The following is a 112981-nucleotide window of genomic DNA, read 5'->3' as shown; positions in this document are numbered from 1 at the left end:
CCACTTTTTTGTTCCGTCGCGGGCTCCTCCACAAAAAAGTGGCCCCTCGCTCGTGACTTCGTGTCCCTTCGCTTCGCTACGGGCCACGAAGTCAAAAGTTTGCGGCTCCGCCGCTCTCCGCGCTGCGCGCGTCGATCACTGGGGTGGGACTGGGTCGGGGGCGCTGACGCGCCTGGGGGTGGGGGGTGGGGTGGGGTGGGTCGCTTATCGTGGCGGGGTGATTGTGCCTTCGCAGCGGGGTGGGTTGCTTGCCACCGGGGTTCGTTGGGGTGATGGGCGGCCCTATTTGGTGTTGAGCGATTCGGGGGACGGGGAGTCGCTTCAGTCGCTTGCGCCGGGGGGTAGTGCCGGGTGGCGGTTGGTGGGGCCGCGGGTGTGTGTCGGGATTCGGCGCAAGGGTGGGCGGCGGGTTTCGTGTCCTGCGGGGGCGGAGTTGCCGGCGACGGCCGCGCGGTCGCAGTGTGAGGGGTGTGCGCTGGCGGATCCCGGGCGGCGGCTCGCGCGGGATCAGGCGATGGATGATCCTCGGCCGTTCTCGCTCTACCTCGCGTGGTTCGGGCCCGGGCTGGTCAAGGTCGGGCTGACCGCCACCGAGCGTCGCGCGGCGCGGCTCGCCGATCAGGGGGCGCCGATGTTCACCTGGCTCGCGCACGGGCCGCTGGTGCCCATCCGCGGCACCGAGCGGGCGTGTTCGGCCACCGGCACGGTCCGGGAGCGCATACCGCACAAGGCGAAGGCGGCGGCCTGGTGGCGTACCCGCGAGCCCGGCCTGCCGACCGAACTCGCCGACGCACACGCGCGGTTGACCCCGCTGCTGCCGGACACGCTGACCCCGGCGCCGTGCGACATCCAGGACCTGACCCGGTTCTACGGACTCGCCGAGGCGCCGCCGCCGACCCGGGATCAGGTCGCCGGGCTCGCCCACGACGCGCTGCTGCACGGCGAGTTGACCTGCGTCGCGGGCCACGACGCGCTGATCACGACGGACAGCGGTCCGCTGTTCGTGGATCTACGGCTGCTCACCGGCTGGCAGTTGACCCCGGCTCGGGGTCGCACCCAGGGCGTCACCGTCAAGCCCCTGGAGACGGGCCGGGCGCCGGATGGGTCGGTACAGGAGGGGTTGTTCTAGCGGCGCACCCGGGGGCGCGACACCGCTCGGATCCGTGACACCGACGGTACCGCTCAGATCCGGGACACCGACGGGCAGGTGCCGGGCGCGCTCGTGTTGTCGATGGGCTTGCTGCGGTCGTACGGATCGATCGTTGCCGGGGCCTTGGTCGGGGCATCCGCGGGGATTCTGTCCTCCGGGAACTCCGGGCGGATGAAGGCGTCTTCGCGGGTGCACGAACTGTTCGCGATGTCGTTCTCGATCTTCGCCACGGAGATCCGGCCCCGTGGGGTGGAGCGGTAGCGAGGGGCCCGGTAGACCTTGGTCTCCAGCACCCGGCGAACCACGGAACGGGTGACGCTCGCGCCGGATCCGCTGCCGGTCTTGGCCACCGGGTAGACGAACGAGAAGTCGGCGTGCACGGTGAGCATGCCCTCCCCGTCGACGTCGTAGCCGGCGATCCCGTTGACCTTGACCACCGAGCCGACCGGCTCGACGTCCTTGGGGTCGAACCTGGTCACCCACGCCTTCGGGTTGTCACCCGAATCCCACCGGGTCGCGGTGATCGCGTTGTCGATCCGCGCGACCAGTTCGTCGGAGGGATCCAACAGGGCGAGAAAGCCGGCCGGGCGGGCGCCCGCGAGCACGTCGCGGTCCAGGTTGCCCGCGATCAGCAGCCGGCGGGTCAGGTCCAGGGCCTCGGCGACCTCGGCGGCGGAGTACCCGGGCACCGCCTTGGCCTGGGGCATCGACAGGCCCGCCTCGTTGTCCGCGTAGTTGAGCGCCGGGGAGCCGGCGAACGGGTTCTTCCGGGTGGGCCGGTTCGGGTCCAGGTCCTGCCGTTGCGCCGCCACCGAGGGTACGGAGGTGGCGAGCCCGGTCATCGGCGGTTGCACCAGCGGGTCGTCCGCGGTGGCCGTGTTGGACGCGCTGAACCAGCCGAACACCCGGTCCGGAGCGGCGGCGAAGGCCACCAGGGCGAGCACCGAGACGGTCAGCAGGACCGTCCTGAGCCGAGGCCGTCGACCGCGCGTCCTGGGCGGGTCGGACCGCCAAGGGCGCTCCGGCGGCGGCTCGTTCGCCCACTGGCGAGCCAACATCCTTGCCCGTGCGGATCCTTCGGTGCGGGTCGCGCCCTTGACGAAATCCTCGTCGAACACGTACGAGGCGAACGGATCGTTCGCCTCGGCCCCGTCCGACGAACCACCCGACTGTCCATCGGTCCGGTCGCGGCCATCGCCTGCGTCCCGGTCCCCCCTGTTCTCCGACACGCGATCAAGATATCGACGCCCACCGACAGAGTTGGCCGATAGTGGTGCTTGTCACGTTTGGCGAGGGAAATGGTCGATTGCACGATACGGATGCTTTCCGCCTCGGGCATCCTCGCGCCGAGCGGGGCGGATGTGTGTTCTTGACTTCGAGTTCACTCCAACTCTTAGGGTCCCGGTCATGAACAGCGCACCCGACACCGTCACTTCGGACAACCGCTACGAGCGTGGCCTCGCCGTACTGCGACAGGTCTCCGGCACCGATCGGCCCGCCGTGCTCGAAAGCCTCGTCGACATCGCCCCGGACCTGGCCCGGTACACCGTCGAGTTCGGCTACGGGGACATCTACTCGCGCCCCGGACTCACGCTGCGGGAACGCCAGTTGGCCAACGTCGCGGCCCTGGCCGCGATCGGTCACGCGGCGCCGCAGCTCCGCTTCCACCTGGCCGGCGCGCTCAACGTCGGCTGCACTCGGCGCGAGATCGTGGAGACCCTGATCCAGGTCTGCGTCTACGCCGGCTTCCCGGCCGCACTCAACGGGCTGACCGCGGCTCGGGAGGTCTTCGAGACCCGTCCGGCGGCGACCGAGGCCACGCCGAGCCGGGCTTGCGTGCCCGGCGAGACCACCACCGACCGCTACCGCCGGGGCCTGGCCGCGCTCACCGAGATCGACGGCCACGTCGGCGAACAGGTCATCGCCTCGCTCCGCGACATCGCCCCGGATCTGGGCCGCTACCTGCTGGAGTTCGCGTTCGGCGACGTGTACTCGCGTACCGGCCTGGACCTGCGGACCCGCGAACTCGTCACCGTCGCGATGTGCACCGCCCTCGGTACGGTCGCGCCGCAGCTCGCGGTGCACATTCACGGCCTGCTCAACGTCGGCGGCACCGAGGACGAGGTGGTCGAGACGATCACCCAGATGGTCGGCTACGCGGGTTTCCCCGCCGCGTTGAACGGGATCACCGTGGCCCGCACGGTGTTCGCCGAACGGGCCGCGGCCGGCTCGGCGGGCTGAGAGCTAGGAGCCGTCCGGCCCGTCGGCCTGCGGCAGCATGTAGACGTCGCGGCCCTCCACGTCCACGAACGCGTCGCTCGCCCGGAAACCGACCCGGCGGGCCAGGGTCAGGGACGGCACGTTGGCCGCGTCGATCACCGCGACGATCGGCATCGTCGGGAGCGTGCGGCGGGCCAGTTCGAGGGTGGCGTCGACCGCCTCGCGGGCCAGGCCCCGGCCCCAGGCGATCGGGGCGAAACGATAGTAGAGGTTGAACACCGGTATGCCGTCCGGCCGCAGCCGCCGGGTCAACTGGGTCCCGGCGAAGCCGAACACCCCGGCCGGATCCGCACGCGGCGCGACCGCGCAGTAGCCGATCCCGTCCCGCTCCCAGTCCTCGATCATCGAGTCCAGGAACGCCACCCCCTCCTCGGCCGACCGCATCGGCCCGTGCGGGTTGTAGCGATTGGTCTCCGGGTCCCCGTGCACGGCGAACACCGCCGCCGCGTCCTCGGGGTGGGGCCGGGTCAGAACCAGCCGGGCGGTCTCGACGACCGTGATGCGAGATGACACGCGGATGCCGTTCGGATCGATTCGGTTCGGATCGGGTTGGAATTTGGGCTGATTGGCTTCGGGTTTGGTTCGGGTGTCCAGGTTACTGAAGCTTCGGTACGACCGTCCGGGGCCGCGGTTCGTCCGCACGGGCCGGCTCGCGGCCGAGTTCGGCCCGCCCGGCGGCCCGCCGGTAGCCGCAGACCCGTTCGGCCGGTCGGTCAGTCGTGGTCCGCGAGCAGGTGCCGGGAGCCGTCGATGCCCACACCCTCGCGGCGCAGCGCGCGGGTGCGGTGTTCGCGCGGGCTGATCCCCCGGACCCGCTTGAAGGCCGTGCTGAGCGCGAACGCGTCGCCGTAGCCCACCTTCTCCGCGATCCCGCCGACCGTGGCGGTCGGTTCGCACAGCAGATCCGCGGCCAACGCGAGGCGCCAGCCGGTGAGGAAGGTCATCGGTGGTTCGCCGATCAGCTCGGCGAACCGGCGGGCCAGCGACGCCCGGGAGAGCCCCGCCTCGGCGGCCAGCGACGCGACCGTCCACGGCTGCTCGGGGTTGTTGTAGATCAGGCTCAGCACGTGCCCGATCACCGGATCGCGGTAACCGCGGTACCAGCCCGGCGCGTCCGTCCCCGACCGGGCGAACCAGGTGCGCAACATCGCGATCAGCAGCAGGTCCAACAGCCGGTCCAGGACCGCGTCCTGGCCGGGGCCGTCCTTGACGATCTCCTCGGCCAGCAACGGGATCAGCGGGGAATCCCCCTCGCTGTGGCGGATCACCGCGAGCGTGGGCAGCGCCTCCAGCAGCGAGCGGCTGACCTCGCCGGCCATCTGGTACGTCCCGGTCAACATGATCGTCTCGGCGTCCGCGCTGTTGCCCCAACTCCGCACGCCCAGGGCCATCTCCTTGGCCAGGTCGCGGCCGTCCGGGGTCGAACAGCGCTGGCCGGGATGGATGACGATCTGCGGCTGCGAGCCGGGCTCGTCGGAGATCCGGTAGTGGTCGGGGCCGCGCACGATCGCCACGTCGCCGGCGGTCAGTCGTACCGCCTCACCCCGGTCCAGCGCGATCCAGGCATGGCCGCGCACCATCGACACGATGGTCAGTGGCGCCTCGTCGTGGATCCGCATGGACCACGGCGGGCTCAACATCGAGCGGAGCAGGAAGGCGCCTTGCGCCCGGGGCCCGTTGAGCAGACTCGCGAGAGCGTCCATGTGCAAATCCTAGACGATCGAACATGCAATTGGGTGTTTCAGCGATGTTCAGTCTCATCGCCAGGGCCTTGAATAGAGCCATGACGACGAACGAACAACACCTCGCGAACACCACCGACACCGCCACGCTGGTCCTCGGCGGGACCGGGAAGACCGGCCGCCGGATCGCCGAGAAGCTCACCGCGCTGGGCCGCCCGGTGCGGCTCGGCTCCCGGTCGGCGGCCGTTCCGTTCGACTGGGCGGACCGCACCACCTGGGCCCCGGCGCTGCGCGGCATCGACAGCGTGTACGTCTCCTTCCAGCCCGACATCGCCGCGCCCGGTGGCGCGGACACGGTCGGCGCGTTCGCCGACCTCGCGGTCGAGAGCGGTGTCCGGCACCTGGTGCTGCTGTCCGGGCGCGGCGAGCCCGAGGCACAGGACGCCGAGGCCCGGGTGCGGGCGTCCGGCGCCGAGTGGACCATCGTGCGGGCCTCGTTCTTCGCGCAGAACTTCGACGAGGGCGATTTCCTCGGCCCGATCCTGAGCGGCGAGGTCGCACTTCCGGTCGGCGCGGTGGGCGAACCCTTCATCGACGTGGACGACATCGCCGACGTCGCGGTCGCCGCGCTCACCCAGGACGGGCACACCGGCCAGGTCTACGAGGTGACCGGGCCGCGGTTGCTCACCTTCGCCGACGCGGTCGCCGAGATAGCCGGGGCAACCGGCCGGGAAATCACGTTCGTGCAGGTCCCGTTGGAGGCATACTCGGCGGTCCTGGCCGAGCACCAGGTGCCGGCGGAGGTCATCGACCTGTTGTCCTTCCTCTTCGGCGAGGTTCTCGACGGACGCAACGCACACGTCTCCGACGGTGTGCGGCGCGCGCTCGGCCGGGCACCCCGCGACTTCTCCGACTACGTACGCGACGCCGCCGCCCGCGGTGTCTGGAAGGTGTGACCATGAGCGGCCCCCTGTTCATCTCGACGCTTGTCGCAGCCCTGGGCTGCGCGACCATGGGCGGAGTCTTCTTCGGCTTCTCCTCCTTCGTCATGGCGGGCCTCGGCCGGCTGCCGGCGGCTCAGGGGGCCGCGGCCATGCGTTCGATCAACGTCACGGCCGTGACCGCGCCCTTCATGGCCGGCCTGTTCGGCACCGCGCTGCTCTGTGTGGGGCTGGGCATCGCGGCGGTCGTCTCGTGGGGCGAGGCGTACGCGGTGTACCTGCTCGTCGGCGCCGTGCTCTACCTGATCGGCGCGATCGTGCTCACCGCCGGCTACCACGTGCCCCGCAACAACGCGCTCGCCGAGGTCGAGCCGAACTCCGCCGCCGAGGAACGCCTGTGGGCCGGCTACCTCGCCGACTGGACCAGAGCGAACCACGTGCGCGCCCTCTCCGGCATCGCGGCCGCCGCCTGCCTCGTCGTGGCCCTGACCCGCTGACGACGCGACACCACCCACACCACTCGAAAACGGGGATCCGGGCATGACCGAGCAGTCCACCACCGCACCCGAAACCGCGCGTCCGACCCGCACCGCCGCCGTACTGCTCGGCGCCACCCTGCTCACCACGGGCCTGGTCGCCGGTGTCTACTTCTGCTTCGCCGTCGCGATCATGCCGGGCCTGGGGCACGTCGACGACCGCACCTTCATCGACGTCCTCCAGCAGGTCAACAAGCGCATCGAGAACCCGGTCTTCTTCGCGTGCTTCTTCGGCGCCCCGATCCTCGGCGTGATCTCGATCGTGCAGACCCGCAAACTCGGCCACACCGAAGCGAACCGCTGGATCATCGCCGGCGTGGCCCTCGCCTTCGTCGGCATGCTGATCACCATCGGCGGCAACATCCCGCTCAACAACAAGCTCCGGGACGCCGGCGACCCGGCGAAGATCGCCGACCCCGCCAAGCTCCGCGACGACGTCGAAAACGCCTGGATCGCCTGGAACACGGCCCGCACCCTCGCCGCCACCGCCGCCCTCGCCACCCTCACCCGAGCCACCCACCTCCTCCCCCGCACCTCCCACACGTCCCACACCTCCTGACCGCACAGGCCGCCAGGACCCGCTTCGTTGAGCAATCGCTCACCGAAGCGGGTCTCGACGCGTTTTGGTGGCCGACCACGAAGTCCCGGCGGACGCTGCTCCATACCGGTGAACGATCGGCATTCGAGCCGCACGCCGAGCAACCGAATCGCACATTGGTGCGATGGACTTCATGGACCTGCGCCGTCCCGAGTACTCCTACATGTTCGGCTTCCTACAAGGCGACGGTCATCTCGCCGCGGACACCCGCCAACGCGGCAGGCTGAGCCTGGAAGTCGGCGTGCGTGACCGTGGGTTGCTGGAATGCTTCCAGCGCCTGTGCCCGTACCCCAGTGCGATTCGCGAGCGCACTCGCGCGACGAACTTCTCGGCCGAGCACACCTCGGCGACCTGGACCGTATACGCGCTGGAGGCCCGAGAGACCCTGCGAAGCCTCGGCATGCCCTACGGAAAAAAGTCCGCCTCGATCGGCCCGCCCCACGACGACCACATCGCGCGCGACTACGTACGCGGACTCGTCGACGCGGACGGCGCGGTTGGCATCACCGCCAAGGGTTGTCCGCTCCTGAGCCTGACCACTTCGAGCCGGGCCGTCTCGGACTACTTCTGCGCATACGGTCTGGCCGTCAGTGGCGTACCGCGACACCCCGGCAGGAACACTCGCGATGGCGTCTTCAACATCCTCTACACCAGCGATCCGGCCGTCGAGATCGCATGTGAGCTGTACTACGAAGGCAGTCTCGCGCTCGTGCGAAAGGCCGCGAAGGCCGAGAGCGTCAAGGCGTGGGAACGCCCGGCCGGCATGCGGGCCCGGTCGGCACCACGTCGCTGGAACGACGCCGACGACGGCGTCGTACTGTCCCACCCGGCCGACGTCGCCGCCCGATTGCTCGGCCGGACCGTCGCAAGCTGCACGATCCGCCGGTGGCGGCTCGACAAAGCGGGGGAGCCGGTCGAACCGACTCCCCCGCAACCGACGCTGTTCTCGTGACGTGCGCTCAGCCCTTGACCGTGATCAGCGGCTTGAGGTGCGTGACGATCTCCACCAGATCGGACTGCCGGCGCATGACCTGATCCAGATTCTTGTACGCACCCGGGATCTCGTCCACGACACCCGCGTCCTTGCGGCACTCGACGCCCTTGGTCTGCTCGACCAGGTCCTTGACCGTGAAGCGCTTCTTCGCGGCGTTCCGGCTCATCTTCCGACCCGCCCCGTGCGACGCCGAGTTGAACGCGTCGATGTTGCCGAGGCCGCGCACGATGTACGAACCGACCGCCATCGAACCCGGGATGATGCCGAGGTCGCCGCTGCCGGCCCGGATCGCGCCCTTGCGAGTCACCAACAGATCCACGCCGTCGTAGGTCTCCTCCGAGACGTAGTTGTGGTGGCACGAGATGGCCCGGTCGAACGTGACCTGCCGCTTCGTGAAGTACTTGGACACGACCTCGCCGTACAACGCGAGCATCAGATCCCGGTTGAGCCGCGCGTACTCCTGCGCCCAGTACAGGTCGGCACGGTACGCCTCCATCTGGGGCGTGTGCGCGATGAAGACCGCCAGGTCGCGGTCCACGAGGTCCTGGTTGTGCGGCAACGACTGAGCGACACCGATGTGGTGGTCGGCGAGTTCCTTGCCGATGTTGCGCGAGCCGGAGTGAAGCTGCAGCCACACCCGACCCTCGTTGTCGCTGTCCAGGGACAGGTAGTGGTTCCCGCCGCCGAGCGTGCCCAACTGGCTCGCCGCCCGATCCCGACGAAAGTGCACCGCAGGAGCGAGCCCGTCGAACCGGCTCCACATGTCGTCCCAGCGGGCGACCGGGAAGGCATGCAGTTTTCGCACATCCACCGGGTCCTTGTGGCCCATGTGCCCCACCGGCACCTTTGCCTCGATCCGCGAACGCAGGTCCGCCAGGTCGTCCGGAAGGTCCTTGGTGGTGAGCGAAGTACGGATCGCGGACACGCCACAGCCGATGTCCACGCCCACCGCCGCCGGGCAGACGGCGTCGCGCATGGCGATTACCGAGCCGACCGTGGCGCCGCGGCCGAAGTGCACGTCGGGCATCACGGCGAGGCCGTGCAGCCAGGGCAGGGTGGTGATGTTGCGGAGCTGCTGCATGGCCTGGCTCTCGACCGCGGCGGGGTCGGTCCACATGCGAATGGGTACCCGGGCGCCCGGGACCTCGGTGTACGACATGACTGGGTCACTCTCCTGAGTGGGTACGACGAAACATGAGCACATCGGCTCGAAGACTTGGTGGGCCGTCCCGGCGCACTCCGGGTGGTGAATCCGGGTGCGGCACGGGGCGGCCGGTGGCGGGGGCCGCAGGGTTTGGCGACTGCGGGCCCCGCGGAGCGGAAGCGAAGCAGGGGTTACACGCGGCGGGCCGAGGCACCCTGGACGGGGCATCGGCTGTTGTCACGGAACCGCACCGGCTCGCTCCTCTCCCTACGAGGACAGGACACACGGAAGGACCTGTCGTGGCTGGAGACCCATCAAGCCACGGCAACCGCCCACCCCGCAAAGGGTTTTCCCGATCGGCGCAGGGGCGCGACCGGCGGGCGCCCCCGCGCGCACCTCGCGCGCCGCTGTGACAGCCAACCGGGTCGGGCGTACATTCCCGAGGCATGTTCGTCGTCGGGGTAGCCGCGTGGATCACCGCCGTAGCCTGTGTCGTGTTCGGCCGCGATCGGCATCGACCCGGGGTGCGACCCGTGGTCCGCGACTTCGACGGCGACGGCCCCCGGGAGCGCACCGAGTTCCCGCGCGGCACCCGGGCCGGCCGGCTCGCCGGTGCCGCCGCCGCCCTGGTCGGCGTGGTGGCGTTCGTGCTGAGCGCCCGGTGAGCCGGCGACGGCCCCGGGGTCAGGTGAAGACGACCGTGCGGGTCCCGTTGAGCAGCACACGCCGCTCGGAGTGCCACTTGACCGCTCGCGAGAGCGCCTGGCACTCGACGTCGCGACCGACCGCGACCAGGCCCGCCGGGGTGACCGCGTGGTCCACCCGCTCGACCTCCTGCTCGATGATCGGGCCCTCGTCCAGGTCGCCCGTGACGTAGTGCGCGGTCGCGCCGATCAGCTTGACCCCGCGCGCGTGCGCCTGGTGGTAGGGCTTGGCGCCCTTGAAGCTCGGCAGGAACGAGTGGTGGATGTTGATCGCACGGCCTTCGAGCTGCTTGCACAGGTCGTTCGACAGGACCTGCATGTACCGGGCCAGCACCACCAGTTCCACGTCGTACTCGCGCACCAGGGCGAGCAGTCGCGCCTCGGCCTCGGCCTTGGTGTCCCGGGTCACCGGGATGTGGTGGAAGGGCACGCCGTACGAGCGGGACAACTCCTCGAAGTCGCGGTGGTTGGACACCACACCCAAGATCTCGATCGGCAGCGCGCCGATGCTGCTGCGGAAGAGCAGGTCGTTGAGACAGTGGCCGAACTTGCTGACCATCACGAACACGCGCATCCGCGCGTCCCCGTCGTGGATCTGCCAGTCCATGTGGAAGGACGCGCCGACCGCGGTGAAGCCGGCCCGCAGCGCGTCCAGCTCGACGCCCTGCTCGGCGGTGAAGTGCACCCGCATGAAGAACAGGTCGGTGTCGCGGTCGCCGAACTGCTGGCTGTCCACGATGTTGCAGCCGGTCATCATCAGGAAGCTGGCGACCGCGTGCACGATGCCGCGCTTGTCCGGGCAGGACAGCGTCAGTACGTACTGGCCGCCGGTCGACCCGGCACCGGTTTCGTCGACAGGCCGGCTCTGCTCGGTCATGGACGCGCCCTTCTTCTCCATCTGCGGCATTGGTACGGCTCTCGGTTCTCCGCCACCCGGCCTTGCGACGCCCGTCCGCGCGGTGGATCCGCCGCCGTCGAGCGGGCCGAGCCGCCGGTCGTACAGGATCCCACGTCCCGCGCGGGCTCAGCGCCCGCCGGTGCGGATGCGCAGCACGTCGAGCGAATCGGGTGGCAGGTCCGGGTCCTCCTCGTCCGTCCCGGCGAGTGCGACGTGCGCGGCCCGTGACGCGGCGACCACCTGCGGCCAGCGCGGGTGGGTGAGGTAGGCGGGCGCGGGTGCGTCCTCGCCGATGTCGTGCAGGACGGCGAGGATCTCCAGCACCGCGGCGTCCACCAGCGCGGCCTCGTCCGCGTCCACGACCAGGCAGCCGACGTAGGTGCTCGCGGACCAGCGGTCCAGCCACGAGTCGCCGACGAGGCGATAGACGGCATCGGTGATCGAGCCGTACTCCGGGCGGCCGGCCAGCCAGGACTCGCGCTGGAACGTCGGGTCGCCGAACATGTGCAGCGCGGAACGGACCTGGGCCCGCCAACGCCACCACGGAACGGTGCTCTGGCGCATACGTGTCATCGTGGCGCCTCCTCCCCTGTCTCCGCTTCGGTTTCGCCGATCCGATCCTGTTCCGTTCCCGATCGGTTTCGGGCGGGATGCTTTCGATCACCGCGAATTCCCACCGATCATGCCGCAGACCGGACCGATCCCGGCAACCGGGCGGTCCACCCGGCGCACCTGCTCGACAGCGGGTCGACAGCGGGTCGCTCAGTCCACGACCTTGATCGTGACCAGTCCGCGTTCGACGTCGTACACCCGCAGCGCGGCCACCTCGAAGCCCGGGTGGTCGCGGATCCAGTTCTGCGCCCCGCGCACGATCCGGGCCGCGGTGTTGAACGCCTGCGCGGCCTCCGTCGTGTAGTCCCCCGGCAGGTGCGAGGACAGGTCGGTGTCGATCGCGATCTCGTACTTGCCCTTGTGGTCCAGGGTGAGCCGCACCTGCTGCAGCCGGCTTCCTTCCGGGGCGGTGTGCAGCGCGGCCAGCATCGCCGCGCCGTAGTCGTCCGCGGCCGCCTTGCGGTCGTCCCGCTCGGCGCCGAGCCGAAAGTCGATCGCGTCGCGGTCCGAGTCGAGGATCTCCACCCCGCCGACCCACAGCGCCGGGTGGTCCTCGGCCCACTGCGCGGTCTCGGTGAGCAGCTTGCCCGCCCGGTCCCGGACGATCTCCTCGGCCTGCACGTTCGAGCCGTCGCCGCGCACCAGGTCGGTTTCGAGCGTGACCTTGTAGACCTTGTACGAGCTGGCCACTCGGACCCTGGTCACGTGGCCCCCGTGCGGGGTGGTCCGCAGGTGGGTCAGCAGCTCGCTCCCGTAGGCACCCGATTCGGCGGTGTCACCGGCGGCGGCGGGCGGGACCACCGGCGGCACGCTGCCGCTCGGGCGGTCCGCCGTGATCGGCTTGGAGCCCGTCGAGGACAATCGCGCCGCACTCGGCCCGGCGCTGGTCACCGTGTCGGCGATCCGGCCGGTGTCCGAGGATCCGGAACACGCGGCGACACCGGCGATGGTCGTGGCGAACAGCACGACCACCGACAGTCGTGTGCGCTTCCGTATGCGTATCAAGGTTCGTGTTCACCCCCTGTCACCCAGCCATGGTGCGGGTTGGCCCTCGGCTCCTACCAGGCGGGGGGTGGCGGGCGCTGGAAATATACCGCTTTGCGCGCCCGGCCTCGGCCATCGGCTCAGGGGTCCACGGCCAGTCGGTAGCCGCGTTTGGTGACGGTGCGGACCAGGCCGGCGTACGGGCCCAGCGCCGTGCGCAGTCGGGCCACCGCCGCCTCCACGGCGTGTTCGTCGGTGTGCGTGTCGGCCCACACCCGACGCAGCAGTTCGGCCCGGCTGAGCACCCAGCCCGGCTTCTCGGCGAGCGCGCGCAACACCGCGCCCGGTACCGGCGGCAGCCAGATGGTCCGACCGTCCACCAGCAGCGCGTTGCCCTGGAGCACCAGGCGCCGGCCGCCGGTGTGCAGTTCGCGGCGGGCCCGGGCGGGCAGTGCCTCGGCGATCGTGCGCACCAGCGACCCGAGCCGGCCACGCTCGGGCCACACCGACTCGACGCCCTGCTCGGCCAGCGGCCGGGCGCACACCGGCCCGATGCACACCGGCAGTACGTCGGCGCGCAGCGCGGTCAACACCTCACCCGCCCGGCCGTGTTCCTCGGCGGTCTCCAGGAACGCGCCGATCGCGGGCGCGCTGGTGAAGGTCAGCGCGTGCAGTTCGCGGCGCACGGTCTGCTCGACCAGTCGGCGGACCGCGCCCGGGTCTTCCGGTGGACCCCAGCGGTAGATCGGGATCTCCAGCACGTCGGCGCCGCGCCCGCGCAGCGCGTCGGCGAAGCCCTCCGACGGCGCGCCGTGTTCCTGGATCGCGATCCGCCGCCCGCGCAGGTCGCGTGCGAGCAGCCAGGCCAGCACCTCGTCGCCGGTGTCGGAACCGGGCGCGTACACCTCCCGCAGGCCGGCCGCGCGCACCGCGGTGGCGGCCTTGGGACCGCGGCAGACCAGTACGGCGGCCCGGCACGCGGCGGTCAGCCGGGCGGCGCGCCCCCAGCCCTCGGCGGCAGCGAACCAGGCGCGCCAGCCCACCCCGGTGGTGGCCACCACGTAGTCGAGTCGGCGTTCCAGGGCACGGTCGGTGGCCCGGCGCAGGATCGGGTCGTCGGCCGGCGACACGATCCGCACGGTCGGCGCGTCGACCACCTTGGCGCCCAGATCCCGGAGCAGCGCGACGAGTTCCTCGCGGCGGCGGGCCGCGGTGACGCCGATGGTGAACCCGATCAGCGGTTCGGCCCCCGTGCCTGTCTCCATGGGGTGAGACTCGCCGACGTGTGTTACGGCGCTGTTGCCGGACGGTCACGCGGGAGTTAGCTCCCGGGTCGGGTCGGCGCATCGGTGGCCCGGGGACGGTCCGGCGGTGGTCGCACGCGGGTCAGAAGTCGCCGGCGCTGCGCTTCTTGAGGTTGTTGGCGGAGGCGATCGGGTTCCAGAGTCCGACCACCTTGTTCTTGGCGGTGGTGGCCCGGCCGCCCGCCCGGTCGGCGGCGCGCTTGTGGTCGGTGTATTCGGCGCGGTGGTCCCGGCAGCCGCCGTGCGCCATCTCGTCGCCCCAGGCCGCGAGTTCGCGGTCCGACTCGGCGGATGCGCTCCACGCGTCGCGCAGTCCGGCGACCAGTTCGGCGCCGCCGCCGAGCTTGTCGGTGGACAGTTTGGCCAGGCCGGCGATCTGCTGGTCGCGTTGTTTCGCGGCCTCGGTCAGCGCTTGCGCGCCGGCCGCGGGGTCCTCGCACTTTTGGATCTGCTGTACGGCGCGGGACACCGTCTGTCGGGAGCCGGCGCCGTCCTGGAGCAGTCGGTCGACGGCGGTCGCCTGGGCGGCGGAGCCGTCGTCGGTCTTGGCGGGCGGTGCGCTGGTCTTGGGCGGGGCGGCGGCGCCGGAGTCCTGCGGCGTGGCGGACGCGGTGGTGGCGGCGCCCTTGTCGGCGCTGTCGCTCTTGTCGTCGTCGCCGAACGCGCCGCTGGCGAACACGCCGATCGCGGCGACCACCACGAGCGCGCCGACCCCGGCGGCTATCAGCGGGGTCCGGGGGCGGCCGGCCGGGCCCGGGTCGGCGTGGTCGCCGGGGCCTGGGCCGTGCGGCGGGCCGGTCGGGGGCGCGTAGTGCGGGGAGTAGGGCTGCGGCGCGGCATACCCGGCGGGCGGCGGCGCCGAGTGGCCGGGCGGCGCGGGCTGCGTCGAGTAGGCGGCGGGCATCGGCTGTCCCGGCGCGCCCGTCGACCCCGGTCCGGCCGGCGACGCGCCGACATCGTCCCGGAACAGACCGGCCGGGAACACCTGGGTGGCGTCGGCCGGTCCGGCGGCGGGGGTGGGGCTCGGTCGGAACAGGTCCGGCCCGACCGGCGGGGCGCCCATCGGCGCGGCGGCACCCGGCGGCGCGTGCGCGGGGCGCGGCGGCACCTGTCCCGGCCCGGCGGGCGGCGCGAACGCGGGCAACGGGCCGAGCCGGGTCGCGCCGGACGGATCGACCGGTCCGGTCGGCGGGTACGGCGTGCGCGGGTCGTGGGGCGACTGCGGTGCGCCGTAGGGCTGCTGCTGCGCCGGATATTGCTGCTGCCCGGAATGTTGTCGGGGTGTTCCGTAGTCCTGCGGGGGTCCCTGGTCCGCGTAGTCCTCGAACCTCGGCAGCACCTCGGTCTCGTCGCGCGGGAGTTCGAGCGGGCCGAAGGGCGAGGGCCCCGGCTGCTCGCCATTGGGGCCCCGTCCGCCCGATCCAGCCGATCCCATGCCATCCACCCGTTCGTCGCCCGTGGCCGTCGCTCCCGGCGGTCGCACGACCGTCCGGATCGTCCGGCGGCCGGTAATCCGTCCGCCCGACGGTAACTCAGACGTTCGAGCGACGAACAGCGGCGCACCTCGCATCGGCGCCGCCGGGCCGTCGGCCCGGGGTCGCGGCACGGGCCGCGCCGCAGGTCGGCGGCCCGAGCGGGGCCCGGGCCCGCTCCGGCGGATCTTGTCGGACCTACGCCGCCGGAGTGGGTCCGGGCCCCGGTGGACAGCGCCTAGACCGGCACCGCGTGCACGGCTTCGGCGAATTCGCGGACCAGGTGCTCGTCCCGGTACGGCTCCAGCCGGCGCTGGAAGTCCTTGAGGTACTCCATGCCGCGCGCCGAGTGCAGCCGGCCCACCAGGTCCAGCGCCTCGGAGCCGACCGCGCACGCCTCGTCGAGCCGGTTCTGCTGCAGGTGTGCGGTGGCGAGCAGGAGGGTGTCGACCGCACGCCGGCGCACTCGCGTGTCCGCGTGTCCGTCCAGGGCCGCGCGGGCCGCCGCCTCGGCCTGTCGGGGCCGGTCCAGGTCGCGGTAGCAGTGCGCGAACTCGTCGGCGAGATACGCCTGGGAGAAATGCCCTATCCAGGACGGATCCTCGTCCGGGACCGCGACGTCCATCGCGGACTGGGCCCGGGACAGCGACGCCTCGCACGCGCGCCCGTCGCCGAGCAGCGCGTGCCCGCGCGCCTCGGCGGCGTGGAACATCGCCTGGGTGGTCGGCGTGGCCTCGTGCTTGGCGCCTTCCTGTGCGGCGCGGGCGAGTTGGGTGATCTCGCGCGGGTTGCCCAGGCTGCCGGCGAGGTGGCTCATTCCGGCGGCCAGCACGTAGCCGCCGTAGGCCCGGTCGCCCGCCGCCTGGGTCAGCCGCAGGGCCTGGATGTAGTAGCGCTGGGCGAGACCCGGCTGGCCGGTGTCCACGGCCATGTACCCGGCCAGCTCGGTGAGTCGGGCCACCGCGGCGAACAGCGCGCGGCCCGTCTCGTCGGAATAGGTCCCGTTGAGCAGTTGGCTGACCACGCTGCCCAGGTAGTGCACCACGACCGGGCGGATGTGCCCGGCGCCGAACCGGTGGTCCAGCGCGGACAACATCTCCGTGGTCGCGCAGACCGCCTCGATGTCGGAGACGCCCACCCGCGGCCCGCCGATCCGGGCCACCTGCGCGTCCGGTTCGGTGATCAGCCAGTCCCGGCTGGGGGCCACCAGCGCGGCGACGGCGACCGAGGAGTTGAGCAGGAAGTCCCGTCGGTTGACGTCGCTGCGCCACAACTCGGTGACCACCTCGACGGTGGCCGCCGGGGTCGCGGCGAACTGGAGGCCGACGTTGGTCGCCAGTGAGCGACCGTCCGCCATGCCGATCTCCTCGACGGTGACCGGCCGGCCGAGCTTGCGGCCTATCGCCTCGGCGATCAGGTTCGGCACCGCGCCGCGCGGCTGTTGACCGCGCAGCCATCGGGCCACCGAGGTCTTGTCGTAGCGCAGATCCATGCCGTGCTCGGCCCCGCACATGTTGACCCGGCGGGCGAGCCCGGCATTGGAGCAGCCGGCCTCCTGGATCAGTGCCGTCAGCCTCTCGTTGGGCTGCCTCGTCGCCTGCGTTCGCGCGGCCATCGGCGTTCCCTCCCCGACCGTTGGTGCGGGCTGTCGACATGCGGGATCGGCGCGACGGGGATCGTGTGCTCCCGTCGGGTCCGCGTCCGGATGCCTGCTGAGTCCGTGATGTGTGTCCAGCGGACGTCGTCCACGTGCCGAGGCCCGAGTCGGCCGGAATTGCCGATGTTGCCCGGCAGTCATACGAAATGTGATCCGCGTACGGAGCGTAGTGACCCGTATAGCGCAGCGGATAGGGCACCCTTGATTGCGCCCCCGGCTCTGCACCCATGCGCCCCCCTTGCGCCGGATGGCGACCGATGATCCCATCACCCCTGATCACCCGGTTTCGCCTGCCCGGGGCGCGGGCGGGGGCGCGCCGCCCGGCGCGGTCGGGGACGCGCCGCGCGGGTGGCCGCGAGCGGGGGGCCGGCCGGCCGTAACCATCGCGGGGCGGTGCAGTTGTGCAGCACGTGGAAGACACCCTGGGGGCCCGGCAACTCGCCCGCGACACGCTTGTAGAGACCGCAGTCCGCTACGCCGAGGATCGGCACTGGGATGTGGTTCCCGGTGCCTCGGTGGTCGAGAACAGCGTGGGACGTCGTTGTAGCTGCGCCCATCGCGGGTGCGCCACCCCCGGCGCACACCCGATCCTGCGCGACTGGGCGATCCAGGCGGCCGGCTCGCCGGCGTTGATCCGGCGCTGGTGGGGCGAGCATCCGGACGCGGCGATCCTGCTGCCCACCGGCCGCGGCTTCGACGTGATCGACGTCCCGGAGCAGGCCGGCTGCCTCGCGCTGGCCCGGCTGGAGCGGATGGGCCTGCCCCTGGGGCCGGTGATCGCGACGCCGACCCGACGCCTGCAGTTCCTCGTATTGCCCGGCGCCCGGGACAAGATGGGCGAGATGTTGCGCCGGATCGGCTGGGCCGCCGGCACGATCGACCTGATCCCCAAGGGCGAGGGCGACTGGGTGGTGGCGCCGCCGTCCCGGATGAGCGGCTCCGGCAGCGCCTCGTGGGCCCGCGAACCCACCGAACTCAACCGCTGGCTCCCCGAGGCCCGCGAACTGGTCAGCCCGATCGCCTACGCCTGCGGCCGGTCCATGGCCGAGGCCAGGTGACGAGCACCGGCGTGACGACCGGGCCGCCCCGTCGGGCCGCCCCACCGTCGTGATCCCGCAGCCGTTCCACCGGCACGGGTAGCGGGTGGGGCCGAAAAGAACCCGGACACGACGAAAGGGCCCTCGAAACCGAACCATCTCGGTACCGAGGGCCCAAAGCCCGCGCGCCCCGCGCAACTAGCGCGCGGCCACGAACACGTGCGACGCGACCTCCGGCGACAACTCCGCGGCTTCGCCGCCGCTGCCCGCCATCACGCCACCCGCGGATTCGTGCACACTCACGACCGCCCCGGGACGAATCCCGGCCCGGCGCAACGTGTACATGAGCTGGGCGTCGGTCTGCAACGGCTCGCCGAGCCGCCGCACCACGACGTTCTTGCCGTCCGGCCCCGCCGACTCGAGCAGCGTGACCAGTCCGCCTTCCTTGAAGGAGTCGGCGTGCAGTTCCTGGTCCAGCTCCTCCAGGCCCGGGATCGGGTTGCCGTACGGCGATTCCTTGGGGTAGCGCAGCAGTTCGAGCAGGCGGCGTTCCACCTGCTCACTGATCACGTGCTCCCAACGGCACGCCTCGGCGTGCACCTGCTCCCAGGGCAATCCGATGACGTCCACGAGCAGGCACTCGGCGAGCCGGTGCTTGCGCATGACCCGCGTCGCGATTCCCCGCCCCTCGGGCGTCAGTTCCAGATGACGGTCGCCCTCGACCGTCAACAACCCGTCCCGCTCCATTCGTGCCACGGTCTGGCTCACGGTCGGCCCGCTCTGCTCGAGCCGTTCCGCGATCCGCGCCCGCAGCGGGACCACGCCCTCCTCCTCCAGCTCGAAAATCGTCCGGAGGTACATCTCCGTGGTGTCGATGAGTCCACTCACGACCAGCGGCTCCGTTCTTGGGTGGTCCTGCCGTCCAATTCTGACGCACCCGGACCGCCGATGCGGACGTCCGGCCGCTCGGGTCCGCTCGGCTTGCCCCGCCCGCGCCGTCCGACACGTGCCGCCGCGTCATCCGTACGTGTGCCCTGCCCGTGTGGGCCCGCGTTGTCGAGTGCTTACGGTCATAACGTTCCGGTATGCCAATGCCATCCCGAAAGGTCTCGGGTACATCGGGATCCCTCGATCGTGTACACGTGTTGTGGTTCCGGCGGGATCTGCGACTGAGCGATCACCCGGCGCTGCACGCCGCGGCCGGCACCGGTTTTCCCGGTACCGGCACCGGCGAGCCCGCCCGGGTGTTGCCGGTCTTCGTGTTCGACCCGGTGTTGTGGGACGCCTCCGGGCCCGCGCGCCGGGCCCACCTGGTCGACTCGCTGCGCGCCCTGGACGCGGATCTGCGCGAACTCGGCGGGCGGCTGGTGCTCCGCATGGGCGACCCGGTTCGCGAAGTGCCCGCGCTGGTGCGCGAGGTCGGCGCCGAGGAGGTGCACGTCTCGGCCGACTTCGGGCCCTACGGGCGCACCCGCGACGCGGCCGTGGCGGCGGCGCTGGACGTGCCGTTCCGGGCCACCGGCTCGCCGTACGCGGTGGCTCCGGGGCGGGTGCGCAAGGCCGACGGGACGCCGTACCGGGTGTTCACCCCGTTTCTGCGCGCCTGGCTCGAGCACGGCCGGCCCGACCCGCTGCCGCGCCCGACCGACCTGGCCTGGGCGCACGCCGACTCGGTCGAGCCGCCCGCCGCGCCCGCGCCCGCGGGGGTGGCGCTGCCCGAGGCGGGCGAGCGGGTCGCCCGCGCGAGGTGGGACGCCTTCCGCGCGCAGGGCCTGGCTCGTTATCGCGAGCTGCGCGACCGGGCCGACCTGGCCGGCACCTCGCGGTTGTCGGTGCACCTGAAATTCGGCGAGATCCATCCACGCACACTGCTGACCGGCCGCGTCGACGAGACCTTCCGCGCCGAACTGGCCTGGCGCGAGTTCTACGGCGACGTGTTGTGGCATCACCCGGAGACCGCCCGGGAGTATCTGAACCGCGACATGGCGGACATGCGATACGACACCGGACCGGACGCCGACGCGCACTTCGACGCATGGCGCGCGGGGCGGACCGGCTTCCCGTTCGTGGACGCCGGGATGCGGCAGTTGCTCGCCGAGGGCTGGATGCACAACCGGGTCCGAATGGTCGTCGCGTCCTTCCTGGTCAAGGACCTGCACCAGGAGTGGACGCGCGGCGCGGCGCACTTCATGCGGCACCTGGTGGACGGCGACCCGGCCGCCAACAGTCACGGCTGGCAGTGGACCGCGGGCTGCGGCACCGACGCGTCGCCGTGGTTTCGGATCTTCAATCCGATCACCCAGGGACGCAGGTTCGACCCCGACGGGGACTACGTCCGGCGCTACGTGCCCGAGCTGCGCGCCATCGCGGGCCGGGCGGTGCACGAGCCGTGGAAGATCGGCGTTCCGGGCTACCCCGACCCGATCGTCGAGCACGCCGAGGAAAGACGCGTCGCACTCGACCGCTACGAGGCGATCCGGCGGTAAGGTGCCGGATCCGCGTACGCACGGCGGATCCGTATACGAAGCTCCGCACGCACCGAAGAAACGGGAGGACCGGGCAATGGTCGAGCTGGGTGCGCGCTACCTCGACGCGGCGATCGCACTGCTGGAACGGCTGCGCGACGAAGAACTGCCCACCGTGGACCGGGCCGCGGACCGGGTCGCCCAGGCGCTGGCGGACGGCGGCCGGTTGTTCGTGTTCGGCGGCGGCCACTCCGCGCTCGCCGCCCAGGACGTGATCTACCGTGCGGGCGGCCTGATCCTGGCCAACCCGCTGATCGCCCCCGGCAACGAACTCTCGGTGCGCCCGATCACGGTCAGCACCGCGGTGGAGAAGCTCGCCGAGTTGGCCGGCCCGGTGCTGGACGGCGCGGGGGTGCGCAAAGGCGACGTGCTCGTGGTGATCTCGCTGTCCGGCCGCAACGGGCTGCCCGTGGAGATGGCCCGTCGGGCCCGCGAGCGCGGCGCGCTGGTGATCGGTGTCACCTCGATCGTGGCCAGCGAGGCCGAATCCCCCCGGCACCCCTCGGGTACGCGAGTCCTGGACAATTGCGACGTCGTGCTGGACACCGCCATCCCGCCGGGCGACGCCGCGCTGGAGGCGACCGGCGTGCCGCAGCGGATCGGCCCGACCTCGGGCGTGGTGTGTTCGGCGGTATTGCAGACACTCATGGTCGGTGTGATCGGCCACCTGGTCTCCCGGGGGATCGAACCCCCGGTGTTCATGTCCGCGAACGTCGAGGGCGGAGCCGCGTGGAACGAGCGGTTGCTGGCCGAACACGCGGACCGGATCTTCTATCTGAGGTGAACCCGGCAGTGCATCCCAACGCACGGTCCCACTCTTCGGACCGGCAGGCCGCGCAGGCGTCCGAACAGGCAGCCGACCCGGCGTCGGCCGAGGCGGTCGGCGTGCCCGACCCGCGCTCGGCCGCGATCGTGGTCCCTGGGCGGTTCAACGGGCCGCCGGGCATCGGCAACGGCGGCTACCTGGCCGGCCTGCTGGCCGGCCGCGCCGGCGGCGGGCCGGCCTCCGGGGTGACCGTGACGCTGCGCCGCGCGGTGCCGCTGGACCGGGCGCTGGCGCTCACCCGCGACGCCGGGACGGGTGTGCTGACGCTGCATCAGGACGACGGGCCGATCGCCGAGGCGGTGCCGGTCGACGCCGCGTTGCCGCTGCCCGCGCCGATCGACCCGGTGACCCCGGCCGAGGCGAGCGAGGCGAGCCGGTCCTTCGCCGGGTTCGCGGCGTGGAACCCCTACACGGAGTGCTTCGTGTGCGGCACCGGGCGGGCCGAGGGCGACGGCCTGCGGTTGTTCCCGGGCCTGCTCGCGGACCGGCCGGACACCAACGCGTGCGTATGGACCCCGCACGCCTCGCTGGTCGCGCCCGGCACCGAGCAGATCGCCCCCGAGTTCGTCTGGGCCGCGCTGGACTGCCCCGGCGGCTGGACCGGGATGGACCGGGACACCGCCGTGTTGCTCGGCCGGATGACCGCGTACGTGTACGCGCTGCCCTATCCGAACGAGCCGTGCGTCGTGCTCGGCCGCCGACTGGGCCGGGACGGCCGCAAGCTGTACACCGCGACGACGCTCTACGACGCCGAGGGCCGGGTGGCCGCGCACGCCGAGCAGGTGTGGATCGCGCCGCGCACCTGACCCCTGCCCACCGGTCGGCCGGACGGGTCGAGCCCCGTTCGGCCGGCGGGCCGTCCGCCGACCCCGTCGACTACGGCTGCGGGTCGCGGGCGTCGTAGCGCCAGAAGCCGCGCCACCGCAACGACAACACGATCGCCAGGAGCACGCAGGCCAGTCCGCCGCTGACCACGGAGATCCGCTCGGTGCTCAGCGCGGCCACCGACCCGGCCTCGAAGTCGCCGAGCCGGGGCCCGCCGGCGACCACCACGATGAACACGCCGGCCAGCCGCCCCCGCATCTCGTCCGGGGTCGCCACCTGCATGATGGTGTTGCGGAAAACCATGCTGATGGTGTCCGCGCAGCCCGCGAGGGCCAGCAGGATCAGGCCGAGCCACAGCGGGCCGCCCAGCCCGAACACCGCGACGCAGGTCCCCCACGCGATCACCGCGAGCACCACCGCCCGCCCCTGCCGCTGCACCCGGCCCAGCCAGCCGGAGAACAGCCCGCCCGCGAGCGAGCCCACCGCGGGCGCCGCGACCAGCAGGCCGACCGTGGTGGCCCCGCCGCCGTACAGCGTCGCCGCCATCGCCGGGAACAGCGCGCGGGGCATGCCGAACACCATCGCGACGATGTCGGTCAGGAAGGTCATCCGGATGTTGGGCCTGCTCCGCAGGAAGCGCAGCCCCTCCAGCACGGAGGCCCGTCTGGGCCCGCCCGCCGCCCGGGCCGGCGGCATCGACGGCAGCCGCCACATCGCGTACAGCGCCGCGGTGAAGGCGATCGCGTCGATCAGGTACGCGGCCTGGAAGCTCCACAGGCCGATCACCAGGCCGCCGAGCATCGGCCCGACCGTCATCGCCAGCGCCATGGCTATCGAGTTCAGCGCGTTGGCGGCGGGCAGCCGGTCGACGGGCAACAGCTTGGGGAGCATCGAGGTGCGCGCGGGGTTGTTCACCGCGAAGAACGCGGACTGCACCGCCACCGCCGAGTACAACAGCCCCACCTGGCCGAGATCGAGGAACGCCTGTACGGCCAGCACGATCGACACCGCGGCGAGCCCGACCGCGGTCACCAGGCCGACCACGCGGCGATCCACGCTGTCCGCGATCGCGCCGCCGAGCAGCCCGAACACGATCAGCGGCACCACCGAGCACAGCCCCACCAGCCCGACCGCGAAGTTGGAGTCGGTCAGTGCGTACACCTGGATCGCCACCGCGACCGAGGTCATCTGCTGCCCCAGCGAGGAGACCGAGTGGCCGAACCACAGACGACGAAAGTCGGGGAACTCGCGCAGGGGGGTCAGGTCCGCGAGGACGGCCTTGGCGAGGCGCTTCGAGGCAAGGGGCACCCGCGCTATCCAATCCCAATGTGCCCTGCATCTATTCCTGATTTCGATGTGGGATCAGGCACCCCGTAAATGCGTTGCACCCGCCTGCGGGGCAGATCTAACCTCACTGGCACACGGGAGAGGAGGTGGTCTGAAGTTGCATAGCATTCGGACGCGTGAGGTGGCTGCCCGCTAGCCGCCACTCCGGTTTTCCGGCTCGGCAGGCCCCGTCGTGAGTGCACCGCGACGGACGCAGGCAGGCGGCCGGCAACACCAGGCAGACACCCGACCCGCAGGTCGCCGGGATCGTCCCCCGGCCTTCGTTCACCTCACCGAGGTGGACGGAGAAGCGACCTGCGGGTCGCTGTTTTTTTGGGCGCCTTCGGCGCCGGCTCGCGAGGCACCACTTTTTGCTCCCCCGCTGACGCTCCTCCGCAAAAAGTGGCCCCTCGCTCGTGACTTCGTGTCCCTGCGCTTCGCTCCGGGCCACGAAGTCTTTGTTTTGCGGCTCCGCCGCTCTCCGCGCTGCGCGCGTCGATCACCGGGGTGAGCCCGAGTCGGGGGCGCTGACGCGCCGGGGGGTGCGGCCGTCTGTGGGGGCTTGTGCTTACGGGCTCAGGCGTTCGACCTGCCATGGGGTGCCCTCGGGGCCCCGGCGTAGGTAGCGCAGGCGGTCGTGCATTCGGTTTTCGCGGCCCTGCCAGAACTCGACCTCGTCCGGGCGGACCCGGAAACCGCCCCAGAACTCCGGCGGCGGGATGTCGTCGATGCCCGCGAAGCCGGCCTCGGCCTCGGCGTAGCGCTTCTCCAACTGTTCGCGCCCGGACACCACCCGGGACTGCTCGCTGGCCCAGGCCCCGATCCGCGAGCCGCGCGGCCGGGAGCGGAAGTACTCGGCGGTGACCTCGCGCGACACCCGTTCGGCGGAGCCGCTCACGATCACCTGGCGGGCGAGCGCGTGCCACGGGAAGAGCAGGCTCACCGCCGGGTTCGCGGCCAGTTCGCCGCCCTTGCGCGAGCCGTAGTTCGTATAGAAGACGAAGCCGTGCTCGTCGAACTCCTTGAGCAGCACCGTGCGCGTGCTCGGCCGGCCGTCCGGCGTCGCGGTCGCGACCACCATCGCGTTCGGCTCGGGCAACTCGGCCGCGGCCACCTCGGCCAGCCACGCGGTGAACAACGGGAAGGGGGTCGGCGGCAACGCGCCGACGTCGATGCCTTCGCCTCGGTACTGCCGGCGCATGGCGGCAAGCTCGGTGAACTCCACGGACAACGAGTACCACTCGGCGCCCGTCGCCGGCACGGTCACCCCCGAGCGGGTGACAATCGGGGCGACCGAACCCGGCGGTTTGTGCCGGACCTCACTCGGTCCGGCGTGTTCCGGCGTAGGTCGTCTCGATATCGAGAGATATCCTGACCGACGGACTTCGATCGGCCCATACCTTCAGGCGAGGCACCATCCCGGCCTTGCCCGGACCGAGCGGAACACCTCCCCGAGACACCGGTGGACCCGGCGTGCGGAGCATGATCGGCACCCGGCGCCCCGGCCTCGTTCGGGGGAAGACACGGTGTGGCAGTGCGGGGTATGAAGGACCACAAGTCAGTCGAGATCGCATGAGGAGCCGCCTGATGTCCGAGTTCGTACCCGGGCTCGAAGGAGTCATAGCGTTCGAGACGGAGATCGCCGAACCCGACAAGGAGGGTGGCGCGCTCCGGTACCGAGGTGTGGACATCGAGGACCTCGTCGGCCACGTCTCGTTCGGCAATGTCTGGGGCCTGCTGGTGGACGGGGCGTTCAACCCCGGCCTGCCGCCGGCCGAACCGTTTCCGATCCCGATCCATTCGGGCGATGTCCGCGTGGACGTGCAGAGCGCGCTGGCCATGCTCGCTCCGGTGTGGGGTCTGAAACCGCTGCACGACATCGACGACGCCCAGGCGCGGGACGACCTGGCCCGGGCCGCCGTGATGGCGCTGTCGTACGTCGCCCAGTCGGCCCGCGGCCTGGAGAAGCCGATGGTGCCGCAGAGCGAGATCGACAAGGCACAGACCATCGTCGAGCGCTTCATGATCCGCTGGCGCGGCGAGCCGGACCCGCAGCACGTCAAGGCGGTCGACGCCTACTGGACGTCGGCGGCCGAGCACGGCATGAACGCCTCGACGTTCACCGCGCGTGTGATCGCGGGCACCGGTGCCGACGTCGCCGCGTGTCTGTCCGGCGCGGTCGGCGCGATGTCCGGCCCGCTGCACGGTGGTGCGCCCTCGCGCGTGCTGCACATGATCGAGGAGATCGAGCGCACCGGCGACGCCACGGCGTACGTCAAGGGCGTCCTCGATCGCGGCGAGCGCCTGATGGGCTTCGGTCACCGGGTCTACCGGGCCGAGGACCCCCGCGCGCGCGTGTTGCGGCGCACGGCCAAGGAGCTGGGGGCGCCTCGCTACGAGGTGGCCGCGGCGCTGGAGAAGGCGGCGTTGGAGGAGCTTCAGGCTCGGCGCCCCGACCGGATCCTGGCCACCAACGTGGAGTTCTGGGCCGCGGTGATGCTGGACTTCGCCGAGGTTCCGGCGCACATGTTCACCTCGATGTTCACCTGCGCCCGGACCGCCGGGTGGAGTGCGCACATCCTGGAGCACAAGCGCACCTCGCGCCTGGTGCGGCCGGCCGCCCTGTACATCGGCCCGGGCACCCGCCCGATCACCGAGGTCGCGGGTTACGACGACACGGTCCGCAACCTGACCTGAGGTACGAGTGCTCGACGCTCATCCGGAGCCCCGTCCCCCGCAGGGGGGTGCGGGGTTCCGTCGTGTCCGCCGCGCGGCACCGGTCAGACGCGGCCCTCCAGGATGGCCACCTGGCGGGCGTCGTCGGCGCGGGGGCAGGTGCCGCACAGGGCGTCGGGGTCGACGGTGTACCACAGACAGCACACGCTCTGGGTGCGGTTGCAGTGGGTGCGGCCCTCGGTGCCGCGCAGGGTGCGAAAGCCCGCGTCGCGCTTGAACCGGCCGGTGTCGCCGGGGAGCAGTTCGCCGAGTTCGCGGACCGCGCGCTCGCCCTCGGCCTCGCCGAGCATGCGGCCCAGATACCAGACGGCGCTCACCAGTTCGTCCGCCACCATGCCCCACAACACCCGCTCGCCCCGGCGCAGGTGCGGCCGGAAGGCGCCGAGCAGCGGCTCCAGGTGCGCGGACACCGTGCGCAACAGCTCGGCTCGCAGCGCGGCCTGGTCGGCGACCACGCGGGCGCCGGCGGCGCCCGCGTCCGGGTCGTCGGGCAGGCACGCGAAGGTGTTCGAGGTGACCGTGAAGCAGCGGTTGGACCGTTCGGATCCGAGGTCGATCCATACCTCGTCCAGGCTCACCAGCGGGACGCGGCGACCGAGGAACCAGGGCCCGGCGAGCATCAGGCACGCGTACCACGCGTAGCCGTGCAGGGCCCACATCGCGATCGCGTCGGCGCGTGGTTCGGCGTCGAGCGTCGCGAGGATGCGCCGCCGTTCGGCGGCCAGCGCGCCGGCGATCACGTCGGGGTCGCTCGCCAGCCGCGAGGCGTGCAGCAGGTCCGCTCCCGGACGCCCGGGCTCGACCGCGATCAGCGGGCACGCGGCCCCGAGCGCCCGGAAGGTCTCCGCGAACGCGGGGCACGGTGCGAGCTGCCGAAGATCGAGCAACGTCATGATCCGAAGGTAAGGCTTGCCTAACCAGGCTGTCCACATGATGCGCCCGAGAGTGCGATCACACGCCGCGACCCCACCCGGTCGGCCGATGCCACCGCGGGGCGCACGATCGCCTCGCGCGCCCCGCGGACGCGCTGCCGCCCGGAGGCGCGCAGCCGACGCGGGCCCGGGCGGGCGGCCAAGCCATAGGGTCGGGCGTCATGGATACCGCCACGCCCGAACTGACCTACGGCGACATCAGGAACGCCGCCGAACGCATCGTGGGCCAGACCCAACCGGTCACCATGATGCCGATTCACCCGTCGCCGCACGTGTGGCTCGCGTTGGAGTACATCCAGCACACCGGATCGTTCAAGGCCCGCGGCGCGGCGAACTTCACCACCGCGCACATCGAGGCGGGCACCATGCCCGAGGCCGGCGTGGTGATCGCCTCCGGCGGCAACGCGGGCCTCGCGTGCGCGTGGGCGGCGCGTGGCGCGGGCGTGCGCGCGACGGTGTTCCTGCCGGAGACCGCGCCGCGGATCAAGGTGGAGCGGCTGCGTACGTACGGCGCGGACGTGCTGCTGGTGGGCCGCGAGTACGCGGACGCGTTGGAGGCGTCGCGGCGCTACGCCGACGAGACCGGCGCGCTGTTGTCGCACGCGTACGACAACCCGCTGATCGCCGCGGGCGCGGGCACGCTGGTGCCGGAGATGGTGGCGGGCGTACCCGGGAAACTGGACACGATCATCGTCTCGGTCGGCGGCGGCGGCCTGTTCGCGGGCGTGGCGACCGCAGCCGAGGAACACGGGATCCGCACGGTCGCGGTCGAACCGGAACACTGCCGCGCGCTCAACGCCGCCCTGGAGGCCGGCGAGGTCGTGGACGTGCCGACCGACTCGATCGCCGCCGACTCGCTGGGCGCGCGCCGGGTCTCCCGCACGGCCCTGGCGACGGCACGACGCACCGGCGCGTTCTCGGTCCTGGTCTCCGACAAGGCCATCATCGAATCCCGTCAGGCCCTGTGGGACAACTTCCGCATCGTCGTCGAACCCGCCGCCGCCACGGCCCTGGCCGCCCTCTCCACCGGTGCCTACGCCCCGGCCCAGGGGGAAAAGGTCGCCGTCATACTGTGCGGCGCCAACACCGACCCGGGTGACCTGGTCTGAACCCGGCGCCCGACGCCGCACGGGCGGCCACCGCGCGAGCACGGTCGTGCGGTGGCCGTTTCGGTATCGGGTGACGATCCCGGGTCGGGCTCAGCCGAGGTCGGCGCCGTAGACGTGGTCGACCGTCATGGTCATCAGCACTCGGCGGTCGGCCACCATCACCGCGCGGTATTCGGTCCAGTTCGGGTGCTCGCCGGCGGCGTGGCGGTAGTAGTCCACCAGGGCCTCGACCTCCGGGCCGTCGGGCGTGGCCCCCGGCCCGGTCAGGGTCACCGTGCCCTCGGCGGTGGCCCATGAGCGGCCGTCGGGGCCGGTGACCTCCAGGGCGGCTCGTGGATCGCGGCGCAGGTTCGCCGTCTTGGCGCGGCCCTCGGTCATCGAGACGTAGAGGAGGCCGGTCTCGGGGTCGTAGAAGGGCATGACGGGGGAAAGCTGGGGGCGGCCGTCCGACTTGATCGTGGCGAGGACGCCGAGTCGGCTTTCCGCGAGCAGCGTGCGTGGGTTGAACGACGTGTCGGTCATGCCGATGCCAAGTCGCCGTCGCCCGCCGACATTCCCCGCCGCGTCCGGCCGGGTGACGTGGGCGGGGCCGACTCACCCGCCGGATTCCGCGCGCCCGGGGCCCGGGGGCAATGCGGCGGCCAGGAGTTCGGCCAGGTGCAGCGGCCGGCGGTCGCTCACGTGGGTGATCTGGGTACGGCAACTGAACCCGTCCGCCAGGGTCACCGCATCCGGCCCGGCGGCCTCCAGCGCGGGCAGCAGCCGGTCCGCCGCGACCGCGCGCGACACCTCGCCGTGCGCCGCCTCGTACCCGAAGTTGCCCGCCAACCCGCAACAACCGCCCGCGAGTTCGCCGGTCAACCCGGCGCGCGCACGCAGCCGGCGATCGGCCGCGTCGCCGAGCACCGCGTGCTGGTGGCAGTGCAGTTGGCCGGTCACCGGGCGATCCAGCACCGGCGGCGACCAGTGCGGCGCGTACTCCTCCAGGGCCTGGGCGAAGGTCTTGACCGAGTCCGCCAGACCGGCCGCGGCCGGGCCGAGCAGCTCGGGTACGTCGGTGCGCAGCGCCGCCGCGCAGGACGGTTCCAGGCCCACGATCGGCAGTCCGGCCTCGATCGCCGGCCGCAGGACGCGCACCGTGCGGCCCATCACCCTTCGGGCGATGCCCAGTTGCCCGGTCGAGACCCAGGTCAGGCCGCAACACACCGACCCCGGCGGCACCACCACCTCCAGCCCGGCGGCCTCCAGCACCTCGACCGCGGCGCGCCCGACCTCGGGCCGGAAACGGTTGGTGAAGGTGTCCGGCCACAACACCACGCGCGGTCGCGAACCACCCTTCGCACGCGGCCGATCGCGCCACCAGCGGGTGAACGGCTCGGCGGCCGGCGACGGGATCTCCCGAGTGCGATCGAGCCCGGCCGCACCGAGCGCGGCCCGGCGCAGCGCCGGCACCCGCGCCGCCGCGTCGATCACGCCCGCCAGACCGGGCACCGCACCCACCGCGCGGGCCCACAGCGGCAGGTTGCCCAGCACGTAGTGCGCCGCCGGCCGCAGCCGACCCCGATAGTGGTGGTGCAGGAACTCGGCCTTGTAGGTGGCCATGTCCACATCCACCGGACAGTCGCTGCGGCAGCCCTTGCAGGACAGGCACAGGTCGAGCGCGTCGCGCACCTCGGTGGAGCGCCAGCCGTCGGTGATCACGTCGCCGATCAGCATCTCGTGCAACAACCGGGCGCGTCCGCGGGTCGAGTGCGCCTCCTCGCCGGTGACCCGGTACGACGGGCACATCACCCCGCCCGAGGAGGTGTCCGCCGACTCGCGGCACTTGCCCACCCCCACACAGCGACGCACCGCCGCCGCGAAGTCGCCGCCGTCCGCCGGATAGCCGAACTCCACCGACACCGGCGTACGCGTCCCGGTGAAGCGCAGATTGCCGTCCACAGGGTGTGGACGAACCAGGATGCCCGGGTTCAACAATCCCGCCGGATCCCAGATCGCCTTGAAGGCGCCGAACAGTTCGACGATCTCCGGTCCGTACATCCGGGGCAGGAACTCGGCCCGGGCCTGCCCGTCGCCGTGTTCCCCGGACAGTGAGCCGCCGTGCGCGACGACCAGGTCCGCCAGGTCGGACGAGAACGCCCGAAACGCCGCGACGCCGCGGGTGGTGAGCAGGTCGAAGTCGATCCGGATGTGCACACACCCCTCGCCGAAGTGGCCGTAGGGCAGTCCGCGCAACTCGTGCCGGTCCATCAGCTCGGCCAACGCGCGCAGGTACGCGCCGAGCCGCTCGGGCGGCACGGCGGTGTCCTCCCAGCCCGGCCACGCCTCGGAGCCGTCCGCCATCCGGGTCGCGGTGCCGGACGCCTCCTCGCGGATCCGCCACAACGCCCGCTGTTCCGCCGGGTCGGTGACCACCCGAGCCGGTCCGGAGCCGGCCGACGCGTGCGCCCGGGCCGCCGCCTCGGCGATCGAGTCGCCGCCGAACTCGACGAACAACCAGGCCGCGCCGGGCGGCAGTTCGACCTCGCGGGCGGACGCGGCCAACGCGACCAGGCCCGCGCTCAGGCTCTCCACGGTCAGCGGTCCATACGGCAGCAGAGCGGGCGCCGCGTCCGCCGCGGCGAAGTCGTCCGCAAAGCCCAGCACCACCAGGGCGCGGGCCCGGGGCGCCTCGACCAGGCGCAGGCCGGCCCCGAGCACCACCGCGCAGGTGCCCTCGGTGCCGACCAGGGCCCGGGCCAGGTCGCGCCCGTGCTCGGGCAGCAGCCGGTCCAGGGCGTAACCGGAGACCCGACGCGGCAGGGCCGGGAAGCCCCGCCGGATCAACGCCAGGTTGGCGTCGGCGAGTTCGGCGAGCGCGGCGTGGATCTCGGCGGCGCGGCCGGTCGTGGGCACCGGCTGATCGCGGCCGACCCGCATCCGGGTGCCGTCCATGGTCGCGACGTCGAGCCATTCCACGTTGGCGCTCGTCCGGCCCCAGGCGACCGAGTGCGACCCGCACGCGTCGTTGCCGATCATGCCGCCGAGCGTGCAGCGGCTGTGCGTGGAGGGGTCCGGGCCGAAGGTGAGTCCGTGTCGGCCGGCCGCGCGGCGCAGGTCGTCGAGCACGACGCCGGGCTCGACGTGCGCGATCCGGTTCGCCGGGTCGACGTGGTGGATCCGGTTCAGGTGCCGGGCCAGGTCCAGGACCACGCCGTTGCCGGTGGCCTGCCCGGCGATGCTGGTGCCGCCGCCGCGCACGGTGACCGGCGCCCCCAGCTCGTGGCACACCGCGAGCGCGGCGAGCACGTCCTCGGCGTCCAGCGGCGCGACCACCCCCGGCGGCACGTTGCGGTGGTTGGAGGCGTCCATCGAGTACAGCGCGCGGGCCTGCGGGTCGAACCGGACCTCGCCCCGCACTCGTGCCCGCAACGCGTCTTCGAGGTCCCCGAACTGTGCCGTCACCCCGTCATCCTCGCGCGTGCCGGGCGCTCGGGTCGCCGGACCCGGTCGGGCGCGGCGGGTCGGCCGGCCGTCGAGACGGCGAATGCTCGCATGGTGGGCGGGATCGTCTCATTGTTCGGAATGCGCGTCACTCGCGAATCGGGCGCGACTACGCTCTTCGCGTGGCCGAGATCCAGATTCCCGCAGCGCTCATGCCCGCCGACGGCCGGTTCGGTTCGGGCCCGTCCAAGGTACGCCCCGAGGCACTCGCCGCTCTCGCGGCGACCGGTACCTCTCTCCTGGGCACCTCCCACCGGCAGGCGCCGGTGAAGAACCTGGTGCGCCGGGTTCGCGAAGGTGTCGGCAGCCTGTTCTCCCTGCCCGAGGGATACGAGGTGATCCTGGGCAACGGTGGTGCCACCGCCTTCTGGGACATCGCCGCATTCGGCCTGGTCGAGCGCAAGTCCCAGCACCTGTCGTTCGGCGAGTTCTCCTCGAAGTTCGCCACGTCGGTCAAGGCCGCGCCGTGGCTGGACGAGCCGACGGTACTCAAGGCGGAGCCCGGCACGCACCCGCTGCCGCAGGCCGAGGCGGGCGTGGACGTATACGCCCTGACCCACAACGAGACCTCGACCGGCGTCGCGATGCCGATCGCCCGACCGGCCGGCGCCGACGCGGGCTCGCTGGTGCTGGTCGACGCGACCTCCGCGGCGGGCGGCCTGCCGGTGGACGCGGCCGAGACCGACGTCTACTACTTCGCGCCGCAGAAGAACTTCGCCGCCGACGGCGGTCTGTGGCTCGCCGCGTTCTCGCCGGCCGCGCTGGAGCGCGCGCAGCGGATCGCCGCGTCGGACCGCTACATCCCGCCGTTCTTCGACCTGGCCACCGCGATCGACAACTCGGTCAAGGACCAGACCTACAACACGCCGGCGCTGAGCACGCTGTTCCTGCTCGCCGACCAGCTCGACTGGATCAACGGGCAGGGCGGCCTGGACTGGGCCGTCGCGCGCACCGCCGACTCGTCGAGCCGGCTGTACGGGTGGGCCGAGAAGTCCGCGTACGCGAGCCCGTTCGTGACCGACCCGGCGGCCCGCTCGCAGGTCGTCGGCACGATCGACTTCGCCGACTCGGTGGACGCCGCCGCGGTGGCCAAGGTGCTGCGCGCGAACGGCATCGTGGACACCGAGCCCTACCGCAAGCTGGGCCGCAACCAGCTCCGGGTGGCGATGTTCCCGGCCGTCGAGCCGGCCGACGTCGAGGCGCTGACCGCGTGCGTCGACTACGTGATCGAGCAGCTCTGATCCGCGTCCGCGAAGCCTGACGGGCCGCCGCCCCGGACCACCTCGGTCCGGGGCGGCGGCCCGTTCCCGCTCAGTCCCCGTTCCGGCCGCCCAGCCGCCGGTACGCGAAGAACAGCACCCCCAGGCCGACCACGGCCAGCAGCACCGGGCTGTAGGTCTTGGCCTTGTCCGCGACGGACTCGCCCCCGCTCTCGTCGCCGGCGGACGTGGTCGCGTCCGCGGCACCCCCGCCGTCCGAGCCGGAGCCGGGCTTGCCGCCGGGCGCGTTGCGCACCAGGTCCGGGCGGTTGTCGCCCTTGAGCTCGACCCGGCGGACCTGACTGCCCTTGCCCTCGCTGCCGAACAACAGCTCCTTGCCGTCCCGACTCCACGCCACCGATTCGCCCTGGCGCTGGATCGGCACGCCGACCCCGGCCAATTCCTTGCCGGGCGCGGCGAACACGGTCGCGGAGAAGTAGCCGCGCAGCACGAACCGGGAGCCGTCCGGCGCGAACGCGCCGTCGGTCACCGTCGAGCCGCCGGCGGCGATCCGCTTGAACGTGTTGACCCCCGTCAAGGAGAGCTGCTCGGGCTGCTCGTACAGGCCGCCCTCGCCCTCCTTGCTGGCGATGTACAGCTTGTTCGTCCGCGGATCCAGCAGCAGCGCCTCGGCGTCGCGCGGACCGTTGTCGTACTTCACCCGGAATTTGGTCGCCTTGACCGTCGCGTCGGCCAGCGTCGCGGGTTCGGCGAAGCGGTAGATCCACACCTCGGGCCATTTGCCGTGCAGGTTGTCGCCGATGTCGCCGACGAACACCGCCGGATTGCCCGCGTCGTCCTTGCCGACGGTGATCGCTTCCCAGTCCCGCGCGTCCACGCCGGACAGCGTGATGGTCGCCTTGGTGGCGCCGTCCTTGCCGATCGCGTAGATCCTGGGCGCGTCCGAGCTGTCGTTGTGCGTCCAATAGACGTCCGGGTGCCGCAAACTGGCCACCAGGCCGCTGGACTCGGTGATCCGCTCGTCCTTGATGGTGAACAACACGTCCGCGTCGGCCACCGCCGACGCCGGTATCGCCATCACCAGGGCGGCGGCGGCCGCCAGGGCCCCGAAGCCGCGCATCCCGCGTCCCACCCGGCCCCGTCCCACCCGCTTCACCCGTCCCGTCCTGTCATGGGGTCCAGCCTGCCGGCCCGGCCCCGATCACCGTCGAGGCGGCGGCACTTTGTGACAGCTCGGTCGCATGCGTCGCGGATCGCCGTGCATCGGGGCCGGCCCCGGCGACGACGCGCGAGTTCGCGCCGGGTCCGGCGTCGGTGCCTCAACGCATCAGGGCACCGATGATCACGGCGATGAGCAGGAGGGCCAGGGTGGCCGTGACGATGCGGGTTCTGGTGCGGGGATTCACGCCCCAGAGACTACGCGGCGCGGGCGCGCGGTCGAATTCCGGCCGGGCGCCCGCGCTCGCGGTCACACCATCGACACCGCCAGCCTGCGCCGGAAGGCGGCGAGCACGGTGCGGTCGCCGGTCTGCGAGACGACCGTGCCGGGGCGTCGGCCCCACAGGTAGAGCAACAGTTCGGCGGGCTCGCCGCTGACGGCCGCGTCCGCGAACCCCTGGTCGCGGGACATGGCCACGCCGGAGCGCTGCATGGTCAGCCGCCAGTGGTGCCGGTTGCTGTGCACGCCGATCGTGCGCCCGCTCGCGCCGTCGCGCGCGCTGCCGTCGTAGTGTGCCGGGAGCAGTACGCCCAGCACCTCGTCGATGCCGTCCAGGGACTGCTGGGCGTCCAGCGGTCCCGGGGTGCCGACGGCCATCTCGATGTCGGCGCGGTGCACCGCGGCCTCGCGCGCCATCCGACGGATCAGGAAGCCGGCGGTGCCCGGGTCGGGCCCGTCGCCGTCCACGCCCTCCGCCACGCCCGGGTCGAGGTTCTCCCCCTCGATCGGGTCGAGCGGGTCCCGCCGGGCCATCTCGGTCACGAGCGCCGCGTGCGCCCGGGTGTAGGTGTCGAGCAGATCCCCCTTGGTTGCGCTGCCCGCGACCGGGAGCGGGTCGCCCCCGACCGGGCGGTGCTGCGGGCGTAGTTGCCCGGCTGCATCGGTGTACATGAGCACGGAATGTCGTACGACGTCGGCGACCGTCCAACCGGGACAGGACGGTACCGGCGCGTCCATGTCCGTGACGGCCGCCTGGCCCAGACGGAGACCTTCCGCCTGGAACAGGTGCTGGAACCGCACGTAGTCCATCCATCGAGGATTCCAGCGTTTCGGGTGACGTGTCGATGGCCTGCGTCACCCCTGAGTGTGAATCCCACGTCAAGAAAAGGTGTGTCGCACACTCGTGCTGACACTCTGTCAGATCTTGACCACAGGATTACCGAACTCCGACCGTGTCGCCGAGACGGCGGGCTTCGCCGGCCGCATCGCCCGCACCACGGTGCTCGGCCGCAGCCGGATTCCGGCATGCCGGGCGAGCAGCACGCCCACCACGAGCGCCGCGGCCAACGAGATCAGGCCGCCCACGAGCAAACCGGTACGTGGCCCGAAGCTCTCCGCCAGCCACCCGGTCAGGGGGCCGCCCAGCGGGGTGCCGCCCATGAAGACGAGCATGTAGATGCCCATCACCCGACCGCGCATCGCCGGATCGCTGCCGAGTTGCACGGTCGAGTTCGCCGCCGTGTTGAAGGTCAGCCCGGCGATCCCGATCGGCACCAGCAGCAGCGCGAAGCTCCAGTAGCCGGGCATCAGCGCGGCGATCGTCTCCAGCAGTCCGAACACGATCGCGGCACCGACCAGCACCCGCAGCCGGGTCCGGCCACGCTTGGCCGCGAACAGGGCACCCGCCAGCGAGCCGACCGCGAACACCGTGTTGAGCAGCCCGAACGAGCCGGGTCCGGCGTGGAAGACGTCGTTGGAGAAGGTCGCCAGGGTGACCGCGAAGTTGTAGCCGAAGGTGCCGATGAAGCCGACCAGGGCGATCGCCACGAGCAGGTCGGGCCGACCGCGCACATAGCGCAGCCCCTCGCGGAGTTGTCCCTTCTCGCGCGGCACCACCGGCATCGTGCGCAGTTCCGACTCGCGCATGGCCAGCAGGCCGAGCAACACCGCGATGTAGGACACCGCATTGACCGCGAACACCCAGCCGGTGCCGATCGCGGTGATCAGCAGGCCGCCGACCGCGGGGCCGACGATCCGGGCGAGCTGGAAGTTCGCCGAGTTCAGGCTGACCGCGTTGGCCAGGTCCTTGCGGCCGACCATCTCGATCACGAACGCCTGCCGCGCGGGGTTGTCCACCGCGGTGGCCATGCCCAGTCCGAACGCGAGCAGCCACACGTGCCACACCTGGACGGCATCGCTCAACACCAGCACCGCCATCACGGCGGCGAGCAGACCCATCACGGTCTGCGTACCGATCAACAACAGGCGCTTGCGGTAGCGGTCGGCGATCACGCCGCCCCACAGGCCGAACAACAGCATGGGCAGGAATTGCAGCCCGGTGGTCACCCCGAGCGCGGTCGCGCTGCCGGTGAGCTTGAGCACGAGCCAGTCCTGGGCGATGCGTTGCATCCAGGTACCCGTGTTCGACACTGTCTGCCCCGCGGCAAACAGCCGGAAGTTGCGGTTTCGTAGTGATGAGAAGGTGCCGGCTGTCGCCGCCACGGGCTCCCCCTTCGTCGTACGGTCGGCCTGGGCCGGATGAACATCCCGTCCCTGAACCGACCACGACGCGGGGCGCGCGGACTCCCGCACACGCAAGGCCGTCGAGCCTGCGCGCCGGGCTCCTAGGCCTGCGCCAACTTCTCCAGCACCGGCAGGGCCGCGCGCAACGCCTCGTTCTCCTCGGGCGTGAGCCGGGACAGGTTCTCCGCCAGCCAGGCGTTGCCCAGCCTGCGGTTCTCCTCCACCACGGCGGCGGCGGGCTCGGTCGCGGAGACCACGACCTGCCTGCGGTCGTCGGGGTGCGGCTCACGCCGCACCAGGCCGCGCTCCTCCAGGCCGGCGATCACCCGTGTCATCGAAGGCGGTTGCACCTTTTCCTGCCGGGCGAGTTCACCCGGAGTCATGGCGCCGCGCACAACGAGCACGGTCAACACCGAAAGCTGGGTGGGGCTCAGCGTCTCGTCGGCCCGCTGATTGCGCAGGCGACGGGAGAGCTTCAGCACCGAGGCACGGAGAGCAGCCACCGTGGCACGGTCGGGTTCGGACGGGGACACGTTGTTTAGCTTAACTCTTTACTCTCGCTAACTTCCAATGGTTTGCCCCCCGGAGATATTCCCGAAGACACCAGCAGGCCACAACCGGCCGCCCACCCCCGACAAAGCCCCAGCACCGCCCACCCGCCACCCCCACTTCCGAGCCCGCAGTCTCAGACTTCGCCCCAGCTCCCGAGTGCGGCCCCGACCCGGCGCGCCAGCACCCCCACCCCCGCCCCCTACTTAACCCCCAAAACCTGCTCAATCGGATCAATAGCAAAATGCACCACAAACAACCCCGAAACGACCCACAACAACACCGGAATCTCCCGCGCCCGGCCCACCGCAGTCCGCAGCACCACATACAGCACGAACCCCGCACCGATCCCGGTAGTGATGCTGTACGTGAACGGCATCAGCGCGATCGTCACGAACGCCGGCGCCGCGACCGTCAGGTCGTCCCACTCGATGTGCTTGATCTGCGTCATCATCAACGCGCCGACCACCACCAGCGCCGGCGTGGCGGCCTGCGCCGGCACCAGCTTCGCCAACGGCGTGAACAGCAGCGCGAGCGCGAACAGGCCACCGGTGACCAGGTTGGCCAACCCGGTCCGGGCCCCTTCGCCGACCCCCGCCGTGGATTCCACGAAGACCGTGTTGGAGGACGCCGAGGCGCCACCACCGGCGATCGCGCCCACCGACTCCACCGTCAGGATGCGGCCCAGATTCGGCACCCTGCCCTGCTCGTCGAGCAGTCCGGCCTCGCGGCTGACCCCGATGATGGTGCCCATGCCGTCGAAGAAGTTCGACAGCAGCAGCGTGAAGATCAGCAACGACGCGGTGATGAAGCCGACCCGACCGAACGCGCCGAACAGGTCCACATTGCCGATCAGTCCGAAGTCGGGTGTGTCCACGACACCGTTCGCCTCGGGCGCGGTCAGCCCCCAGGTCGCCTTGTCCAGACCGGCCGCCTGGTGCACGATCACCGCGAGCGCGGTCGAGGCGACCATGCCGATCAGGATCGCGCCCGGCACCTTGCGCACGACCAGCACGAACGTGAGCAGCAGCCCGAAGCAGAAGACCACGGCGGGCCAGCCCTTGAGCGTGCCGCCACTGCCCAGCGCGACCGGCACGGTGCTGTGCACGTCGTCCGGGACCCTGGTCACCACACCCGCGCTGACCAGGCCGACCAGGGTCACGAACAAACCGATGCCGACCCCGATCGCCTGCTTGAGGGCCAGCGGGATCGCGTTCATGATCGCCTCGCGCAGCCCGGTGGCGGCCAGGATCAACAGGCCGATTCCCTCCAGCACGACCAGGCCCATCGCCTCGTCCCACGTGGTCTGCGGCGCGATCTGGAACGCGACCATCGCGTTGATGCCCAACCCGGCGGCCAACGCGAGCGGCATGTTGCCGACCAGGCCCATCAGGATCGTCATCACCGCGGCGACCAGAACGGTGGCGGTGACCAACTGCGGCTGGGACAGGTGATGGCCGTATCGATCCTGGGCAGACCCCAAAATAATGGGATTCAGCACAATGATGTAAGCCATCGCGAAGAAGGTGGCGAGACCACCACGCACCTCGCGCAGCGGCGACGAGCCACGCTCCGAGATCTTGAAGAAGCGGTCGAGCCCGCCCCTTCGCGCGGTGGAAATCTCGGGGTCGGTCGCAACGGCGGCCTGGCGGGACATGCTGATCCTCGGAGCGCGGGAACGGGTGGTCGAGACACGCACACGGCACCTGGGACCGGTGCCGGGAGACCTTGAAAGGGTGCCAGACACCACACCAAAAACCGGAACCGACCCTTCCGCTTGTTCGTCGGGACGGGCGCGGGACCGGCACAGGCGGCCAAGTAGCCTAGGTTTCGTGAGCAGGCACGGGAGCGGGAAACGACGGCGCACCTCGCCGGATCCGGACGACACGGGCGCACCGCGCCCGGACACCAGCCCGCTCGGCGGCGGTGAGTACACGTCCGACGAGGCGGCGGACGAGTACCCGCCCACGGGCTACGACCCGACCGAATACCCATCGCCCGCGTACGAGCCCGCCGAGTACGAGCCGTACTCGTCCGGGGAACACCCCGTGCAGTACTCCTCCGGGGATCAACCCGAGCCGTACTCCTCCGGGGAACACTCCGTGCCGTACTCCGGGGAACACCCCGTGCCCACCTACGGCGCGAGCGCCTACGACCCGGCCACCGATCCGGCCCTCATGGGCGGAACCGCCGAATTCGCCGCCGTCGTCGACGAGCCTGCCGAGCCCGACCGGCCCCGATCCGCCGAGTCCCGATCCGCCGAGCCCCGCCCCACCGAGCCTCACGACACCGAGCCCCCCGACACGGACACCGGCATGCGCCCCGCGCCCCCTCCGCACGAGGGCGACATCATCAAGCTCGTCGCCGTCGGCAGCCTGATCTGGTTCGCCCTGTTCGTGGTCGCGTGGTTCATGCGCGACTCGCTCGCCGAGGACCGGGAGTGGTGGCCGTGGTGCGCGCTGGCCGGCTCCGGCCTGGGCCTGTTCGGTCTCTGGTACTGCCGCCGACTCCAGAACGACGACTGACCGCAACCCCACCACAGGCCACAAACCGCGAGCCACCAACCACAAGCGACGAGCCGCGACCGACGAACCGCAATCGCAAACCATACAAAATCCGACATCAAGCCCATTTCCTAACGTAGCGTCAGGGCATGCTCGAAGCCCCCGCCACCCTCCCCGGCCTGACCGCCGCCCAGGTCGCCGAACGCGTCGCGGACGGTCGCGTCAACGACGTGCCGGCCCGGTCCAGCCGCAGCACCTCGGCGATCGTCCGGGGCAACGTCCTCACCCGGTTCAACGCGATCATCGGCACCCTGTTCGTGGTGATCCTGATCGTCGGCCCGATCCAGGACGGCCTGTTCGGCCTGGTCATCGTGGCCAACACCGCGATCGGCATCATCCAGGAGCTGCGTGCCAAGCACACCCTGGACGCGCTGGCGGTGGTCGGCGAGGCCAAGCCCCGGGTGCGCCGGGACGGGCACACCGCCGAATTGTCCGCACGCGATCTCGTCCTGGACGACGTCTGCGAACTCGGCGCGGGCGAACAGGTCCTGGTGGACGGCGTGGTGGTCGAGGCGGACGCGCTCGAACTCGACGAGTCGCTGCTCACCGGCGAGACCGATCCGGTCCACAAGAAGGTCGGCGACCAGGTGATGTCCGGCAGCTTCGTGGCCGCCGGCAACGGCGCCTTCCGGGCGAGCAGGGTCGGCCGCGACGCCTACGCCGCCGAACTCGCCGAGGAGGCCGGCCGATTCACCCTGGTCGACTCGGAACTGCGCCGCGGCCTGGATCGCATCCTCACCTACGTGACGTGGTTGATGATCCCGGTGGGCATCCTGCTGATCATCAGTCAGCTCCGCACCCACGACGGCCTGCCCAACGCGCTGCGCGGCATGGTCGCGGGCCTGGTCACCATGGTGCCCGAGGGCCTGATGTTGCTCACCTCGGTCGCGTTCGCGGTCGGCGTGGTGCGGCTGGGTCGCAAGCAGTGCCTGGTCCAGGAACTGCCCGCGATCGAGGGCCTGGCCCGGGTCGACGTGGTCTGCCTGGACAAGACCGGCACGCTCACCGAGGGCGGCATGGACGTGGCCGAGACGCGCCCGCTCGACGACACCCTGCCCGTCGACGCGGCGCTGGGCGCCCTGGGCACCTCCGACCCGCGGCCGAACGCCAGCCTGCAGGCGATCGTGGACGCCTACCCGGCGCCGCCGGACTGGCCGGTCACCGACGTCGCCGCGTTCTCCTCGGCCCGCAAGTGGAGCGGCGCAAGCTTCGCCGGGCACGGGACCTGGCTGCTCGGCGCGCCCGATGTGCTGCTCCCCGAGGGCCACCCGGTGCTCGCGCAGGTGGACGAACTCGGCGCGCAGGGGCTGCGGGTGCTCCTGTTGGCGACCGCCGACGCGCTGACCGACGAGGCGGGCGGCCGGGCCCGTCCCGCCGCGCTGGTGGTGCTGCAACAGCGGCTGCGCCCGGACGCCGCGGCGACGCTGCGCTACTTCGCCGATCAGGGGGTGGCGACCAAGGTGATCTCCGGCGACAACGCGCTCTCGGTCGGCGCGGTGGCCGCCAAGCTCGGCCTCGCGGGCGCCGAACACGCGGTGGACGCCCGCCGGTTGCCCCAGGACCCGACCGAACTCGGTCGAGCGCTGGAGGACGGCACCGTGTTCGGCCGGGTCACCCCGCAGCAGAAGCGGGCGATGGTGGCCGCGCTCCAGGCCCGCGACCACACGGTCGCGATGACCGGCGACGGCGTCAACGACGTGCTCGCGCTCAAGGACGCCGACATCGGCGTCGCGATGGGCGCGGGCAGCGGCGCGAGCCGCGCGGTCGCGCAGATCGTGCTCCTGGACAACAGCTTCGCCACGCTGCCCTCGGTGGTGGCCGAGGGCCGCCGGGTGATCGGCAACATCGAGCGGGTCGCGAACCTGTTCCTGACCAAGACCGTCTACGCACTGCTGTTGTCGCTGCTCACCGGCGTCGCGAGTGTGGTCTTCCCGTTCCTGCCCCGCCACCTCACCCTGATCGGCTCGCTCACCATCGGCGTGCCCGCGTTCTTCCTCGCCCTCGCCCCGAACACCGAACGGGCCCGCTCCGGCTTCGTGCCGCGCGTCCTGCGCTTCGCGATCCCCGGCGGCGTGGTCGCCGCGCTGGCCACCTTCCTGTCCTACTGGCTGGCCCACCTCAACCACGGCTCGAACCTCGACCAGGACCGCACCACCGCAGTGATCACCCTGTTCCTGGTCGCGACCTGGATCCTGGCGATCGTCGCCCGCCCCTACACGTGGTGGCGGATCGCCCTGATCGCGGCCATGGTGGCACTCTTCCTGATCGCGCTCTACGTCCCGTTCGTGGCCGACTTCTTCGCCCTGTATCCCCAGCACCAGGGCAACAACGGCACCGCGGTCGGCATCGCCCTGGTCGCCGCCGCCCTCCTCGAAGTCGGCTGGCACGTCTCGGGTTGGCCGGCCCGCCGAAACACCGAGGACACCGAGGACACCGAGGACACCGAGCGTTCCAAGAGCACCGAGTACCCCGAGCGCCCCGAGAACTCCGAACACCCCGAAAACGACGGGGACACCGCGGCCTGAGCCCCGGCGCCCCCATCGCCCCCGACGTACCGAGGCCCGCTCACACCCCGTCGAAGTCGCGTTCCGTCGCGAAGTGGTCCGCGTTCTCGGGGTGGGTCAGCAGTTGTTCGACCTCGAAGCGGCGGTGCCACTCGCCCGCCGCCCAGGCCAGACCGCGCGCGACGCCCTCGAAGGTGGTGGCGTGCACCCGGCCGTCGACGTAGCGCCAGTCCGCGTCGAGTTCGCTCTCGTTCGGGCCGGAGACGATCAGCTCCTCGTGCTCGTAGTACTCCTTCGGCGCGTCCGGCATCGCGGCCAGCACGTCCTCCGGCACCTCGTGCAGCGTGCCCTCGGAGAGCACCTTGCCCGGGATCGTCTCGGACAGCAGCGGTACGTCGAGCAGGTCGGCCAGCGCCTCGGCACGATCCGGACGCACCGGCAGCACCACGTGCGCCGCGTCGTCCGCGACCAAGGCCGCCAGGTCCGGCGCGTCGCCCACCAGCGCGTCGGCCACGTCGGCGACGGTCATCCGCCCACCCGAGACGCCGCGCAGTTCGGCCGGCGCGGACAACCGCTCCGGTGCGACGTCGGCGAGCGCGGTGTACAGCGCCCGCAACTGGTCGCGCGTCACGGGCCGCTCCGGGTCCGCCAGACGCTCCAGAAGTTCGTCCGGGCCGTCCGGGTCGGCCAGCAGCGCCGCGAGCGTCGTACGCACGCCCAGGGCCGTCAGGAAGACCGGATCCAGGCTCGCCCGGACCTCGTCGTAGAGCCCGTGCAGCAGCCGGTCCCCGTCGGCGGCGAGCAGCCCCGCCGGCCGCCGGCCGTCCAGCACCGGATGTCCGCGCAGCCACCACGAGGTGTAGGAGGGCACCCGGGCCGTGCCGCCGTCCGGCAGCAGGACGTGCGCCGGCTCGGTCACCGCGCTGCGCAGCGGCGGCGTGGCGATCACCTCCAGCGCCTCGTCCCAGGCGTCGTCCGCGACCAGGTCCAGGTCGCGCACCGCGACGAAGGTCGCCAGCACCGGCGGCACCCCGTCGTCCGGCATGTGGTCGAGCACGTCGTCGAGCCAGTCGTCCTCGGCGTCCAGGTCGTGATCGCAGCCGTCGTGGTCCAGGACCACGTCGTCCTCCCGGACCAGGCCGAAGGTGCCGAGCACGCCGACCGCCTCCAGCACGTCCTCGCCCCAGCGCTCGACCAGGTCCGGGTAGACGACGCCGAGCGCGTCCGGCTCGACCACCGCGGCGATCCGGCTGCCGGGCAACATCAGTTCGCCGGCCGGGACCGCGTCGCCGTCCGCGTCCGGCAGCAGCAGCGCGGACAACCAGGGCTCGTCGCCGGGGCCGATCCGGGCGGCCCGGACCAGTTCCAGGATCGCGTCGGCGATGTCGTCGCCGTCCTCGCTGTCGGCCACCGCCGCGCGCACCGCCGGGTCCGCGAGCACCGCCCTCGGGGTGGCCCGGATCGCGCCCAGCCGTTCCAGGAGCGGGTGGGTCGCGTCCGGGTGGGCGACGCGCAGCCGGAGCACGTCGAGCGCGGCCGGGTCGGGGCTGTCCGGACCGGGCAGCAGGATCCCGCGCGGCCCGCGCACGATCCGGCCGTCCGCGAGCGGCACCGGCAGCGCGCCCAGCGCGTCCCGGGCGGCCGGGTCGAACGCGTCGTACAGGGCCCGCCACCAGGCCGGCTCCCGATCCATGCCGGCCAACTGGTCGACCACTTCGGCCAGCGGCAACCGACGCACCCCCAGCACCCGCAGGGCCGCGCTGCGATCCAGCCCCGCGGGCAGCAGCCCGGCCACCACCGGTGCCAGCGCGTCGACCAGGCCCGGGCCCGCCGTCTCGATCAGCACCGCGTCGCGCGGACGCAGCAGGTCCCGGTCGCGCGCGGCGGTGCCCCGATCGAGCAGCAGCGCGTCCGGGTCGTCCGGCTCGGCCTCGGAGGCGGGCGCGGCGGCGGGCAGGAACGCGGTGTCGGCGAGTCGGGCCAGCACCCGATGCCGCAACAACCCGTCCAGCTCGCCCTCGGCGGTCGGGCCGGGCACCAGGCTCAGGATGCCGGTCGTACTGGTCGGCCAGGTGCCCAGCAGCGTGGCGTAGGTCTCGGCGGCGCGCTCGATCAGGAAGTCGCGCAGCGGGCCGGGCGCGGTGTGTCGGCGGGTCGGGTCGAGCGGGAAGGACGCGACGAGCAGCGCGGGCAGCCCGAGCGGCTCGTCGGTGGGCGTGGGGGCGTGCACGACGGGCCGTACGTCGGGCCGGCGCGGCTGGTCGACGGCGTCCAGCGGGACCGCCCACAACACCGACCAGGCGGCCCGCCGGCGCTCCTCTGTGGGCCGATCGGCGAGCAGTTCGGGCGCCAGCGCGCCGCCGTCCTCACCGACCCGCCAGCGGGTCGTCACGCCGTTGTCGGTCACCACGAGGGCACCGCCCTCGGCCCGGCAGGTCAGCGTCCGCACGCCGTCCGCGGTCTCGATCACGATCTCGCCGAGCCGGCGCAGGGTGAGCAGCAACGCGTCGTCGATCTCGGCGAGCAGCCGGGCGGCCAGATCCGCGGCGGCGCCGTCGCGCAGCGGCAGCACCACGCAGGTGTCGTAGTCCTCGGGCGGCGTGCCCTCGGCCGGCATCGGCAGCCGCAGCACCGGCACACCGCCGTCGCGCCGGGCCAGCTCGTCGGTCAGTCCGGCGTTGTTCCGAGCCTGTTCGGCGACCAGGTCACGGGCCTCCTGGAGGGACCAGCGCACGCCGCCGGTGCGCGAGAGCACGCACGGCTCGTCGGTGACCGCGAGCACCGCGGCGAAGCCGACCCCGAACCGGCCGACCGCCTCGGGCCCGTCGTCGCGCTTGGCGGAGGCGCGCAGCGTGGACAACGCCTCGACGCCCTGCGCGTGCAGCGGGTCGCCGGTGTTGGCCGCGACCAGCACGCCGTCGCGCAGGGTCAGCCGCAGCCGGCCCGGCACCCCCGCGCGGGCCGCCGCGTCGGCGGCGTTCTGCGCGAGTTCGACCACCAGGCGGTCGCGGTAGCCGCCGAGGGCGAGTTCCTCCTCGGCGTTCGCGTCCTCCCGGAAACGCGCGGGCGACGCGGCCCACGCGTCCAGTACGGCTCGCCGAAGCGAAGCGGTGCCAAAGCGGTCGTCGATGCCCATACCGTGCGCCGTCCCTCGTTCGCGGATGTGGCCGGAACCCTATTGCGTTTCCGGTCACACGGCTTCCCGGCGATCCCACCGGATGGACGGCAGTGGATCAACCCACACAAAACCCTCACATGCGGGCCTGTCCGTTCGTGTGGCGAGACCCGCGGACACGGGAGTAGACACGGCGGTGGGGGAAACCCCGCTCGGCTACGGAAGGGGAGACAACGTGGCTACCTATCGCACACAGATCCAGTGGGGCGGCCCGGACGCCGCCTGGCACGACGACGCCGACCTCGCCGTCGTGGTACAGAGTCGCAACGCCGTGGTTCCGGACAAGGCCCGCCCGGCGACCGGCACCCAGCTTTCCTGGTCCGGCCCGCAGGGCAACGCGACGATCACCTTCTTCGACGACGGCGCGCGCTTCCAGGGCTCCGCGCAGTTCCCGGGTGAGGGCCCGGTCGGTTTCCGCGGCACCGCGCGCTGATCCGAGCCCGAAACGACCCGAAGCCGCCACCGGTTCGGTGGCGGCTTCGGCGTGTCGGTCGGGTGGGCGGATTCGAGGACGTCGGGCGTGTCGCGCGAGGTCGTGCACACGGGCACGGGATCGATCAGGAGTGGCCCAGTTGGTCCTCGCCGGGCTGCATGCCGTCCTCGTCCACCGGACTCTCCACCGGGCGGATCCGCACGGTCTCGATCCGGTATTCGTCCAGGGACAGCTCGGCGGCGGGCGTCGCGGCGGGCATGACCGCCGCTTCCGAGTGGCCGCCGCAGCCGTACGCCAGCGAGACCATCCGGCCGTCGGCGGGCGAGTACTCGTTGGCGCACACTCCGAACGCCTGCCCGAGCGGGCCGCCGACCTTGACCAGGAAGCCACAACTCGTGCAGTGCGCCGGGGCGGCCTGGGCCATGGGCGTGGCCCGGCCGAAGTGCTCGTCCCAACGGTCTGCGGCCAGATCGCGGCCGACCGGCGACAGGACGCGTGCGCGCCCCTGTCCCAGCTCGTACGCGACCGCCTTGGGACCGAACGCGATCGGTTCGGTCAGTTCCTCCTCTGTCTCGTCCGCTCCGGTGTAACCGAATTCGAGACGGGGGTCGTCGGCGTCGGTGGGCAACAGGTCGCCCACGCCGAGGTCGCCGGGACGAAGCCGCTCGTTCCACGGCACCCAGGCAGGCGCCAGCAGCGCCTCGGGTCCCGGGACGAGGACGGTTTCGTCCACGGTCACCAGCTTGGCGCGGGGCGCACGGGCAACGGTCACCGCCCACCGCCAGCCGTGGTAGGCGGACTCGCGGCACGCGAACAGGTGGGTGACCAGGCGATCACCATCCACCTGAACACCCAGATGCTCGCCGACGGAGTCCTGACCTGCGGCTTCCTCGGCGGCAGCGAAGGCAAGATCAACCGCCTCGGCGCAGAGGCGGTCCGGGGTTCGACTACGGGTCGCGGCACTCACGAGAGTGATTCTCTCTCACGCGTCGAAGGTCTCCACCGCCGATACCCTCAAAACACGTCCGATTCCCGAACGGGCGCGCGGAGCGAGCCCTTCCTGGCGTGTCGCGACCGCATCATCCGAGGGAGCGAGGGCAGGATCCCGGCGTGGCAGCCTCCAAGACCACCACCGCATCACGGCGCACCATTCGGGCGCCGAGTTCGACCCGCGGGTCGTACCCCAGGAACCGAGGTCCGGCGCGGCGCGCGCTGGGTTGGTTCGGCGGACTGTTCACCGGCGGCTTCGGCAGACTGCGCGGCGCGGCCCGGGCCAAGGGGGCCGGAGAAAGCGGTCTCGCCAAGCTGATCGAGCTGCATCTGATCAACAACGCGGGCGACGCGCTGGTGACCATGGCGCTGGCCACGACCGTGTTCTTCTCGGTGCCCACCGGCGAGGCGCGCGACCGGGTCGCGATGTACCTGCTGATCACCCTCGCGCCGTTCGCGCTGCTCGCCCCGGTGCTCGGTCCGATCCTGGACCGGATGCGCCGCGGTCGGCGCGTCGCGATGGCGGTGGCGATGCTGGTCCGGGTGGGGCTGTGCTGGCTGATGGCCGGTTCGGTGAACGACGGCGGGCTGGAGCTGTATCCGGCGGCGTTCGGCGTGCTGGTCTCCTCCAAGGTGTACGGGGTCAGCCGCAGCGCGGTGGTGCCCCGGCTCCAGCCGCGCTCGGTCTCGCTGGTCAAGGCGAACTCGCGGATCACCCTGTTCGGCCTGATCGGCACGATGGGCGCGGCACCGGTCGCGGGCGGCCTCAAGTACGCGTTCGGCACGCCCGGGATCCTGTACGGCGCGTGTGTCGTGTTCACCTTCGGCGCGGTCCTGGCACTCACCCTGCCCGCCAAGGTCGACTCGGCCGAGGGCGAGGACCGGGCCTCCTTCACCGCCGAGGCGCCCGGCGTCGACCACAAGCGCAAGGTGTCGCTGACCAAGCTGCGGACCGGCCGGGACGGGGGCGGCACCGAGCCGGCGTCCGAACCCGAGGCGTCGACCGAGCGCGAGCCCGGTCGCAAGCCGGTCCGGGTCAAGACCTCGCGGCGGCTGCGCAGTGTGGGCCCGTCCGTGGTCCAGGCGTTGTGGGCGAACGCGGCGATGCGCGGCTTCTCCGGCTTCCTGATCATGTTCCTCGGCTTCCTGATGCGCCAGCACCCGGTGGCCGACCTGTCCGCGACCCAGGCCACCATCGCGGTGGTGGTCGCCGCCGCGGTCGGCAACGCGGTCGGCACCGCGCTCGGGGCCTGGCTCAAGTCCCGTGCGCCGGAGGCGATCATCGTCGGCGTGCTGCTGGTGTCCGCGACCTGCGCGGCCTGGGCGGCGGTGATGTACAGCCTGATCACCGTGCTCGCGGTGGCGGCGGTCGCCGGTCTCGCCCAGGCGCTGGGCAAGCTCTCGTTGGACGCGATGATCCAGCGCGACATCCCCGAGGCGGTGCGTACTTCCGCCTTCGCCCGCACCGAGACCGCGCTCCAGGTGGCCTGGGTGATCGGCGGCGGCATCGGCATCGCGCTGCCCCTGAACGGCACGCTGGGGATGAGCGTCGCGGCGGGCGTGCTGACCCTGGCGCTGGTGATCGTCGGTCGCAAACTGACGACTCGCCGGGCGCGTCGCAAGCGGTCCCCCGGCGTCCGGCTGCGGGCCGCCCGGTAATCTTCCGATCATGAAGACTCGCCGCCCTGCCGCGCTCGCCGGCGCCGCCGTCCTGGGCGCGCTCGCCCTGACGGGTTGCAACATCGACAAGCCCACCCCGTTGGTGACCCTGGTCACCGGGACCACGTCGGTCCACTCCGAGGCGGAGTGCTACAAGGACGGTGGCACGCTCGACGACGCCAAGGTGTCGGAGTGCCTGAACAAGACGAAGCTCAAGACCATCTCGGTCGACGAGGGCGGCAGCTTCTCGGTGGGCGTGGACAAGAAGATCGCCGACAAGGGTTGGCTGCTCCTGTTCGACGGCAAGCCGCAGACCGCGTCGGCGATCAAGACCACCTACTACTCCGACATTCGGCTGAAGTACGGGGCGCCGGAGAAGGGCGACGAGCCGATCCTGGTCCAGGTCGTGCAGCCGGACGGCAAAGAGGGCTACCGGGGCATCTGGTCGTTCAAGGTCAAGAAGAAGTAGCTCTTGCCCATTCTGGTGATCACCGCCGTGGCCGCCGAGCGCGACGCCGTGCTCGGCGGTTCGCGTTCGTGGCGCACTCCCGGTCCGGAGGTGCTCGCCGTCGGTGCGGGTCCGGCCGCCGCTGCCGCCGGGACGGCCGCCGCGCTCGCGCGTGGTGCCTACGACCTGGTGATCAACGCCGGTATCGGCGGCGGCTTTTCGGGCCGGGCGCCGGTCGGCTCGACGGTGTTGGCCACCCGGGTGGTGGCCGCCGACCTGGGTGCGCAGACCGCCGACGGGTTCGTGCCGATCGAGGAACTGGGCTTCGGGACGGGCGCGTTCGACTCGGATCCGGGGCTGATCACCCACGTGGGTGACGCGTTGCGGGCGGCCGACATCCCGCTCGTCACCGGACTCGCCCTCACCGTGTCCACCGTGACCGGCACCGCCGCGCGCGCCGCCGAGTTGGCCGAATGGCACCCGGACGCCGCGGTCGAGGGCATGGAGGGCTTCGGAGTGGCCACCGCCGCCGCCGCGTTCGACGTGCCGATGCTCGAACTGCGCACCATCTCCAACGCCGTGGGCCCGCGCGACCGCGCGGCGTGGCGCATCCCCGACGCACTGCGCGCCCTCACCTCGGCCTTCGCCGCGCTCGAAGGGAGCCCGACCCGATGACCCTGTCGCTGGCCTACTCGCCGTGCCCGAACGACACGTTCGTCTTCCACGCCTGGACGCACGGCCTGCTCGCCGACGCGCCGCCGGTGGACGTGCGTTACGCCGACATCGACATCACCAACGGCCTGGCCGAACGCGGCGAACTGGACCTGCTGAAGGTCTCCTACGCGGCGCTCCCGTGGGTCCTGGACGAATACGCGCTGCTGCCCTGCGGCGGCGCGCTCGGCCGCGGCTGCGGCCCGCTCGTGCTGAGCCTGGGCGCGAGCACGCCGGCGGCGCTGGCGGGCAAGGTGGTCGCGGTGCCGAGCGAACGCTCCACCGCCTACCTGCTGTTCCGGTTGTGGGCGGCGGGCAACGTGCCCGGCGGCGTCGGCGAGATCCGGGTGCTGCCGTTCGACGAGATCATGCCCGCGGTGCGCGACGGCCTCGTGGACGCGGGCCTGGTGATCCACGAGGCCCGCTTCACCTACGCGCGCTACGGGCTGACCTGCCTGGCCGACATGGGCGACTGGTGGGAGTCGGACACCGGGCTGCCGATCCCGCTCGGCGCGATCATCGCCAAACGCTCGCTGGACCTGCCCGCCCTGGCCGCCGCCGCCCGCGCGTCGGTCGAACACGCCTGGGCGAATCCGGCCGCGTCACGCGCCTACGTCCTCGCACACGCCCAGGAGATGGACCCGGACGTCGCCGACCGGCACATCGCCCTGTACGTCAACGAGTTCACCCGGGACCTGGGCGAATCCGGCCACGCGGCAGTGACCCACCTGCTGACCCGAGCCGCCGCCGAGGGCCTGGTCCCGCCCGTGCCGGCCGACGCCCTGAAACTTACCTGACCCGGCGGGCGCCGGACGGCCCCGAGCACGCCGGACGCGCCGCCCGGGCCCGCCCGGCACCATCCGGCCCGTCCGGCGTTCGAGGGCACCGCACCGGCCGCCGGGCCGGGTGTCCCGCGCCGCCGTCAGGCGGTGCTCACGTGTCGAGTTCGTCGGCGACGGCCCGCAGCAGTTCGGCGACCTTCGTGGTCGCGCGCTTGTCGGGGTAGCGGCCGCGTTCGAGGGTCTTGTCGACGCCTTCGAGGACCTTGAGCAGGTCCTGGATGATCGAACTCATCTCGTCGGGCTTCTTGCGACTCGCGGCGACGACCGAGGGACGCGGGTCCAGGACCCGGAGCGAGAGGGCCTGTTCGCCCCGTCGCCCCTCGACGATGCCGAACTCGACCCGGGTGCCCGGCTTGAGCGTGTCCAGGCCCTGCGGCAGCGCCGACGCGTGCACGAACACGTCGCCCCCGTCGTCCCGGGACAAAAACCCGAAGCCCTTCTCGGTGTCGAACCACTTGACCTTGCCGGTGGGCACGGGAGACCTCGATCGTGTCGGGACGGCTTCGTCGGGACTTTTACGAGCATTTACCAGGCTGGGTGGGGCGCACACATCGAATCCGAGCAGGAACGCGTAGTGACCCCGTTCACTCGACCAGGCTAATGGTCGCGTTCTCGGCCGGACATCGGGATACCGCCCCGGGCGCATCGGGGCCGGATCGGGGCATCTACCCTGGGCGTGTGTACAACGCATCCGCAGGCCCCGGCGATCGGCTCGTCCGCATCGGCGCGGTGCTCTTCGCCATCGGGACGATCGCCACGCTCGCCACCGTGACACCGCTGCTGATCGGCGCCGACGCGCTGCCGACCGCGGTCTATCTGGTCAGCGCGCTGATGCCGGTCGGCTTCGCGGTGGCCGCCGCGGGCCTGTTCAAGTCGGCCCGCAGCAGGCGTCGCCCGGTGCCCGAGACGCTCTGACGCCGCGCCCGCCGCAACGCGCCGGGGGGCGTTCCTAGCGGTACGACTCCGGGTCGGGCAACAGTTCGTTCATCGCGCCCTCGCGGTAGCCGAGCGGGTCCACCTCGACGCTCGTGAAGCCGGCCTCGTGGACCGCCGCCAGGGCGGGTTCGTGCCCGTCCACGGCGGCGCTGAGCGCGGCGTCCACCTCGATCCGCGCGGACTGCCCCAGGTCGCGCACCCGCAGGTTGCGAACCGGGATCCCGTCCCGGGCCAGGACCGCGCGCAAGGCGGTCTCGGCCCGCTCCACCCGGGCCAGCCTGCTCGGGGTGATCGCCACGCCGAAGGCGACCCGGCTGGACAGGCACGCCGCGGCCGGCTTGTCCCAGGTCGGCAGCCCCCAGGTCCGGCTGATCGCCCGCACCTGAGCCTTGGTCAGGCCCGCGTCCAGCAGGGGGGTGACCGCCCCCGCCTCGGCCGCCGCGGCGATCCCCGGCCGAAAGCCCACCCGCGCGTCGTCCGCGTTGGTGCCGGTGGCCAGGTGGGCCATCCCCGCCGCACGCGCCACCGGCGCGAGCACCGCCATCAACTCCGTCTTGCAGAACCGGCATCGGTCGCCGTTGTTGGCGCGATAGCCCTCGCGGGCCATCTCGTCGCTGGGCACCAGTTCATGACGCACCCTCAGGTCCGCCGCGAAGGCCCGTGCGGCGTCGCGTTCGGCGGCCGGCAGGCTCGGCGACTCGGTGGTCAGCGCGAGCACGTTGGCCGCGCCCAGCGTGCGAACCGCCGCGGCCAGCAGGAAGGCCGAGTCCGCGCCGCCGGAGAAGGCCACCGCGACGCTGCCCAGGCCGCGCAGCCGCTCGCGCAGCCCGGCGAGCCGCAGGTCGGCGACGTGTGCCTCCAACCACGCGGGGAACTCGGTCAGATCGGTGAGCACGACGTCGGCGCCGGCCGCGCGCAGGTCCTCGGCGGAGATCGGTCCGGTCGCCACCCCGACCGCGACCGCGCCCGCGGCACGGGCCCCGGCCAGGTCGCCGAGATGGTCGCCGACGTACACGCTCGCCCCCGACGCGCGCAGCGCCGCGCCCTTTTGTTCGGCCCACAGGTCGCCGACCAGATGGTCCACGGCCAGATCCAGATGGTCCAGATGCAGCCGGGCGTTGGGCTCGTGCTTGCCGGTCACCACCATCGTGCGACCGCCGAGCCGATGCACCGCCGCGAGCGCCGCACGAGCACCGGGCAGCACGTCCGTGCCGAGCACGGCATGGTCGGGATACAGCTCGCGATAGCGCGCGGCCACGGCGGTGACCTCGGCGGCCGGGAACCAGTTCGCGACCTCGATCTCCAGCGGGGGCCCCAGTCGGGAGACGACCAGCGCGATGTCGATCGGGACACCGGTCTCCGCGGCGAGCACGGCCCAGGCCGCCCCGATGCCGGGACGGGAGTCGACGAGCGTCATGTCCAGGTCGAAACCAACCATGAGGGAATTCACCCGTTCAGCCTACGATGCGGCGCGTTGCAGGCCGATGCCCGAACGTGGGCAATGCCGTGAACTGCACTTTCCTTGATCGTTTCGGCTCATTCGTGTCAAGGGCGCATTCGAAGCGGAATGCGCCCGTGGACGGCTCGCCGCCCCGCGCGCGCTTGTGGTCGGATTCCCGTCCGCCGCCCCCGAGTCCCAGGGGTCGGCCGCACGGTCGACCCCTGGGGGGCGGTCATCCGGGAGAGGTATCGCAGCGGGCGCCCTGGTGCTGACGCGCCCGTTATGTCGGTCCGCATAGCGTCGGGGACATGAGCACGATGACGCATCTCCCCGCCCCCCATTCGTTGCGGATGCCGAAGCTGCGCGGCTCCTCCGCCGCCGAGATCCCGTTCACCGAACTGGTCCGCGCCCGGCTGCGTCGGCCCGCTCACCTCACCGCGACGGTCGCGCGCGGCGCGTGGGTGTTCACCGGCACGGCCGTTCGAGTCACCCTGCTCGGCAGGCATGCCGTGCCGTGACCCGGCATGGTCCGACTGCGCGCGGGCAGACGTCCGCTCGGGCAGCCGAACCGACACTCGGGGGTGGACACGGTGGACGACCCGTTCGGGACCGAGGACGCGCGACCCGGCACCGCCGCGAAGCCCGCCGATGCCGCCGACGGCCCCCGGCCCACCCGCTCGCGTGCCGCACGCGTGCTGCGCGCCGTCGCGATCGGGTTCGGCGTGCTGGCCCTGGTCGCCTTCGCACTGGTGCTGGCCCGGGTGACGCTCACCCCGCAACCCGATTCGCAGGACCTGGTCACCGGCAACACCGACCCGGGCAACTCGATCCGGTCCTACCTGGACCGCCCCGAAGTCCGGGACGCGATCCGGCAGATCGGCGGCAACCTGGTGTTGTGCACGCCGCTGGGCGTGCTGCTCCCGGTGGTCTCCGCCCGGCTGCGCGGCCCGCTGCGGATCCTGCTCGCCGTCGGCGTGCCGATGCTCGTGGTCGAGGCGGTGCAGGGCCTGTTCGTCGTCGGCCGCGCGTTCGACATCGACGACGTGATCCTGAACGCGAGCGGCGCGGTCCTCGCCTACCTGTTCCTGGGCCGGCACCTGGCCGCCCGGGTCCACCCCCGCCGCACCCGCCGGCGACGGGAGCGACCCCCGAAGGCCCTGGAGAAGCGCCCGATCGCGTGACCGAACGCCCCGCCCGTCGACTACTTCTGCTTGTCCAAATCGTCGGAGTCGACGATCCGGTACGCGTAGCCCTGTTCCGCGAGGAACCGTTGCCGATGAGCGGCGAAGTCCTGATCGATGGTGTCGCGCGCGACCACCGAGTAGAACCGCGCGCCCCGGCCGTCCGCCTTGGGCCGAAGCACCCGACCGAGCCGCTGCGCCTCCTCCTGCCGCGAGCCGAACGAGCCGGACACCTGGATGGCCACCGTCGCGTCCGGCAGGTCGATCGAGAAGTTCGCCACCTTGCTGACCACGAGCGCCTGCACGGCACCGGTGCGGAACGCGTCGAACAACCGCTCGCGTTCCTTGTTGGTGGTCTCACCCTTGATCACCGGCGCGTCCAACACCTCGCCCAACTCGTCGAGTTGGTCGATGTACTGGCCGATCACCAGGGTTTGTTCGCCCCGGTGCTGCTCGACCAGTTCCTTGACCACACGGGTCTTGCTCGCGGTGGTCGCGCAGAAGCGGTACCGCTCCTCGGGCTCCGCGGTCGCGTAGGCCAGCCGCTCGGTCTCGGTCAAGGTGACCCGCACCTCGACGCAGTCGGCCGGCGCGATGTATCCCTGGTTCTCGATCTCCTTCCACGGCGCGTCGTAGCGCTTGGGACCGATCAGCGAGAACACGTCGCCTTCGCGACCGTCCTCGCGTACCAGCGTCGCGGTCAGGCCGAGCCGACGACGGGCCTGCAGGTCGGCGGTGAATCGGAAGATGGGGGCGGGCAGCAGGTGGACCTCGTCGTACACGATCAGGCCCCAGTCCCGGGAGTCGAACAGCTCCAGGTGCGGGTAGACGCCCTTCCGACGGGTGGTCACCACCTGGTAGGTGGCGATGGTGACCGGCCGGATCTCCTTGCGGGTGCCGCTGTACTCGCCGATCTCGTCCTCGGTCAACGAAGTGCGCTTGACCAGTTCGGACTTCCACTGCCGAGCCGAGACCGTGTTGGTGACCAGGATCAGCGTGGTCGCCTTCGCGGTGGCCATCGCCGCCGCACCGACCAGCGTCTTGCCCGCGCCGCACGGCAGCACGACCACGCCCGAGCCGCCGTGCCAGAAGCCCTCGACCGCCTCCTGCTGGTACGCCCGCAATCGCCAGCCGTCCTCGGCCAGGTCGATCGCGTGCGCCTCGCCGTCCACGTAGCCCGCGAAGTCCTCGGCGGGCCAGCCGAGCTTGAGCAGCACCTGCTTGATCTGGCCGCGCTCGGAGGGGTGCACCACCACGGTGTCCGGGTCCACCCGCGCACCCACCAGCGGAATCATCTTCTTGCTGCGCAGCACCTCCTCCAACACCGCGCGGTCGGTGCTGGTCAGCACCAGGCCGTGGGTGGGGTGCTTGGACAACTGGAGCCGCCCGTAGCGGCCCATCGTCTCGGCGACGTCCACGAGCAGCGCGTTGGGCACCGGGTAGCGCGAGTAGCGCAGCAGCACGTCCACGACCTGCTCGGCGTCGTGGCCCGCGGCGCGCGCGTTCCACAGGCCCAGCGGGGTCAGCCGGTAGGTGTGCACATGCTCCGGGGCGCGTTCGAGTTCGGCGAACGGAGCGATCGCCCGACGGCAGTCGGCGGATGCCTCGTGCCCCACCTCGAGGAGCAGGGTCTTGTCGGACTGGACGATCAGCGGGCCATCGGGCACGGGCCAACCTTTCCGCATGGTGGAGGGGACGGGACCAACAAGTCTCAACCATCGGCGCGGCGACCGTGTTCCGAAAACCGTTTGTCATCGGCAGGAGCAGGCTCCAGGGGCCGTACTGCCCAGGGAGGAGCGCCAGACCCATCCTTACGGAGGAACACACAAACCGGCCCGTCTACCTACCCTGGATACTTGATGGCGCAACAAAAGTCGTCGGCCTCCGACGATCGGGTTCCCCGTCCCGATCGCCCCGCCGCCGAGACCCCCGAGCACGCCGGCGCACCGACCACTGGTCCCGCCGTGTCCACGCGCGCCCTGACCCGGGACTACGGCGGCGGCACCGGCATCTTCGGCATCGACCTGGCGGTGCCGCGCGGCTGCGTATACGGCCTGGTCGGGCCGAACGGCGCGGGCAAGACCACGCTGTTGTCGATCATGGGCGGCACTCGGCGGGCGGATTACGGCGAGGTGCTCTTCGGGGTCGACCGGCGCCGGGTCGCGGTGTCCACGGACGTGCCCGAATTCGAACCGTGGCTGACCGCGTCCGAGGTGGTCGAACTGGCCGGAAACCTCGTCGAACGACGGCTGCCCCGGGAGAAGGTCAAGGTCGCGCTGCATCGCACCGGGCTGTCCGGCTGCGCCGAGCGCAAGGCCGGCTCGCTCTCGCGCGGCATGACGCTGCGCCTGGGCCTGGCCGCCGCCCTGGTGGCCGACCCCGAACTGCTCATCCTGGACGAGCCCACCTCCGCGCTCGACCCGCGCGGTCGGGCCGACGTGCTCGATCTGGTGGCGAGCCTGCGCGAACACACCACGGTGGTCTTCTCCAGCCACATCCTGGCCGACGTACAGCGGGTCTGTGATCAGGTGGGCGTGATGCGCGCGGGCCGGCTGCTCTACCAGGGGTCCACCGCCGAACTGGTGGACACGCACATGCGGCCGAGCTGGCTGGTGCGGGTGCGGGGCGGCGGCACCGATCTGTTGCGCGCGTTCGCGGCGGAGAGCTGGGTCGCGCGTGTGTCGTCGCTGCGGCCCGGGCTGTTCCGGGTCGAGGCCCGGTCGCTGGAGGCCGGCGAGCGGCACCTCGCCGAGGTGCTCAGCCGCAGCTCGGCCCGGGTGGTCTCGGTCGCGCCGGAGGAGTCCGACCTGGAGGCGGCGTTCCTGTCCATCACCGGTGGTCCGCGATGACCCGGTCCGGCGCCGTGCAGGCGCCCACGACGACCCAGCCGACCGCGTCCGCGGTGGTGGCCGGCGTCGATCGTGTCCCGCGCGGGCCGCGCCGACTGGGGCTGTGGCGGCTGGAGTGGCTGCGGCTGGTGCGTACCCGGCGGTGGTTGTTGCTCGTGATGGCCTATCCGGGCCTGGGGCTGATCGGCCCGGTGTTCGCCAGGCACCGCGATCGCATCGTCGAGGCGCTGCACATCGACGCGGTGGCGCCGGCGGGCGGGATGCGCGCGGACAGCGGGATGGCGGTGTACACGTACGGCGTCGGCCAGGTCAGCGTCCTGGTCGGGCTCGCGCTGATGGCGAGCGCCCTGGCGGTCGACCATCGACCCGGCCTGGCCGCGTTCCATCGCACCCGGATGCGCCGCCCGCGCGATTTGGTGTTGCCCCGGTACACGGTGACCACGGCGGCGGTCTCGCTGGCCTATCTGCTGGGCAGCCTGATCGCGTGGGCCCAGGTGCACTGGATGTTCGGGCCGCTGCCGGCGAAGGCGGTCTTCTACGGGTCGCTCTACGGGATCGTCGGCGTGGTGCTCGAACTCAGCGTGGTCGCCGCGATGGCCGCGTGCCTGCGCCGGCCGGTGGCGATTTTTGGCGCGACCCTGGTGAGCTTCGTGGTGATGCCGCTGGCGGCGTTGTGGCGACCGTTGCAGAGCTGGTTGCCTTCGCAGCTCTTCAACTCGCAGATCGATTTGCTGCGGGGGCATACTCCTGGGGAGTATGTCGACAATTTTGGGTTGTCGGTGGTTTTGTCGGGGTTGTGTGTTTGGCTGGCGGTTTGGCGGATTGGGCGGCGGGAGATGTGAGGGGGGTTGTCGGGGGGTTGTGGGCGGGAGTTGTCGAGGGGGTTGTGGGCGGGAGTTGTCGAGGGGTGGTTTCGGTGGTTTCGGTGGTGGGGGCGTAGCGAGCCGGTGGCGCCGGTCGCGGGCCGAGCCCCGGCAACCAGACCGAGATCGCGAGCGCAGCGAGCCGGAAGGCCCCGGTCGTGAGGCGAACAGCACGACCGGACCGGGGTCGTGAGCTGAGCGGGCGGGGTGGGCGGCTTTCGGCGATGCAGCGTTGCTTTTTGTTGGGCGCCTTCGGCGCCGGCTCGCGAGGCACCACTTTTTTGTTCCGTCGCGGGCTCCTCCACAAAAAAGTGGCCCCTCGCTCGTGACTTCGTGTCCCTGCGCTTCGCTCCGGGCCACGAAGTCTTTGTATTGCGGCTCCGCCGCTCTCCGCGCTGCGCGCGTCGATCATGAGGTCTCGGCCGCCTCGGGGGCGCTGACGCGCCTGGGGGTGGGGGCTTGGGGGTGGGGCTAGGTTGTTTCGGCTACGCCGGTGATGCGGTGTAGGGGGTAGGTGTGGATTTCGCCGGTGCCTTGTTCGTGGGCGGTTACGTAGCCGCCTTCCAGGCGGAGGGGGACCACGATGTGTTGGGTGGCTCGGCCTTCGCGGGTTACGTGGCCGATCCAGACTGCTCGGCGGTCGGCGTGGGCTGCCTGGAGGGCCAGGAGGGTCTCGGCGGCCGAGGTGCGGGGGAGTTCGATCGGTTCGCCGTCGCGGTCCGTGCCGTCGTCGGCGCGGCCGGTGGCGGCGGCGTCGCCTGCGCGGATCGCGGTGACGGCTGCGCCGAGGAGCGCCTCGCCGGGGGCCGGGGGCTCGCCGGCGACCCGGGGCGGGGCCGAGCGCGGCGGGGTGCGTCTGGTGTCGGGGCGGGTCAGTACCAGGTCGCCGGTGGCGGACTCGGCGACCGGCGCGAAGCCCATCCCGCGCAGCTTCTCCAGCACCAGGTCCGGGGCGGACTCGGCGGCCAGCACGGTCGGGGCCAGTCGGCGCAGCCGCAGTCCCGCGGCTCGGCGGTCGGCGAGCAGTTCGCCCAGCAGCGCGTCGTCGTCGCAGCGCAGGAAGGCCCCCGCCGTGCCGACCCGAATCCGGCCGTGTCGGCGGGCCACGTCGTCCACGAGGTAGCCGAGCGGTTGCGGCACCGGGGTGCGCGAGTGGGTGGCGAGCAGGTGGTGCAGATCGGCCGCGGTACGACCGGCGTCCAGCGCGCGGCGCACCGACGTCTCGGTGAAGCGGTACACGGTGGCGCCGCCGGTGGACTCCACCTCGGCGGCCAGGTGCAGTTCGTGCGCGAGGTCCAGGACCAGCGGGCCCGGGGCCACGGCGGTGAGGTCGGCCTGGAGGAAGACGTAATCCAGCGGCTCCGGGAGCAGCGGGGTCAGCGCGTCGCCCGCCTCGTAGACCCGGCCCTCGGCCAGCGTGCGGGCGTATCCGGCCAGCGCGCCCCGCCCGGTGATGCCGAGCAGTTCGGCCTCGACCAGCATCGCCCGGAACAGCTCCTCGGGCAGCCGCGCGGCCCGGATCGGCTGATGCCAGGTCAGATGCGCGAGCAGCGAGTCGGCGTCGGTGGCCGAACCCGGCGGCAGCGCGGCGAGCGTGGTCAGGATCCGGCGCCGCACCTCGGGCGCGGCGGTGCGGTCCACCTGCATGCCCAGCGCGCCGATCGGGCGGTCCTTGTCGTCGCGCGAGCCGACCAGCGAGGGCACCCGGGTGGTCTCCAGCCAGGTGCCGGCGAGTGCGGCCCAGCGGGTGCCCACCGGGGTGCGCCGCCAGGTGTCGTACGCGGGGGTGGGCAGCCACTGCTCGTCCGGTTCGCCGTCGCCGGCGACCAGGCCCATCGCGTAGGCCAGTTCCAGCCACAGCGCGACCTCGGCCTCGGGCGCGTCCAACTGCACCGCGGTGCGCTTGAACTCGCGCATGCCCAGGCCGCCGGCCCGCAGCACGGCCGGGCCGCCGGTGCTCCATGCCTCCAGCAGGTCCTCGACCCGACGCACGGCGGTGAACGCGGAGCCGGCCGCCAGGCTGTCCACAGCCTGTGGATCGTGCTCGCGCGTGGGCAGCTCGGGCGGCGCGGGCTCCGGGGTCCGGTGCACCCGGCCACCGCGCAGGTGCAGCGCGACCTCGCGCGGCAACACCACCGCGTCCGGGCCCGCCGGGACCAGCAGTGCCCGGGCCAGCAGCCACTCCACCGGGGTACGCGCCGCGTCGGCACGCACCGGCCGGTCCGCGCCGCGCACGCTGCCCGCGGCCGGCCCCCAGACCAGCTTGTCCAGCACCTCGCGGGCCGCCTCGGGAGCCTGCGCGAGCAGTGCGTCCAGCCGGGTCGGGTCGGTGAACAGGTCGGTGATCGCCGCGATCGCGGAGACCGCGTCGTGGCTGGAGCCCAGCCCGAGATCGGCGAGCACCTCCTGGAGCCGGGACGGCGCGGTCGGGGCCGCCGCGCCGGCCAGGGTCGGGCCGAGCCCGGCCGGACTGGCGCCGACCAGGTCGCGCACCGTGCGCACCACCCGCAGGGCGTCGTCGGGGCCCCACAGCAGGGCCTGCTCACGCAGGTTGGCCACCGCCCCGGCGAGCACCTCGGGGTCCACGCCGACCAGGGTGTGCAGGCGGGCCGCCGCGAAGCCGTCGGGCAGCACCACCGCGGCGTCGACCACTTGGAGGGTGAACCGGTCCAGCCGCTCCAGGGCGCGCGCGATCGAGGCCCGCGTGGTGGCCCGGGTGGCGAGCTGGGTCAGGTCCACCGGGACCGGCGAGGTCAGGTCCGGCCGGGCCCGCAACAACGCGGCGAGGGCCGCGTCGGTGCGTCCGCGCAGATCCTCGGCGAGCGTCCGGGGGCCGGACTCGGCGAGCCGATCGGCCTCGGCACGGGTGGGCGACGCAGACGTGGTCATCCCATCAACGTTAGACGGTCCGCCCGCCGATGATCACCGGTCCCGCGATCCCGGTGCCTCGCGGCGGCCGAATATCGGCCGCCGGCGGTGGCTCGGGCGGTCCGGGCGATCACCATTTCGGTCAACCCCTCGCTCCGCTACGCCCGCGCCCCTACGCTGAGTTGTCGCTTTACCGATGCAAGCGTCGTGCCGATGCGACGATCCTTCGGCAGGGGTGGGGTGGGGGCGTGAACTTCGAGAGCGATCATCTGGTTCTGCAGTACCTGGGCGAGGTCGGCGACGCCGCCCAGCGCAGACTGCGTCCCGCCGACCGCGCCCGGCTGGTGGAGCGGTTGCGCAGCCAGATCAACAGCGAGCGCGAGCGGCTGAACGCACACACCCCCGGCACCGTGCAGGTCGTGCTGGATCGGCTCGGCAGCCCCGAGGCCGTGGTCGGACACGAGTTGTACCGGCTCGGCGATCTGCGCACCGCCGGGGCCGACGACGGCGCGGGCGCGATGTCGATGCGGGGTTCGCGCTACGCCACGGTGGCGCGGCAGATGGGTTTTCGCGCGGACGCGACGCCGATTCCGGCCATCCCGGATCCGTCCCGCCCGCAGCCGGCCGCGCCGCCGCCGGCCGCACCGCCGGCGCCTCGGGTCTCCCCCGAGGCGGCCCCGGCGGCGGCCGGTCCGCCCACGCTCGCCGAGACCGCGGCCGGCGGCGCCGCGACCAAGCCGGTCCCGCTCGCGGATCCCGACGAGGAGCCGCTGTGGTGGCGGACCCCGCCGGAGGGCGGGACGCCGGAGCGCCCCGGCCCGGACGTGTACGGCGACGGCTCGCTGCACGCGCCGGCGTATCCGATCGGTGTGCTCTCGGACTCGTCGGCGACCTGGGACGACGAGGAGTCGCTGACCGAACCCACGCCGGCCCTGGGCATGTTCGGTCCGGGCGCGCTGCGCACGCAGGTGCGCGAGGTGTTCGCGATCGCGATGATGGCGATCGGTGCGATCGTCGCCTCGACCGTGGTGGTGCTGCTCGGCTACCTGGTGGTCTTCACCGCGGGCGCGTGGTCGCTCAAGGAGCGGCGGTTCGCCGCCTTCTACGTCCCCGGCGCCACCGCGCTGGCGTTCGCGATCGGCATGTGGCTGCGCGCCACCGGGCACCTGGGCACCGATCTGGCCCGGGACGAGGCGTGGGATCGCTTCGGCGAGCTTTTGCCGGCAATGGTCCGGATAGCCGCGATCGCCGCGTCCGCGTACCTGTTGTGGCGACTGAATCGGCGCCGGATCACGGCGTAGGCACGGGAATACCGCCCGTATTCGGGCCGGTCCGGGTGTGACGTACTCCGCTGTCGGAGCGCCGTACCCGCTCTTTACGATCCCATTAATTAGGTTAGCCTTACCTCCTCTGCATCGGACGGCGCCCGGACCTACCGCTAATAGGTCCGGGCGCCGCCCTGTGCACACTGCCAGATGGAGGAGCCAAGGATGACGAACGGAGCGCGGCCCCAGCCCGCGAACCGCTTGATCCGCTTCGGTGCGATAGGCACGACCGCCGCGCTGGCGATGGCCGGCGTGAGCCTGGCCTCGCCCGCGCAGGCCGCCGGAACCCCGTCCGTGAGCGTGTCGCCCAACGTCGACATCAACCCGGACGGCGCCACGATCACCGTCAACGGCACGGGATTCGACAAGGTGCGCAACTCCGGCAACGGGGTCTACGTCCTGTTCGGTCCCAAGATCGACGACTACTACACCAACGCGGGGGCCTACAGCGCCCAGGCGTGGGTCGCGGGCAGCAAGATGAGCGCCGACGGCGCCTTCACCACGACGCTCGACGTCAAGGCGAAGTACACCGACGGGAACGGCAAGGAGGTGGACTGCCTCAAGCAGGAGTGTCGGGTCGTCACCTTCGCCGCGCACGGCGCCAGCATGACCGACCGCAGCCAGGACACCTTCACGCCGGTCGCGTTCAAGAACAACACGCCGGCCGCGCCCAAGCTCGCGGTGACCCCGGTCAGCGGAGCCGACCCGGCCGGGCAGACCTTCACCGTCACCGGCACCGGCTTCGACCCGGTCCGCGACGGCGGCAACGGCATCTACGTCGCCTTCGGTCCCAAGGGCGCCGACTGGAACACCAACCCGGCGCCGTACCAGGCGACCAAGTGGGTGCGCACCGCTCCGTCCTCGCCGAGCCAGGCCAAGCTGAACGCCGACGGCAGCTTCACGCTGACGCTGGACAACATGAAGGCCAAGTACAAGAACGCGAACGGCGTCGACACCGACTGCTCGGTCACCACGTGCAACGTGGTCACCTTCGCCGCGCACGGCTCGCCCGACCGCAGCCAGGACACTTTCCTGCCGGTCGCGTTCAAGGCCGTGACCGTCCCGCCGGGCCCCGGCACCGGCTACCAGGTGATCACCACCGACGTGCAGGGCGGCCCGCTGACCCTGGGCGTCGGCGGCACCGACGTCGCACTCCCGGGCGTCACGCTCAACGGCAAGGACGCCTTCACCAGCGGCGCGCTCAACCCGCTCACCGTCTCCGACGCCCGCGGCACCAACGCGGGCTGGACGCTCACCGGCCAGGCCAGTGACCTGACCGCCACCGGCGGCCGGATCGTCGGCGACAACCTCGGCTGGACCCCCACCGCGAAGTCCGTCACCGGCACCCTGCCCACCGGCGGCACCGCACCGCAGGTCACCCCGGGCGCCAAGGCCGAGCCCGGCACCGGCCTCGGACAGCCCCGCACCCTGTGCTCGTCGGCCGCGGGCGCCGGCGCCGGTTCCTTCGAATGCGGCGGCGCCCTCAAGCTCGGCGTCCCCGGCATCACCGTCCCCGGCACCTACACCGGCACCCTGACGCTGACGCTGATCTGACCCCGGCGCCCCCAGGAACAGCGACACCCGTCCCCCGACCCCAACCCGTCGGGGGACGGCCCCGCCCCACCCCCACGCACCACACCCACCCCGCGCCGCACCCCCCGGCGCGTCAGCGCCCCCGACCCAGCCCGCCCCCGGTGATCGACGCGCGCAGCGCGGAGAGCGGCGGAGCCGCAGAACTTTGACTTCGTGACCCGTAGCGAAGCGAAGGGACACGAAGTCACGAGCGAGGGGCCACTTTTTCTCGGAGGAGCGCCGGCGGGGGAGAGAAAAAGTGGTGCCTCGCGAGCCGGCGCCGAAGGCGCCCAACAAAGGAGCCACCCCCCATGCGCCCCGCCGCCCGCCCATTGCCCACCCTCCTGGCCCTCCTAGCCCTCCTGCTCCCCCTCCTGGCCTCCGCCACCCCCGCCCAAGCCGCCGACGAGTTCACCTGGGGCGTGCAACCGGCAGGCGGGCGCGACCACTTCGTCCTGTCCGCCGCGCCGGGCCGGACCCTGGTCGACGTGGTCGGCGTGTCCAACTTCGGCGACAAGCCGCTGACGCTGCGCGTGTACGCGACCGACGCCGTGCTCGCCGCCGACGGCGGAATGACCCTGCTGACCGCCGCCGAACGGCCGAAGGACGTCGGCGCGTGGATCGGCTTCGACGCCGAGTCGTACACGGTCGAGCCGGGCAAGCGCGCGGACATCCCGTTCCGGCTGACCGTCCCGGCGGACGCGAGCCCCGGTGACCACACCGGCGCCATCGTCGCCTCGATCAAGGCCGAGGCGACCGGTCCCGGGCAGCAGCGGTTCGACGTGGACCGGCGTGTCGGTGCCCGGATCTACCTGCGGGTGGACGGCCCCGCCGTGCCGCGACTGGCGATCGAGGACCTGCGGCTGTCGTACGACAACCCGATCGCGATGTTCGGCGGCGCCGAGGCGGTCGTGCGCTACCGGGTGCGCAACACCGGCAACGTCCGCACCACGGCGGGGGTCGAGACCACCGTCTCCGGGCTCGGTGGTTGGCGACTGGGCGGCCCCGCCCGAGCCGCCCTGCCCGAGTTGTTGCCGGGAGCCACGCACGAGGTGGTCCAGCGCTTCGACGGTGTCTTCCCGGCCGGGCGACTCACCGCGGACGTCAAGGTCACCGGCAACCCGGCGACCGTGACCACGAAGTCGACGAGCGTATGGGCACCGCCGTGGTTGCTGCTGGGCGCGATCACGCTGCTGCTCGGCGCGCTGATCGCCTACGGCGTGACGGTGCTCCGTCGCCGCCGGCGCGTCGCCACCGAAAAGGAGGCCGCCCTCGCGAAGGACGCCGCCTCCCCCACCGAAGTCACCGCCGACCCGACCGGCTGAGCACCCGCCGTCGCGTCGCCGCCCCGATCCACCAGGAGCCGACATGCACACCTCCCACCGCCTTCGTCGCGCCGCAGGCTCGGCCGCCGTGCTCGGCCTGGCCGCCGCCGGCGTGCTCGGCGCCGCCGCCGGCGCCTCGGCCGCATCCGCCGACACCCGCGCCGAGAGCCCGGCCACGCCCACCGCGACCGCCTCGCGCAACACCGCGCTGGCCCCGGCCGGCGACGAGATCACCGTCGTCGGGCGCGGCTTCACCCCCGGCGCCCGGGTCACCGTCGCGCTGTACGCCGGCGACACCGTCGACCGGGCGGGCAGCCGCACGCTCGCCGCCGACGGGCAGGGCGTCGTCGCGACGCCGCTGCGGGTGGGCACCGGATTCGCCCCGGACGCACCCGCGTTCGAGGTCCGGGTCGGCGTCGACGGCGGGCCGACCGCCAAGGTCGCGGTGACCTTCGCCGCACCGGCACCGGGCGGCACTCCCCGATCGTTGCGCGCCGCCGCACCGGCGGCCCCGGCCCAACTCGGGCAGGCCGCCCCGCAGGCGGCGGCCGGCGGCGCCAAGCTGACCGTCACGCCGAGCACCGGCCTCGACCCGGCCGGCGCGTCGATCACGGTCTCCGGCTCCGGCTACGCGGCCGGCAGCGGCAACGGGATCTACGTGGTGTTCGGCCCCAAGGAGGCCGACTGGACCACCAACGCGGGCAACTACGGCGCGTCGAAGTGGCTCAAGGCGTTCGGTCCGGGCGGGATCAACCCGGACGGCACGTTCTCCGCCACCCTCACCGACGTCAAGGCCACGTACAAGAACGGCGCGGGCAAGGACGTCGACTGCCTCAAGACCGAGTGCTACGTGCTGACCATGGCCGCGCACGGCTCGCCCGACCGCAGCCAGGACGCGTTCGTCAAGGTCTCCTTCAAGGGCGGCTCGGGCACGACCGGATCGGGCACGACCGGCGGGTCCGCCGGCACCACCGGCGGCACCTCGGGCACCGGCACGACCGGCGCCGCGACCACCGGCGGCGGCTCGACCGGCGGCACCGCCGCGGGCACGAGCGGCACGAGCGGCACGAGCGGCGGCGACGCGGGCAAGTCCGGCGGCGGCAGCCTGCCGCTGACCGGACCGGCCGGCCTGGTCGGCGCGAGTGTCCTCGGCGTCACCCTGGTCGGCGCCGGCACGGCCGCCGTACTGACCACGCGCCGCCGCCGCAACAACACGCCCTAGGCAGTCGCCCGCGCCCGCCGGCTCGACCGACGGGCGCGGGCGACTACTTGCCCAGCGCGTCCAGTTGCTCCAGGAACCACTGTTGCGGGTTCAGCGCGACCGCTGCGGCGGCCAGCCGCCTGGTGCGCCGCAGCCGCTCGGCGGAGTCCATCGTGAGCGCGGTGTGCAGCGCCTCGGTGGTCTGCGACACGTCGAACGGGTTGATCACGATCGAGTCCGCGCCCAGTTCCTCGAACGCGCCGGCCTCGCGCGAGAGCACCAGCGCGCAACCCCCGTGCGCCTCGTCCAGCAGCGAGACCACCGGAATCTCCTTGGCGACCAGGTTCATCCCGTCCCGGATCGGGTTCACCAACGCGACGTCGGCCAGCCGGTACGCCGCCAGCGAGCGCGGGAAGTCGTCGTTGACGTGCAGGATCAGCGGCTGCCAGTCGCCGGTCCCGAACTCGTCGTCGATCTCCTTGGCCACCCGCTGCACCGCCGCCGTGTACTCGCGGTACTCCGGCAGGTCGTGCCGGGAGGGATAGGCGAACGCGACGTGCACCACCCGACCGAGCCATTCCGGTCGGGTGCGCAGCAGTTCGCGATAGGCCAGCAGGCCCCGGACGATGTTCTTGGACAGTTCGGTCCGGTCCACCCGGACGATCACCCGCCGATCGCCGACCACCTCGCGCAGTCCGGCGAGCCGGGTGTCCACGTCGGCACGCGACGCCCGCTCGCGCAGGAACTCGCCGTCCGCACCCAGGCCGTGCACGCCGATCTCGGTCACCCGGCCGGCGTGCGTGACGGTCATCGCGTCCCGGTCCACCACCGCGCCGAGCACGTCCGCGCAACAGTCCAGGAAGGCGAGCGCCCAGCGCCGGGTCTGGAAGCCCGCGTGGTCGGCGCCGAGCACGCCCTCCAGGACGAACCGCGCGATGTCGTCGGGCAGCAGGCGGAAGTAGTCCGGCGGTGCCCACGGGGTGTGCGCGAAGTGCCCGATCCGCAGATCCGGGCGCAGTCGGCGCAGCAGCACCGGCACCAGGGTCAGGTGGTAGTCCTGCACGACCACCTTGGCGCCCTCGGCGGCCTCGTCGGCCAGCGCCTGCGCGAACGCCTGGTTGTACGCCTCGTAGGAGACCCACTCCTTGCGAAAGCGCGCGTCGAAGACCGGCTTGGACGGGGTGTCGTAGAGCAGGTGGTGGACGAACCACAACGTCGAATTCGCTATGGCGTTGTACGCCCGGGCGAAGGTGCCCGGGTCGATGTCGAGCATCCGCACCGCCAGGCCGCCGGTGTCGTGACCGGCGAGATCCAGCCGGCCCGAGGGCGCCGCCCGGGTCGCGGTCCGGTCCGCCTCGCCGAGCGCCGAACACACCCATACGGCGCCGGTCCCCTGCCCGGCGGTGGACAGCCCGGACACCAGTCCGCCGCCGCCTCTGCTCACCGAGAGCGTGCCGTCGTCCTCCAGTGAGAAGGACACGGGACCACGATTGGACGCGACCAGGACACCGGCGGGAGGGGGAGCACTCATGCCCCGACCCTAGCCACGCATCCCGGTGCGCAAACCCGGCCCGATCGCGCCCCCGACCCGAACGGTGTGGCGAGTATCACGTGTCCATGTCATTACCGGGAGTAGCGAGGGTGTGCTTTCTCTTGACTCGTCGGGCCGATCCCACTCGCATGCGACGGGCCCGGCACCTCGGGCATGCGGGCAACGGGGCAAGGGGGAATCGGATATGCGCAGCAATCGTGGGCTCGGTGCGGGCGCCGTGGCCGCCGCGCTGGTCCTCGCGGCCGGCGCCACGCCGGCGGTCGCCGAAGGGGACGGCGCGTGCAACGACGGGGACGCGTGTCTGTACTACAACTCGAACACCAAGGGCGCGCGTTTCGACCATCGGTACAACCTGTCGAACTACGCCGGTTACACGTTCATGCGCTCCCCGGACGGCGGCAGCGGCACGGGGGTGCCGGTGAAGAACCACGCCGCGTCGGTGTGGAACAACGACCCGACGCACGTGCTGCGGATCTACTACGGCAGCAACTATCAAGGTCCGATGCAGGAGATCGGCCCGAAGTCGACGGCCAATCTCGACCCGGCGCTGAAGAACAACAACGCGTCGGGCAGTTGGACCGCGCAGTAGGGCGCCCGCGCCACGCGCCGGCCACGATCGCGCTGCTGTGCCTCGCGCTGGCCGGCTGCACCGGGGCCGGCGACCGCGCCGACCACCCACCCGCGGCCGACCGCGCGTCGGGCGCCCCGCCGCCGGCGGCGACCCCGGTGACCGGCGACGTGAGCGGGCTCGACCTGCCGATCGCGGCCTACCTGCCGACCCCGGAGCAGCGTGCCCGGCGGGCCTCGGCCGAGCTGGTGCTGATCCGGGACTGCCTGGCCCCGCTGGGCCTGACCTACCAGGCGCCGCCGGCCGCGGCCGGTGGGCCCGTGTCGAAGTCGCGCACCGAGCGCCGGTACGGCGTGGGCGACGCGGTCGAGGTTGGCACCTGGGGCTTTCGGCCGCCGGGCGCCGTCGCCGGCGGTACGGACAAGCCGAGCGGGCCGGCGCCGAGCCGGGAGCTGGCGGTGGCGCTGTACGGCGAGGCGGGCGCGGACGGGGTGCCGCCGGATCCGACCGAGGGCCGCGATCGGCCGGGGCCGGGCTGCCTGGGCCGGGCGCGGTTCGCGCTGGGCGTGGATCCGGCGCTGGAGCGCGCGGCGCTGCCGGGTCGACTCGACGTGGAGTCGTTCGAGCGATCGCGGGCCGATCCCCGGGTGCTTCGGGTGTTGGCGCAGTGGTCGACCTGCATGCGCGCGAGGGGGTTCGACTACCCGGACCCGTTGGCGGCGGGCGGTGATCCGGCGTGGGACACGCCCACACCGAGCGCGCGCGAGATCGCCGCGGCGAGGGCGACGGTGGCCTGCAAGACGCAGTACGACGTGGCGGGCACCTGGTACGCGGTCGACGTGGCCTATCAGCGGCAGGCGATCGAGCGTGAGGCGGTGGCGCTGGCCCGGGTGCGGGCGAACGAGGAGGAGTGCGCCCGCCGGGTCGGCGCGGTGCTGGGCGACTAGGCCCTGTCCGGCGGCCGGCCGGAAATCGCCCTCAGCGGTCGACCAGGCGGGTCCGCGCGCGGTACTCGGGAACGGTCGTCATCGGCGGCCGTTCCCGGGCCGCGACGTCGTGGGTACGCAGCCGGAAACCCTCCTCGTCCCGCTCGAACTGGGTCAGTGCGGTGCTCAGCTCGTCCGGGTGCGCGCCCGTGGGGCCGCGGCGCAGTCGACGCTCGACGGCCTGGAGTATCTCCGCCGCCATCCGGCCGAGTCCGGCCTCGTCCTGGTGGCTGTGTCGGCGCACGCCCACATCCACCTGGGCCATCGCGTCCAGGCCGACCAGGCGCAGGGTGTCCACGAGCATCGCGGTCTCGATGCCGTAGCCGCACGGGAAGGGCAACTGTTCCAGGAGCGAGCGCCGGGCCGCGTATTCGCCGCCGAGCGGCTGGACGAAACCGGCGAGTTCCGGCCAATGCAGATTCAGCAGCGGGCGTGCGACCAATTCGGTGACCCGGCCGCCGCCCGCGGGCACGATCGTGTCGCCGATCTCCAGCGGCCGGTCGTACATGGCCTTGACCAGTTGCACCGAGGGGTCGGTCAGCAGCGGGCCCAGGATCCCGGTGACGAAGTCCGCCGAGAAGTCCTTCAGATCGGCGTCCACGAACGCCACGATGTCGCCGTCGGTGACCAGGAGCGAGCGCCACAACACCTCGCCCTTGCCGCGCACGGTCGCCAGCGTGGGCAGGATGTCGTCGCGGTGCACGACCCGGGCGCCCGCGTCGGCGGCGACCCTGCCGGTGTCGTCGGTGGATCCGGAGTCGACCACCACCAGCTCGTCCACCAGCGGCGATCGCTCGATCAGCTCGGTCCGGATCACCTTGACGATGTCCCCGACGGTCGCCGCCTCGTTCAACGCGGGCAGGACGACGCTGACCCGGGTGTCGCGTTTGGCGTCAAGAAGCTTGTCGACGGGCCAGTCGGCGGCGACGGAGGACCGTCGTCGAAGCCAGGCGCTCACCTCGGGCTGCACGTTCGAATTCCCCTGTCGTCGCCGGTGTTCCGGCCTCGGTCGCGGCCACCCTTTATCGTCTCGCGAGGTGGACCGGATGATCGACGCGGCACCGGTTCGGTTACAGTCGTCGTCACCGGATACGACGATCGCACGTCGAGCCGGACAAACGCGGACCGGCCACCTTGCGAAGGGTGTGTCCACCGCCATAGCAGCTCATCCAGAGGGGCAGAGGGAACGGCCCGTTGAAGCCCCGGCAACCATCCGATCGTCATTCCTCGTGACGCGCTTTCGGCGCGAGCGAGCGCCGGCGGTCGGACAGGTGCCAAGTCCGGCCCGTGGGACCCCACGGGTAAAGATGAGGACAGAAAGGCCCTCGCCATGGCGACACCCACCGCCACCCGCTCCACCAGCGCCACCTCCACCCCCTTCGGTCCGGCCGTCGCGCTGTCGTGTCGCGAGTGCGGCGAACGCACCGAACTCGGCCCGAAGTACGCCTGCGAGTCCTGTTTCGGCCCGCTCGAGGTCGCCTACGACTTCGGCACCGTGACGCGCGAGCAGATCGAGGCCGGCCCGCAGAACATCTGGCGTTACGCGCCGCTCCTGCCGGTCTCGGCCGACGTCGCCTCCCGCCCCAATCTGAACCCCGGTTTCACCAAGCTCGTCCGGGCCGAGAACCTGGGCCGCGAGCTGGGCATCGCGAAGCTCCACGTCAAGGACGACTCGGGCAACCCGACGCACTCCTTCAAGGACCGCGTGGTCGCGATCGCCGTCGAGGCCGCCCGCACCTTCGGTTTCACCACCCTCTCCTGCTCCTCCACCGGCAACCTGGCCGGCGCGGTGGGTGCCGCCGCCGCTCGGGCGGGCCTGCGGAGCTGCGTGTTCATCCCGGCCGACCTGGAGGCCGGCAAGGTCGTCACGGCGGCCGTCTACGGCGGCGAGCTGGTCGCCATCGAAGGCACCTACGACGAGGTCAACCGGTTCTGTTCGGAGCTGATCGGCGACCCGGCCGGTGAGGACTGGGGCTTCGTCAACGTGAACCTGCGGCCGTACTACGGCGAGGGTTCCAAGACGCTCGCCTACGAGATCGCCGAACAGCTCGGCTGGCGACTGCCCGAGCAGATCGTGATCCCGATCGCGTCCGGTTCGCAGCTCACCAAGATCGACAAGGGCTTCCGCGAGCTGATCGCGCTCGGCCTGGTCGAGGACGCGCCGTACAAGATCTTCGGCGCGCAGGCGACCGGGTGCTCCCCGGTGGCCGCCGCGTGGAAGTCCGGCCACGACGTGATCCGCCCGGTGCGGCCGGACACGATCGCCAAGTCGCTCGCGATCGGCAACCCGGCCGACGGCCCCTACGTGCTGGACGTGTGCAAGCGCACCGGCGGCGCGGTGGAGGACGTGACCGACGCCGAGGTGGTCGAGGCGATGAAGCTGCTGGCGCGCACCGAGGGCATCTTCGGCGAGACGGCGGGCGGCGTGACCGTCGGTTGCCTGCGCAAGCTGCTCGCGTCCGGCGCGCTGGACCCGGACGCCGAGACGGTCGTGCTCAACACGGGCGACGGCCTCAAGACGTTGGACGCGGTCACGCCGACCACCGGCGCCACCGCGACCATTCGACCCACTCTGGATTCCTTCCGAAAGGCCGGCCTGGCATGAGCGTCTCCGTTCGCATCCCGACGATCCTGCGCACCTACACGGGCGGGGCGGCCGAGGTGTCCGCCGAGGGGACGACCCTCGCCGAGGTTCTGGATGCCTTGGAAAAGGACCACACCGGAATTCGCGCGCGCATCCTCGACGACGAGGGCAAGCTGCGTCGCTTTGTGAATCTGTACGTGGACGACGAGGATGTGCGCTTCGCGGACGGGCTCGCCACGGCGATCCCCGACAAGGGCACCGTTTCGATCATCCCGGCGGTCGCCGGCGGTTGCTGACGCGATAGGCCGACGGTCCCGATCTTCATCGAGTCGGGCCCGAAACGGAACCGAGAAATCCGCCGTCCGGGGCTCCGGGCGGCGGATTTCTTGGTCTCCTCGAAGTTGTGCGTTACACGTGTTTAAACAGGTCCATTTCCGCGCTTTGGCGGCGACGCGTCGGTAAACCCGTGGTCGGGATCACATCCGTTTTGTGCGCAAAGTCGCTTTCCTGATGAATTGAAATACGGCCTTCATGACAATTCGCGAGGAATGCGAGTTTTATTCACTCGGGAATTGTCGTCCGATTGACCTGTTGCTCCGGGCATCCGTCCGGATACATTCAGCCGCGGTCGTAGCGGAAGGCCGGGTCCTTCTGGATACGAACCCGGAGCTGCGACGTGCAGTATCCGTGAAAGGGCCAGTAACAGGGGAGTTAGGAATGGCTCAGGGCGCCGTCAAGTGGTTCAACGCGGAGAAGGGGTACGGCTTCATCGCGGTCGACGGTGGTGCGGACGTTTTCGTCCACTACAGCGCGATCCAGATGGACGGGTACCGGACGCTCGAGGAGGGGCAGCGAGTCGAGTTCGAGATCTCGCAGGGGCAGAAGGGGCCGCAGGCCGACATGGTCCGCGTCACCGCCTGAACCAGGGAGCAATCCGCTCCTCTGCTTGAAACGGTCCACACCACGGACTGCACGACACACCGCAGCACACATCCTGTCCGATCTCCCGTTCTCCCCGCCGATCCCTCGTCGGATCGGCGGATCGGGTTCGATCGGTGACCGGGGCCCGGCCTTCCCGCCACGCGGGGGCCGGGCCCCGGTCGTTGTGCGTCCGGGCCCGTGCCCGCATCCGGCCCCCGGCGCGCGGGCTCCCCGTCGCGCGGGCGATCACGGTGGGCGCGACCCCGCCGGACCCGGCCCCACGTGCGACACGCGCGGGGGTACGCGCGGAGGGGTCGGGACCCGCCGTTGCGCTTGCACTCGGCATGGTCGAGTGCTAATCATTGGCGTTAGCACTCTGGATGTGAGAGTGACAGAAACGGACCGGGCCGGTGAGGCTCGGCACCCGTGAGGGAGGGATCCTCGCGGTGGTCGGGTCGTCCGTCGCGGGCGCCAGTGCGGTCCGGCACTCACCCCCGTTCTGGGAGGACTTCACCACATGGCCAAGATCATCGCGTTCAACGAGGAAGCGCGCCGCGGCCTCGAGCGCGGGATGAACCAGCTCGCCGACGCCGTCAAGGTCACGCTGGGCCCCAAGGGCCGCAACGTCGTGCTCGAGAAGAAGTGGGGTGCGCCCACCATCACCAACGATGGTGTGAGCATCGCCAAGGAGATCGAGCTCGAGGACCCGTACGAGAAGATCGGTGCCGAGCTGGTCAAGGAGGTCGCGAAGAAGACGGACGACGTCGCCGGTGACGGTACGACGACCGCGACCGTCCTCGCCCAGGCGCTCGTTCGCGAGGGCCTGCGCAACGTGGCCGCCGGCGCGAACCCGATGGCCCTCAAGCGTGGCATCGAGAAGGCCGTCGAGGCCGTCTCCGAGCAGCTTCTCGCGCTTGCCAAGGACGTCGAGACGAAGGAGCAGATCGCCTCCACCGCCTCGATCTCCGCCGCTGACCCCCTGATCGGCGAGATGATCGCCGAGGCCATGGACAAGGTCGGCAAGGAAGGCGTCATCACCGTCGAGGAGAGCAACACCTTCGGTCTCGAGCTCGAGCTCACCGAGGGCATGCGCTTCGACAAGGGCTACATCTCGCCGTACTTCGCGACCGACATGGAGCGCATGGAGGCCGTCCTCGAAGACGCCTACGTGCTCATCGTCAACTCGAAGATCACCTCGGTGAAGGACCTCCTCCCGCTGCTGGAGAAGGTCATGCAGTCGGGCAAGCCGCTCATGATCATCTCCGAGGACGTCGAGGGCGAGGCCCTGGCCACGCTCGTCGTCAACAAGATCCGCGGCACCTTCAAGTCCGTCGCCGTCAAGGCCCCGGGCTTCGGCGACCGTCGCAAGGCCATGCTCGGCGACATCGCCATCCTCACCGGTGGCCAGGTCATCTCCGAGGAGGTCGGCCTCAAGCTCGACACCGCGGGTCTCGAACTCCTCGGCCGCGCCCGCAAGGTCGTCGTCACCAAGGACGAGACCACCATCGTCGACGGCGCCGGTGACTCGGACCAGGTCGCGGGTCGGGTCAACCAGATCCGCGCCGAGATCGAGAACTCCGACTCGGACTACGACCGCGAGAAGCTCCAGGAGCGCCTGGCGAAGCTCGCGGGCGGCGTGGCGGTCATCAAGGCCGGTGCCGCGACCGAGGTCGAGCTCAAGGAGCGCAAGCACCGCATCGAGGACGCGGTGCGCAACGCGAAGGCCGCCGTCGAAGAGGGCATCGTCGCCGGTGGTGGCGTGGCCCTGCTCCAGGCGTCCACCATCGCGTTCGACAAGCTCGAGCTGGACGGCGACGAGGCCACCGGCGCGAACATCGTGCGCCTGGCCGTCGAGGCCCCGCTCAAGCAGATCGCGGTCAACGCCGGCCTCGAGGGCGGCGTGGTTGTGGAGAAGGTGCGCAACCTGACCCCGGGTCACGGCCTCAACGCCGCGACCGGCGAGTACGTGGACCTCATCGCCGAGGGCATCATCGACCCGGCGAAGGTCACCCGTTCCGCGCTGCAGAACGCCGCGTCGATCGCCGCGCTGTTCCTGACCACCGAGGCCGTCATCGCCGACAAGCCGGAGAAGAACCCGGCCCCGGCCGGCGGCGCTCCGGACATGGGCGGCATGGACTTCTGATCCGCTGAGGGTCGCCAGACCCACACGGCCGGTCGTTCGACGAACGAGGCGGTCCCCTTCGGGGGGCCGCCTCGTTCGCGTTTCCGCGTGTTCGAGCCGTGTTCGCTCGTTCGAGTGGGGGTGGCGACTTACCCTGAAATGGTCTCCGGGCGGCCATGGCGTCGTTCTGGTACGGCCTGGATCGAGGTAGGCGAGGTGGACGAGACGACCGCACCCGGGATCGATGTGGGCGTCGCCTGGCGCGAAATCGTGACCATGTGGCAGGGATTGGACGTGCCCGAAGGCCGGCGCGCCGAGTTCGACGGAGAGAACATCACGATGTCGCCACCACCCCTACACGGGCACGAACCGGTCGTCGACCGCTGGGATCCCACAGGACCGTCCGTAACCCTGTTCTCCGAACCCGATGGTGGACAGTACCGACGGTTCCTTCACGTTGCATACGGCAAAACGATCAGGATCCCCGAACCCTTCGGGATCGACCTGGACACCTCGGACTTCCCCCGCTGAGCCGATATTCGCCGGCATCGGCGGTCACTCGCTCGTAGGCTCGTGATGCGACCGCGGGAACTACGTGTTCCTTCTGTCTTGGCGTACAAGCGCTTTCGGGGTGCTTGGGGTTCGAATCCCTGTCCGGGACCCGTGACCTGCCCGCGGTCGCACGCCATTGCACCCGGGGAACTGCGTGTTCGTACAGAGCCGTTTCCCATCGGTAGGAAGCGGTCCCACGGTTGATCCGGGGACCACATACCGGACCCGCGACCTACCCCGGGTGCCCACGGGGGAGCCTTCCGATGACCGAGATCCTGCGCGCCCTGAGCGCCGACCATCCGGCCCGTGCCGAGGCCGCCGCCACCGTCGTTCGTTTTCTGGACGTCGCGGTGGCCGCGACCGGGCGGGCCTCCTTCTACAACACCCGCGACGAGCAACTGGCGCTGGAGCAGGACGCGCACCGCGCGATGGTCGCGCTGGACCGCCGCCTGTACGCCGGTCTCGTGTGCTCCCCCGGGGCCACCGACCGCAGCCGGCAGCTCGGCGTGTTGCACCTGCTGGATACGCCGGCCCACGAGGACGACGGCACCGCCGTGTACGACGCGGTCGCCGCGCTGACCGTGCCGCGTCGGCTCAAGCTGTTCGGTCTGCTGGCCGAGCGGCGGGTGAACAACGCCCGGGTGCGCCGGTTGATCCTGCGCACCGTCCTGGGCTCCGCATCGCTGGAGTTGTGGTCGGTGCGCTACCGGGACAAGCTCGCCGACGCGCTGCGGCACGCGTGGGGGCTGCGGATGAGCGGCATCCTGCGCTCGATCCTGACCAGGCTGCTCGCCGGCGCACGGCTCGATGCCAAGGAACAGCGCATCCTGGCCCGGGAGATCGACCGCTGGGCGGCGGATCCGGCGCTCGCGCGCGAGTGCGTCGCGTTCGTGCTCGGCGCCGACGGCCCGTACACGCTGCCGCTCCCGGTCGCGTATCGGGCCGCCCGTACCGACCTGGCCGCGGGCGCCGCGCTGCCGTTCGAGACGCTCGAAGGGCTGCGCGGCCGATTTCATCCGAACGAGAAGCCGGCGCGCGTGCTGGAGCTGACCGCCGAGCGACTGACCGCGGGTCAGCGGCTCGCCAGGCAGCGGCACGCCGAGCGCGCGGGCGTCGAGGTCGAGGTCGACCTGGACCGCTACGACGCGGTCCGGCTCTACCTGTACGCGTTCGCCACCGGGATGACCGACGACCTGGCCGCGGCGCTGGATCGGCGGGCCGCCGCCGGTGCGGCCGGGCTCGACCTGGCCGACCGCCGGATCGCCCTGGTGCTGGACGGATCCGCGTCGATGCGCGGCGGCCTCGACCAGCCGCTGCGGCCGATCGCGACCGTGCTCGCGCTGCGCGACGCGTTGCGGGCGGCGGCGGCCGAGTGCCACGACGTGTGGATCGGCGGCGTCCCGGACGGCCGACTGGTGCGGCCCGCCGGGGCCACCTCGGCGGCCGAGGCCCTGGTCGCCGCGTTGCGCACCGGTGCCGAGCTGATCGTGGTGATCGGCGACGGCTACGAGAACGCGCCCGCCGGGCGGTTCGCACAGGTGCTCGACGCGGCCCACACCCTGGGCATCGCGGTGCCCGTGGTCCAGCTCTCGCCCGTGCTCGCGGCCGAGGCGACCGGTCTGCGCGGCTACGCGCCGGACCTGCCGCTCGCCCCCGTCCATCGTCCCGAAGCGCTCGAACTCGCCTGGTGCCGGCTGATGTTGACCATCGATCCGGCCGCCGCCGTACCCGCCCTGTTGCGCCTGGCCCACCTGGAGGTGACCGGATGAACACCATCGCCCACGCCCCGCTGCCGATCGGCGAGCTGCTGGCCGGCTGCACCCTCGGCCCGGTGCAGAGCGTCGGCCGCATGCAGGTGCTGCCGCTGCTCGGCGACACGTGCGACGCGCCCACCGTCGCGCTCCCGACCGATCTGTGGATCGGCACGAGCAACTACGGCACGCTCACCTTCGTCAATCACACGCCGCACGTCGCGCTGGTCCCGTGCCATCTCGCGGTGATCGTCGAGCGCAGCGCGCAGGACCACGCGATGCCCAGGGCGGCGCTGGTCGAGCCCTCGGATCGGCTCGCGTTCGACGCGGCGATGTGCGTGCAGCAGACCCAGGCCGGGCTGATCCCGGAGGGGCCGCAGCCGCTGGCGGTGTTGCCGCTCGCGCTGCGGGCCGCCGCCTCGGCCGGTGCGGACGCGGACGGGTACAGCCGGTTGTGGTCGGCCGTCCAGCGCTTCAACGCCTCCTCCGGCCTCGCCGAGACCGGGAACCTGGTGCTGTTCCTGAAGCACTTCGCGCTCGAACTCGAACGTTTCGTCGCCGAGTTCGAGTGCGTCGAGGATCAGGTGGGCGCGGTGGTGCTGCTCGACGGCGAGATCGCCGGGATCGAGCGGGCGCCCTCGCGGGCTTACTGGTCGGCGATGTGGGAGCCGCTGATCAGGTCCTGCTACGGCGCGGAGGCGGTCCGCCACGGTCTGCACGATCAGAGCGATCCGCCGCCGAGCCGGACCGTGCTGCACCTGCCCTGGGGCGACAGCGCGGCGGCCGGGGACCCGTACGACGTGCTCGCCGAGGCGCTGCGGGCCGCCGACGCCGAGGAGCAGCGACGTGCCGAGCACACCCTGGGCGACGCCGACGCGCACCCGGTGGCGCTGGTCCCGGAGCACACGCATGCCGGGGTCACCGTGGGTCGGGCCGCGAGCGAGCGGCTGGTCGGCGCGTATGCGCTGGGCGGCGATCGGCCGATCTACGCGTCGTTGACCGCGCGCTCGTTCGGCGGCCGAGTCGCGGTGAGGCCGCCGAGTGGGGCGATCGCCTCGGCGTCTCGTTCGCACACCCAGTGCGGGTCCTCGCCCAGCTCGGGTTCCAGGTAGAGCGGGTGGTCGTCGTGCCGAGGGCACGGCGGCCACACCGTGCCGTTCTCGGCGAGCGCCTCCTGGACGTCCTGCCCGATCAGTCCGGGGACGTACGCGGCGCCGTCGGGCCACTGCTCGACCCACCACTTGCGCTCGACCAGGGCGTGCTCGACCACGGTCACCGTCTCGGGGGTCTCGACGCCGTGCGTGCGCAGATCGGCCAGGACCAGGGCGCGGGCGGTCAACAGGGCGACGTCGGTGGGATCCTTGCTCATGGTCCACAAGTGTGCGTGATCGCGACGTATACGAGAATCGACCGCGTGGCTCTCCTCATCGATCCCCCGGCCTGGCCCGGACGCGGGCGGCTGTGGTCGCACCTCGTCAGCGACGTCTCGCATGCCGAGCTGCACGCGTTCGCACGCGAACTCGGCGCGCCGGAACGCGCGTTCGACCGCGATCACTACGACGTTCCGGCCGACCTGTACGCCCGGGCGCTGGCGAACGGGGCCGAGCCGGTCTCCAGTCGGGAACTGGTGACCCGGCTGACCGCGGCGGGGCTGCGGCAACGCAAGCGTTACCGTCCGCGCTGACCGGGTCGACGGCGGGTCAGGACTGCTGGCGCGGGATGGTGCCCTCCAGGCGCTCCAGCTCGGCGCGCATGTTGTAGCGGGCCGCCTCCTCGTACCGGGCCGCGCCCAGTCGGGTGTGGAACAGCCGGGGCAGCGACATCAGGTCGCGCAGCACCGCGGCGCGGGCGGCCCGGAACGCCTCGTCGGGGACGAACGCGTACTCCTCGCGGACCGCCGCCGTGTACGCCTCGTAGCGCTCGCGGTCGGCGGCCAGGATGGCCAGGTCCGCGTCGCACAACACGTGCGCGTTGTGGTCGGATTCGCCGGGCGCGTGCTCGGCGGTCACCCGGACCAGGCGCGCCGTCTCGGCGACCAGGTCCGGCGCCACGCCCGCCTCGCGCAGGCCGCGCTCGGCCAGCCGTGCGCTGCGCTCCTCGTTGTCGGCCCGGGCCGGGTCGTAGACCGCGTCGTGGAACCACGCGGCGAGCATCACCGCGTCGACGTCGTCGGCCTCGTAGGCCAGCTCGCCGATCAGGTCGAGCACGGTGCGCAGATGGTCGGTGTCGTGATAGCGGCGGTGCGGCTCGGCATAGCGTGCCAGCAGGCTCTCGACGACGGCGCCGGCCTCGGCGTGCCCACCGACGAGCCGGGCCCACTGGTCCCGCAGCGTCACGGTCGCGGACTCCTGGATGCGTTCCACCCGGCCAGCATGGCAGAACGAGCGAGCGAAGCCGACCACCAACCGGTTCGACACACGCGGTTCACTCGTATTGGATGCCGATCGCATGTCGATCACCCGCCGTTCGCCGGCCGTTCCCGGCCCGATCAGCCGGCGACGGCCGGGGCCGCCAGCGGTTCCGGGAGCGGGCGGGCGTGCAGCACGATCAGGCCGGACACCGCGCGGGTGAGCACCACGTAGAGCCGGCGCAGTCCCTGGGCCTCGGCGTCGACGATCTCGGCCGGTTCGGCGACCGCGACGTGGTCGAACTCCAGGCCCTTGGCCAGCGACGCGGGTACCACGCTGATCCGGGCCTGGTCGGCGTCGTCCGTGCCCAGGACCCGGTGCGCGACGCCGTCCGCACGCAGTGCGGCGGCCACCTCGGGCACCCGTGCGTCGGCGCAGATCAGCCCGATCGAGCCCTCGTGGTCGAGCAGTTCGATCGCCGCCCGGGCGGATCGTAGGGCCAGTTCGTCGGCCGGGACCGGGCGCAGTTCCAGGGCGCCCGCCGCCTGGCGGACCGAGGACGCGGGCGCCAGGCCCGGCGCGATCAGCGGCAACAACCGACTGGCGAACTCCAGGATCTGGAGCGGCACTCGGAAGCCCCGGGTCAGCTCCTCGATCCTGGCTCCCTCGTGTCCCAGGTGCCGCAGCGTCTGGGTCCAGCCGGGGGTGGCCCACGGCGTGGTGCCCTGGGCGATGTCGCCGAGCACGGTGGCCGAGCCGGTGGAGCAGCGCCGACCCACCGCCCGCAACTGCATCGGGGACAGGTCCTGCGCCTCGTCGATGACCACGTGCCCGTAGCCACCGGTGCGGTAGAGCAGGTCGGCGGTCTCGTCCACGAGCACCGCGTCGGCCATGGTCCAGCGGGCGGATCCCACGCCGCGCGGCGGCGTGGCCCAGCCGATCGCGGCCTGTTCCTCGGCGCTGAGCACGCCGTCCGCGCACGCGGCCCGGAAGTCGGCGTCGCCGAGCAGGCGGAACACCAGCTTGAGCGGGTCCACCGCCGGCCACATCGCGTCCACCGCGGCCTTGACCGGTCGGCTGCGCGCGACCGCGTCCTGGACCCGGTCGTCCGGGGACTCGCCGCGCTCCTCCATCTTGGTCAGCAGCGCGTGTGCGATGCGTTGCCGGAGCATGTCGCGGGCCGCGCCGTAGCGCACGTCGCGGGTGCGCAGCGCGGTGACCAGGTCCTCGACCTCGTGGACCGGGAGCCGCCAGGTGCGCGAGTCGCGGACCACGGCCACCGACTCGGTCGGCGCGCTCAGGCCGGACCACACCGCGCGGCGCAGCACCTCGGCCATCCGCGCGTCGCCCTTGATCGTGCCGGACACGGCCTCGTCCGATGCCCGGACCTTGATCTTGGAGGTGCGGGTGACCAGGTCCTCGACGGTGGTCTGGCCGACCTCGATCTCGCCGAGGGCGGGCAGTACCTGCTGGATGTAGTCGAGGAAGGACCGGTTCGGGCCGACCACCAGGGTGCCGCTGCGGGCGAGGCGGTCCCGGTAGGCGTACAGCAGCCAGGCCACGCGGTGCAGGCCGACGGCGGTCTTGCCGGTGCCGGGCGCGCCCTGTACGCACAGCGTGCGGCCCAGGTCGGAGCGGACGATCTCGTCCTGCTCGGGCTGGATGGTCGCCACGATGTCGCGCATCGGGCCCATGCGCGGGCGCTCGATCTCGGCCGCGAGGATGCCGCTCGCGGTGTCGGCCTCGTCCGGGTCGGTCAGGTGCTCGTCCTCGAACGCGGTCAGTTCGCCGGTCGTCCAGCCGAAGCGGCGGCGCAGTTCGACGCCGAGCGGTTCGGCCCGGTTGGCCCGGTAGAACGCGCGGGACAGCGGGGCGCGCCAGTCCACCACCATCGGGTCACCGAGTTCGTCGTGGACGTGTCGGCGGCCGATCCAGAAGGACTCGACGGGCTTGCTCGGGTCGGCGCTCACCTCGGCCGGTTCGACGCCCTCGACGCCGTCGGCGAATCGGCCGTCGACCCGGCCGAAGAACAGCGGCGAGCCGGCGTGGTCGGCGAGTGCGGCGATGCGCTTGGCGATCAGGTGTTGGGCGGTCTCGTTGGCGACGGCGGTGGCGCCGACGTCGCGCAGGTCCAGGGCCTCGGTCTCCTCGCGCATCCGGCGCAGGGCGGCGCGGGAGGCGTCCAGGTAGGCGCGTTCGACACCGAGCGGGTCGGGAGTGGGCAGGGCGGGGCCGGTGGTGGCGGGCGCGGACATGACTCTCCGGTTCGAGGCGGCGACAAATCGGAGCCCGGCCGTGTGCGATGCCACGTCCTGGTGCGCCCCTGCGAAGGGCGCGGGCCGGGTGCCCGAAGGCGGCGGCCCGCGCGGCCCACCGGTGCCGGGCGCCGAAGACGGTTCCCGATCACTGCACTGGGTGGGACAGCGGAATGAGCGAGCCTAGGCCAGTCCGGCTCTGCCATCAACCGCCTTTGCCGCGCCATGCTCGGTTCCCGATGTGCGAACCGCGCGAACGCGGCCGGGTCGGTGTGGTGTGGCGCGTGGCGCGGTGAGGTGGGGGACGCGGCGGAGCGCGGCCCGGTGCGTGGCTGCGCGCGGTGCGGCGTGTGGGTGTGGCGCGGCGAGGCGGGTGGCTGTCCTGGTGGGCACGAGGGGATGGGGTCGGGATGCGGGTGTGGGCGACGCGGACGGTGCTCGCGATGGCGCTGGTGGCCGGGGTCGTGCTCGCACCGACCCCGGTGGGCGGTGGGCGCGCCGGCCGGGTGCCGACCGGGTTCGAGCGGCGCGGTGGCACGCTGTGGACCACCCTCGCCGAGGAGCGGGACTACCTGCGCGACCTGGTCGCGGCGGCGCCGGGCCCGGAGCGGGCCGGCTGGGGCGCCGCCCGGGTCACCGTGACCCGGGTCGGCACGAGCACGCGCGGCCGGCCGCTGGAGTTGATCACCGTGGCCGGCACCCGCTCGGTGGCCGAGCCGGTCCGGGTGTTGTTCGTCTGCGGCCAGCACGGCGACGAGCCGGCCGGTCGGGAGTCCTGCCTGAAGCTGATCCGGGACCTGGCCGCCGACCGCTCGCCGGCGGGACGTCGGCTGCTGGAGCGCGTCACCGTGTTGGTGCTGGCCACGCCCAATCCGGACGGATCGGCGGCGGGCACCCGGGCGACCGCCGAGGGGGTGGATCTCAACCGGGACCACGTGGCGGTGAGCACGCCCGAGGCGCGGGCGATCCGCCGGGTGCTCCGCGAGGCGCGCCCGCACATCGTGCACGACCTGCACGAGTTCACCGTGCCGGCGGATACGGCGAACTCCACGCCGGCCCTGTACCTGTGGCCGCGCAATCTCAACGTGGCCCCCGAACTGCGTTCCTTGGCCGTCGAGTTGGCGCGCGATCGGATCGGCACGGCACTGCCCGCGGCGGGTTGGGCGGCAGGTGTCTACGGGGAGGAGGACACCGGTCGGCCGCTCGGCGGCGACGGGGACGAGCGGTTGTTGCGCAACGCGGCCGCGCTGGACCACGCGGTGGCGGTGCTGGTCGAGGTCGCCACGCGGCCCGTCTCGGCGCTGGAGCGCGCGGATCCGGGCCTGCTGGGTCGGCGGCGGGTGGCCGCGCACCTGGTGGCCGCGCAGGCCACGCTGCGGATGGCCGCCGAACGCGGCGAGGCGATCACGGCGGCGGTGCGCACGTCCCGGGAGCGGGCGGCGCGCGGCGGCGGAGCGGTGTACTTCGCCGGGGCCGACAACGTCCCGGCGGGCCTGGGCGCGGTCGGGCCGATGCCGTGCGCGTATCGGCTGACGCCGGATCGATATGCGAGCGCGCGCGCCGCGCTGGCCGAGCACGGCGTCCGGGTGGAGCCCGACCTGCGGGTGGAGACGGCGCAACCGGCGGGCGCGATGGTCGCGTTGCTCCTGGATCCGCGGGCCCGCTTCGCGGTCGCGACGGCAACCCCCGAACGGTGCCCGGCCGATCCCGACCGGGCACCCACACCCGCCGAGCCGGTCTAGGCCCTGTCCGGCGCGATGTGGTCGGCCAGGCCGGTGAGCAGGTCGGCGACGCCCTCCGGGCCGGGGACGATCAGGTCGGCGCGTTCGGCGAGGGCGTGCACCTCGGCCGAGCCGCTGCATACGGTGAGGCCGGCGGTGCCCTGGTGGCGTACTTCCTCGACGGCTTCGAACGCGGCGAGGTCGCCGAGGTCGTCGCCGGCGAACAACACCGAGCCGGCCTGCTTCTCCTTGAGGAAGCCGGTCAGCGCGCGGCCCTTGTCCATCCCCCGGGGGCGCAGTTCGAGCACGTAGCGCCCGGGCTCGACGGCCAGGTCGTGCCGCGCCGCCACATCGTCGAGCGGATCGCGCAGCAGCGCGAGCGCGGCGTCCGGGTCCGGTGCGCGGCGGGTGTGCACGGCGAGCGCGCTGCCCTTGTCCTCGACCCAGGTGGTCTCCCACAGGTCGAGTGCCTGGAGCAGACCGGGCAGCGCGAGGCGCACCTCGTGCACCCCGGCCGGCGGCTCCGGCGCGCTGATCCGGCCGGTCGCCGCGTCCCAGCGTTCCAGTCCGTAGTGTCCGAGCACGACGAGCTGTTCGAGTCCGGGCACGCCGCGGAAGCGGCCGTACTCGACGGCGACCGCGGCCGGGCGGCCGGTCACGATCACCACCGCGGCCAGGTGCGGGGTCAGTCGGGACAGCGCGGTCACCGCGCGCAGATCCGCGCGGGCCTGGTCCGGGCGGTCGACGATCGGGGCGAGGGTGCCGTCGAAGTCGAGGGCGACGACCGCTCGGGCCGGCTCACCGAGCAACGCGGCAAGGCCCGTTCGGCCGGCCGTCGTGGTGGGTTCGGGCAGCATGGACCGGTTCGTGGTCATGCCGTCCAACCTACCCAGTGGTCAGCGAACCGAGCAGTCGATCGGCCAGCGGGACCACCTGGTCGTCGACCACGATCACGGTGAGTCGATGCCGCGGGATGCCACCGAAGGCCGGCTTGATCCGGCCGATCCCGGGCAGCGCGGCGGCGAGCGCGCGGGCCTGCTTCTCCTGCCCGACGGGGTGGTAGACGGTGGTGGCCGGGACCGAGCCGCGGAACACGTCGGTGCCGGCGACCTCCCAGCCCGCCGCCTCCAGCCGCCGGCCCATGCGCTTGGCGAGCGCCGGCACCTTGCTCTGATCGAGCAGCACCACCTTGCCGTGCGCACCACGCGGGGCCGCGGGCGCCCGGACCGGCGGCACCGGGCGGGCGGATCCGGCCGGGCCCGCGACCGGCGCCGGCCCGAAGCTGTGGCGGACCCGGTCCGCGGCCACCCGGGAGGCGGGCTCGTCCCGGCCGATCGCGAGCACACCGGCCACGACGCAGATCGCCGTCAGCGCGGCCACCGGGAGCAGCCCGCGCCGCGAGCGCACCCACGCGAGCAGGGCTTCGGGCCGCAGGCCGCCGAACGCATCGCGCTCGGGGGCGAGCTCCGGATCCGCCTCGACCTCCTCGGCCCCCAGGTCCTCGTTGGTCCAGATCAGGCCGTACCGACCGAAGCCGGCGAAGACGTCGTACTCGTCCCGGTGGCGCCCGAACACCCGTCCCGCCCCTCAGTGCCCGGGACGGCGCACGGTGGACCGGGCCTGCTGCCGGGCCTCGCGCAACCGCCGCAGCCGCTGGACCAGCATCGGGTCGTGCTCCAGGGCCTCCGGCCGGTCGAGCAGGGTGTTCAGCACCTGGAAGTAGCGGGTCGCGGAGAAACCGAAACGATCGCGCACGGCGCGTTCCTTCGCGCCGGCGTGCTTCCACCACTGGCGCTCGAATTCGAGGATGTCCCGGTCCCGGTCGGACAGCCCGCCCGCGGGAACCGACTCGGGCGGGTGCGCCGGCGCGCCCTGCCCGGGAATCACGGGCACCTCGGGCCGCGCGTCGTGTTCCTCGCCCATCGGTCACCCCTTCGGTACCTCGCCCGGGCCCGTCGACCCGCTTTCGGCATTGTGCCCGCCCGCGCCGACGGACCACCGCACCGGCGCGATGATTCGCCGGAAAAGCCGTGAATCACCCGAGGGAAGGGATCGACACAGAGACCTATATGCTCCGCCGCATGTCTACTTTTGCCGTCCATATCCCCGCCGCCGAGCTCGAAGCCGACCCGCTCGACCCGGCCCAGATCGTCTCCGGCACGCCCGAGGTCTCGGGCCGGGTCCTGTGGGAATCCGAGGACGGCAAGCAGATTCGCGGCATCTGGCAGATCACCCCGGGCGTGGTGACCGACACCGAGGCGAACGAGTTGTTCGTGGTCGTCTCCGGTCGGGCCACCATCGAGATCCGCGGCGGCGCGACGATCGAGGTCGGGCCGGGCGACGCGTGCGTGCTCCAGGAGGGCGACGAGACGGTGTGGACGGTGCACGAGACGCTGCGCAAGGCGTACCACATCACCCTGCCGTAGGCCCTCTTTCACCGACTCCGGACGCGACGAAGCCCACAGGCCCCGAGACCTGTGGGCTTCGTGCTTTCGGGAGCCGGCCGAACCTACTTGACCGACCCGGCGGTCAGACCCGACACCACGTGCTTCTCGATGTAGGCGAACAGAATCACCACGGGCACGATCGCCACCACCGAACCGGCGAACAGGTACTGCCATTCGACCCGGTAGGCACCGAGGAAGCTGTTGATGCCGACCGTGAGCGGTTGCTTCTCCGGTGTGGTCACCAGCACCAGGGCGACGGTGAACTCGTTCCACGCCGCGATGAAGGTGAAGATGACCGCCGTGACGATGCCCGGCATCGCCAGTGGCAGCGTGACCCGACGCAGTGCCCCGAGACGGGAGGCACCGTCGATCATCGCGGCCTCCTCCAGCTCGACCGGAATCGCGCTGAAGTAGGCGGTCAGGATCCACACCGAGAAGGCCAGGTTGAACGCGCCGTTGACGAGCACGAGCGCCCAGTACGAGTCGAGCAGATCCAGGATGTAGAACTCCCGGTACAGCCCGACCAGCAACGACGTCGGCTGGAACATCTGGGTGACCAGCACGAGCCCCAGGAAGACGCCTCGGCCGCGGAATCGCTTGCGCGCGGTGTAGTAGGCCGCGGGCAGCGAGACCACCAGCACGAGCAGCGTGGACATGCCGGCGACCAGCAGCGAGATCTTGAGGTTGTCGCCGAGTGTGGACTTGTCCCACACGTCGACGAAGTTGGCCCATTCGAACTTCGTCGGCAGGTAGCCGTCGCTGGTCAGTTCGTCCTTGGGTCGCAGCGCGGTGATGGCCATCTCGATGTAGGGCGCGACGAAGACGATCGCGATCACCCACGCGAGCGCACCGAACCAGAGCTGCTTCTGGCTGTACTTCGAGCCCCCGAGCACGGACTTCTTGCGCCCGGACCCATTCCCGCCGCCCGAGGCGCCCGAAGGCTGCTTCGCGGCGCCGGCGCCCGGCTTACGGCCGGCGGCGGTGGTCGTGCTCATCGGTCGGTCTCCTTGTTACGGCTGACAACGAGGAAGAACGCGACCAGGATGATGATCATCGCGAAGTTGGCCACCGACATCGCGGCGCTTTCCCCGATGTCGGACGCCTTGAGCTGGTACATGAACACCGTGGTCGTCGCGGTCTCGTAGCCCGGACCACCGTTGGTCATCGCCCAGATGATCGGGAACGAGTTGAAGACGTTGATCAGGTTGATCACCACCGCGACCAGGATCGCGGGCTTGAGCAGCGGCAGCGTGATCGACAGGTAGGTGCGCCAGGTGGACGCGCCGTCGATCTTCGCCGCCTCGTACACCTCGCCGGGAACCGTCTGGAGTCCGGCGAGCAGGGTGTACGTGGTGAACGGCAGCGAGACGAAGACCGCGACCGCCATCATCCACGGCATCGCCGTGGACGGCCTGCCGAGCCAGTCCTTGCCCGCGTCCATCAGGTGCAGGTCGACCATGAGCGTGTTGATCGCGCCGTGGGTCTCGTGCAGCATCCACTTGAAGACGACGGCGGTCATGAAGACCGAGGCCGCCCACGGCACGATCATCGCCCAGCGGGCGTACCGCCGGCCGGGGAAGTGCTGGTTGAACAGTTGCGCCAGGAACAGCGACAACACGAGCGTGATGGCGACGACCACCAGCACCCAGACCACGGTGTTCCACAGCACGGCCACGAAGTCCGGCTCGTCGAACAGCTTCTTGTAGTTGTCGGTGCCGTTGGATCCCACCACGACGCCGGTGCGGCGGATGCGCTGGAAGGAGCTCCAGACCATCACCACGACGGGCCACAGGACCACGACGCCGATGAGGAGGACGGCCGGGCCGATCCACGGCAGCGGGGCCAGCGTCTTCTTGACTCTGGTGATGACGGTGGGCGCTCTGCGTACGGCGGTTTCGGCCACGGGGCCGTCCTCCTCCTTCGGTGCTGGGACGTTCCGGTACCGCGTCAGCTCTTCTGCTGCGCGACCGCCGCTTCGGCTTCCTTCTGGAGCTGGTCCAGCACGTCCTTGGGCGACTTGCCGCCCGAGACCGCGCTACCGAGCTGTTCCTTGATCTTCGGCGAGAGCACGTCCCACGCGACGTCGTTCAGCGGGTAGAACTTCGCCTTCGGGAGCAGGTCGATGTACGGCTTGAGGCCCGCGTTGGCGGGGTTGGCCGTCATCTTGGCCATCACCGACTTGGTCACCGGCGGGAAGCTGTACTGCTCCTGGAACTTGATCTGCTGGTCGGTGCTGAACGCGTGGTCCAGGAACGCCTTGATCTGGTCCTTCTTGCCGTTCTTCTTGAACGCCATCATCCAGTCGCAGACCCCGAGGGTCTCGTTCAGCGGGCCCGTCTTGCCGGCGATCGGCGCGGTCGCGTACTTGAGGTTCGGGTAGTCCTTCTTCAGCGTGGCGATCATGGTGGGGTTGCTGTTCACCATGCCGACGCTGCCGCCGTAGAAGTCCGTGTAGACGTCCTTGCGGTTCTTGGTGCCGGGGTTGGACTCGGTCAGTCCGGCCTTGACCAGGTTGTCGTTGACCCAGTTCAGCGCCTCGACGTTCTGCGGGCTGTTGACCGTGTACTTGCCGTTGGTCTGGTAGCCGCCGCCGTTGCCCAGCGCCCAGTTCATGAACTCGCCCTGGGCCTCCTCCTTGCCCAGCGGCAGGCCGAAGGGGGTCGCCACGCCGGCGGACTTGAGCTTGGTCGCGGCGGCCTTGACCTCGTCCCAGGTCTTGGGCGGGTCGGTGATTCCGGCCTTGGCGAACAACTCGGTGTTGTAGATCAATTGCCGAGTGCTGGAGGTGAAGGGAATGCCGTACTGCTTCCCCTTGACCGTCGCGGCGGGCGTGAAGGACTCCACGAAATCGGCCTTGGTGGCGGGCGACATCACGTCGTCGACCGGGTACAGCAGGTCGTCGACGACCTTGTCGGCATAACCGCCGGTCTGCAGCAGGTCGGGCATGTCGTTGTTCTGGATCATGGTCGCGACCTGCTTGTCGATGTCATCCCAGTTGATGACCTGCAGGTTCACCTTGATCCCGGGGTTCTTCTCGTTGAAGCTCGAGATCACCCCGTTCCAGTACTTCTGCATGCTGCCGTCGCCGCTGCCGTAGTCGGCCACGACCAGCTTGATCGAGCCGTCCTTGGGAGCGCCCGCCGCGCCGGAGGCGCCGGGGGTCGCCCCCTTGTCGCCGTCGTCCTTCTTGTCGTCCGAACCACCACACGCTGACAGAAGCAGTGCGGCCGACAGTCCTGTCGCCGCCAATGCCATCTGGTGCCGCTTCATCGCAGAACCGCCTTCATGCCTTCGGGAAAACAGGACCGTTGGTGAGGGTTTGGTCGCACTAAACCCATGCACTCGCTTGCGCAAAACTGTTCGCAACGCGGGTTTGTAGAAAACTCTTGAGCAGCATCGAGCATTTTGCGGACTCGCCGTGTCGGCAGTCAACACCTCGCCGGAACAAAGGTCTACACCAATCTTGGGATTCGGAGGAGGGGTGCAGGAAGTTTGCAGAGCAATTCGTTACCCGCCCGGGCGCGCATGCAGAAGAACCGGCACAGAGGGTGCCGGTTCGATCCCGTGAATGGTCCATCGAGTTGGTTGATCGGTGCGTGCGCAAATGCCCCGGACGTGCGAACGCGCCCGCCGGAAGGCGGGCGCGTGGACTCGGGGCGGAGCGTGCCGAGTGGCCGGGTTCAGACCCGGATGACCCGAACGCCCGCGTCGACGAAGGCCGCCGTGGCCTCCTCCGTCGCCGAGGTGTCGGTGACCAGCACGCCGATCCGATCCAGTGGGCAGATCCGGGCGAACGCCCGGCGGCCGAGCTTGGAGGAGTCCGCGGCCACCACCACCCGGCCCGCGCCGGCGGCCATCAACTGGTTGATGCTCGCCTCGCCCTCGTGATGGGCGCTCGCGCCGTGCTCGACGTCGATCGCGTCCACCCCCAGGATCGCCACGTCCAGGGCCACCTCGCGCAGGATGCCGGTGGCCAACGGGCCGATCAGTTCGTAGGACTGGGTGCGGGCCACACCACCGGTGACCACGATCTTCACATGCCGACGCACGGCCAACTCGCCCGCGATGTTGAGCGCGTTGGTGACGATCGTGAACGCCTGCGCGTTCGAGTCGCCCTCGGTGTGCAGGTCGGCCCGGGCGACCAGGGCGCGGGCCACCTCGGTCATCGTGGTGCCGCCGTTGAGCCCGATCGTCTCGCCCGGCTTGACCAGCGCCGCGGCGGCCTGCGCAATGCGCTGCTTCTCGGACGCGTGCCGGGCGGTCTTGTAGCGCAACGGGAGGTCGTAGGAGACCGCGTGCGCGACCGCGCCGCCCCGGGTGCGGGTCAACATCTGCTGCTGGGCGAGCTGATCCAGGTCGCGGCGGATCGTCGCGGGCGAGACGTCCAGCTCCGAGGCGACGTCCTCGACCTCCAGCCGACCGTGCTTGGCCAGCAGTTCGAGGAGCGCACCCCACCGCTCGTAACGGCTCACCCGTGACCTCCCGCCGTGTCCGACAGCCCTGGCCGACTCGTGTCGGATCGTTCGGGACATCCTTGCGGGCGCCCCACACGGGTCGAGCATCGGGGCTTCCGTGAACCTTCGCTCACTCAACGATGCTGTTGCATGTTCATGTTTTCAACTGCTATCCAGTGAGCACAAACGCGCATTCTCGGATCCACCCGCCCTCGGGCTCACAATCTGCCCCATCTACCAGACTTGAGACGCCGATGCCGCTCGTGAACACCCCGCCGTCCGACCTGTCCGGCGCGGACTGCGTCGTCGCGCTCGATGTCGGCGGCACCGACATCAAGGGCGGCGTGGTCGACGCGGGCGGCAACCTGGTCTACTCCGAGCGGCGGCCCACCGGCCGGACCGCGGGCCCCAACGCGGTGGTCGGGGGCATCGTCGACTTCGCCGCCGCGCTGCGCGAGCGGGCGGTCGAGCTGGGTGGCGTGCCGCGGGCGGCGGGCGTCGTGGTGCCGGGGATCGTGGACGATCCGGCGGGGGTCGCGGTGTGGTCGGCCAGCATCCAGTGGCGCGAGGTGCCGCTGCGCTCGTTGATCGCGGACCGGCTCGGCCTACCGGCGGCTTTGAGCCACGACGTGCGCACCGGCGCGCTGGCCGAGGGTCGACTCGGCGCGGGACGCGACTGCGACAACTTCCTGTTCGTGGCGATCGGCACCGGGCTCGCCTCGGTGCTGGTGCTCAACGGCCGCCCCTACCCGGGCGCGCACGGACAGGCGGGCGAGATCGGCCACATCACCGTGCGTCCGGGCGGCGGCCGGTGCACCTGCGGGGCGGTGGGCTGTCTGGAGGCGCACTTCTCCGGGCCCGCCATCGCGCACGCGTTCGCCGAGGCCGCGCCGGGCGACGACCCGCCGCTGAGCGCGGCCCAGGTGGTCGCCCGGGTGGCGGCCGGGGACACCGTCGCGGCGGCCGTGTGGGGCCAGGGCCTGTCCGCGTTCGCGGACGGTCTGCTCACCGGACTCGCCCTGTACGACCCGAAGTTGCTGGTGATCGGCGGCGGGCTCTCGCTCGCCGGGGAACAACTGTTCAACCCCTTGCGGACGTTGCTCGCCGAGCGCGCCGTGGTCCAACACGTGCCGCCGCTGGTGACCGCGGCGCTCGGGGACGAGGCCGGTTGCCGCGGCGCCGGCCTGATCGCGTGGGACACCTTGGAGGTGCGCGGGTGACGGTGCTCGGCAATGCGCGAGTGGTGCTGCCCTCCGGGGTGGTCGAAGGCGCTTCGGTGGGCGTGGTGGGTGATCGGATCGCCTTTGCGGGTCCGGGACTTCCGGATGGCCCCGAGGCGGTGGTCGACGTCGGGGGCGGTTGGATCGTGCCCGGCTTCGTGGACATGCACGTGCACGGCGGCGGTGGTGGTTCGTACACCTCCGGCGATCCCGACGAGGCGCTGCGAGTGGCCGAATTCCATCGCTCGCACGGCACCACGACCACGGTCGCGAGTCTGGTCACCGCCTCCCCGGCGGAGTTGCTGGCCATCGTCTCCGCGCTCTCCCCGCTCGTGCACGACGGCCGGTTGGCCGGGCTGCACCTGGAGGGCCCGTACCTGAGCGCGGCCCGCTGCGGCGCGCACGATCCGACCCAGTTGCGGTCGCCGGACCGGGACGAGGTCACCGCGCTGCTGAAGGCGGGCAGCGGCGCGATCCGGATGGTCACCCTGGCTCCCGAACTGCCCGGCGGCGTCGAGTTGGTGCGTCGACTGGCCGACGAGGGGGTGATCGCGGCGGTGGGGCACACCGACGGCACCCACCGCGAGACGCGCGCGGCGCTGGCCGCGGGCGCGAGCGTGGCCACCCACCTGTTCAACGCGATGCGCAGCGTGCACCACCGCGAGCCGGGACCGGTCACCGCGCTGCTCCAGGACAGCGACGCGGTGGTCGAGTTGATCAACGACGGCGTGCACCTGCACTCCAGCGTGGTCAACCTGGCGTACGCGAGCGCGGGCCCGGACCGGGTCGCCTTCATCACCGACGCGATGGGCGCCGCCGGCATGCCGGACGGCGTGTATCCGCTGGGCGTGATGACCGTGGACGTGGTCGACGGCGTGGCCCGGCTGGCCGACGGCGACTCGATCGCGGGCAGCACGCTCACCCTGGACGGGGCGCTGCGCAACAGCGTCGCGGGCGGCCTGCCGATCGTCGACGTGGTGCGTTCGTTGTCCGCGACGCCCGCCCGGGCGCTGGGCATCGCCGATCGGGTCGGCACCCTGGAGCCGGGCAAGCGGGCCGACCTGGTGGTGCTCGACGACGCGCTGCGGGTGCGCGCGGTGATGGCCGGCGGCACGTGGGTGGACCACCGCCGGCCCTGATCGCCCGGCCGTCGCCCGGACCCGCCGCCTCGAAGTCGGGGCGGCGGGGCCTCAGTTGGGTGGGTAGCGCTTGGCCCAGAAGGTCTCGCCGGCGTCCGGCCCGTGCAGCGTGGTGCCCTGCGTCATCTCCATCGCGAAGTCGTCGGCCAACTCCAGGATGGCGCCGCGGCCCTCCAACTCGGCGACCAGGTCGGCGGGCAGCACGGTGTCGCCGTGCATCGCGCCCAGCAGGTTGCCGCAGATCGACCCGGTCGAGTCGCTGTCGCCGCCGTGGTTGACCGCGAGCAGCAGTCCGGTGCGCATGTCCGGCGCCACCAGCGCGCAGTACAGCCCGATCGACAGCGCCTCCTCGGCCGTCCAGCCCTGGCCCAGCGCCTCGACCCGCTCCGCCGACGGCACACCGGCGCGCACCGCGGCCAGCGCCGCCTCGATCGCGCTCGCCGTCTCGGCGTGCTCGGGACGGGCCTTGACCAGATCCAGCGCCACCCGCACGCCCTCCTCCAGCGGCGCGCCCTGCATCACCGCGTGCACGATCACCGCGAACGCGCCCGCCGAGAGGTAGCCGGTGGGGTGACCGTGCGTCAGGACCGCGCATTCCACCGCGAGTTGGAAGACCAGCTCGGGTCGCCAGCCGACCAGCAGGCCGAACGGCGCCGAGCGCATCACCGCCCCGCAGCCTTTGGATTCGGGGTTCTTGGGCCGCTCCAGCGTGCCCATCACGCTCTCGTCCTCCAGGCCGCGCAGACAGGCGGACCCGGGCGCGCGCGAGCTGTACAGCCACTCCTCGCGGACCAGCCAGCCCTCGTCCTTGCGCTCGTCCGGACCCCACTCGCTCTGGGTCGCCTTCCAGCGCAGATACGCGCCGTGCAGGTCGGTCGGCGGATGCCAGGCCCCGGTGTCGCGCCGCACGTGCGCGCGGATCAGGCCCTCCACCGTGAACAACGTCATCTGCGTGTCGTCGGTGATCGCGCCGTGCCGGTGATACGCCGTCACGTAACCCGCGACGCCGTCGGCTCCGTGTTGTGCGCGGATCTCCGCGAGACTGAGGAACTCGATGCCCGCGCCGAGCGCGTCACCGATCGCCCCCGCGACCAGGCACCCCCGTACCCGGGCCCGAAAGTCCTGCAACCGGTCTCTGGACCAGAGTGCGGCCATGTGTGTGCTCCCCTCCCCCGACACCCCACCGCAGCGTACCGGCGGCCGGTCGTCCAGGGGTCGTACACGCGTCCGACGGCGTGCGGCATCGTACGGACCCCGGGGGCGACGGGTCGCCCCCGGGGGGTGCGTGTGCTCAGTTGCTCAGGATCGGCAGCATGATCTTCTCCACCTCGGCGTCGTGTCGACGGGCCACCTCCTGGCGCTCGGCACTCACCTCGCCGTAGGTGGTGGTGCGCTGCCGGGCGCGCCGGCCGAGCGAGGCGGCCATCGCCTCCAGTTCGGCGATCGACTTCTTGGAGCCGTTGTCGGCGCCCGCCATCCGGGAGATGGTCTCCTCCATGAGCGTGCCGCCCATGTCGTTCGCGCCGCCTTCGAGCATCAGGTTGGTGCCCTCGACGCCGAGCTTGACCCAGCTCGTCTGGATGTTGTCGATCTTGCCGTGCAGCAGGATCCGGGCCATCGCGTGCACGGCCCGGTTGTCCCGCAGGGTCGGCCCCGGGCGGGCGATGCCGGCCAGGTAGACCGGCGCGTTGGTGTGCACGAACGGCAGCGTGACGAACTCGGTGAAGCCGCCCGTCTCGTCCTGGATCCGGCCGAGCAGGCGCAGGTGGCCCAGCCAGTGCGAGGGCGTGTCCACGTGGCCGTACATCATCGTCGAGGAGCTGCGGATGCCCAGCTCGTGTGCGGTACTGACCACCTCGACCCAGGTCGCGGCGGGCAGTTTGCCCTTGGTCAGGATCCAGCGCACGTCGTCGTCGAGGATCTCGGCGGCGGTGCCGGGGATGGTGTCCAGGCCCGCCTCCTTGGCGGCGGTCAGCCAGTCGCGGATGGACATCCCGGTCCGGGTCGCGCCGTTGACCACCTCCATCGGCGAGAACGCGTGCACGTGCATGTCCGGGACGCGCTTCTTGACCTCGCGCGCGATGTCGAAGTACGCGGTGCCGGGCAGGTCCGGGTGGATGCCGCCCTGCATGCACACCTCGGTCGCGCCGACCGCCCACGCCTGCTCGGCCCGCTCGCCCACCTGGTCCAGGGAGAGGGTGTACGCGTCCGCGTCGGTGCGCCGCTGGGCGAACGCGCAGAAGCGGCAGCCGGTGTAGCAGACGTTGGTGAAGTTGATGTTCCGGTTGACGATGTAGGTGATCTCGTCGCCGTTCACCGAACGGCGCAAGTCGTCCGCGATCCGGGCCAGTTCGTCCATCGCGACGCCGTCGCAGTGGAACAGGGCGAGGGCCTGGTCGTCGGTCAGCCGGGTCGGGTCGGCGGCGGCCCGGGCCAGGGCCGCCTTGACCTCCGAGTCGAGCCGGACCACCGATCCCGTGGCGCTGTCGGCGACCTGTTCGCGCAGCGACTCCCAGTCCCCGTACACGTTGTCGAAGTCGTCCCGGCGGTCGCCGGTGCGGCCGACCGTGTCGATCGTCACGTGCAGGTCGGTGCGCCCGCTCGCGGCCGCGAAGATGTCCTCGGGCTCCTGCCAGGGCAGCCCCTCGGGGCACTTGCCCTCGATCGCCAGCCCGGTCTCCGGCTCGGCCAACGCCCGCACGTGCGGCAACACCCGCGGGTCCAGCCACGGTTCGCCGCGCTGGATCACCTCGGGGTAGACGTTGAGCCGCTCGCGCAGCGTGAAGCCCGCCTCGGCGGTCCGGGCCGCCAGGAACTCGACCTGCGGCCAAGCGAGTTCGGGGTTGACGTGGTCGGGGGTCAGCGGTGACACGCCGCCCCAGTCGTCGATGCCGGCCGCGATCATCAGCGCGTACTCCTCGCCGATCAGGTTCGGCGGCGCCTGCACTCGCATCTGCGGCCCGAGCACGATCCGGGTCACGGCGATCGCGGCGGCCAACTCGATCAGGTCGGCGTCCGGCGTCGAGCGCATCGCGGTGTCCGGCTTGGCCCGGAAGTTCTGCACGATGACTTCCTGGATCGAGCCGTACTGCCGGGCGACCTTGCGCATCGCGAAGATCGACTCGGCCCGCTCGGTCATGTTCTCGCCGATGCCGATCAGCAGGCCGGTGGTGAACGGGACGTTCGAGCGCCCGGCGTCCTCCAGCACCCGCAGCCGCACGGCCGGTTCCTTGTCCGGCGAGCCGTGGTGCGGGCCGCCGGGCTCGGACCACAGCCGGGTCGCGGTGGTCTCCAGCATCATCCCCATCGACGCGCTGACCGGCTTGAGCCGCTGGAAGTCGGTCCAGGACAGCACCCCGGGGTTGAGGTGCGGCAGCAGACCGGTCTCCTCCAGGACCCGGATGGACATCGCCCGCACGTACGCGAGCGTGTCGTCGTACCCGTGCGCGTCCAGCCACTCGCGGGCCTCGGGCCAGCGGTCCTCGGGCCGGTCGCCGAGCGTGAACAGGGCTTCCTTGCAACCGAGCGCGGCGCCGTCGCGGGCGATCTCGAGCACCTCGTCCGGGCTGAGGAACATCCCGTGGCCCTCGCGCCGAAGCTTGCCGGGCACGGTGACGAAGGTGCAGTAGTTGCAGCGGTCGCGACACAGCCGGGTCAGCGGGATGAACACTTTTCGGCTGTAGGTGATCACCCCGGCACGCCCGACGGCCGCCAACCCGGCGTCGCGCACGCGTGCGGCGGATCGGCTCAGGTCCTCCAGGTCCGCGTCCCGCGCGTGCAGGAGCACGGCTGCTTCCGAGACGTCGAGCATGACCCCGTCTCGGGCTCGCCGCAGCGCACGCCGCATCGAACTCTCGGTGGGACGTCCCTCGTTGGGGGTCGGGGTCATGCGACACCTCGCTGTCGTCGCTGTTGCTCGGGCCGGATCGGCGGGCCGACCGCACCTCGTACGCGCCGACCCAACCGACAAACGGGAGCCGACGCGACGTCGCCCCCCGAACGGACCAAGCGTAGGCGCGCACGATCGAGGCCATTGCGACTCGTGTCGCACGTCACTGCCGGGGACGCCGCGTCGACCCGAGCCGGTCGACCCTCGCCGACGGCCGACCGGCACCCTCGGCGACCGCACCGGATGCGGGACGCGATGCCCCCGTTGCCGGGCTCCGGCGTCGCCCCCCGGCAGCACGGCCCGCTCCCCACGTGAGGTGTCCGGTCAGGCCGTCCCGAGCAGGACGGACAGCAGCCGGTCCAGGGACCGGACGAACGCCACGTCCGGGTCGACGGGCGCGCCGCCGCCGGCCATCGCCGCGGCCAGGTGCGGGTAGCCGCCGCTCGTCGCGACGCCGTGCAGGTAGCCGATCAGGTCGGCCTGCCAGGTCTCTCCGCCGGCGGGGGCGGCATTCGCCTGTTCCCACTGGGCGAATTGGGCGACGAAGCCGTTGAGCAGGGACAGCGCCTCCATCTTCTCCGGGCCGGTCAGTTCGGTGGGCGCGAGGGCGGCCAGGAAGAACTCGATCACGCGGAGCGCGTTGGGGCCGAACGACGGGCGCTTGACCAGGATTTCGACCATCCACGGATGCCGGCGGGAGACCGCCAGTTGCTCGTGGCCAAGCAGCGCGAGGTCGGTGCGCGGGTCCCCCGAGGGTCGGTCGGGGATTCGATACTCGCCGACGATCGCATCCAGCATCAGATCGAAGAGGTGTTCCTTCTTCGGCACGTAGTTGTACAGCGACATCGTCCCGGCGCCGAGGGCGGCGGCCACCCGGCGCATCGCGACGGCGCCGATCCCCTCCGCGTCCGCGAGCGCGATGGCCGCAGCCGCGATCGCCTCGCGGCTGTGTGCGGGGGTGGGACCGCGGCCGGTGCGTTCGGGGCGGAGCCAGATCAGCTCGGGTACGCCGGTGGAACCGCGCTTGCCCGCGGCGGATGTGGGTTTGGCGGCTGCCACCGAAGATCACCTCGCCCTCATCTTAGTTACGTACACGGTACGTAGTAGGGTGGCGCTCGAACGCTTCTACGTACGGCGTACCTAGTAGGGAGTCGACATGGAATCCATGAGCCTGGTGGCCGAGGGGCTGCACAAGACGTTCGGCCGAACGGCCGCCCTGCGCGGCCTGGACCTGGCCGTCGCTCCCGGGACGGTATGCGGTCTCCTGGGCCCCAACGGGGCGGGCAAGACCACCGCGGTACGGGTGTTCGCAACGCTGGTCGTGCCGGATGCCGGGGCCGCGCGCGTGGCCGGCCTGGACGTCGTACGGGACGCGGACCGGGTCCGCCGGGTGATCGGCCTGGCCGGTCAGCACGCCGCCCTGGAGGAGGGCGTGACCGGTCGGGAGAACCTTCGCCTCTTCGGCCGCTTCCACCGCCTCGGCACCCGCGAGGCCAACCGCCGCGCGGACGAACTGCTCGCCCGCTTCGACCTGGCCGACGCGGCGGACCGCCTGGTGCGTACCTATTCCGGCGGCATGCGGCGCCGGCTCGACCTGGTCACCAGCCTGATCACCACGCCACCCGTGTTGTTCCTGGACGAACCGACCACGGGGCTGGATCCACGCAGCCGCAACGACATCTGGCGGGTGATCCGGGACCTCGCGGCGCGGGGCACCACCGTGCTGTTGACCACGCAATACCTGGACGAGGCCGACCACTTGGCGGACGCCGTCGCGGTGGTCGACCAGGGCCGGGTGATCGCCTCCGGCACTCCCGAGCGGCTCAAGGCCGACATCGGCACCCGGGTCGAGGTCGCCGTCCTGCACCCGGCCGACCTGGAGCACGCCGCCGTGGTGCTCGGACGGCTCGGCACCGGCGAGCCGCACTTCGACCGCGACGAGCTGCGGATCCGGGCGACCACCCGGCCCGGCGCGGGCGTGTCCATGCCGCATCTGGTGCGCGAACTCGACGCGGCCGGCGTGACCGTCGTGGACGTGTCGCTGCGCGCGCCGAGCCTGGACGACGTGTTCCTGACCCTGACCGGCAAAGCCGCCGCCGACACCCCCGTCCCCGGAAAGGCCGCCTGATGCGTCCTCGTCACGCGCTGTCCGACACCACGACCCTGGCCACCCGGATCCTGCTCTACTACCGCCACTCGCCCGGCCTGATCATCGTGAGTCTGGCCACGCCCGCCCTGCTCGTCCTGGTCTTCGGCTACGTCTTCGGCAGCGCGATGGATGTGCCCGGCGGCAACTATCGGGAATACCTGATGCCCGGTCTGCTCGCCCTGGTGGCGGTGAACTCGGTGATGCCGACGATGGTCGGTTCCGCGCGTGATGTCGGGCTGGGCGTCACCGACCGGCTGCGCTCGATGCCGGTGTCCCGGCCGGCCCTGTTGCTGGGCCAGGCGGTGGCCGACGCGGTGGTCGGCGTGCTCGTACTGATCGCCGTCTCCGCGTTGGGCCTCGTGGTCGGCTGGCGGATCCGCGACGGCGCCGCCGACGCGCTCACCGCCTTCGCGCTGCTGGTGCTGTTCCGCTTCGTGCTGACCTGGGTCGGCATCCACCTCGGCCTGCTCGCCGGCCGCGAGGACGTGGCCGGCCAACTCGGCGTCCTGACCCTGCCGATCGCGATGGTCACCAACGCCTTCGTACCCACCGAGGGAATGCCCACCTGGCTGCGCGTGATCGCCGAGTGGAACCCGATCAGTGCCCTGGTGGCCGCCTGCCGCGACCTCTTCGGCAACCCGGCCGGCCCGACGGCGGACGCGGCCCTGCCCCTGCGGCACCCGGTGGCGGCCACGCTGATCTGGTCGGCGGCGCTCCTGGCGATCTTCGTCCCCTTGGCGGTACGCCGCTTCGAGACACACGGGCGCTGAATCGCGGCCGTCCCATTCGGGTGACCTCGGACCGACCCGGCCGTCGGAGCGTTCGGGCCGGACCGGGACCGTGCCGGACATGGGGCGGCGGCGTACGGGAGGACCCCCGTACGCCGCCGAGTCTCGTGGTGGGTCAGACCGAGACGGTGACCGTGTCCTTGCCGGAGCGCAGCAGCGTGCCGTTGGCGGCGCCCGTGGTCCGTCCGTCGCGGATGGTCTCCACGCCGTTGACCCGGACGCTGACCACGCCGGTGGACTCGCTCGTCAGGCGGGCGCTGTCACCGGGCATGTCGTGCATCAGCCGCGCCGGGCCGGAGCCGACGGTGGCCGGGTCGAACAGGACCAGGTCGGCGTGGAAGCCCTCGGCGATCCGGCCGCGGTCGACCAGGCCGAACAGCTCGGCGGGCTCGGTGGTGAGCATCTGCACGGCGCGCTCCAGGGAGACCAGCTTGCGGCCGCGGAGCATGTCGCCGAGGAAGCGGGTGGTGTAGGTCGCACCGCACATCCGGTCCAGGTGTGCGCCGGCGTCGGAGCCGCCCAGGATCACGTGCTCGTTGTCCCAGACCTGCTGGCGCAGGTCCCACGACGCCTGGTCGTTGTCGGTCGGCATCGGCCACAGGATCGTGCGCAGGTCGTCGTTGATGCAGATCTCGAGGAGCGTCCAGAAGTCGTCCTGGCCGCGCTCCTTGGCGATGTCCGCGACGATGCGGCCGGACAGGCCCTCGTTCGCCTCGGAGTAGGTGTCGCCGATGACGTAGCGGCCGAAGTCCGCGAGCCGACGGAACACGCCCGCCTCGGGGCTGTCCGCGTTGCGCAGCATCTCCGCGCGCACCTCGGGGTCGCGCAGCTTCGCGATCCGCTCGGGGACCGGCAGCGACAGGATCGGGCCCCAGCCCGGCATCAGGTTGAGCGCGCAGTAGTTCAGGAACGACATGTTCATCGGGACCAGGACCGGCATGGTCAGGATCACGATCCGACCGCCCGCCTCCTTGGCCTTCTCCGACGCGTAGATCTGCCGCGGCGCACGATCGGGCGCCGCGGCGTCGACCGTGAGCACGTTCCAGTTCATCGGCCGGCCGGCCGTGGTGGTCATCTTGACCAGCAGGTCGATCTCCTCGTCGGAGAACTGGTCCAGACAGCCGGCGACGATGACCTCCAACTGGGTGCCCTCGTGCTTGCCGACCTCCTCGCACAGCGCCAGGATCTCGGCCGGCGTCGCGGCCCGCGACGGCACCGGGTTCCCGTCGCCGTCGGTGTGGTTGGACTGGCCGGTGGAGAAGCCGAGCGCGCCGGCGTCCATCGCCTTGCCCAGTTCGGTCACCATCGCCGCGACCTGCTCGGGCGTGGCCTCCTTGCCGACCGAGTCGGCGCCCATCACGTAGCGGCGGATCGCGCAGTGCCCGGCCATGAAGCCGGCGTTCACCGCGATCCGGCCCTCCAGCTTGTCCAGGTACTGGGCGAACGTCTCCCAGCTCCAGTCCACGCCGTTCTCCAGCGCGGGCAGCGCCATGCCCTCGACCTTGGCCATCATCCGCCGGGTGTAGTCGGCGTCCTCGGCCTTGAGCGGCGCGAGCGTGAAGCCGCAGTTGCCGCCGATGATCGTGGTCACGCCGTGGTTGACCGAGGGCGTGGCGTACGGGTCCCAGTGCAGTTGGGCGTCGTAGTGGGTGTGCGGGTCGACGAACCCGGGAGCCAGGATCAGCCCCTCGGCGTTCTCGGTGCTCGCGGCCTCTTCGGTTATGCCGCCGGCGGGGGTGACCGCGACGATCCGTCCGTCCCTGATGCCCACGTCACCCAGGAAGGACGGCGCGCCCGTCCCGTCGACGACGGTGGCTCCGGTGATGACGTGATCCAGCATGGCGAAGCTCCTTCTGCCCTCGGTGTTGCCCGCGAACGCAGCCGTCGCATGCCTGCGCATACCCGACCCCGCCCACCCACGAAACTGATGGTACGTCAGATGTACCAGGTCGCCAGGGGTCGACACGGGATGAGACGGGGCTCACCCGAGTTATGCCGTACGGGCATATCGAGGGGTGGCGTCGACGCGGCAAACGACCCCGCCGCCTCACGACCGACCACCCCGACTCGAAGCACCGGCTGGATCTCGGCGCTACCCGCCCTTGCGGCCGACGCCGGCCTTCCCGCAGCTCTTCGCGACGACGCGCTCTTGTTGCTGTCGGCTCGGTCGGACGCGATGGATGCCGCACTTGCCGCAGCCGCACGAGCGGGCGATGCGGACGCCGACGCCATACGGCGGACCCTGATCCGGGGTAGGGCTCGCGTCCCGGTCGACGCTCCCCCGACCGAGCTTCTGGCGCGGCTCCATCTGGATAGTGTCGGGCGAGAACTCACGGTCCCGTCACCGGCCGCGTGTACAACGACGACGAAAACCCCGGCATCGTCGACACCGACCTCGCCGCCTTCGCCGAATTCCTCCTGCGCGTCGTGGAAACCGACGATCGACGCTCCACCGAGGAACCCGGCCGGACCGAAGCCGGCAAGGAATTACGGGCCTACCTTGCCGCGCTCGACCCGGCCCCGTTTGCCGACGACGCATCCTCGTTCCGGGATGACCTGCTCCACGACTTCACCGAAGCGTCGGGCCCTGACCCGAACCGGCGCCGAGCGCTTGGCGGCCGCTTTCAGAAGAGCTTCACGCCGGCCATCCAGCCGCCGTCGACGACGATGTGGGTGCCGGTCATGTACGAGCTGTCGGCGCTCGTCAGGAACAGGGCGGCGGTGGCGATCTCGTCCGGCTCGCCGATTCGGGCCAGAGGTATGCCGCCGAAGACCTCGCTCACCGGGTCCGGCTCGCCCGGCGCCGGGGTCGGTGCGGTCAGGCCGTCGATGTCGGCCGGGTTGGTCATCGGCGTCCGGACGCCGCCCGGGCAGATCGCGTTCACCCGGATCCCCGGTCCGGCCTCCAGGGCGGCCACGCGGGTCATCGCGAGCACCGCGCCCTTGGTGGAGGCGTACGCGACCAGGCCCTCCATGCCGGCCAGGCCCGCGTAGGACGCGATGTTCACGATGGTTCCCGGGCCACCCGCCGCGCGGAGCGCGGGCAGTGCGGTCTTCATGCCCAGGAACGTGCCGAGCTGGTTCACCTCGACGATCCGCAGGTATGCCGCCCGGGACATCTCCTCGATCGGGTCGAAGGCCAGGATCCCGGCGTTGTTGACCAGACCGTCGAGGCTGCCGAAGGCGTCGACGGCGGTGTGTACCGCGCGCTGCCAGTCGTCCTCGTTCGACACGTCCAAGTGCACGTAGCGGGCCGCGTCGCCGATCTCCTTCGCCGCCGCCTCGCCCGCCTCGTCCAGGATGTCGGCGAGGACGACCCGCGCCCCCTCGGCCGCGAACAGGCGGGCCTCCACGACTCCCTGGCCACGTGCCGCGCCGGTGATCAGGACCACCCTGCCGTCCAGCTTGCCCATGCGAACTTCCCTTCTCGGAACGGAGACTGATGAAGCGTCAGAGCGTCGTGCGGTCGGGCGCGGGGCGCGCGGGGGGCAGTGCGTGTCGGCGCGTGGCGCGTCGTGTGCGGATCCGGGTGCCGCGAGCCCCGCAGGCCCGGGGTGCGGGCGGTCCGGGGTGCGCAGGCCGGGGTGAGCGTTGCGGTCAGGACAGGTTCGGGGCCACCTCGGCGGCGAACAGGGCGATCTGGTCGAGCAGTTCGGCCAGGTCGCGGCTGCGGAAGCGGACCTGGATCTGGTTCGCGCCCTGCTCGCCGTACCAGCGCAGCGACTCGGCCAGCTTCTCCGGGCTGCCGGTGAGGGTGTTGGCGCCGACGTCCCAGCCGGCCTCGCCGACGTAGAGCAGCTCGGTGATCGCGCCGATGTCCAGCCGCTCGTCGGCGCGGCCGACCTCCTCCTGGTAGCGGCGCAGCTCGGCGAGCTGGTCGGGGTAGGTCGCGCGCGGGCTGCCCTGCGGCAGCCAGCCGTCGCCGTACCTGGCCACCCGCTTGAGCGCCGCGCCCGCCGAGCCGCCGATCCAGATCGGCGGACGGGGGGTCTGCACCGGACGCGGCAGCGCGCCCATGTCCTGCACCTGCCAGCGCTCGCCCGCGAAGGTCACGTATTCGTCCCGCAGTGCGAGGTCGAGCAGTTCCAACGCCTCGTTGAGCGCCTTGCCCCGGGTCTTGAAGTCCACCCCGAGCATCTCGAACTCGGCCTCGACGTGTCCCGCGCCCGCGCCGACGATCGCCCGGCCCTTGGAGATCCGGTCCAGCGTCGCGAACGCCTTGGCCGACATCATCGGGTGCCGGTAGGCGAGAACCGACACGTGACTGATCAGTCGGATCCGCTCGGTGATGCCCGCGAGCCAGCCGAGGGTGGTCATCGTGTCCCACCACTCGGTGCCCATCGCGCCGGCGTGGCTGCGCGGGATCGCGGTGTGGTCGCAGACCGCGATGTAGGCGAAGCCGGCCCGGTCGCAGGCTTGCGCGATCGCGGCCAGTTCGTCCGGTCCCGAGGTCTCCTCCCATGCCTCCGCGTACAGCTTGCTCTGCGACTGGATGGGCAGCTGCATGCCGACGTGCAGGGTGCCCGGGGGCAGGATCGCGGCCATGGAAGTGCCTCCGAGGGATCGAGGGGGATCGTTGGACTGTGGCGAACGCGTGTCACATACTCCGATCTAACGGGTCGTCAGACAAGGCCGAAGTACCGCTCCTGGAGGAACCGGACCGTGATCAACACCACCGACCCAAGCATCGACGAGGCCGAGGTGCGGATGCGACTGGAGGTCGAGGAGGCCACCGGAATCGCGGTGCTGACGCTGTGTCGACCGGACAAGTTGAACGCGTGGAGCTGGGAGGCCACCCGGCAATTGGGCATCATGGCCGACCGGATCCGCTTCGACGAGCGGGTCCGGGTGGTGCTGTTGCGGGCCGAGGGGCGCGCGTTCTGCGCGGGCATCGACGTCACCGCGCCCGGCGGCGCGATCACCGGCCGCTCCGGCGCCGAACGCACCCGCAACTACTACGAGGGCCTGCGCTGGGTACACGAGCGCTTTCGCACCTTCGCCCGGCTGCCGCAGCCCGTGGTCGCCGCCGTCCAGGGATACTGCCTGGGCTTCGGCTTCGAGCTCGCGTTGATGGCGGACATCCGGATCGCGGCCGACGACGCAAGGTTCGCGCTGCCCGAGGCGCAGATCGGCGTCGCGGTGGACGCGGGCGGCGACATCCGGATCGCCCGGGAGGCGGGCGCGGGCTGGGCCAAGCTGCTGTCGTTGACCGGCCGCCGGATCGACGCGGCCCTGGCCGAGCGCCTGAACCTGGTCCAGGAGGTGGTGCCCGTGGCCGACCTGGACCGCGCCGCCCGCGCCCTGGCCGAGGAAATCGCCGCCAACGCCCCCCTGGCCGTCCAGGGCATCAAACGCAGCATCGACACCTTCGCCGACGCCAACCTCGACACGGCCCTGGGCCTGACCGCAATGTCCGCAGCCCTGACCCTGGTCTCCGAAGACTCGACAGCCGGCTACGCAGCCAAAGCGGCCCGCAAACCGGCCCACTTCGAGGGCAAGTAACACCCGCCCCACCTTCGAGTCCACCCCAGCCGACCCAACCCCCCAAACGCCGGCCGAACCAATCCAGCCCGGCCGGCGTTTGAGGCCAAACAGCCCCGCCGGCGTTTGAGGCGAACCAGCCCGGCCGGCGCATGAGGCCAACCCCGGCCCCGCGTCAGCGACGCGCCGCCTCCTCCGCAGCCCTCGCCCGAAGCTCGAACTTCAGCACCTTCCCGCCCGGATTCCGCGGCAACTCGCTGACGAACTCCACCGCCCGAGGCACCTTGTAGTTCGCCATCTCCTGCCGGCAGAACGCGATGACCTCCTCGGCCGTGACCTCCGCCCCCGGCCGCAACAGCAGGTACGCCTTGCCCACCTCGCCCATCCGCGCGTCCGGCACACCGACCACCGCGGCCTCCGAGATCGCCGGGTGCCCCGCAAGTACCGACTCGATCTCCGCCGGGTAGGCGTTGAAGCCGCCGACGATGAACATGTCCTTGATCCGGTCGGTGATCCGCAGGTTGCCCCGCTCGTCCAGCACACCCACGTCGCCCGTGTGCAGCCAGCCCTCGGCGTCGATCGCCTTGGCGGTCTCCTCCGGGTCCGCGAAGTAGCCCTTCATCACGTTGTAACCACGCACCCACACCTCGCCGGACTCGCCGACCGGCGTCGGCTTGCCGTCCGCGTCCGCGGTGATCACCTCGACGCCGGGAATGGCCCGCCCCGAGGTGGACGAGATCACCTCGGCCGAGTCGCCCTGCCGGCACATGGTGGCCGTACCGCACGACTCGGTCAGCCCGTACGCGGTGAGCACCGAGTCGAAGCCCAGCTCCTCCGCCATCCGGGTGACCAGGGACAACGGCACCGCCGCCGCGCCGGTGACCGCGAGCCGCAGCGTGGACAGGTCGTACTTGCCGGCCCCCTCGCGCGCCACCGCGTCCAGGAGCGAGGTGTAGATCGTCGGCGCGCCGGGCAGCACGGTGACCTTCTCCTGCTGGATCACCGCCATCGTGGCGTCCGAGTCGAAGACCGCCTGCGGAATCATCGTGGCGCCCTTGATCAGGCTCGCGATGATCCCGGCCTTGTACCCGAAGGTGTGGAAGAACGGGCTGACGATCAGGTACTTGTCGCCCTCGACGACCCCGACCACCGACGCCCACGTGTCGAACACGCGCAACGTCTGCGCCTGGGTGGTCATCACGCCCTTGGGCTGCCCGGTGGTTCCGGAGGTGAAGATGATGTCGCCGATGTCGTCGGGGGTGACGCTCGCCTTGCGGGCGTCCACCTCGGCGGCGCCGATCCGATCGCCGCCGGCCAGGAAGTCCGCCCACCCGACGCAGTCGTCCGGCGCGGTGTCGGCCAGCACGACCACCCGTTCCAGCTCGGGCAGGTCCGCGAACGCCCGGCCCTCCGCCGCCCCGCCGGCCGCCTGGCGCAGCATGCCGACATAGGACGAGCCGAGGAACGTGCCCGAGACGAACAACAGCTTGGCGTGCGTCTTGGCCAGCACGTACTTGGCCTCGGCACCCTTGTACCGGGTGTTCATCGGCACCACGACCGCACCCGCGGTCAGCGCGCCGAGCGCGGACACGATCCAGTCCAGCGAGTTCGGCGCCCAGATGCCCACCCGGTCGCCCTTGCGCACGCCGGCCGCGATGACGGCACCGGCGGCACGCCGGACGCGGTCCCGCAGTTCGACGTAGCCGACCCGTACATTGCCGTCCACCACGGCCTCACGGTCACCGAAGCGGTCCGCCGCGCTGTCGACGAGAGCAGGAATGCTCCCCCACTCAAGGTCCCCTTGCATGATCGCTCCCGGAGAGGCCAGAGGTTGATTGAACCTGACGGTACGTCAGATCATGGCGGCGTGGGAAGCGGCAGCACGGGGATCGAGACGCAGACCACCGCGACACGGTGGTCACCGATGATTGAGGGTTGAGGCATGCGCAAGTTCGAGACGCTGGGCTACGAGCAGGAGAACGGCGTCGCGTGGGTGACGTTGAACCGCCCGAACCGGCACAACGCGTTCGACATCACCATGATCGACGAACTGCACTCGCTCTGGCGTGAGCTGCGGCACGACGACGATGTGCGGTGTGTGGTGCTCACCGGCGCCGGCGACAAGGCGTTCTGTACCGGCATCGATCGGGGTGTGGACATCCCGCAGCCGTCGTCGCCGTACATGATGGACGACCCGATGCTCAAGGTGGGACCGAAGTTCTCCGACCTGTGGAAGCCGGTCATCGTCGCGGTGAACGGGATGGCCTGCGGCGGCGCGTTCTACCTGCTGGGCGAGTGCGAGTTCGTGATCGCGGCGGAGGAGGCGACCTTCTTCGACCCGCACACCACGTACGGCATGGTGTCCGGCTTCGAGTCGATGCACCTCGCGCAGCGCATGCCGCTCGGCGAGGTCATGCGGCTCACCCTGCTGGGCAACGCCGAGCGGATGAGCGCCAAGCGCGCCTACGAGACGGGATTGGTGTCCCAGGTGGTGCCGGCGGCCGACTTGCTCGACACCGCCCGGTGGGCCGCCGAAACCATCGCCTCCTACCCCCCGCACGGCGTCCAGGGTTCGGTGCGCTCGATCTGGGCCGCCCGCGACCTCACCCGGTCCCAGGCCCTGAGCATGGCCCCCCACATGATCGAACTGGGCAACCTCGACTGGTCCGAACAAGCCGGCCTGTTCCAAAACCGCGGCAAGGACTTCCGAGTGCGCTGACCGCGCCGAGAGCCCGGCCCCGCCCCGCATACCCGGGTCGGGGCCACGCCCGCCCCCAACGCACCGGATCGTCATCGAACGGAGTGAAACTGCCGTGCCGGATCGCCCTGACCCCTCGGCGCCCGCCGCAGGCGGATTTCACCCGCTCGTGCGCGCACGCGCTCGGGAAGAAAGCGCCTGGACCAACGAGTTCGGTATTCGCTATTCACTCGACGAGGACCCCACCGAGGTCGGTCCCTTGCAGGCCGCCGAGTACGCCAACGGGACCGGAGCGATCTATGCCAAATACTCCGATTTCCATCGGGACTACTACAAGGACAAGCTGCGTGTGCAGGCCGTGCTCGGTGTCCGGGACGCGGTGATCCTGTTGCTTCGGCGGCTTTCCGGGCGGTTGAGTGACGACGCCGAGGCGGCCCTGTGGGTCGGGTTGGCCGACTCGGGGCCCTCCGTCGCCGGGCCGCACCTGCTCGACCGCGTCGCCGCCGAGCAGGTGCGCCTGACCCCCGCCGAACGGCAGCTTGTCGACGACATCGGCGCCGACCCGGCCGGCTTCGGCTCCGCCGCCGAGTTCACCATCGCCCAGGACGACGTCGAGATCCTCTACTACTTCGACCCCACCACCGTCGAGCCCCGGAACGAGATGCCCATCGTCCTGGACGGCATCGACGACGCCATCGTCGACACGGCCGCCGGGTTGCCGGTCAGCGAAGGGTTCTAGGAGCCGAACTCAAGCGGCTTCGGGATATTTCCGGCCTACGGCTCGAAGACGTCGCGGCGGAGCTTGACTGCTCGCGCTCCAAGGTCAGCCGGATCGAGAACGGCATGGGCCTCGCGCGGGTAATCGAACTCCGGGCAATGCTCGACCAGTACGGCGTCACCGACGAACAGGAACGCGCGCACCTCTTGGGGGCTCTCCGGAAAGCGACCGAGGAAGGTTGGTGGGAACAGCCGGAGTACGACCAGGTCCTACCGGCCGGGCTCGGCGTGTACGTCGGGCTGGAGAATGACGCCCGCCGGTTGCAATCGTGGGAGCTCGGCTGGGTTCCCGGCCTCCTCCAGACCGAGGACTACATGCGCGCCGTCCTGTCTCATGGGCGGTCGAAACGGACAAGCGAGATCGATGCCCTGATGGCGATTCGCAAGAAGCGACAGGCGCGTCTCGATGGTTCCGACTGCTTGGAACTCTGGGCCATCATCGACGAGACGGTCCTACTACGCCCGGTGGGTGGCGCCGACGTCATGCGAGCGCAGGCCGCCCACCTGGCCGCTGAGGCGGAACGTCCCAATGCGACCCTGCAAGTACTTCCTCTCGCCAAGGGCATGCACCCGGGGTCGCGTGGCTCGTTCAGCATCTTGAGCTTCGGCCTGGCCGAAGTCACCATCTATGTGGAAAGCCCGGGCTGCTCCGGGGCCGGCCCCGGTGCCGTGCCGGGCCCGCGCCGACGCGGACGGCCAAAACCCCCGACCCGCGCAAAGACGTGGGTCGGGGGTCCGGCGGACGACGGCCGCCCTGTTGCGTCGCCCGGGTCTCGGGGGCCGGGGGTCAGTACGAAGGCGTCGTGGGGGCCGGGGCGTCGCCCAGCAGGTCGGTGGCGACTCGGTCGCGGTGTTCGCCCGCGTCGCCCCACGCTGTGCCCAGGGCCCAGGCCCGCTTCATGAAGAGCTGGAGGTCGTGCTCCTCGGTGTAGCCGATCGCGCCGTGTACCTGGAGGCAGTTGCGGGCCGCGAGGTCGGCCGCCTCGCCCGCGTAGATCTTCGCCATCGACACGTCGCGGTCCGCCGAGGGCAGGTCGCGGGCGAGCGAGTAGGCCGCGCGCAGCACCACCGGCCGGGCGAATTCCAGTTTGATCAGCACGTTGGCCAGGTGGTGCTGGACCGACTGGTGGGTGCCGATCTGCACGCCGCGCTGGACCCGCTGCTTGGCGTAGTCGACCGTCATGTCGAGCATCCGCCGGGTCAGGCCCAGCAGTTGCGCCGCCGCGCCGAGCGCGCCGCGGTTGGCCGCGCGGGCCAGCGCCCGCCGGGCGTCGGAGGCCACCAGGGTCTTGGGCGTCGGCTGGAAACCGACGGTGTAGAGCTTGCGACTGCGGTCGACGGAACGTTGGGCGGTCAGCTCGCAGGCGCTCGGCTCGGTCACGTGCAGTTCGCCGTTGTCCAGCCCGATCACCAGCACGTCGGCGGCGGCGGCCTCGACCGCGAGCCGCCGGCCGGGCAGCAGCACGGACGCGGTGGCCCGGCCGGCCGCGATCGCGGCCAACCAACCGGCGTCGGCCGCGAACTCGGCGAGCAGGCCGACCGCGACCGCCGATTCGAGCAGCGGTTCGGGCAACGCGGCGTAGCCGGTCTCGACCAGCACGGCGGCCAATTCCTCGTCGCCCATGCCCAGGCCGTCGTGCTCCTCGGGGACCACGATGCCGGTCACGCCGACCTTGGCGAGGTCGGCCCAGCGCGCGGAGATCGCGCTGTCGGCGGCCCATGCGGCGCGTACGTCGGTGCCGGTGCACCGGTCGGCGAGGAAGTCGCGGACCGTGTCGCGGAACAGTTCCTGGTCTTCGGTGTATGCGAGGCGCATCGTCGGAATCCTTCTACTTCGCTCGGGGCAGGCCGAGGATGCGTTCGGCGATCGTGTTGCGCTGGATCTCGTTGGTACCGGCGTAGATCGGCCCGCCGAGCGCGAACAGGAAGCCGTCCAGCCAGCCGCCGTCGCCGTCGTCCAGCTCGCCCGCCTCGCCGAGCAGGCGCAGCGCGGTCGCGTGCAGCTCGACGTCCATCTCGGACCAGAAGACCTTGTTGATCGAGGAGTCCGCGCCGATCGCGCCGCCCGCCTGGAGCTTGGTGACGGTGCCGAAGGTGAACAGCCGGTACGCCTCGGCGTCCATCCAGGCGCGCACCACCGCGTCCCGCTCGGCCGGGCGCGGGTCCTGCTTGTACAGGTCGATCAGCTTGTTCGCGGGCGCCACGAAGCGGCCGGGGCTGCGCAGGTTGAGCCCGCGCTCGCTGCCGGTGGTGGCGATCATGATCTTCCAGCCCTCGTTCACCCCGCCGAGCACGTCGGCGTCCGGTACGAAGACGTCGTCCAGGAAGACCTCGGCGAAGCCCGGCTCCCCGTCGAGCTGCGGGATCGGCCGCACGGTCACGCCGGCGGCGGCCAGGTCGACCATGAAGTAGGTCAGGCCGCGGTGTCGCTGCGCCTCGGGGTCGGTGCGGAACAGGCCGAACAGGCGATGGCCGTAGGTGCCGCGCGAGCTCCAGATCTTCTGCCCGTTCAGCAGCCACCCGCCGCGCTCGTCGTCGCGGTCGGCGCGCGAGCGCACGTTGGCCAGGTCGGAACCGGCCTCCGGCTCGGACCAGCCCTGGACCCAGATCTCCTCGCCGGAGGCCATCTTCGGCAGGTAGCGGTCCTGCTGCTCCTTGCTGCCGAATTCGAAGACGGTCGGCGCGAACAGGAAGATGCCGTTCTGGCTGACCCGGCCCGGGGCGCCCGCGCGGTAGTACTCCTCCTCGAAGATCAGCCATTCGGTCAGGCCGGCCTCCCGGCCGCCGTATTCCCTGGGCCAGGAGACGACCGCCCAGCGCGCGTCGAAGAGCTTGCGCTCCCACGCCTGGTGGGCGGTGAAGCCCTCCCGCGTGTCCATCGACGGCAGTGGCTCGGCGGGCACGTTGGCGGCCAGCCACGCGCGCACCTCCCGGCGGAACTCCTGCTCCTGCTCGGTGAATTCGAGATCCACTGGGCGACTCCCTCGACGGGTGTGAGACCGAGGACACACAGGTCGAAACCCGGTCGGACACGGGTAGCATAACTGACGGGTCGTCAGGTTAGCTGTTGCACGCGGTGTGGCGACACCGTAAACGGCGTGCGATCGGACACGCGGGCGGCGAAATCGTCGGTCGAACAATCGAGGACCAAAGGGGGCCCCAGTGGCCGAGGCATACATCGTCGACGCGGTACGCACGCCGGTCGGCCGCAAGAAGGGCAGCCTGGCCGGGGTGCACCCGGCCGACCTGGGGGCCCATGCGATCAAGGCCCTGGTCGAGCGCAGCGGGATCGACCCCGACGTGGTCGAGGACGTGGTCTTCGGCGCCGTGGACACCATCGGCCCGCTGGCCGGCGACATCGCCCGCACCGCGTGGCTGGCCGCCGGCTACAGCGAGGCGGTGCCCGGGGTCACCATCGACCGCCAGTGCGGCTCCTCGCAGCAGGCGATCCACTTCGCGGCGCAGGGCGTGATGTCCGGCACGCAGGACGTGGTCGTGGCCGGCGGCGTGCAGAACATGAACCAGATCCCGATCGGATCGGCGATGACCTCCGCCGTGCCGCTCGGCTTCAGCGACCCGTTCTCCGGCTCCAAGGGCTGGGTGGCGCGCTACGGCTACGAGCCGGTCGACCAGTTCTACGGCGCCGAGCTGATCGCGAAGCGCTGGGACATCTCCCGCGAGGAGATGGAGCGCTTCGCGCTCGCGTCGCACGAGCGCGCCCTGCACGCGATCGACAACGGGTGGTTCGAGAAGGAGATCGCGCCGATCGACGTGGACGGCACCGTGGTCTCGGTCGACGAGCCGCCGCGCCGGGGCACCACGCCGGCGAAGATGGCCGAGCTGAAGGTGCTGATGGAGGGCGGCCGGATGACCGCCGCCGTCGCCTCGCAGATCTCCGACGGGGCGGCGGCGCTGCTGATCGTCTCGGAGCGCGCGCTGAAGCAGTACGGTCTGACCCCGCGCGCCCGGATCCACCACATGAGCGTGCGCGGCGCGTCCCCGATCGAGATGCTCTCCGCGCCGATCCCGGCCACCGAGTACGCGTTCGCCAAGTCCGGCCTGGGCATCGACGACATCGACGCGGTCGAGATCAACGAGGCCTTCGCGCCGGTCGTACTGTCCTGGATGAAGGACCTCAAGGCCCCGCACGAGAAGGTCAACCCCAACGGCGGCGCGATCGCCCTGGGCCACCCGCTCGGCGCCACCGGCGCCCGGCTGATGACCACCCTGCTCCACCACCTGGAGCGCACAGGAGGCCGCTACGGCCTGCAGACCATGTGCGAGGGCGGCGGCCAGGCCAACGTCACCATCATCGAACGCCTGGGCTGACGGGGCGTCACCCAAAGCACGCGACCGACGAAACGCCCGCGGGGCGGGGGCCCCCGGGGGGGGGGCGCCCCCCCCGGGGGGGGGGGCGGGGGGGCGGGGGGGGGGGGGGGGGCCGGGGGGGGGGCCCCCCCGGGGGGGGGGGCGGGGGGGCGGGGGG

The 112981-nt window shown here is 71.7% G+C and carries 99 protein-coding genes, 1 pseudogene and 1 riboswitch; of the genes and pseudogenes, 51 read left to right on the top strand and 49 right to left on the bottom strand.

What is annotated here, in order from left to right; genetic code table 11:
- The first annotated feature begins 514 nt into the window (after window positions 1-514).
- Window positions 515-1129 (top strand): DUF2797 domain-containing protein, encoded by a 615-nt coding sequence (locus ACH4U8_RS28330; protein WP_360324188.1) that lies wholly within the window; start codon window positions 515-517, stop codon window positions 1127-1129.
- Window positions 1130-1182: 53 nt separating this feature from the next.
- Here ACH4U8_RS28330 and ACH4U8_RS28325 read toward each other — a convergent pair whose 3' ends face one another.
- Complete coding sequence (locus ACH4U8_RS28325; protein WP_395781007.1) at window positions 1183-2379, bottom strand: hypothetical protein; 1197 nt, start codon at window positions 2377-2379, stop codon at window positions 1183-1185.
- A gap of 178 nt (window positions 2380-2557) precedes the next feature.
- Here ACH4U8_RS28325 and ACH4U8_RS28320 point away from each other — a divergent pair, with 178 nt between their 5' ends.
- On the top strand, window positions 2558-3391 hold the full coding sequence (locus ACH4U8_RS28320; protein WP_395781005.1) for a carboxymuconolactone decarboxylase family protein: 834 nt from the start codon (window positions 2558-2560) through the stop codon (window positions 3389-3391).
- Window positions 3392-3394: 3 nt separating this feature from the next.
- Here the strand turns inward: ACH4U8_RS28320 and ACH4U8_RS28315 are convergent, their stop codons facing one another.
- Together ACH4U8_RS28315 and ACH4U8_RS28310 are read right to left on the bottom strand one after the other, a co-directional pair.
- Window positions 3395-3943 carry a GNAT family N-acetyltransferase gene (locus ACH4U8_RS28315; RefSeq protein WP_395781003.1) on the bottom strand — a complete coding sequence of 183 codons (549 nt, stop codon included), beginning with the start codon at window positions 3941-3943 and terminating at the stop codon, window positions 3395-3397.
- Between the two features lie 200 nt (window positions 3944-4143).
- Window positions 4144-5133 (bottom strand): AraC family transcriptional regulator, encoded by a 990-nt coding sequence (locus ACH4U8_RS28310; RefSeq protein WP_360324180.1) that lies wholly within the window; start codon window positions 5131-5133, stop codon window positions 4144-4146.
- An 80-nt stretch (window positions 5134-5213) separates the two neighbouring features.
- Between ACH4U8_RS28310 and ACH4U8_RS28305 the strand changes: the two genes are divergently transcribed.
- The 4 genes from ACH4U8_RS28305 to ACH4U8_RS28290 all read left to right on the top strand — a co-directional run bounded on the left by ACH4U8_RS28305 (window position 5214) and on the right by ACH4U8_RS28290 (window position 8139).
- Entirely contained in the window at window positions 5214-6068 is an 855-nt protein-coding gene (locus ACH4U8_RS28305) for an NAD(P)H-binding protein (RefSeq protein WP_395781001.1), read from the top strand.
- A 2-nt stretch (window positions 6069-6070) separates the two neighbouring features.
- A complete protein-coding gene (locus ACH4U8_RS28300; protein WP_360324176.1) occupies window positions 6071-6550 on the top strand; it encodes an anthrone oxygenase family protein in 480 nt (159 codons plus the stop codon).
- Window positions 6551-6593: 43 nt separating this feature from the next.
- Window positions 6594-7148, top strand: a complete 555-nt coding sequence (locus ACH4U8_RS28295) for a DUF1772 domain-containing protein (protein ID WP_395780999.1) — start codon at window positions 6594-6596, stop codon at window positions 7146-7148.
- A gap of 163 nt (window positions 7149-7311) precedes the next feature.
- Window positions 7312-8139, top strand: a complete 828-nt coding sequence (locus ACH4U8_RS28290) for a hypothetical protein (protein WP_395780997.1) — start codon at window positions 7312-7314, stop codon at window positions 8137-8139.
- A 7-nt stretch (window positions 8140-8146) separates the two neighbouring features.
- Here the strand turns inward: ACH4U8_RS28290 and ACH4U8_RS28285 are convergent, their stop codons facing one another.
- Window positions 8147-9340 (bottom strand): RtcB family protein, encoded by a 1194-nt coding sequence (locus ACH4U8_RS28285; RefSeq protein WP_395780995.1) that lies wholly within the window; start codon window positions 9338-9340, stop codon window positions 8147-8149.
- Window positions 9341-9771: 431 nt separating this feature from the next.
- Here ACH4U8_RS28285 and ACH4U8_RS28280 point away from each other — a divergent pair, with 431 nt between their 5' ends.
- Window positions 9772-9990, top strand: coding sequence for a hypothetical protein (locus ACH4U8_RS28280; RefSeq protein WP_395780993.1), 219 nt, complete (start codon window positions 9772-9774; stop codon window positions 9988-9990).
- A 19-nt stretch (window positions 9991-10009) separates the two neighbouring features.
- Here the strand turns inward: ACH4U8_RS28280 and purU are convergent, their stop codons facing one another.
- From purU to ACH4U8_RS28250, 6 genes are all read right to left on the bottom strand, one after another.
- Entirely contained in the window at window positions 10010-10906 is an 897-nt protein-coding gene (gene purU, locus ACH4U8_RS28275; protein ID WP_395780991.1) for a formyltetrahydrofolate deformylase, read from the bottom strand.
- Between the two features lie 147 nt (window positions 10907-11053).
- Complete coding sequence (locus ACH4U8_RS28270) at window positions 11054-11491, bottom strand: hypothetical protein (protein WP_360324190.1); 438 nt, start codon at window positions 11489-11491, stop codon at window positions 11054-11056.
- 198 nt (window positions 11492-11689) lie between these two features.
- The gene (locus ACH4U8_RS28265; RefSeq protein ID WP_395780989.1) at window positions 11690-12544 is read right to left on the bottom strand and encodes a hypothetical protein; all 855 of its coding nucleotides are present in this window, start codon (window positions 12542-12544) and stop codon (window positions 11690-11692) included.
- Window positions 12545-12663: 119 nt separating this feature from the next.
- On the bottom strand, window positions 12664-13788 hold the full coding sequence (locus tag ACH4U8_RS28260; RefSeq protein WP_395780987.1) for a uroporphyrinogen-III synthase: 1125 nt from the start codon (window positions 13786-13788) through the stop codon (window positions 12664-12666).
- Between the two features lie 121 nt (window positions 13789-13909).
- Window positions 13910-15262, bottom strand: a complete 1353-nt coding sequence (locus ACH4U8_RS28255) for a hypothetical protein (RefSeq protein WP_395780985.1) — start codon at window positions 15260-15262, stop codon at window positions 13910-13912.
- Window positions 15263-15537: 275 nt separating this feature from the next.
- Window positions 15538-16914 (bottom strand): transcriptional regulator, encoded by a 1377-nt coding sequence (locus tag ACH4U8_RS28250; protein WP_360324163.1) that lies wholly within the window; start codon window positions 16912-16914, stop codon window positions 15538-15540.
- A gap of 443 nt (window positions 16915-17357) precedes the next feature.
- On the opposite strand from ACH4U8_RS28250, the gene ACH4U8_RS28245 reads away from it, so the two are divergent.
- Window positions 17358-18014 carry a bifunctional DNA primase/polymerase gene (locus ACH4U8_RS28245; protein ID WP_360324161.1) on the top strand — a complete coding sequence of 219 codons (657 nt, stop codon included), beginning with the start codon at window positions 17358-17360 and terminating at the stop codon, window positions 18012-18014.
- Between the two features lie 177 nt (window positions 18015-18191).
- Here ACH4U8_RS28245 and ACH4U8_RS28240 read toward each other — a convergent pair whose 3' ends face one another.
- Entirely contained in the window at window positions 18192-18881 is a 690-nt protein-coding gene (locus ACH4U8_RS28240) for an iron dependent repressor, metal binding and dimerization domain protein (protein ID WP_360324159.1), read from the bottom strand.
- A gap of 254 nt (window positions 18882-19135) precedes the next feature.
- Between ACH4U8_RS28240 and ACH4U8_RS28235 the strand changes: the two genes are divergently transcribed.
- From ACH4U8_RS28235 to ACH4U8_RS28225, 3 genes are all read left to right on the top strand, one after another.
- Window positions 19136-20479, top strand: a complete 1344-nt coding sequence (locus ACH4U8_RS28235) for a cryptochrome/photolyase family protein (protein WP_395780983.1) — start codon at window positions 19136-19138, stop codon at window positions 20477-20479.
- 76 nt (window positions 20480-20555) lie between these two features.
- Complete coding sequence (locus ACH4U8_RS28230; protein ID WP_360324155.1) at window positions 20556-21302, top strand: SIS domain-containing protein; 747 nt, start codon at window positions 20556-20558, stop codon at window positions 21300-21302.
- An 8-nt stretch (window positions 21303-21310) separates the two neighbouring features.
- A complete protein-coding gene (locus tag ACH4U8_RS28225; RefSeq protein WP_395780981.1) occupies window positions 21311-22150 on the top strand; it encodes a hypothetical protein in 840 nt (279 codons plus the stop codon).
- 70 nt (window positions 22151-22220) lie between these two features.
- Here the strand turns inward: ACH4U8_RS28225 and ACH4U8_RS28220 are convergent, their stop codons facing one another.
- On the bottom strand, window positions 22221-23477 hold the full coding sequence (locus ACH4U8_RS28220; protein WP_395780979.1) for an MFS transporter: 1257 nt from the start codon (window positions 23475-23477) through the stop codon (window positions 22221-22223).
- Window positions 23478-24063: 586 nt separating this feature from the next.
- Window positions 24064-24762 (bottom strand): pyridoxamine 5'-phosphate oxidase, encoded by a 699-nt coding sequence (pdxH, locus tag ACH4U8_RS28215; protein ID WP_360316316.1) that lies wholly within the window; start codon window positions 24760-24762, stop codon window positions 24064-24066.
- A gap of 320 nt (window positions 24763-25082) precedes the next feature.
- Here pdxH and ACH4U8_RS28210 point away from each other — a divergent pair, with 320 nt between their 5' ends.
- Window positions 25083-26192 (top strand): citrate synthase 2, encoded by a 1110-nt coding sequence (locus tag ACH4U8_RS28210; protein ID WP_360316319.1) that lies wholly within the window; start codon window positions 25083-25085, stop codon window positions 26190-26192.
- A gap of 83 nt (window positions 26193-26275) precedes the next feature.
- On the opposite strand, the gene ACH4U8_RS28205 is transcribed toward ACH4U8_RS28210, so the two are convergent.
- On the bottom strand, window positions 26276-27124 hold the full coding sequence (locus ACH4U8_RS28205; RefSeq protein WP_395780977.1) for a (2Fe-2S)-binding protein: 849 nt from the start codon (window positions 27122-27124) through the stop codon (window positions 26276-26278).
- Between the two features lie 200 nt (window positions 27125-27324).
- Here ACH4U8_RS28205 and ACH4U8_RS28200 point away from each other — a divergent pair, with 200 nt between their 5' ends.
- Window positions 27325-28272 carry a threonine/serine dehydratase gene (locus tag ACH4U8_RS28200; protein WP_360316325.1) on the top strand — a complete coding sequence of 316 codons (948 nt, stop codon included), beginning with the start codon at window positions 27325-27327 and terminating at the stop codon, window positions 28270-28272.
- Window positions 28273-28362: 90 nt separating this feature from the next.
- On the opposite strand, the gene ACH4U8_RS28195 is transcribed toward ACH4U8_RS28200, so the two are convergent.
- Both ACH4U8_RS28195 and ACH4U8_RS28190 read right to left on the bottom strand, forming a co-directional pair.
- Window positions 28363-28794, bottom strand: coding sequence for a PPOX class F420-dependent oxidoreductase (locus ACH4U8_RS28195; protein ID WP_360316328.1), 432 nt, complete (start codon window positions 28792-28794; stop codon window positions 28363-28365).
- 72 nt (window positions 28795-28866) lie between these two features.
- Window positions 28867-31716: an FAD-binding and (Fe-S)-binding domain-containing protein gene (locus ACH4U8_RS28190; protein ID WP_395780975.1), complete on the bottom strand. Its 2850-nt coding sequence runs from the start codon at window positions 31714-31716 to the stop codon at window positions 28867-28869.
- Between the two features lie 161 nt (window positions 31717-31877).
- Here ACH4U8_RS28190 and serC point away from each other — a divergent pair, with 161 nt between their 5' ends.
- A complete protein-coding gene (gene serC, locus ACH4U8_RS28185) occupies window positions 31878-32996 on the top strand; it encodes a phosphoserine transaminase (RefSeq protein WP_360316334.1) in 1119 nt (372 codons plus the stop codon).
- Between the two features lie 70 nt (window positions 32997-33066).
- Here serC and ACH4U8_RS28180 read toward each other — a convergent pair whose 3' ends face one another.
- From ACH4U8_RS28180 to ACH4U8_RS28155, 6 genes are all read right to left on the bottom strand, one after another.
- Window positions 33067-34095 carry a hypothetical protein gene (locus tag ACH4U8_RS28180; RefSeq protein WP_395780973.1) on the bottom strand — a complete coding sequence of 343 codons (1029 nt, stop codon included), beginning with the start codon at window positions 34093-34095 and terminating at the stop codon, window positions 33067-33069.
- A 199-nt stretch (window positions 34096-34294) separates the two neighbouring features.
- Window positions 34295-34447 carry a hypothetical protein gene (locus tag ACH4U8_RS28175; protein WP_360316339.1) on the bottom strand — a complete coding sequence of 51 codons (153 nt, stop codon included), beginning with the start codon at window positions 34445-34447 and terminating at the stop codon, window positions 34295-34297.
- The gene (locus tag ACH4U8_RS28170) at window positions 34444-35223 is read right to left on the bottom strand and encodes a maleylpyruvate isomerase family mycothiol-dependent enzyme (RefSeq protein WP_360316342.1); all 780 of its coding nucleotides are present in this window, start codon (window positions 35221-35223) and stop codon (window positions 34444-34446) included. The genes ACH4U8_RS28175 and ACH4U8_RS28170 overlap by 4 nt, the downstream gene beginning before the upstream one ends.
- Window positions 35224-35331: 108 nt before the next feature.
- Window positions 35332-36726 carry an MFS transporter gene (locus tag ACH4U8_RS28165; protein WP_379989849.1) on the bottom strand — a complete coding sequence of 465 codons (1395 nt, stop codon included), beginning with the start codon at window positions 36724-36726 and terminating at the stop codon, window positions 35332-35334.
- 32 nt (window positions 36727-36758) lie between these two features.
- Window positions 36759-37160 carry a MarR family transcriptional regulator gene (locus ACH4U8_RS28160; protein WP_360316348.1) on the bottom strand — a complete coding sequence of 134 codons (402 nt, stop codon included), beginning with the start codon at window positions 37158-37160 and terminating at the stop codon, window positions 36759-36761.
- Between the two features lie 248 nt (window positions 37161-37408).
- Window positions 37409-38863 (bottom strand): NCS2 family permease, encoded by a 1455-nt coding sequence (locus ACH4U8_RS28155; protein WP_395780971.1) that lies wholly within the window; start codon window positions 38861-38863, stop codon window positions 37409-37411.
- A 175-nt stretch (window positions 38864-39038) separates the two neighbouring features.
- Here ACH4U8_RS28155 and ACH4U8_RS28150 point away from each other — a divergent pair, with 175 nt between their 5' ends.
- Both ACH4U8_RS28150 and ACH4U8_RS28145 read left to right on the top strand, forming a co-directional pair.
- Window positions 39039-39731, top strand: coding sequence for a DUF2530 domain-containing protein (locus tag ACH4U8_RS28150; protein WP_395780969.1), 693 nt, complete (start codon window positions 39039-39041; stop codon window positions 39729-39731).
- 128 nt (window positions 39732-39859) lie between these two features.
- The gene (locus ACH4U8_RS28145) at window positions 39860-42295 is read left to right on the top strand and encodes a cation-translocating P-type ATPase (protein WP_395780967.1); all 2436 of its coding nucleotides are present in this window, start codon (window positions 39860-39862) and stop codon (window positions 42293-42295) included.
- 40 nt (window positions 42296-42335) lie between these two features.
- Here ACH4U8_RS28145 and ACH4U8_RS28140 read toward each other — a convergent pair whose 3' ends face one another.
- Window positions 42336-45410: a sacsin N-terminal ATP-binding-like domain-containing protein gene (locus ACH4U8_RS28140; RefSeq protein ID WP_360316360.1), complete on the bottom strand. Its 3075-nt coding sequence runs from the start codon at window positions 45408-45410 to the stop codon at window positions 42336-42338.
- A 214-nt stretch (window positions 45411-45624) separates the two neighbouring features.
- Between ACH4U8_RS28140 and ACH4U8_RS28135 the strand changes: the two genes are divergently transcribed.
- Complete coding sequence (locus ACH4U8_RS28135) at window positions 45625-45882, top strand: hypothetical protein (protein ID WP_360316363.1); 258 nt, start codon at window positions 45625-45627, stop codon at window positions 45880-45882.
- Between the two features lie 124 nt (window positions 45883-46006).
- Here the strand turns inward: ACH4U8_RS28135 and ACH4U8_RS28130 are convergent, their stop codons facing one another.
- On the bottom strand, window positions 46007-46858 hold the full coding sequence (locus tag ACH4U8_RS28130) for a DUF3027 domain-containing protein (RefSeq protein ID WP_360316505.1): 852 nt from the start codon (window positions 46856-46858) through the stop codon (window positions 46007-46009).
- A 134-nt stretch (window positions 46859-46992) separates the two neighbouring features.
- Here ACH4U8_RS28130 and ACH4U8_RS28125 point away from each other — a divergent pair, with 134 nt between their 5' ends.
- Genes ACH4U8_RS28125 through ACH4U8_RS28110 form a run of 4 tightly spaced genes read left to right on the top strand, consistent with a single transcriptional unit; the run spans window position 46993 to window position 50487 of the window.
- Window positions 46993-48531, top strand: coding sequence for an MFS transporter (locus ACH4U8_RS28125; RefSeq protein ID WP_395780965.1), 1539 nt, complete (start codon window positions 46993-46995; stop codon window positions 48529-48531).
- 10 nt (window positions 48532-48541) lie between these two features.
- Window positions 48542-49000, top strand: a complete 459-nt coding sequence (locus ACH4U8_RS28120; RefSeq protein ID WP_360316366.1) for a DUF2771 domain-containing protein — start codon at window positions 48542-48544, stop codon at window positions 48998-49000.
- Between the two features lie 3 nt (window positions 49001-49003).
- On the top strand, window positions 49004-49654 hold the full coding sequence (locus ACH4U8_RS28115; protein WP_395780963.1) for a futalosine hydrolase: 651 nt from the start codon (window positions 49004-49006) through the stop codon (window positions 49652-49654).
- Window positions 49651-50487, top strand: a complete 837-nt coding sequence (locus tag ACH4U8_RS28110) for a 1,4-dihydroxy-6-naphthoate synthase (protein ID WP_395780961.1) — start codon at window positions 49651-49653, stop codon at window positions 50485-50487. The genes ACH4U8_RS28115 and ACH4U8_RS28110 overlap by 4 nt, the downstream gene beginning before the upstream one ends.
- A 136-nt stretch (window positions 50488-50623) precedes the next feature.
- Here the strand turns inward: ACH4U8_RS28110 and ACH4U8_RS28105 are convergent, their stop codons facing one another.
- Window positions 50624-51007, bottom strand: coding sequence for a cold-shock protein (locus ACH4U8_RS28105; RefSeq protein ID WP_020556830.1), 384 nt, complete (start codon window positions 51005-51007; stop codon window positions 50624-50626).
- Between the two features lie 203 nt (window positions 51008-51210).
- On the opposite strand from ACH4U8_RS28105, the gene ACH4U8_RS28100 reads away from it, so the two are divergent.
- A complete protein-coding gene (locus ACH4U8_RS28100) occupies window positions 51211-51447 on the top strand; it encodes a hypothetical protein (protein ID WP_360316375.1) in 237 nt (78 codons plus the stop codon).
- Between the two features lie 34 nt (window positions 51448-51481).
- Here ACH4U8_RS28100 and larE read toward each other — a convergent pair whose 3' ends face one another.
- Window positions 51482-52906: an ATP-dependent sacrificial sulfur transferase LarE gene (gene larE / locus ACH4U8_RS28095; RefSeq protein ID WP_379989848.1), complete on the bottom strand. Its 1425-nt coding sequence runs from the start codon at window positions 52904-52906 to the stop codon at window positions 51482-51484.
- A 311-nt stretch (window positions 52907-53217) separates the two neighbouring features.
- Between larE and ACH4U8_RS28090 the strand changes: the two genes are divergently transcribed.
- Both ACH4U8_RS28090 and ACH4U8_RS28085 read left to right on the top strand, forming a co-directional pair.
- Complete coding sequence (locus tag ACH4U8_RS28090; protein WP_360316377.1) at window positions 53218-53427, top strand: hypothetical protein; 210 nt, start codon at window positions 53218-53220, stop codon at window positions 53425-53427.
- A gap of 6 nt (window positions 53428-53433) precedes the next feature.
- On the top strand, window positions 53434-54090 hold the full coding sequence (locus ACH4U8_RS28085; RefSeq protein ID WP_395780959.1) for a VanZ family protein: 657 nt from the start codon (window positions 53434-53436) through the stop codon (window positions 54088-54090).
- Between the two features lie 20 nt (window positions 54091-54110).
- Here ACH4U8_RS28085 and ACH4U8_RS28080 read toward each other — a convergent pair whose 3' ends face one another.
- On the bottom strand, window positions 54111-55775 hold the full coding sequence (locus ACH4U8_RS28080) for a DNA repair helicase XPB (RefSeq protein WP_379989844.1): 1665 nt from the start codon (window positions 55773-55775) through the stop codon (window positions 54111-54113).
- A gap of 279 nt (window positions 55776-56054) precedes the next feature.
- On the opposite strand from ACH4U8_RS28080, the gene ACH4U8_RS28075 reads away from it, so the two are divergent.
- On the top strand, window positions 56055-56939 hold the full coding sequence (locus tag ACH4U8_RS28075) for an ABC transporter ATP-binding protein (protein ID WP_360316385.1): 885 nt from the start codon (window positions 56055-56057) through the stop codon (window positions 56937-56939).
- Complete coding sequence (locus ACH4U8_RS28070; RefSeq protein WP_360316388.1) at window positions 56936-57781, top strand: hypothetical protein; 846 nt, start codon at window positions 56936-56938, stop codon at window positions 57779-57781. The genes ACH4U8_RS28075 and ACH4U8_RS28070 overlap by 4 nt, the downstream gene beginning before the upstream one ends.
- Window positions 57782-58273: 492 nt before the next feature.
- On the opposite strand, the gene ACH4U8_RS28065 is transcribed toward ACH4U8_RS28070, so the two are convergent.
- Window positions 58274-60691: a helicase-associated domain-containing protein gene (locus tag ACH4U8_RS28065; RefSeq protein ID WP_395780957.1), complete on the bottom strand. Its 2418-nt coding sequence runs from the start codon at window positions 60689-60691 to the stop codon at window positions 58274-58276.
- Window positions 60692-60918: 227 nt separating this feature from the next.
- Here ACH4U8_RS28065 and ACH4U8_RS28060 point away from each other — a divergent pair, with 227 nt between their 5' ends.
- From ACH4U8_RS28060 to ACH4U8_RS28045, 4 genes are all read left to right on the top strand, one after another.
- Entirely contained in the window at window positions 60919-61971 is a 1053-nt protein-coding gene (locus ACH4U8_RS28060; RefSeq protein ID WP_360316393.1) for a hypothetical protein, read from the top strand.
- A 189-nt stretch (window positions 61972-62160) separates the two neighbouring features.
- Window positions 62161-63549 (top strand): hypothetical protein, encoded by a 1389-nt coding sequence (locus ACH4U8_RS28055; RefSeq protein WP_395780955.1) that lies wholly within the window; start codon window positions 62161-62163, stop codon window positions 63547-63549.
- A gap of 329 nt (window positions 63550-63878) precedes the next feature.
- On the top strand, window positions 63879-64892 hold the full coding sequence (locus tag ACH4U8_RS28050; RefSeq protein WP_395780953.1) for a WxL protein peptidoglycan domain-containing protein: 1014 nt from the start codon (window positions 63879-63881) through the stop codon (window positions 64890-64892).
- A 43-nt stretch (window positions 64893-64935) separates the two neighbouring features.
- Complete coding sequence (locus ACH4U8_RS28045) at window positions 64936-66114, top strand: LPXTG cell wall anchor domain-containing protein (protein WP_395780951.1); 1179 nt, start codon at window positions 64936-64938, stop codon at window positions 66112-66114.
- A 43-nt stretch (window positions 66115-66157) separates the two neighbouring features.
- Here ACH4U8_RS28045 and ACH4U8_RS28040 read toward each other — a convergent pair whose 3' ends face one another.
- Window positions 66158-67624, bottom strand: a complete 1467-nt coding sequence (locus ACH4U8_RS28040) for a trehalose-6-phosphate synthase (RefSeq protein WP_360316403.1) — start codon at window positions 67622-67624, stop codon at window positions 66158-66160.
- 205 nt (window positions 67625-67829) lie between these two features.
- On the opposite strand from ACH4U8_RS28040, the gene ACH4U8_RS28035 reads away from it, so the two are divergent.
- Both ACH4U8_RS28035 and ACH4U8_RS28030 read left to right on the top strand, forming a co-directional pair.
- The gene (locus tag ACH4U8_RS28035; RefSeq protein ID WP_379992408.1) at window positions 67830-68234 is read left to right on the top strand and encodes a peptidase inhibitor family I36 protein; all 405 of its coding nucleotides are present in this window, start codon (window positions 67830-67832) and stop codon (window positions 68232-68234) included.
- Window positions 68219-69160, top strand: a complete 942-nt coding sequence (locus ACH4U8_RS28030) for a hypothetical protein (protein ID WP_395780949.1) — start codon at window positions 68219-68221, stop codon at window positions 69158-69160. Before ACH4U8_RS28035 ends, ACH4U8_RS28030 begins: the two co-directional genes overlap by 16 nt.
- Window positions 69161-69191: 31 nt before the next feature.
- On the opposite strand, the gene ACH4U8_RS28025 is transcribed toward ACH4U8_RS28030, so the two are convergent.
- Window positions 69192-70169 carry a glucosyl-3-phosphoglycerate synthase gene (locus ACH4U8_RS28025; protein WP_360316411.1) on the bottom strand — a complete coding sequence of 326 codons (978 nt, stop codon included), beginning with the start codon at window positions 70167-70169 and terminating at the stop codon, window positions 69192-69194.
- A gap of 192 nt (window positions 70170-70361) precedes the next feature.
- Window positions 70362-70513, top strand: a riboswitch (SAM riboswitch).
- Between the two features lie 16 nt (window positions 70514-70529).
- Here ACH4U8_RS28025 and thrC point away from each other — a divergent pair.
- The 7 genes and pseudogenes from thrC to ACH4U8_RS27990 all read left to right on the top strand — a co-directional run.
- Window positions 70530-71804: a threonine synthase gene (gene thrC / locus ACH4U8_RS28020; RefSeq protein ID WP_360316414.1), complete on the top strand. Its 1275-nt coding sequence runs from the start codon at window positions 70530-70532 to the stop codon at window positions 71802-71804.
- Window positions 71801-72079 (top strand): ubiquitin-like small modifier protein 1, encoded by a 279-nt coding sequence (locus ACH4U8_RS28015; RefSeq protein WP_395780947.1) that lies wholly within the window; start codon window positions 71801-71803, stop codon window positions 72077-72079. Before thrC ends, ACH4U8_RS28015 begins: the two co-directional genes overlap by 4 nt.
- A 421-nt stretch (window positions 72080-72500) precedes the next feature.
- Window positions 72501-72704, top strand: a complete 204-nt coding sequence (locus tag ACH4U8_RS28010; RefSeq protein ID WP_020557826.1) for a cold-shock protein — start codon at window positions 72501-72503, stop codon at window positions 72702-72704.
- Between the two features lie 517 nt (window positions 72705-73221).
- Window positions 73222-74847: a chaperonin GroEL gene (gene groL / locus ACH4U8_RS28005; RefSeq protein ID WP_020557825.1), complete on the top strand. Its 1626-nt coding sequence runs from the start codon at window positions 73222-73224 to the stop codon at window positions 74845-74847.
- A gap of 195 nt (window positions 74848-75042) precedes the next feature.
- A complete protein-coding gene (locus tag ACH4U8_RS28000) occupies window positions 75043-75357 on the top strand; it encodes a hypothetical protein (RefSeq protein ID WP_395780945.1) in 315 nt (104 codons plus the stop codon).
- A 284-nt stretch (window positions 75358-75641) separates the two neighbouring features.
- Complete coding sequence (locus tag ACH4U8_RS27995) at window positions 75642-77147, top strand: hypothetical protein (RefSeq protein WP_395780943.1); 1506 nt, start codon at window positions 75642-75644, stop codon at window positions 77145-77147.
- Window positions 77144-77857 (top strand): annotated as a pseudogene (locus ACH4U8_RS27990) (ARPP-1 family domain-containing protein); the annotation flags it as partial. The gene ACH4U8_RS27995 and the pseudogene ACH4U8_RS27990, both read left to right, overlap by 4 nt.
- A 257-nt stretch (window positions 77858-78114) precedes the next feature.
- Here the strand turns inward: ACH4U8_RS27990 and ACH4U8_RS27985 are convergent.
- Window positions 78115-78498, bottom strand: coding sequence for a hypothetical protein (locus ACH4U8_RS27985; protein ID WP_360316424.1), 384 nt, complete (start codon window positions 78496-78498; stop codon window positions 78115-78117).
- A 45-nt stretch (window positions 78499-78543) separates the two neighbouring features.
- Here ACH4U8_RS27985 and ACH4U8_RS27980 point away from each other — a divergent pair, with 45 nt between their 5' ends.
- Window positions 78544-78813, top strand: coding sequence for a DUF4031 domain-containing protein (locus tag ACH4U8_RS27980; RefSeq protein ID WP_360316426.1), 270 nt, complete (start codon window positions 78544-78546; stop codon window positions 78811-78813).
- A 16-nt stretch (window positions 78814-78829) separates the two neighbouring features.
- On the opposite strand, the gene ACH4U8_RS27975 is transcribed toward ACH4U8_RS27980, so the two are convergent.
- Both ACH4U8_RS27975 and ACH4U8_RS27970 read right to left on the bottom strand, forming a co-directional pair.
- The gene (locus tag ACH4U8_RS27975) at window positions 78830-79546 is read right to left on the bottom strand and encodes a metal-dependent phosphohydrolase (RefSeq protein ID WP_360316428.1); all 717 of its coding nucleotides are present in this window, start codon (window positions 79544-79546) and stop codon (window positions 78830-78832) included.
- 71 nt (window positions 79547-79617) lie between these two features.
- A complete protein-coding gene (locus ACH4U8_RS27970; protein WP_360316430.1) occupies window positions 79618-81732 on the bottom strand; it encodes an AAA family ATPase in 2115 nt (704 codons plus the stop codon).
- A 410-nt stretch (window positions 81733-82142) separates the two neighbouring features.
- Between ACH4U8_RS27970 and ACH4U8_RS27965 the strand changes: the two genes are divergently transcribed.
- Window positions 82143-83474, top strand: a complete 1332-nt coding sequence (locus ACH4U8_RS27965) for a M14 family metallocarboxypeptidase (RefSeq protein ID WP_395780941.1) — start codon at window positions 82143-82145, stop codon at window positions 83472-83474.
- Here ACH4U8_RS27965 and otsB read toward each other — a convergent pair.
- The 3 genes from otsB to ACH4U8_RS27950 are packed head-to-tail and all read right to left on the bottom strand — an operon-like array spanning window position 83471 to window position 85376.
- Window positions 83471-84328 carry a trehalose-phosphatase gene (otsB, locus tag ACH4U8_RS27960; protein WP_395780939.1) on the bottom strand — a complete coding sequence of 286 codons (858 nt, stop codon included), beginning with the start codon at window positions 84326-84328 and terminating at the stop codon, window positions 83471-83473. The two genes, ACH4U8_RS27965 and otsB, sit on opposite strands and share 4 nt — an antisense overlap.
- 10 nt (window positions 84329-84338) lie before the next feature.
- Window positions 84339-85028 carry a LytR C-terminal domain-containing protein gene (locus ACH4U8_RS27955; RefSeq protein WP_395780937.1) on the bottom strand — a complete coding sequence of 230 codons (690 nt, stop codon included), beginning with the start codon at window positions 85026-85028 and terminating at the stop codon, window positions 84339-84341.
- 12 nt (window positions 85029-85040) lie between these two features.
- Window positions 85041-85376 (bottom strand): DUF3263 domain-containing protein, encoded by a 336-nt coding sequence (locus tag ACH4U8_RS27950; protein WP_360316438.1) that lies wholly within the window; start codon window positions 85374-85376, stop codon window positions 85041-85043.
- Window positions 85377-85534: 158 nt separating this feature from the next.
- Here ACH4U8_RS27950 and ACH4U8_RS27945 point away from each other — a divergent pair, with 158 nt between their 5' ends.
- Entirely contained in the window at window positions 85535-85879 is a 345-nt protein-coding gene (locus ACH4U8_RS27945) for a cupin domain-containing protein (protein WP_360316440.1), read from the top strand.
- An 83-nt stretch (window positions 85880-85962) separates the two neighbouring features.
- Here ACH4U8_RS27945 and ACH4U8_RS27940 read toward each other — a convergent pair whose 3' ends face one another.
- From ACH4U8_RS27940 to ACH4U8_RS27925, 4 genes are all read right to left on the bottom strand, one after another.
- The gene (locus tag ACH4U8_RS27940; RefSeq protein WP_379991094.1) at window positions 85963-86895 is read right to left on the bottom strand and encodes a carbohydrate ABC transporter permease; all 933 of its coding nucleotides are present in this window, start codon (window positions 86893-86895) and stop codon (window positions 85963-85965) included.
- Window positions 86892-87803, bottom strand: a complete 912-nt coding sequence (locus tag ACH4U8_RS27935) for a sugar ABC transporter permease (RefSeq protein ID WP_360316444.1) — start codon at window positions 87801-87803, stop codon at window positions 86892-86894. Before ACH4U8_RS27935 ends, ACH4U8_RS27940 begins: the two co-directional genes overlap by 4 nt.
- A 44-nt stretch (window positions 87804-87847) precedes the next feature.
- On the bottom strand, window positions 87848-89170 hold the full coding sequence (locus tag ACH4U8_RS27930; RefSeq protein WP_360316446.1) for an extracellular solute-binding protein: 1323 nt from the start codon (window positions 89168-89170) through the stop codon (window positions 87848-87850).
- A gap of 410 nt (window positions 89171-89580) precedes the next feature.
- Entirely contained in the window at window positions 89581-90372 is a 792-nt protein-coding gene (locus ACH4U8_RS27925; protein WP_360316448.1) for a DeoR/GlpR family DNA-binding transcription regulator, read from the bottom strand.
- A 236-nt stretch (window positions 90373-90608) separates the two neighbouring features.
- Here ACH4U8_RS27925 and ACH4U8_RS27920 point away from each other — a divergent pair, with 236 nt between their 5' ends.
- Together ACH4U8_RS27920 and nagA are read left to right on the top strand one after the other, a co-directional pair.
- A complete protein-coding gene (locus ACH4U8_RS27920) occupies window positions 90609-91574 on the top strand; it encodes an ROK family protein (protein ID WP_360316450.1) in 966 nt (321 codons plus the stop codon).
- A complete protein-coding gene (gene nagA, locus ACH4U8_RS27915; protein ID WP_360316452.1) occupies window positions 91571-92713 on the top strand; it encodes an N-acetylglucosamine-6-phosphate deacetylase in 1143 nt (380 codons plus the stop codon). The genes ACH4U8_RS27920 and nagA overlap by 4 nt, the downstream gene beginning before the upstream one ends.
- 51 nt (window positions 92714-92764) lie before the next feature.
- Here the strand turns inward: nagA and ACH4U8_RS27910 are convergent, their stop codons facing one another.
- From ACH4U8_RS27910 to ACH4U8_RS27900, 3 genes are all read right to left on the bottom strand, one after another.
- On the bottom strand, window positions 92765-93868 hold the full coding sequence (locus tag ACH4U8_RS27910) for an ADP-ribosylglycohydrolase family protein (RefSeq protein WP_360316454.1): 1104 nt from the start codon (window positions 93866-93868) through the stop codon (window positions 92765-92767).
- Between the two features lie 136 nt (window positions 93869-94004).
- Window positions 94005-96602 (bottom strand): bifunctional FO biosynthesis protein CofGH, encoded by a 2598-nt coding sequence (locus ACH4U8_RS27905; protein ID WP_360316456.1) that lies wholly within the window; start codon window positions 96600-96602, stop codon window positions 94005-94007.
- A gap of 324 nt (window positions 96603-96926) precedes the next feature.
- Window positions 96927-97661 carry a TetR/AcrR family transcriptional regulator C-terminal domain-containing protein gene (locus ACH4U8_RS27900; RefSeq protein WP_395780935.1) on the bottom strand — a complete coding sequence of 245 codons (735 nt, stop codon included), beginning with the start codon at window positions 97659-97661 and terminating at the stop codon, window positions 96927-96929.
- A gap of 97 nt (window positions 97662-97758) precedes the next feature.
- On the opposite strand from ACH4U8_RS27900, the gene ACH4U8_RS27895 reads away from it, so the two are divergent.
- Complete coding sequence (locus ACH4U8_RS27895) at window positions 97759-98730, top strand: ATP-binding cassette domain-containing protein (protein ID WP_395780933.1); 972 nt, start codon at window positions 97759-97761, stop codon at window positions 98728-98730.
- Window positions 98730-99521 (top strand): ABC transporter permease, encoded by a 792-nt coding sequence (locus ACH4U8_RS27890; protein WP_395780931.1) that lies wholly within the window; start codon window positions 98730-98732, stop codon window positions 99519-99521. Before ACH4U8_RS27895 ends, ACH4U8_RS27890 begins: the two co-directional genes overlap by 1 nt.
- Window positions 99522-99654: 133 nt before the next feature.
- On the opposite strand, the gene ACH4U8_RS27885 is transcribed toward ACH4U8_RS27890, so the two are convergent.
- The 3 genes from ACH4U8_RS27885 to ACH4U8_RS27875 form a co-directional block, all read right to left on the bottom strand.
- The gene (locus tag ACH4U8_RS27885; protein ID WP_395780929.1) at window positions 99655-101379 is read right to left on the bottom strand and encodes an amidohydrolase family protein; all 1725 of its coding nucleotides are present in this window, start codon (window positions 101377-101379) and stop codon (window positions 99655-99657) included.
- 784 nt (window positions 101380-102163) lie between these two features.
- Window positions 102164-102952 (bottom strand): glucose 1-dehydrogenase, encoded by a 789-nt coding sequence (locus tag ACH4U8_RS27880; RefSeq protein ID WP_360316464.1) that lies wholly within the window; start codon window positions 102950-102952, stop codon window positions 102164-102166.
- A 184-nt stretch (window positions 102953-103136) separates the two neighbouring features.
- Window positions 103137-104084: a TIGR03619 family F420-dependent LLM class oxidoreductase gene (locus ACH4U8_RS27875; protein ID WP_395780927.1), complete on the bottom strand. Its 948-nt coding sequence runs from the start codon at window positions 104082-104084 to the stop codon at window positions 103137-103139.
- A gap of 117 nt (window positions 104085-104201) precedes the next feature.
- Here ACH4U8_RS27875 and ACH4U8_RS27870 point away from each other — a divergent pair, with 117 nt between their 5' ends.
- The gene (locus tag ACH4U8_RS27870) at window positions 104202-105041 is read left to right on the top strand and encodes an enoyl-CoA hydratase/isomerase family protein (RefSeq protein WP_395780925.1); all 840 of its coding nucleotides are present in this window, start codon (window positions 104202-104204) and stop codon (window positions 105039-105041) included.
- A gap of 154 nt (window positions 105042-105195) precedes the next feature.
- Here ACH4U8_RS27870 and ACH4U8_RS27865 read toward each other — a convergent pair whose 3' ends face one another.
- The gene (locus tag ACH4U8_RS27865; RefSeq protein WP_395780923.1) at window positions 105196-106827 is read right to left on the bottom strand and encodes a FadD3 family acyl-CoA ligase; all 1632 of its coding nucleotides are present in this window, start codon (window positions 106825-106827) and stop codon (window positions 105196-105198) included.
- 135 nt (window positions 106828-106962) lie between these two features.
- On the opposite strand from ACH4U8_RS27865, the gene ACH4U8_RS27860 reads away from it, so the two are divergent.
- The 3 genes from ACH4U8_RS27860 (at window position 106963) to ACH4U8_RS27850 (ending at window position 109398) form a co-directional block, all read left to right on the top strand.
- Window positions 106963-107739, top strand: a complete 777-nt coding sequence (locus ACH4U8_RS27860) for an enoyl-CoA hydratase/isomerase family protein (RefSeq protein WP_395780921.1) — start codon at window positions 106963-106965, stop codon at window positions 107737-107739.
- A gap of 148 nt (window positions 107740-107887) precedes the next feature.
- The gene (locus ACH4U8_RS27855; protein ID WP_395780919.1) at window positions 107888-108457 is read left to right on the top strand and encodes a hypothetical protein; all 570 of its coding nucleotides are present in this window, start codon (window positions 107888-107890) and stop codon (window positions 108455-108457) included.
- Between the two features lie 26 nt (window positions 108458-108483).
- The gene (locus ACH4U8_RS27850) at window positions 108484-109398 is read left to right on the top strand and encodes a helix-turn-helix transcriptional regulator (RefSeq protein ID WP_395781023.1); all 915 of its coding nucleotides are present in this window, start codon (window positions 108484-108486) and stop codon (window positions 109396-109398) included.
- Here ACH4U8_RS27850 and ACH4U8_RS27845 read toward each other — a convergent pair.
- Together ACH4U8_RS27845 and ACH4U8_RS27840 are read right to left on the bottom strand one after the other, a co-directional pair.
- Window positions 109283-110311, bottom strand: a complete 1029-nt coding sequence (locus tag ACH4U8_RS27845) for an acyl-CoA dehydrogenase family protein (RefSeq protein ID WP_395780917.1) — start codon at window positions 110309-110311, stop codon at window positions 109283-109285. The genes ACH4U8_RS27850 and ACH4U8_RS27845 overlap by 116 nt on opposite strands.
- A gap of 13 nt (window positions 110312-110324) precedes the next feature.
- Window positions 110325-111467, bottom strand: a complete 1143-nt coding sequence (locus tag ACH4U8_RS27840) for an acyl-CoA dehydrogenase family protein (RefSeq protein WP_360316477.1) — start codon at window positions 111465-111467, stop codon at window positions 110325-110327.
- 190 nt (window positions 111468-111657) lie between these two features.
- On the opposite strand from ACH4U8_RS27840, the gene ACH4U8_RS27835 reads away from it, so the two are divergent.
- Complete coding sequence (locus ACH4U8_RS27835; RefSeq protein WP_395780915.1) at window positions 111658-112824, top strand: acetyl-CoA C-acetyltransferase; 1167 nt, start codon at window positions 111658-111660, stop codon at window positions 112822-112824.
- The last annotated feature ends 157 nt before the right edge of the window (window positions 112825-112981 follow it).

Origin of the sequence: Embleya sp. NPDC020886 (assembly GCF_044333915.1) — a bacterium.
Classification (GTDB): domain Bacteria; phylum Actinomycetota; class Actinomycetes; order Streptomycetales; family Streptomycetaceae; genus Embleya.
Note: the sequence above shows the minus strand (reverse complement) of the source record. Positions and strands in the feature narration are given on the sequence as shown.

Excerpts from the sequence above, each read along its gene's own strand:
- ACH4U8_RS28330 (WP_360324188.1), top strand. The coding sequence starts at position 515 with ATGGATGATCCTCGGCCGTTCTCGCTCTACCTCGCGTGGTTCGGGCCC.
- ACH4U8_RS28320 (WP_395781005.1), top strand. The coding sequence starts at position 2,558 with ATGAACAGCGCACCCGACACCGTCACTTCGGACAACCGCTACGAGCGT.
- ACH4U8_RS28310 (WP_360324180.1), bottom strand. The coding sequence starts at position 5,133 with ATGGACGCTCTCGCGAGTCTGCTCAACGGGCCCCGGGCGCAAGGCGCC.
- ACH4U8_RS28305 (WP_395781001.1), top strand. The coding sequence starts at position 5,214 with ATGACGACGAACGAACAACACCTCGCGAACACCACCGACACCGCCACG.
- ACH4U8_RS28300 (WP_360324176.1), top strand. The coding sequence starts at position 6,071 with ATGAGCGGCCCCCTGTTCATCTCGACGCTTGTCGCAGCCCTGGGCTGC.
- ACH4U8_RS28295 (WP_395780999.1), top strand. The coding sequence starts at position 6,594 with ATGACCGAGCAGTCCACCACCGCACCCGAAACCGCGCGTCCGACCCGC.
- ACH4U8_RS28290 (WP_395780997.1), top strand. The coding sequence starts at position 7,312 with ATGGACTTCATGGACCTGCGCCGTCCCGAGTACTCCTACATGTTCGGC.
- ACH4U8_RS28285 (WP_395780995.1), bottom strand. The coding sequence starts at position 9,340 with ATGTCGTACACCGAGGTCCCGGGCGCCCGGGTACCCATTCGCATGTGG.
- ACH4U8_RS28280 (WP_395780993.1), top strand. The coding sequence starts at position 9,772 with ATGTTCGTCGTCGGGGTAGCCGCGTGGATCACCGCCGTAGCCTGTGTC.
- purU (WP_395780991.1), bottom strand. The coding sequence starts at position 10,906 with ATGACCGAGCAGAGCCGGCCTGTCGACGAAACCGGTGCCGGGTCGACC.
- ACH4U8_RS28270 (WP_360324190.1), bottom strand. The coding sequence starts at position 11,491 with ATGCGCCAGAGCACCGTTCCGTGGTGGCGTTGGCGGGCCCAGGTCCGT.
- ACH4U8_RS28260 (WP_395780987.1), bottom strand. The coding sequence starts at position 13,788 with ATGGAGACAGGCACGGGGGCCGAACCGCTGATCGGGTTCACCATCGGC.
- ACH4U8_RS28255 (WP_395780985.1), bottom strand. The coding sequence starts at position 15,262 with ATGGGATCGGCTGGATCGGGCGGACGGGGCCCCAATGGCGAGCAGCCG.
- ACH4U8_RS28250 (WP_360324163.1), bottom strand. The coding sequence starts at position 16,914 with ATGGCCGCGCGAACGCAGGCGACGAGGCAGCCCAACGAGAGGCTGACG.
- ACH4U8_RS28230 (WP_360324155.1), top strand. The coding sequence starts at position 20,556 with ATGGTCGAGCTGGGTGCGCGCTACCTCGACGCGGCGATCGCACTGCTG.
- ACH4U8_RS28210 (WP_360316319.1), top strand. The coding sequence starts at position 25,083 with ATGTCCGAGTTCGTACCCGGGCTCGAAGGAGTCATAGCGTTCGAGACG.
- ACH4U8_RS28205 (WP_395780977.1), bottom strand. The coding sequence starts at position 27,124 with ATGACGTTGCTCGATCTTCGGCAGCTCGCACCGTGCCCCGCGTTCGCG.
- ACH4U8_RS28200 (WP_360316325.1), top strand. The coding sequence starts at position 27,325 with ATGGATACCGCCACGCCCGAACTGACCTACGGCGACATCAGGAACGCC.
- ACH4U8_RS28195 (WP_360316328.1), bottom strand. The coding sequence starts at position 28,794 with ATGACCGACACGTCGTTCAACCCACGCACGCTGCTCGCGGAAAGCCGA.
- ACH4U8_RS28180 (WP_395780973.1), bottom strand. The coding sequence starts at position 34,095 with ATGCGCGGCTTCGGGGCCCTGGCGGCCGCCGCCGCCCTGGTGATGGCG.
- ACH4U8_RS28170 (WP_360316342.1), bottom strand. The coding sequence starts at position 35,223 with ATGGACTACGTGCGGTTCCAGCACCTGTTCCAGGCGGAAGGTCTCCGT.
- ACH4U8_RS28155 (WP_395780971.1), bottom strand. The coding sequence starts at position 38,863 with ATGTCCCGCCAGGCCGCCGTTGCGACCGACCCCGAGATTTCCACCGCG.
- ACH4U8_RS28145 (WP_395780967.1), top strand. The coding sequence starts at position 39,860 with ATGCTCGAAGCCCCCGCCACCCTCCCCGGCCTGACCGCCGCCCAGGTC.
- ACH4U8_RS28140 (WP_360316360.1), bottom strand. The coding sequence starts at position 45,410 with ATGGGCATCGACGACCGCTTTGGCACCGCTTCGCTTCGGCGAGCCGTA.
- ACH4U8_RS28120 (WP_360316366.1), top strand. The coding sequence starts at position 48,542 with ATGAAGACTCGCCGCCCTGCCGCGCTCGCCGGCGCCGCCGTCCTGGGC.
- ACH4U8_RS28110 (WP_395780961.1), top strand. The coding sequence starts at position 49,651 with ATGACCCTGTCGCTGGCCTACTCGCCGTGCCCGAACGACACGTTCGTC.
- larE (WP_379989848.1), bottom strand. The coding sequence starts at position 52,906 with ATGGTTGGTTTCGACCTGGACATGACGCTCGTCGACTCCCGTCCCGGC.
- ACH4U8_RS28090 (WP_360316377.1), top strand. The coding sequence starts at position 53,218 with ATGAGCACGATGACGCATCTCCCCGCCCCCCATTCGTTGCGGATGCCG.
- ACH4U8_RS28085 (WP_395780959.1), top strand. The coding sequence starts at position 53,434 with ATGGTCCGACTGCGCGCGGGCAGACGTCCGCTCGGGCAGCCGAACCGA.
- ACH4U8_RS28080 (WP_379989844.1), bottom strand. The coding sequence starts at position 55,775 with ATGCGGAAAGGTTGGCCCGTGCCCGATGGCCCGCTGATCGTCCAGTCC.
- ACH4U8_RS28070 (WP_360316388.1), top strand. The coding sequence starts at position 56,936 with ATGACCCGGTCCGGCGCCGTGCAGGCGCCCACGACGACCCAGCCGACC.
- ACH4U8_RS28065 (WP_395780957.1), bottom strand. The coding sequence starts at position 60,691 with ATGACCACGTCTGCGTCGCCCACCCGTGCCGAGGCCGATCGGCTCGCC.
- ACH4U8_RS28055 (WP_395780955.1), top strand. The coding sequence starts at position 62,161 with ATGACGAACGGAGCGCGGCCCCAGCCCGCGAACCGCTTGATCCGCTTC.
- ACH4U8_RS28050 (WP_395780953.1), top strand. The coding sequence starts at position 63,879 with ATGCGCCCCGCCGCCCGCCCATTGCCCACCCTCCTGGCCCTCCTAGCC.
- ACH4U8_RS28045 (WP_395780951.1), top strand. The coding sequence starts at position 64,936 with ATGCACACCTCCCACCGCCTTCGTCGCGCCGCAGGCTCGGCCGCCGTG.
- ACH4U8_RS28040 (WP_360316403.1), bottom strand. The coding sequence starts at position 67,624 with ATGAGTGCTCCCCCTCCCGCCGGTGTCCTGGTCGCGTCCAATCGTGGT.
- ACH4U8_RS28035 (WP_379992408.1), top strand. The coding sequence starts at position 67,830 with ATGCGCAGCAATCGTGGGCTCGGTGCGGGCGCCGTGGCCGCCGCGCTG.
- thrC (WP_360316414.1), top strand. The coding sequence starts at position 70,530 with ATGGCGACACCCACCGCCACCCGCTCCACCAGCGCCACCTCCACCCCC.
- ACH4U8_RS28015 (WP_395780947.1), top strand. The coding sequence starts at position 71,801 with ATGAGCGTCTCCGTTCGCATCCCGACGATCCTGCGCACCTACACGGGC.
- ACH4U8_RS28010 (WP_020557826.1), top strand. The coding sequence starts at position 72,501 with ATGGCTCAGGGCGCCGTCAAGTGGTTCAACGCGGAGAAGGGGTACGGC.
- groL (WP_020557825.1), top strand. The coding sequence starts at position 73,222 with ATGGCCAAGATCATCGCGTTCAACGAGGAAGCGCGCCGCGGCCTCGAG.
- ACH4U8_RS27995 (WP_395780943.1), top strand. The coding sequence starts at position 75,642 with ATGACCGAGATCCTGCGCGCCCTGAGCGCCGACCATCCGGCCCGTGCC.
- ACH4U8_RS27985 (WP_360316424.1), bottom strand. The coding sequence starts at position 78,498 with ATGAGCAAGGATCCCACCGACGTCGCCCTGTTGACCGCCCGCGCCCTG.
- ACH4U8_RS27970 (WP_360316430.1), bottom strand. The coding sequence starts at position 81,732 with ATGTCCGCGCCCGCCACCACCGGCCCCGCCCTGCCCACTCCCGACCCG.
- ACH4U8_RS27965 (WP_395780941.1), top strand. The coding sequence starts at position 82,143 with ATGCGGGTGTGGGCGACGCGGACGGTGCTCGCGATGGCGCTGGTGGCC.
- otsB (WP_395780939.1), bottom strand. The coding sequence starts at position 84,328 with ATGACCACGAACCGGTCCATGCTGCCCGAACCCACCACGACGGCCGGC.
- ACH4U8_RS27950 (WP_360316438.1), bottom strand. The coding sequence starts at position 85,376 with ATGGGCGAGGAACACGACGCGCGGCCCGAGGTGCCCGTGATTCCCGGG.
- ACH4U8_RS27945 (WP_360316440.1), top strand. The coding sequence starts at position 85,535 with ATGTCTACTTTTGCCGTCCATATCCCCGCCGCCGAGCTCGAAGCCGAC.
- ACH4U8_RS27940 (WP_379991094.1), bottom strand. The coding sequence starts at position 86,895 with ATGAGCACGACCACCGCCGCCGGCCGTAAGCCGGGCGCCGGCGCCGCG.
- ACH4U8_RS27930 (WP_360316446.1), bottom strand. The coding sequence starts at position 89,170 with ATGAAGCGGCACCAGATGGCATTGGCGGCGACAGGACTGTCGGCCGCA.
- ACH4U8_RS27920 (WP_360316450.1), top strand. The coding sequence starts at position 90,609 with ATGCCGCTCGTGAACACCCCGCCGTCCGACCTGTCCGGCGCGGACTGC.
- ACH4U8_RS27910 (WP_360316454.1), bottom strand. The coding sequence starts at position 93,868 with ATGGCCGCACTCTGGTCCAGAGACCGGTTGCAGGACTTTCGGGCCCGG.
- ACH4U8_RS27905 (WP_360316456.1), bottom strand. The coding sequence starts at position 96,602 with ATGACCCCGACCCCCAACGAGGGACGTCCCACCGAGAGTTCGATGCGG.
- ACH4U8_RS27895 (WP_395780933.1), top strand. The coding sequence starts at position 97,759 with ATGGAATCCATGAGCCTGGTGGCCGAGGGGCTGCACAAGACGTTCGGC.
- ACH4U8_RS27890 (WP_395780931.1), top strand. The coding sequence starts at position 98,730 with ATGCGTCCTCGTCACGCGCTGTCCGACACCACGACCCTGGCCACCCGG.
- ACH4U8_RS27885 (WP_395780929.1), bottom strand. The coding sequence starts at position 101,379 with ATGCTGGATCACGTCATCACCGGAGCCACCGTCGTCGACGGGACGGGC.
- ACH4U8_RS27880 (WP_360316464.1), bottom strand. The coding sequence starts at position 102,952 with ATGGGCAAGCTGGACGGCAGGGTGGTCCTGATCACCGGCGCGGCACGT.
- ACH4U8_RS27875 (WP_395780927.1), bottom strand. The coding sequence starts at position 104,084 with ATGGCCGCGATCCTGCCCCCGGGCACCCTGCACGTCGGCATGCAGCTG.
- ACH4U8_RS27865 (WP_395780923.1), bottom strand. The coding sequence starts at position 106,827 with ATGCAAGGGGACCTTGAGTGGGGGAGCATTCCTGCTCTCGTCGACAGC.
- ACH4U8_RS27860 (WP_395780921.1), top strand. The coding sequence starts at position 106,963 with ATGCGCAAGTTCGAGACGCTGGGCTACGAGCAGGAGAACGGCGTCGCG.
- ACH4U8_RS27845 (WP_395780917.1), bottom strand. The coding sequence starts at position 110,311 with ATGCGCCTCGCATACACCGAAGACCAGGAACTGTTCCGCGACACGGTC.